At 58.3% G+C, this 113,139-nt stretch carries 107 protein-coding genes, 3 tRNA genes and 6 pseudogenes (1 of these 116 only partly in view); 55 read left to right on the top strand and 61 right to left on the bottom strand.

Annotated elements, in window-relative coordinates; genetic code table 11:
• From ACXPVS_RS05030 to ACXPVS_RS05050, 5 genes and pseudogenes are all read left to right on the top strand, one after another.
• Positions 1-349: pseudogene (locus ACXPVS_RS05030) on the top strand (toxin); the annotation flags it as partial.
• A 467-nt stretch (positions 350-816) separates the two neighbouring features.
• A pseudogene (locus ACXPVS_RS05035) lies at positions 817-2,139 on the top strand (S-type pyocin domain-containing protein).
• Between the two features lie 7 nt (positions 2,140-2,146).
• Positions 2,147-2,401 carry a bacteriocin immunity protein gene (locus tag ACXPVS_RS05040; protein ID WP_458508948.1) on the top strand — a complete coding sequence of 85 codons (255 nt, stop codon included), beginning with the start codon at positions 2,147-2,149 and terminating at the stop codon, positions 2,399-2,401.
• A gap of 23 nt (positions 2,402-2,424) precedes the next feature.
• Positions 2,425-2,697, top strand: a complete 273-nt coding sequence (locus ACXPVS_RS05045; protein WP_458508949.1) for a bacteriocin immunity protein — start codon at positions 2,425-2,427, stop codon at positions 2,695-2,697.
• Between the two features lie 16 nt (positions 2,698-2,713).
• Positions 2,714-3,190: a hypothetical protein gene (locus ACXPVS_RS05050; protein WP_458508950.1), complete on the top strand. Its 477-nt coding sequence runs from the start codon at positions 2,714-2,716 to the stop codon at positions 3,188-3,190.
• A gap of 207 nt (positions 3,191-3,397) precedes the next feature.
• Here ACXPVS_RS05050 and ACXPVS_RS05055 read toward each other — a convergent pair whose 3' ends face one another.
• Positions 3,398-3,862, bottom strand: a complete 465-nt coding sequence (locus ACXPVS_RS05055) for an outer membrane lipoprotein (protein WP_134418803.1) — start codon at positions 3,860-3,862, stop codon at positions 3,398-3,400.
• 168 nt (positions 3,863-4,030) lie between these two features.
• On the opposite strand from ACXPVS_RS05055, the gene ACXPVS_RS05060 reads away from it, so the two are divergent.
• Positions 4,031-4,267, top strand: a complete 237-nt coding sequence (locus tag ACXPVS_RS05060; RefSeq protein WP_458508951.1) for a hypothetical protein — start codon at positions 4,031-4,033, stop codon at positions 4,265-4,267.
• A gap of 5 nt (positions 4,268-4,272) precedes the next feature.
• Here ACXPVS_RS05060 and pdxH read toward each other — a convergent pair whose 3' ends face one another.
• The 5 genes from pdxH to dinG form a co-directional block, all read right to left on the bottom strand.
• Positions 4,273-4,920, bottom strand: coding sequence for a pyridoxamine 5'-phosphate oxidase (gene pdxH, locus ACXPVS_RS05065; protein WP_458508952.1), 648 nt, complete (start codon positions 4,918-4,920; stop codon positions 4,273-4,275).
• 24 nt (positions 4,921-4,944) lie between these two features.
• Entirely contained in the window at positions 4,945-6,036 is a 1,092-nt protein-coding gene (locus tag ACXPVS_RS05070) for an OmpA family protein (RefSeq protein ID WP_458508953.1), read from the bottom strand.
• A gap of 111 nt (positions 6,037-6,147) precedes the next feature.
• The gene (locus ACXPVS_RS05075) at positions 6,148-7,293 is read right to left on the bottom strand and encodes a serine hydrolase domain-containing protein (protein WP_458508954.1); all 1,146 of its coding nucleotides are present in this window, start codon (positions 7,291-7,293) and stop codon (positions 6,148-6,150) included.
• A gap of 139 nt (positions 7,294-7,432) precedes the next feature.
• Positions 7,433-9,841, bottom strand: a complete 2,409-nt coding sequence (locus ACXPVS_RS05080; RefSeq protein WP_458508955.1) for a beta-agarase — start codon at positions 9,839-9,841, stop codon at positions 7,433-7,435.
• A 96-nt stretch (positions 9,842-9,937) separates the two neighbouring features.
• Positions 9,938-12,082, bottom strand: coding sequence for an ATP-dependent DNA helicase DinG (gene dinG, locus ACXPVS_RS05085; protein ID WP_458508956.1), 2,145 nt, complete (start codon positions 12,080-12,082; stop codon positions 9,938-9,940).
• A 99-nt stretch (positions 12,083-12,181) separates the two neighbouring features.
• Here dinG and ACXPVS_RS05090 point away from each other — a divergent pair, with 99 nt between their 5' ends.
• Complete coding sequence (locus tag ACXPVS_RS05090) at positions 12,182-12,646, top strand: CopD family protein (protein ID WP_458508957.1); 465 nt, start codon at positions 12,182-12,184, stop codon at positions 12,644-12,646.
• Between the two features lie 58 nt (positions 12,647-12,704).
• Here the strand turns inward: ACXPVS_RS05090 and ACXPVS_RS05095 are convergent, their stop codons facing one another.
• The 4 genes from ACXPVS_RS05095 to ACXPVS_RS05110 all read right to left on the bottom strand — a co-directional run bounded on the left by ACXPVS_RS05095 (position 12,705) and on the right by ACXPVS_RS05110 (position 15,385).
• Entirely contained in the window at positions 12,705-13,463 is a 759-nt protein-coding gene (locus ACXPVS_RS05095) for a collagen-like protein (protein ID WP_458508958.1), read from the bottom strand.
• On the bottom strand, positions 13,456-13,734 hold the full coding sequence (locus ACXPVS_RS05100; protein ID WP_458508959.1) for a DUF1145 domain-containing protein: 279 nt from the start codon (positions 13,732-13,734) through the stop codon (positions 13,456-13,458). The genes ACXPVS_RS05095 and ACXPVS_RS05100 overlap by 8 nt, the downstream gene beginning before the upstream one ends.
• A gap of 148 nt (positions 13,735-13,882) precedes the next feature.
• Positions 13,883-14,599 (bottom strand): OmpA family protein, encoded by a 717-nt coding sequence (locus ACXPVS_RS05105; RefSeq protein WP_458508960.1) that lies wholly within the window; start codon positions 14,597-14,599, stop codon positions 13,883-13,885.
• 90 nt (positions 14,600-14,689) lie between these two features.
• The gene (locus ACXPVS_RS05110; protein WP_458508961.1) at positions 14,690-15,385 is read right to left on the bottom strand and encodes an OmpA family protein; all 696 of its coding nucleotides are present in this window, start codon (positions 15,383-15,385) and stop codon (positions 14,690-14,692) included.
• A gap of 190 nt (positions 15,386-15,575) precedes the next feature.
• Between ACXPVS_RS05110 and ACXPVS_RS05115 the strand changes: the two genes are divergently transcribed.
• Genes ACXPVS_RS05115 through ACXPVS_RS05130 form a run of 4 tightly spaced genes read left to right on the top strand, consistent with a single transcriptional unit; the run spans position 15,576 to position 17,311 of the window.
• Positions 15,576-16,073 (top strand): DUF6231 family protein, encoded by a 498-nt coding sequence (locus ACXPVS_RS05115; RefSeq protein WP_458508962.1) that lies wholly within the window; start codon positions 15,576-15,578, stop codon positions 16,071-16,073.
• A gap of 4 nt (positions 16,074-16,077) precedes the next feature.
• Complete coding sequence (locus tag ACXPVS_RS05120) at positions 16,078-16,554, top strand: YchJ family protein (protein WP_458508963.1); 477 nt, start codon at positions 16,078-16,080, stop codon at positions 16,552-16,554.
• A 44-nt stretch (positions 16,555-16,598) separates the two neighbouring features.
• Positions 16,599-17,093, top strand: coding sequence for an LEA type 2 family protein (locus tag ACXPVS_RS05125; RefSeq protein ID WP_458508964.1), 495 nt, complete (start codon positions 16,599-16,601; stop codon positions 17,091-17,093).
• Positions 17,090-17,311, top strand: a complete 222-nt coding sequence (locus tag ACXPVS_RS05130; protein WP_458508965.1) for an SEC-C metal-binding domain-containing protein — start codon at positions 17,090-17,092, stop codon at positions 17,309-17,311. The genes ACXPVS_RS05125 and ACXPVS_RS05130 overlap by 4 nt, the downstream gene beginning before the upstream one ends.
• A gap of 56 nt (positions 17,312-17,367) precedes the next feature.
• On the opposite strand, the gene ACXPVS_RS05135 is transcribed toward ACXPVS_RS05130, so the two are convergent.
• Positions 17,368-17,925 (bottom strand): cysteine hydrolase family protein, encoded by a 558-nt coding sequence (locus tag ACXPVS_RS05135; RefSeq protein WP_458508966.1) that lies wholly within the window; start codon positions 17,923-17,925, stop codon positions 17,368-17,370.
• Between the two features lie 81 nt (positions 17,926-18,006).
• On the opposite strand from ACXPVS_RS05135, the pseudogene ACXPVS_RS05140 reads away from it, so the two are divergent.
• The 7 genes and pseudogenes from ACXPVS_RS05140 to ACXPVS_RS05170 form a co-directional block, all read left to right on the top strand.
• Positions 18,007-18,313: pseudogene (locus tag ACXPVS_RS05140) on the top strand (glutathione binding-like protein); the annotation flags it as partial.
• Positions 18,314-18,437: 124 nt separating this feature from the next.
• Positions 18,438-20,888, top strand: a complete 2,451-nt coding sequence (locus ACXPVS_RS05145) for a penicillin acylase family protein (RefSeq protein ID WP_458508967.1) — start codon at positions 18,438-18,440, stop codon at positions 20,886-20,888.
• A gap of 504 nt (positions 20,889-21,392) precedes the next feature.
• Positions 21,393-22,175 carry a transporter substrate-binding domain-containing protein gene (locus ACXPVS_RS05150; protein ID WP_458508968.1) on the top strand — a complete coding sequence of 261 codons (783 nt, stop codon included), beginning with the start codon at positions 21,393-21,395 and terminating at the stop codon, positions 22,173-22,175.
• Between the two features lie 56 nt (positions 22,176-22,231).
• Positions 22,232-22,960 carry an ABC transporter permease gene (locus tag ACXPVS_RS05155; RefSeq protein WP_458508969.1) on the top strand — a complete coding sequence of 243 codons (729 nt, stop codon included), beginning with the start codon at positions 22,232-22,234 and terminating at the stop codon, positions 22,958-22,960.
• Positions 22,957-23,667, top strand: a complete 711-nt coding sequence (locus ACXPVS_RS05160; protein WP_458508970.1) for an ABC transporter permease — start codon at positions 22,957-22,959, stop codon at positions 23,665-23,667. Before ACXPVS_RS05155 ends, ACXPVS_RS05160 begins: the two co-directional genes overlap by 4 nt.
• A 24-nt stretch (positions 23,668-23,691) precedes the next feature.
• Positions 23,692-24,810, top strand: coding sequence for a succinylglutamate desuccinylase/aspartoacylase family protein (locus ACXPVS_RS05165; protein WP_458508971.1), 1,119 nt, complete (start codon positions 23,692-23,694; stop codon positions 24,808-24,810).
• 13 nt (positions 24,811-24,823) lie between these two features.
• Positions 24,824-25,588, top strand: a complete 765-nt coding sequence (locus ACXPVS_RS05170) for an ABC transporter ATP-binding protein (protein WP_458508972.1) — start codon at positions 24,824-24,826, stop codon at positions 25,586-25,588.
• A gap of 93 nt (positions 25,589-25,681) precedes the next feature.
• Here ACXPVS_RS05170 and ACXPVS_RS05175 read toward each other — a convergent pair whose 3' ends face one another.
• Both ACXPVS_RS05175 and dcd read right to left on the bottom strand, forming a co-directional pair.
• A complete protein-coding gene (locus ACXPVS_RS05175) occupies positions 25,682-25,891 on the bottom strand; it encodes a hypothetical protein (RefSeq protein ID WP_458508973.1) in 210 nt (69 codons plus the stop codon).
• A gap of 106 nt (positions 25,892-25,997) precedes the next feature.
• The gene (gene dcd, locus ACXPVS_RS05180) at positions 25,998-26,564 is read right to left on the bottom strand and encodes a dCTP deaminase (RefSeq protein ID WP_282376893.1); all 567 of its coding nucleotides are present in this window, start codon (positions 26,562-26,564) and stop codon (positions 25,998-26,000) included.
• A gap of 356 nt (positions 26,565-26,920) precedes the next feature.
• Here dcd and ACXPVS_RS05185 point away from each other — a divergent pair, with 356 nt between their 5' ends.
• Complete coding sequence (locus ACXPVS_RS05185) at positions 26,921-27,130, top strand: cold-shock protein (protein ID WP_002554837.1); 210 nt, start codon at positions 26,921-26,923, stop codon at positions 27,128-27,130.
• A gap of 110 nt (positions 27,131-27,240) precedes the next feature.
• On the opposite strand, the gene ACXPVS_RS05190 is transcribed toward ACXPVS_RS05185, so the two are convergent.
• Complete coding sequence (locus ACXPVS_RS05190; protein WP_458508974.1) at positions 27,241-28,248, bottom strand: DUF481 domain-containing protein; 1,008 nt, start codon at positions 28,246-28,248, stop codon at positions 27,241-27,243.
• 161 nt (positions 28,249-28,409) lie between these two features.
• Between ACXPVS_RS05190 and ACXPVS_RS05195 the strand changes: the two genes are divergently transcribed.
• The 4 genes from ACXPVS_RS05195 (at position 28,410) to ACXPVS_RS05210 (ending at position 33,204) form a co-directional block, all read left to right on the top strand.
• Positions 28,410-28,763 (top strand): MGMT family protein, encoded by a 354-nt coding sequence (locus tag ACXPVS_RS05195; RefSeq protein ID WP_458508975.1) that lies wholly within the window; start codon positions 28,410-28,412, stop codon positions 28,761-28,763.
• A 44-nt stretch (positions 28,764-28,807) separates the two neighbouring features.
• The gene (locus ACXPVS_RS05200) at positions 28,808-30,373 is read left to right on the top strand and encodes an AmpG family muropeptide MFS transporter (RefSeq protein ID WP_458508976.1); all 1,566 of its coding nucleotides are present in this window, start codon (positions 28,808-28,810) and stop codon (positions 30,371-30,373) included.
• Between the two features lie 144 nt (positions 30,374-30,517).
• Positions 30,518-32,233 (top strand): proline--tRNA ligase, encoded by a 1,716-nt coding sequence (locus ACXPVS_RS05205; RefSeq protein WP_458508977.1) that lies wholly within the window; start codon positions 30,518-30,520, stop codon positions 32,231-32,233.
• A 17-nt stretch (positions 32,234-32,250) separates the two neighbouring features.
• On the top strand, positions 32,251-33,204 hold the full coding sequence (locus ACXPVS_RS05210) for a hypothetical protein (protein WP_458508978.1): 954 nt from the start codon (positions 32,251-32,253) through the stop codon (positions 33,202-33,204).
• Between the two features lie 55 nt (positions 33,205-33,259).
• On the opposite strand, the gene dinB is transcribed toward ACXPVS_RS05210, so the two are convergent.
• Positions 33,260-34,321 carry a DNA polymerase IV gene (dinB, locus tag ACXPVS_RS05215; RefSeq protein WP_458508979.1) on the bottom strand — a complete coding sequence of 354 codons (1,062 nt, stop codon included), beginning with the start codon at positions 34,319-34,321 and terminating at the stop codon, positions 33,260-33,262.
• 301 nt (positions 34,322-34,622) lie between these two features.
• Between dinB and ACXPVS_RS05220 the strand changes: the two genes are divergently transcribed.
• The 5 genes from ACXPVS_RS05220 to ACXPVS_RS05240 all read left to right on the top strand — a co-directional run bounded on the left by ACXPVS_RS05220 (position 34,623) and on the right by ACXPVS_RS05240 (position 39,688).
• Positions 34,623-34,699 (top strand) — tRNA-Met (locus tag ACXPVS_RS05220).
• A gap of 232 nt (positions 34,700-34,931) precedes the next feature.
• Positions 34,932-35,008: transfer RNA gene (locus ACXPVS_RS05225), tRNA-Met, on the top strand.
• A 384-nt stretch (positions 35,009-35,392) separates the two neighbouring features.
• A tRNA-Met gene (locus tag ACXPVS_RS05230) sits at positions 35,393-35,469 on the top strand.
• A 278-nt stretch (positions 35,470-35,747) separates the two neighbouring features.
• Positions 35,748-38,390: a bifunctional lysylphosphatidylglycerol flippase/synthetase MprF gene (gene mprF / locus ACXPVS_RS05235; protein WP_458508980.1), complete on the top strand. Its 2,643-nt coding sequence runs from the start codon at positions 35,748-35,750 to the stop codon at positions 38,388-38,390.
• Positions 38,390-39,688, top strand: a complete 1,299-nt coding sequence (locus ACXPVS_RS05240) for a virulence factor family protein (RefSeq protein WP_458508981.1) — start codon at positions 38,390-38,392, stop codon at positions 39,686-39,688. Before mprF ends, ACXPVS_RS05240 begins: the two co-directional genes overlap by 1 nt.
• A 55-nt stretch (positions 39,689-39,743) precedes the next feature.
• Here ACXPVS_RS05240 and ACXPVS_RS05245 read toward each other — a convergent pair.
• Positions 39,744-40,031, bottom strand: a pseudogene (locus ACXPVS_RS05245) (type II toxin-antitoxin system RelE family toxin); the annotation flags it as partial.
• A gap of 16 nt (positions 40,032-40,047) precedes the next feature.
• Between ACXPVS_RS05245 and ACXPVS_RS05250 the strand changes: the two are divergent.
• Positions 40,048-40,357: pseudogene (locus ACXPVS_RS05250) on the top strand (DUF3077 domain-containing protein).
• An 86-nt stretch (positions 40,358-40,443) separates the two neighbouring features.
• Here ACXPVS_RS05250 and ACXPVS_RS05255 read toward each other — a convergent pair.
• Positions 40,444-42,345, bottom strand: coding sequence for a potassium transporter Kup (locus ACXPVS_RS05255; RefSeq protein WP_458508982.1), 1,902 nt, complete (start codon positions 42,343-42,345; stop codon positions 40,444-40,446).
• Between the two features lie 289 nt (positions 42,346-42,634).
• Here ACXPVS_RS05255 and rimO point away from each other — a divergent pair, with 289 nt between their 5' ends.
• From rimO to tsaA, 6 genes and pseudogenes are all read left to right on the top strand, one after another.
• The gene (gene rimO / locus ACXPVS_RS05260) at positions 42,635-43,972 is read left to right on the top strand and encodes a 30S ribosomal protein S12 methylthiotransferase RimO (RefSeq protein ID WP_458508983.1); all 1,338 of its coding nucleotides are present in this window, start codon (positions 42,635-42,637) and stop codon (positions 43,970-43,972) included.
• A gap of 113 nt (positions 43,973-44,085) precedes the next feature.
• Positions 44,086-44,559: a GNAT family N-acetyltransferase gene (locus ACXPVS_RS05265; RefSeq protein WP_458508984.1), complete on the top strand. Its 474-nt coding sequence runs from the start codon at positions 44,086-44,088 to the stop codon at positions 44,557-44,559.
• Between the two features lie 82 nt (positions 44,560-44,641).
• A complete protein-coding gene (locus ACXPVS_RS05270) occupies positions 44,642-45,352 on the top strand; it encodes an rRNA pseudouridine synthase (RefSeq protein WP_458508985.1) in 711 nt (236 codons plus the stop codon).
• Between the two features lie 75 nt (positions 45,353-45,427).
• Positions 45,428-45,898 (top strand): YehS family protein, encoded by a 471-nt coding sequence (locus tag ACXPVS_RS05275; RefSeq protein ID WP_150654848.1) that lies wholly within the window; start codon positions 45,428-45,430, stop codon positions 45,896-45,898.
• A gap of 195 nt (positions 45,899-46,093) precedes the next feature.
• A pseudogene (locus ACXPVS_RS05280) lies at positions 46,094-46,213 on the top strand (3-oxoacyl-ACP reductase); the annotation flags it as partial.
• Between the two features lie 120 nt (positions 46,214-46,333).
• Complete coding sequence (tsaA, locus tag ACXPVS_RS05285) at positions 46,334-47,029, top strand: tRNA (N6-threonylcarbamoyladenosine(37)-N6)-methyltransferase TrmO (protein ID WP_458509295.1); 696 nt, start codon at positions 46,334-46,336, stop codon at positions 47,027-47,029.
• Positions 47,030-47,099: 70 nt separating this feature from the next.
• On the opposite strand, the gene fpr is transcribed toward tsaA, so the two are convergent.
• Positions 47,100-47,879, bottom strand: coding sequence for a ferredoxin-NADP reductase (gene fpr / locus ACXPVS_RS05290; RefSeq protein ID WP_003443014.1), 780 nt, complete (start codon positions 47,877-47,879; stop codon positions 47,100-47,102).
• 149 nt (positions 47,880-48,028) lie between these two features.
• Here fpr and ACXPVS_RS05295 point away from each other — a divergent pair, with 149 nt between their 5' ends.
• Positions 48,029-48,955 carry a LysR family transcriptional regulator gene (locus ACXPVS_RS05295; protein ID WP_008153977.1) on the top strand — a complete coding sequence of 309 codons (927 nt, stop codon included), beginning with the start codon at positions 48,029-48,031 and terminating at the stop codon, positions 48,953-48,955.
• Here ACXPVS_RS05295 and ACXPVS_RS05300 read toward each other — a convergent pair.
• The 3 genes from ACXPVS_RS05300 to ACXPVS_RS05310 form a co-directional block, all read right to left on the bottom strand.
• Positions 48,952-49,314, bottom strand: a complete 363-nt coding sequence (locus tag ACXPVS_RS05300; RefSeq protein ID WP_007907286.1) for a diacylglycerol kinase — start codon at positions 49,312-49,314, stop codon at positions 48,952-48,954. The genes ACXPVS_RS05295 and ACXPVS_RS05300 overlap by 4 nt on opposite strands.
• A 79-nt stretch (positions 49,315-49,393) precedes the next feature.
• Entirely contained in the window at positions 49,394-50,041 is a 648-nt protein-coding gene (erdR, locus tag ACXPVS_RS05305; protein WP_458508986.1) for a response regulator transcription factor ErdR, read from the bottom strand.
• A 254-nt stretch (positions 50,042-50,295) separates the two neighbouring features.
• Positions 50,296-51,054 (bottom strand): tRNA-uridine aminocarboxypropyltransferase, encoded by a 759-nt coding sequence (locus ACXPVS_RS05310; RefSeq protein WP_458508987.1) that lies wholly within the window; start codon positions 51,052-51,054, stop codon positions 50,296-50,298.
• Between the two features lie 189 nt (positions 51,055-51,243).
• Between ACXPVS_RS05310 and ACXPVS_RS05315 the strand changes: the two genes are divergently transcribed.
• Positions 51,244-51,669 (top strand): PA3611 family quorum-sensing-regulated virulence factor, encoded by a 426-nt coding sequence (locus ACXPVS_RS05315; protein ID WP_458508988.1) that lies wholly within the window; start codon positions 51,244-51,246, stop codon positions 51,667-51,669.
• On the opposite strand, the gene ACXPVS_RS05320 is transcribed toward ACXPVS_RS05315, so the two are convergent.
• Positions 51,670-51,864: a hypothetical protein gene (locus tag ACXPVS_RS05320; RefSeq protein WP_458508989.1), complete on the bottom strand. Its 195-nt coding sequence runs from the start codon at positions 51,862-51,864 to the stop codon at positions 51,670-51,672. It abuts the gene before it with no gap.
• 366 nt (positions 51,865-52,230) lie between these two features.
• Here ACXPVS_RS05320 and ACXPVS_RS05325 point away from each other — a divergent pair, with 366 nt between their 5' ends.
• Positions 52,231-53,349, top strand: coding sequence for an LOG family protein (locus tag ACXPVS_RS05325; RefSeq protein WP_458508990.1), 1,119 nt, complete (start codon positions 52,231-52,233; stop codon positions 53,347-53,349).
• Between the two features lie 37 nt (positions 53,350-53,386).
• On the opposite strand, the gene recX is transcribed toward ACXPVS_RS05325, so the two are convergent.
• From recX to ACXPVS_RS05355, 6 genes are all read right to left on the bottom strand, one after another.
• Positions 53,387-53,854: a recombination regulator RecX gene (recX, locus tag ACXPVS_RS05330; RefSeq protein ID WP_458508991.1), complete on the bottom strand. Its 468-nt coding sequence runs from the start codon at positions 53,852-53,854 to the stop codon at positions 53,387-53,389.
• Positions 53,855-53,862: 8 nt separating this feature from the next.
• Complete coding sequence (recA, locus tag ACXPVS_RS05335; RefSeq protein WP_150709927.1) at positions 53,863-54,915, bottom strand: recombinase RecA; 1,053 nt, start codon at positions 54,913-54,915, stop codon at positions 53,863-53,865.
• An 83-nt stretch (positions 54,916-54,998) separates the two neighbouring features.
• The gene (locus ACXPVS_RS05340) at positions 54,999-55,499 is read right to left on the bottom strand and encodes a CinA family protein (RefSeq protein WP_150654843.1); all 501 of its coding nucleotides are present in this window, start codon (positions 55,497-55,499) and stop codon (positions 54,999-55,001) included.
• A 127-nt stretch (positions 55,500-55,626) separates the two neighbouring features.
• Positions 55,627-55,764: a hypothetical protein gene (locus tag ACXPVS_RS05345; RefSeq protein ID WP_458508992.1), complete on the bottom strand. Its 138-nt coding sequence runs from the start codon at positions 55,762-55,764 to the stop codon at positions 55,627-55,629.
• A 228-nt stretch (positions 55,765-55,992) separates the two neighbouring features.
• The gene (locus tag ACXPVS_RS05350; protein ID WP_458508993.1) at positions 55,993-56,340 is read right to left on the bottom strand and encodes a phage holin family protein; all 348 of its coding nucleotides are present in this window, start codon (positions 56,338-56,340) and stop codon (positions 55,993-55,995) included.
• 500 nt (positions 56,341-56,840) lie between these two features.
• The gene (locus tag ACXPVS_RS05355) at positions 56,841-57,575 is read right to left on the bottom strand and encodes a LexA family transcriptional regulator (protein WP_458509296.1); all 735 of its coding nucleotides are present in this window, start codon (positions 57,573-57,575) and stop codon (positions 56,841-56,843) included.
• 211 nt (positions 57,576-57,786) lie between these two features.
• Between ACXPVS_RS05355 and mutS the strand changes: the two genes are divergently transcribed.
• Both mutS and fdxA read left to right on the top strand, forming a co-directional pair.
• On the top strand, positions 57,787-60,366 hold the full coding sequence (mutS, locus tag ACXPVS_RS05360; protein ID WP_458508994.1) for a DNA mismatch repair protein MutS: 2,580 nt from the start codon (positions 57,787-57,789) through the stop codon (positions 60,364-60,366).
• A 142-nt stretch (positions 60,367-60,508) separates the two neighbouring features.
• Positions 60,509-60,832: a ferredoxin FdxA gene (fdxA, locus tag ACXPVS_RS05365; RefSeq protein WP_008154011.1), complete on the top strand. Its 324-nt coding sequence runs from the start codon at positions 60,509-60,511 to the stop codon at positions 60,830-60,832.
• Positions 60,833-61,314: 482 nt separating this feature from the next.
• Here fdxA and rpoS read toward each other — a convergent pair whose 3' ends face one another.
• From rpoS to ACXPVS_RS05405, 8 genes are all read right to left on the bottom strand, one after another.
• Positions 61,315-62,322 carry an RNA polymerase sigma factor RpoS gene (gene rpoS, locus ACXPVS_RS05370; RefSeq protein ID WP_458508995.1) on the bottom strand — a complete coding sequence of 336 codons (1,008 nt, stop codon included), beginning with the start codon at positions 62,320-62,322 and terminating at the stop codon, positions 61,315-61,317.
• A gap of 106 nt (positions 62,323-62,428) precedes the next feature.
• Positions 62,429-63,238 carry a peptidoglycan DD-metalloendopeptidase family protein gene (locus tag ACXPVS_RS05375; protein ID WP_458508996.1) on the bottom strand — a complete coding sequence of 270 codons (810 nt, stop codon included), beginning with the start codon at positions 63,236-63,238 and terminating at the stop codon, positions 62,429-62,431.
• Between the two features lie 211 nt (positions 63,239-63,449).
• Positions 63,450-64,085 (bottom strand): protein-L-isoaspartate(D-aspartate) O-methyltransferase, encoded by a 636-nt coding sequence (locus ACXPVS_RS05380; RefSeq protein WP_173860469.1) that lies wholly within the window; start codon positions 64,083-64,085, stop codon positions 63,450-63,452.
• Between the two features lie 41 nt (positions 64,086-64,126).
• Positions 64,127-64,876, bottom strand: a complete 750-nt coding sequence (gene surE / locus ACXPVS_RS05385) for a 5'/3'-nucleotidase SurE (RefSeq protein ID WP_458508997.1) — start codon at positions 64,874-64,876, stop codon at positions 64,127-64,129.
• Positions 64,864-65,922, bottom strand: a complete 1,059-nt coding sequence (truD, locus tag ACXPVS_RS05390) for a tRNA pseudouridine(13) synthase TruD (protein ID WP_458508998.1) — start codon at positions 65,920-65,922, stop codon at positions 64,864-64,866. The genes surE and truD overlap by 13 nt, the downstream gene beginning before the upstream one ends.
• Positions 65,919-66,392 carry a 2-C-methyl-D-erythritol 2,4-cyclodiphosphate synthase gene (gene ispF, locus ACXPVS_RS05395; protein ID WP_458508999.1) on the bottom strand — a complete coding sequence of 158 codons (474 nt, stop codon included), beginning with the start codon at positions 66,390-66,392 and terminating at the stop codon, positions 65,919-65,921. The genes truD and ispF overlap by 4 nt, the downstream gene beginning before the upstream one ends.
• 43 nt (positions 66,393-66,435) lie before the next feature.
• Positions 66,436-67,281: an S-formylglutathione hydrolase gene (gene fghA, locus ACXPVS_RS05400; protein WP_458509000.1), complete on the bottom strand. Its 846-nt coding sequence runs from the start codon at positions 67,279-67,281 to the stop codon at positions 66,436-66,438.
• A gap of 8 nt (positions 67,282-67,289) precedes the next feature.
• Positions 67,290-68,402: an S-(hydroxymethyl)glutathione dehydrogenase/class III alcohol dehydrogenase gene (locus ACXPVS_RS05405; protein WP_458509001.1), complete on the bottom strand. Its 1,113-nt coding sequence runs from the start codon at positions 68,400-68,402 to the stop codon at positions 67,290-67,292.
• A gap of 107 nt (positions 68,403-68,509) precedes the next feature.
• Between ACXPVS_RS05405 and ACXPVS_RS05410 the strand changes: the two genes are divergently transcribed.
• On the top strand, positions 68,510-69,406 hold the full coding sequence (locus ACXPVS_RS05410; RefSeq protein WP_458509002.1) for a LysR substrate-binding domain-containing protein: 897 nt from the start codon (positions 68,510-68,512) through the stop codon (positions 69,404-69,406).
• On the opposite strand, the gene ispD is transcribed toward ACXPVS_RS05410, so the two are convergent.
• The 23 genes from ispD to rpsB all read right to left on the bottom strand — a co-directional run bounded on the left by ispD (position 69,403) and on the right by rpsB (position 95,490).
• Positions 69,403-70,110 (bottom strand): 2-C-methyl-D-erythritol 4-phosphate cytidylyltransferase, encoded by a 708-nt coding sequence (ispD, locus tag ACXPVS_RS05415; RefSeq protein ID WP_458509003.1) that lies wholly within the window; start codon positions 70,108-70,110, stop codon positions 69,403-69,405. The two genes, ACXPVS_RS05410 and ispD, sit on opposite strands and share 4 nt — an antisense overlap.
• A complete protein-coding gene (ftsB, locus tag ACXPVS_RS05420; RefSeq protein ID WP_149419688.1) occupies positions 70,107-70,385 on the bottom strand; it encodes a cell division protein FtsB in 279 nt (92 codons plus the stop codon). Before ftsB ends, ispD begins: the two co-directional genes overlap by 4 nt.
• 171 nt (positions 70,386-70,556) lie before the next feature.
• Complete coding sequence (eno, locus tag ACXPVS_RS05425; RefSeq protein WP_458509004.1) at positions 70,557-71,846, bottom strand: phosphopyruvate hydratase; 1,290 nt, start codon at positions 71,844-71,846, stop codon at positions 70,557-70,559.
• Between the two features lie 156 nt (positions 71,847-72,002).
• Positions 72,003-72,848 (bottom strand): 3-deoxy-8-phosphooctulonate synthase, encoded by an 846-nt coding sequence (gene kdsA / locus ACXPVS_RS05430; protein ID WP_458509005.1) that lies wholly within the window; start codon positions 72,846-72,848, stop codon positions 72,003-72,005.
• A 5-nt stretch (positions 72,849-72,853) separates the two neighbouring features.
• A complete protein-coding gene (locus tag ACXPVS_RS05435) occupies positions 72,854-74,485 on the bottom strand; it encodes a CTP synthase (protein WP_458509006.1) in 1,632 nt (543 codons plus the stop codon).
• Between the two features lie 274 nt (positions 74,486-74,759).
• Positions 74,760-76,088: a tRNA lysidine(34) synthetase TilS gene (gene tilS / locus ACXPVS_RS05440; protein ID WP_458509007.1), complete on the bottom strand. Its 1,329-nt coding sequence runs from the start codon at positions 76,086-76,088 to the stop codon at positions 74,760-74,762.
• A 71-nt stretch (positions 76,089-76,159) separates the two neighbouring features.
• A complete protein-coding gene (locus ACXPVS_RS05445; RefSeq protein ID WP_458509008.1) occupies positions 76,160-77,107 on the bottom strand; it encodes an acetyl-CoA carboxylase carboxyltransferase subunit alpha in 948 nt (315 codons plus the stop codon).
• 150 nt (positions 77,108-77,257) lie between these two features.
• Positions 77,258-80,779: a DNA polymerase III subunit alpha gene (gene dnaE / locus ACXPVS_RS05450; protein WP_458509009.1), complete on the bottom strand. Its 3,522-nt coding sequence runs from the start codon at positions 80,777-80,779 to the stop codon at positions 77,258-77,260.
• A gap of 76 nt (positions 80,780-80,855) precedes the next feature.
• Positions 80,856-81,482, bottom strand: a complete 627-nt coding sequence (gene rnhB / locus ACXPVS_RS05455; protein WP_458509297.1) for a ribonuclease HII — start codon at positions 81,480-81,482, stop codon at positions 80,856-80,858.
• Between the two features lie 11 nt (positions 81,483-81,493).
• Positions 81,494-82,624, bottom strand: coding sequence for a lipid-A-disaccharide synthase (lpxB, locus tag ACXPVS_RS05460; RefSeq protein WP_458509010.1), 1,131 nt, complete (start codon positions 82,622-82,624; stop codon positions 81,494-81,496).
• A gap of 2 nt (positions 82,625-82,626) precedes the next feature.
• Positions 82,627-83,403, bottom strand: coding sequence for an acyl-ACP--UDP-N-acetylglucosamine O-acyltransferase (gene lpxA / locus ACXPVS_RS05465; RefSeq protein WP_458509011.1), 777 nt, complete (start codon positions 83,401-83,403; stop codon positions 82,627-82,629).
• Positions 83,400-83,840, bottom strand: coding sequence for a 3-hydroxyacyl-ACP dehydratase FabZ (fabZ, locus tag ACXPVS_RS05470; protein ID WP_008154051.1), 441 nt, complete (start codon positions 83,838-83,840; stop codon positions 83,400-83,402). The genes lpxA and fabZ overlap by 4 nt, the downstream gene beginning before the upstream one ends.
• A 107-nt stretch (positions 83,841-83,947) precedes the next feature.
• Complete coding sequence (gene lpxD / locus ACXPVS_RS05475; RefSeq protein ID WP_458509012.1) at positions 83,948-85,003, bottom strand: UDP-3-O-(3-hydroxymyristoyl)glucosamine N-acyltransferase; 1,056 nt, start codon at positions 85,001-85,003, stop codon at positions 83,948-83,950.
• Between the two features lie 3 nt (positions 85,004-85,006).
• Positions 85,007-85,510 (bottom strand): OmpH family outer membrane protein, encoded by a 504-nt coding sequence (locus ACXPVS_RS05480; RefSeq protein WP_458509013.1) that lies wholly within the window; start codon positions 85,508-85,510, stop codon positions 85,007-85,009.
• Positions 85,511-85,555: 45 nt separating this feature from the next.
• The gene (gene bamA / locus ACXPVS_RS05485; RefSeq protein ID WP_458509014.1) at positions 85,556-87,946 is read right to left on the bottom strand and encodes an outer membrane protein assembly factor BamA; all 2,391 of its coding nucleotides are present in this window, start codon (positions 87,944-87,946) and stop codon (positions 85,556-85,558) included.
• A 74-nt stretch (positions 87,947-88,020) separates the two neighbouring features.
• The gene (gene rseP / locus ACXPVS_RS05490; RefSeq protein ID WP_458509015.1) at positions 88,021-89,373 is read right to left on the bottom strand and encodes a sigma E protease regulator RseP; all 1,353 of its coding nucleotides are present in this window, start codon (positions 89,371-89,373) and stop codon (positions 88,021-88,023) included.
• 53 nt (positions 89,374-89,426) lie between these two features.
• Positions 89,427-90,617: a 1-deoxy-D-xylulose-5-phosphate reductoisomerase gene (gene ispC, locus ACXPVS_RS05495; protein WP_458509016.1), complete on the bottom strand. Its 1,191-nt coding sequence runs from the start codon at positions 90,615-90,617 to the stop codon at positions 89,427-89,429.
• A complete protein-coding gene (locus ACXPVS_RS05500; protein ID WP_458509017.1) occupies positions 90,614-91,420 on the bottom strand; it encodes a phosphatidate cytidylyltransferase in 807 nt (268 codons plus the stop codon). Before ACXPVS_RS05500 ends, ispC begins: the two co-directional genes overlap by 4 nt.
• Positions 91,420-92,175 (bottom strand): polyprenyl diphosphate synthase, encoded by a 756-nt coding sequence (uppS, locus tag ACXPVS_RS05505; RefSeq protein ID WP_458509018.1) that lies wholly within the window; start codon positions 92,173-92,175, stop codon positions 91,420-91,422. The genes ACXPVS_RS05500 and uppS overlap by 1 nt, the downstream gene beginning before the upstream one ends.
• Before the next feature lie 13 nt (positions 92,176-92,188).
• Positions 92,189-92,746 carry a ribosome recycling factor gene (gene frr, locus ACXPVS_RS05510; RefSeq protein WP_458509019.1) on the bottom strand — a complete coding sequence of 186 codons (558 nt, stop codon included), beginning with the start codon at positions 92,744-92,746 and terminating at the stop codon, positions 92,189-92,191.
• On the bottom strand, positions 92,743-93,486 hold the full coding sequence (gene pyrH, locus ACXPVS_RS05515) for a UMP kinase (RefSeq protein WP_003172271.1): 744 nt from the start codon (positions 93,484-93,486) through the stop codon (positions 92,743-92,745). The genes frr and pyrH overlap by 4 nt, the downstream gene beginning before the upstream one ends.
• A 210-nt stretch (positions 93,487-93,696) precedes the next feature.
• Positions 93,697-94,560 (bottom strand): translation elongation factor Ts, encoded by an 864-nt coding sequence (tsf, locus tag ACXPVS_RS05520; RefSeq protein WP_458509020.1) that lies wholly within the window; start codon positions 94,558-94,560, stop codon positions 93,697-93,699.
• A gap of 192 nt (positions 94,561-94,752) precedes the next feature.
• The gene (rpsB, locus tag ACXPVS_RS05525; protein ID WP_201195514.1) at positions 94,753-95,490 is read right to left on the bottom strand and encodes a 30S ribosomal protein S2; all 738 of its coding nucleotides are present in this window, start codon (positions 95,488-95,490) and stop codon (positions 94,753-94,755) included.
• A 374-nt stretch (positions 95,491-95,864) separates the two neighbouring features.
• Between rpsB and map the strand changes: the two genes are divergently transcribed.
• The 9 genes from map (at position 95,865) to ACXPVS_RS05570 (ending at position 105,915) form a co-directional block, all read left to right on the top strand.
• Positions 95,865-96,647, top strand: coding sequence for a type I methionyl aminopeptidase (gene map, locus ACXPVS_RS05530; protein WP_458509021.1), 783 nt, complete (start codon positions 95,865-95,867; stop codon positions 96,645-96,647).
• Positions 96,648-96,693: 46 nt separating this feature from the next.
• Positions 96,694-99,396, top strand: a complete 2,703-nt coding sequence (locus tag ACXPVS_RS05535; protein ID WP_458509022.1) for a [protein-PII] uridylyltransferase — start codon at positions 96,694-96,696, stop codon at positions 99,394-99,396.
• Between the two features lie 43 nt (positions 99,397-99,439).
• Positions 99,440-100,639 carry a succinyldiaminopimelate transaminase gene (gene dapC, locus ACXPVS_RS05540; RefSeq protein WP_458509023.1) on the top strand — a complete coding sequence of 400 codons (1,200 nt, stop codon included), beginning with the start codon at positions 99,440-99,442 and terminating at the stop codon, positions 100,637-100,639.
• Between the two features lie 161 nt (positions 100,640-100,800).
• Positions 100,801-101,532 (top strand): M12 family metallopeptidase, encoded by a 732-nt coding sequence (locus tag ACXPVS_RS05545; protein ID WP_458509024.1) that lies wholly within the window; start codon positions 100,801-100,803, stop codon positions 101,530-101,532.
• A 198-nt stretch (positions 101,533-101,730) separates the two neighbouring features.
• The gene (locus ACXPVS_RS05550) at positions 101,731-102,474 is read left to right on the top strand and encodes a M12 family metallopeptidase (RefSeq protein ID WP_458509025.1); all 744 of its coding nucleotides are present in this window, start codon (positions 101,731-101,733) and stop codon (positions 102,472-102,474) included.
• 297 nt (positions 102,475-102,771) lie between these two features.
• Positions 102,772-103,164, top strand: a complete 393-nt coding sequence (locus ACXPVS_RS05555; protein WP_458509026.1) for an ArsC family reductase — start codon at positions 102,772-102,774, stop codon at positions 103,162-103,164.
• Between the two features lie 33 nt (positions 103,165-103,197).
• Positions 103,198-104,232: a 2,3,4,5-tetrahydropyridine-2,6-dicarboxylate N-succinyltransferase gene (gene dapD / locus ACXPVS_RS05560; RefSeq protein ID WP_458509027.1), complete on the top strand. Its 1,035-nt coding sequence runs from the start codon at positions 103,198-103,200 to the stop codon at positions 104,230-104,232.
• A 76-nt stretch (positions 104,233-104,308) separates the two neighbouring features.
• On the top strand, positions 104,309-105,514 hold the full coding sequence (locus tag ACXPVS_RS05565; protein WP_458509028.1) for an aminotransferase class V-fold PLP-dependent enzyme: 1,206 nt from the start codon (positions 104,309-104,311) through the stop codon (positions 105,512-105,514).
• A complete protein-coding gene (locus tag ACXPVS_RS05570) occupies positions 105,511-105,915 on the top strand; it encodes a SufE family protein (RefSeq protein WP_458509029.1) in 405 nt (134 codons plus the stop codon). The genes ACXPVS_RS05565 and ACXPVS_RS05570 overlap by 4 nt, the downstream gene beginning before the upstream one ends.
• Before the next feature lie 33 nt (positions 105,916-105,948).
• Here the strand turns inward: ACXPVS_RS05570 and tcdA are convergent, their stop codons facing one another.
• Entirely contained in the window at positions 105,949-106,758 is an 810-nt protein-coding gene (tcdA, locus tag ACXPVS_RS05575; RefSeq protein WP_458509030.1) for a tRNA cyclic N6-threonylcarbamoyladenosine(37) synthase TcdA, read from the bottom strand.
• Positions 106,759-106,986: 228 nt separating this feature from the next.
• On the opposite strand from tcdA, the gene ACXPVS_RS05580 reads away from it, so the two are divergent.
• From ACXPVS_RS05580 to ACXPVS_RS05595, 4 genes are all read left to right on the top strand, one after another.
• Entirely contained in the window at positions 106,987-109,578 is a 2,592-nt protein-coding gene (locus ACXPVS_RS05580) for a glycosyltransferase (RefSeq protein WP_458509031.1), read from the top strand.
• Between the two features lie 97 nt (positions 109,579-109,675).
• Positions 109,676-110,827 (top strand): succinyl-diaminopimelate desuccinylase, encoded by a 1,152-nt coding sequence (gene dapE, locus ACXPVS_RS05585; RefSeq protein ID WP_123365795.1) that lies wholly within the window; start codon positions 109,676-109,678, stop codon positions 110,825-110,827.
• Positions 110,827-111,636 carry a putative RNA methyltransferase gene (locus ACXPVS_RS05590; RefSeq protein WP_458509032.1) on the top strand — a complete coding sequence of 270 codons (810 nt, stop codon included), beginning with the start codon at positions 110,827-110,829 and terminating at the stop codon, positions 111,634-111,636. Before dapE ends, ACXPVS_RS05590 begins: the two co-directional genes overlap by 1 nt.
• Positions 111,637-111,719: 83 nt before the next feature.
• Positions 111,720-112,097: a hypothetical protein gene (locus ACXPVS_RS05595; RefSeq protein WP_074879738.1), complete on the top strand. Its 378-nt coding sequence runs from the start codon at positions 111,720-111,722 to the stop codon at positions 112,095-112,097.
• A gap of 74 nt (positions 112,098-112,171) precedes the next feature.
• On the opposite strand, the gene ACXPVS_RS05600 is transcribed toward ACXPVS_RS05595, so the two are convergent.
• Entirely contained in the window at positions 112,172-112,381 is a 210-nt protein-coding gene (locus ACXPVS_RS05600) for a cold-shock protein (protein ID WP_008146705.1), read from the bottom strand.
• A 164-nt stretch (positions 112,382-112,545) separates the two neighbouring features.
• Here ACXPVS_RS05600 and plsB point away from each other — a divergent pair, with 164 nt between their 5' ends.
• Positions 112,546-113,139: the start of a glycerol-3-phosphate 1-O-acyltransferase PlsB gene (gene plsB / locus ACXPVS_RS05605; RefSeq protein WP_458509033.1), read on the top strand. Its footprint extends 1,890 nt past the window's final position; the window shows 594 of its 2,484 coding nt (coding positions 1-594); its start codon is at positions 112,546-112,548; the stop codon falls past the right edge of the window.

A 113,139-nucleotide genomic window follows, 5' to 3' on the forward strand; every position in this document is an offset into this window, starting at 1 on the left:
AATGGTGCCCACCGACAGCCTCAAGGACTACGGAGAAGTAGCCTGGCTCGGTGCTCGCGAGGTAGACGATGCGGGGCTGCTGAATCTCGAAACCATCAGTGGCAGTACCGTCTCACTCGGCATTGGCCGACTTGCGCTGCGCTTCCTGGTTCTCGCCATTCCAATCGCAGCACGCGGCGCTACCAGCACAGCTGCTTTGGCCGGCCTGGCCGCGATATTCTGGGCGCCCAGCCTAGGCGACAGCGCCCTCTACACCGAAGACCAGCTTCGAACCCTGAAGCAAGCCCGAACCCGGGTTCGACTAAGCGTTGAGCAACAGGCTGACGGTAGTCTCAAGGGCTACGGTTTCTAAACCGGAAAGCACCGGGATTGGGAAATGGTCGATGTCGCGCAGTTCAACAAGGCTGGGAGGGATACAACCTCACGACCGAGCAGCTAGATGCTCTGGAAGAAATACGGGGGGGAAAAATTTATGATTCAACATATCAATTTCAACTGACTTGCAACGTCTAGAGATTGCAACGCTCGATTTTCATTCCAAAAAGGAAAACCCCGACCAGTCAGCAACAATCTGCATAATTATGCTGGAGTTTAGGCTGGACTCTAATCGCAGTCCTATTCAGAGGCTAATCGCCACCACTCAACATACCTAGCTTGAGCGGGTATCCCCCGCACCTCAGCAAATGACACGGAACACAGGGAATTATCAGTGCGGCTTTTGGGATTTGTCCTACAGCCAGCGCTTGAGCTTCCCGGTAACGTCATTCTGCCCCAGCCTCGGGCTGGAACTCCCCAAGGACGAAAAGGAAGCTCAACGTGAGCGGATACGTGCCAAACCCGCCTAAGGGCTACCGCAATAGCGGCGTAGAACCTGTTGATATCCATGCCCAGCGTTGGGCGGAATACAATGACCTCCCACCGAAGGAAGACGCCAAGCCCAACGCTGTTGGCTGTGTGTTCGCAAAGAGCTGTGATCTTCCTGACGGTGTGATCGACCACAAGAAACCAGCCGGGTTTATCCCTGTCGAGAAGGTGGCCAATTACGGCGAGTTCGCCATTCTTGGTGGTCGTGACACGGATGCAGACGGGAACATCCCACTCAAGAAAGTCAGCGGTTCACTACCTGCAACGCTGGGAACACTTCTATTGGGTGGGGCTGCTGCTTCTGCTGGCGTGTCTTGTGGCGGCTTGTGCACTGCTGGAGCTGCTGTTGCAACCGAAACTGCTGCAACGGGTGCTGGCGCTGCTGGCGGGGTACTTACTACCGGTGTAGCTGCTGGGGGGCTGGCAGGTTTTGTCGCACTGCTGTGGCCATCGAGCTTGGGCGATAGCAGCCTATATACGGAAGAACAACTTCGGTCACTCAAGCAAGCCCGAACACGTGTCCGTCTGCACATTGAACAGCAGGCCGATGGCACCTTGAAGGGATACGGGTACAACACCCAGAAGCGCGGCGAATGGGAAATGATTCCCGTAGTGGAGTTCGTTGTTCAAGACGCCAAGCAAGTGGCGGACTTTGGCGATGGTGTAACACTTATATGGACGCCAGCCGTTGACCCGTCCAGCACGTAGGGAATTCCTCCGCTAGAGGGTGCACCCCAAGCACCTCAGATTTGGATTTATCCGCCCACCGAACAGGCTGATAACATCATCGTCAGCCCGATCTACCCGGACGCTTACAAAGATTTCATTTTGGTGTTCCCGGCTGGTTCTGGTGTGCAGCCGTTGTACATCGTTATCAGCGCCCGGTATTCACCGGGAATCGCAACAGGACGGGGTGAAGATGTGTTCGGCATCTGGCTTGCCGGAGCTGGCACAGGGTTAGGTGCTCCAATCCCTACCCGGATAGCGGACGTATTACGGGGGCGAGAGTTTAAGAGCTTCGATACTTTCAGGGCGGCATTCTGGAAGGCAGTAAGCAACGATCCTGAGCTATTTAGCCAACTAAGTGAGGACGATCAGGCGCGTGTGCTAACTGGGAACGCCCCTACTGTTCGATTCAGAGACTCGGTAGGCAAACGGGTCACCTATGAAATACACCACGTCGAGCTAATTAAAGATGGGGGGGCGGTGTACGACGCGGACAACCTAAGGGTGAATACCCCTCGAAACCACATTGATCTTCACAAGAAAAAGTAGGCACAGCATGGAAAACATTTCTGATTTCACCGAAGCCGAATTCATCGCGTTCATCAAAAACATACGTGTCGTCAACAAAGGCGGCACGGATGAAGAGCTTGGCGAGTTGCTTGAGAAATTCAGTCAGCTTGCAGGCCATCCCGACGGCTACGATTTGATTTTCCACCCAGAACCCGGTGCGGACAACTCTGCCGAAGGTGTCACCAAGACGGTGAAGGAATGGCGTGCTGCTGAGGGCTTGCCGGGATTCAAAGACGAGTGACCGAGGGGCGATATTTTCCGAACATGACGGACACGCTCCTGAAAAACAGCTTATCGGAGTACACCGAAGCCGAATTTATCAAGCTGCTGGAGGAACTCGCCAAGGAAGACGAAGAAGCCGAAAACGATGATCGTACTGACTTGCTCCTGTTGCACTTCGAGAAGGTAAGCGAGCATCCAGCAGGATCAGACTTGATCTACTACCCAGAGCCAGGAGCGGATAGCTCCCCTAAGGGCGTGATGCAGATTGTGAAGGAATGGCGTGCCGCTCAAGGCTTGCCGGGGTTCAAAGAATAATCTTATGAGGGTACATATGGAGCTTCGCCCTGATTTAATGCCGCCGATGCTGGATGAATCTTTGGTCGCTCGGCTGACGAACCTTTCTGAACAAATTGATTGTGGACATCCCGACCAAACTCGGGAGCAGTTGGCCGCGTTCAATCGAGAAGCCATGACCGAGTTTGAATTCATCGACTTTCAGGGAATCTATGGTGGGCAAACCCACGACACTTGGGTTCGCAAGGTCTTAGCAACACCGTATGAACAGCGTGTGGCAGATGTAACCAAGCAGGAGCTGATAGAGCTGGCCCGAAGGGTAATGGAGTGCGATGGGGCCGAACACGACATTGATTTTTGGTTGCACATGCTGGAAATCAACATACCCAATGAGCGCGTATCCGATTTGATTTTTTGGCCAGACGAATACTTCGATGAAGCTGATTATCCGCAGGGACTATCGCCAGAGCAGGTGATAGAAATCGCGTTGAATGATAGAGATGTTGTGCTGTAGCGACAGCCCGCCCACACCGAAGGACTGTCACGACTTCTTGTTGGCTGGCGTGTGAAGCTATCGCCATGAGTCTGTTCTGCACTGCTAAAACGAATACACGAAAATGCAACAGGCATGAAAACCCCCGACTGGCTAAACGAAACAAGCGATCATAACATCGCCGACTTCTTCCACCTGATCGGGGTTTTCTTTTACCCGTATTCCCGCTTAGTGCGAAACGCGGCTAGTCCCATTGACAGTCGCAATCCGCACCCGCTCGCCAACACGGAATACTTCATTCTCCTGAACCTGTTGCACGTAGGCACGCATGCTGCCGTCGTCTTCGCGAACGGTGATTTCGACGCCCTGGGCGCGGGTCAGGCCTTCTTCTGTGGCCGAGCCGATCAGGCCACCAGCGACGGCACCGATAACCGCAGCAACGATGCTGCCACGACCGCCACCGATAGCGCTGCCGCCAACACCGCCCACCGCCGCACCGGCAAGGCCGCCGATCGGGGTTTTGGTGCCTTCGATTTTCACCGGGCGCAGCGATTCGATGGTGCCCATGCGAACGGTCTGCACGCGACGCGCTTCGTCACGGGAGTAGGAGTCACCGGTCAGGCTGGACTGGCAACCCGTGAGTAACATCGCCATCGTGGAAAAAGAAGCAACCAGCAGAACAGACTTACGCATAGCATCAACTCCAAAGGACAGGTATTCATTAAACTCCGCAGCTTGACGCCTGTCACGGCATCGCTCGGATAAAATTGGTTTGATTCAGGCCCGGTACAGGCGCCTCCCCGAACTCACCACACAGTAGCGGCAAATTCCGGAATCTGCACCGCTGCCCCAAGGATTGTCATGGATTACTTCATCATTGTCGTCACTACCGTTGCCGGATTGTATTTCCATTGGTGGCTATACGTGCGGATCAAACGCTGGATGGACCGCGATCTGGCATTGGCTCTGGCGGGTAAAGACGAGCAGAAAAAGGCTTTCATGCTCCAGCAACTGGCGAACGCTCAAGCGCAGAAGATCAAGCGCCGGGACCTGCCGCAGTGGCTTGAAGCCGCTGCGGCAGGCTATTCCGACCAGTAGACGGCTTAGGGTGCCAGACGTTCAAGAATCCAGTCGGCGCCCTGAAAGCGATAGTTGAGGCGATCGTGCAGGCGGCTCGCACGGCCTTGCCAGAACTCGATGCGCTCCGGTAACAAACGATAACCCCCCCAGTGCTCAGGGCAATGAGGTTGCGTGTCACTGAAACGTTGCTCGGTGTTCTTGAGCAAAGCTTCCAGTTCGGCGCGATCGGCGATCAGCCTGCTCTGGGGCGAAGCCCAGGCACCGAGGCGACTGCCCAGCGGCCGGACCTGGAAGTAGGCGTCGGACTCTTCAGGCGTGACTTTCACCACCCGCCCTTCGATGCGCACCTGACGCTCCAGGGCCGGCCAGAAGAACGTCATGGCCGCGAACGGGTTCGCGGCCAGGTGCTGGCCCTTGGCGCTGTCGTAGTTGGTGAAGAAGGTGAAGCCCTGCTCGTCCAGCCCCTTGAGCAGCAGAATGCGGCAATGCGGCCGACCGTCCTGATCGACGGTGGCCAGGGTCATGGCGTTGGCTTCCACCGGCGCCTGCTCGGTTTTCACCGCGTCGGCGAACCACTGATGGAACAGCGCAAACGGCTCGACCGGGGCTTGCGCCTCGGTCAGGCCATCACGGGTGTAGTCGCGACGCATATCAGCCAGGCCCTGTGTCATAGCGCATTCCTTTTGGTTAACGAATTACTTTTTTACAGTACCGGCGGCGGCCACTTTCTTCGAGTCGACAGCGGCTTTGGCCGGAGCAGTCTTTTTCGCCGGGGTCGCGGTTTTAGCCGGTGCCTTCTTGGCGACGGCTTTCTTGGCCGGGGCTTTTTTCGCCGCAGGCGCAGCGGCTTTCTTCGTAGCGGGCGCCGGGGTGACCGGTTTGACCACTGGTTTGACGTCCAGGGCAGCGACCAACTTCACTGGCGCCGGGGCTGGCATGTTGTACTTGCTCAGCAACGCGACCATGGTGTTTTGCGGGGTCATCAGCAGTTCGACGCGACGGTTCAAGGCACGGCCTTCATTGCTGTCGTTGGCAGCACGCGGAGCGTCGCCGCCCATACCGCGCAGCATCAGACGATCACGCTGCAGTCCGCTGAGGCGGAAAATCGCTGCCACAGCCTGGGCACGCTCCTGGCTCAGTTTCACGTTGGCCGGTGCCGCGCCCGACGTATCACTGTGACCCAGCACCAGCACGGCAGTTTTCGGATCGACTTCAAGAATTTTGGCGACGCGTGTGAACGGGCCGAGCGTCACCGGCAGCAGCATGGCCGGGCGGTCAGGGTTGAACGAGCCTTCCACCGGCGCGGTCACCACCAGCACGTTTTCACGGCGCTCGAGTTGCAGTTTGCTGCCCTTGATCGCTTCACGCAGGCGCGGTTCGTAGTCGTCGAGCCAGGCCTGGGTGACTTTAGGATCAGGCATCGGCACGGCTTTAGCGGTGCTTTGCCCTTTACCACCGAACGGCCACCACCATTTGCCACCCGCATCGGCCTTGGCCACCTCGAGCGGTTTGGCTTCAGGCTTGGCGTCAGCTTTCACCTCGAGCTTGGCAGGCGTCTTGTCGGCGCTGTCATCGGCGCCGAACGGCCAGTACCATTGGCTGGCGCTTTCAGTCTTGGCCACCGGAGCGGTTGCCGCAGGCTTCAGAGGGGCCGAGGTTTTAGCGGCGACTTTGTCGGAGGACCCGAACGGCCACCAACTGCTGCCATCCGAGTCATTTTGTGGAGTTTGTGCGCAACCGGTAATAGCGAAGCACAGGGCCAAAGCGAGCGGTTTATTGGATGACATTGGATATCCACAAAATAAGTAATGAAAATAAGACCGGATTGACCCGGATAAACAGACGTTTGGAAACCATAAAGGTCTTGGGGTTCCGGCCCTGGAACCCCTGAGCGTGTTTTACAGACAAGTGGCCAGTGCGCGCACAAGCTTTTGCGCGCGCGGGTCCATCAAGACGTACGGTCCTAAGGTATTTGTCACAAAACCGAAGGCCACATCGTGTTCCGGGTCAGCAAAACCGGTGGAACCGCCAGCTCCCGGATGGCCGAACGCACGAGGGCCGAGGCCGAAGGTGGCGTTGGGGACGTCCGGTTGGTCGAGCATGCAACCCAGGCCGAAACGGGTCCGGGTCAGTAAAGTCTTGTCCTCGCCAACACTGTGTTCGCGCGTCAGCTCGTCGAGCAACTCGCTTTCCAGCAAGCGGCCATCGAGCAGACCCGCATAGAACCCGGCCAGGCTGCGGGCATTGCCGTGACCATTGGCGGCCGGCTGCTGCATGCGTCGCCACTCGGGTTTGTTGGTGCTGGTCATGATCGACGGTGGGTTAGTGAACGCCCTCGTGATCATGGCGGTCGGCTCGCGCAGGGTCACTTGCAGCAAGCGCTGGGCGGCGGCATCGCCGACGTTGCCCTTGCCACGGGCAATGTGCGCCACGCGATGGAACTCTTGATCCGCCAAGCCGACGTGAAAATCCAGCCCCAAAGGCTTCGCGACCCGCGCTACGATGGACTCACCCGGCCCACGACCATCGGCACGACGCAGCAACTCACCGACCAGCCAGCCGTAGGTGATCGCGGCATAACCGTGGCCTACGCCCGGCGTCCACCACGGTTCTTCGGCGGCCAAGGCATCAACCATGGTCTGCCAGTCGTAAAGGGCTTCCGGGGCCAACAGCTCACGCAGTGCCGGCAGACCGGCCTGATGGCAGAGTAATTGGCGCAGGGTCACGGACTCTTTGCCGGCGGCAGCGAACGCAGGCCAGTAGCGGGCAACCGGGGCATCCAGTTGCAGTTTGCCTTCGGCCACCAGTTGCAGGGCGGTCACGGCGGTAAAGGTCTTGGTGCAGGAAAACAGGTTGGCGATGGTGTCGCTGTGCCAGGCTTCAGTGCCGTTCTTATCAGCGCTGCCAGCCCAAAGGTCGACCACGGTTTCACCGCCAATCTGGATGCACAACGCTGCGCCACGTTCCTGAGGATCATCGAACAGCGCGGCGAAAGCCTCACGCACCGCTTCGAACTTCAGCTCGTAAAAACCCTGAATCTGCACCCGAAACTCCTCTGGATAAACACGTTACAAAGTGGCGGCATTGTTCCAGCCATTGAAGGTTTTGGGAACAGGGCCGGGCCGGGCAGTCGCTCTCCCGCCCGGGTGAAACACTCAGTAAATCTTACGTACCTGTCAGCACTCAGTGGCCATTGCCGGAATGCCCACCCGCATGGCCAGCGCCCTGCCCTGCGCCTTTGCCGGCCTCGCCTTTTCTACCGCCCTCAGCTGTTTGGCCGGCTTTATCCGCCTCAGCCTTAGCCTTCTCGGCTTCCTTACCGAGCTGATCGACGGTCTGCAAATTGCTCTTGCGCACGCTATCGACAAAACCCTGGAATGGCAGATCGGTAATGCCCACCAAACCAAAGTGCCCGTTCTCGCCATCCAGCAGACGACCGGTAACCGGTTGGTCAAGGTATTGAAACCAGTGAACGCCGACGATCGACGGTTCGCTCATCGCCTGTTTAAGGAAATTGGCGTAAGCCGGCCCACGGTCTTCTTCCTTCGCCAATTGCGTCACGCCGCCCCAGAACGGGCCGCGATCCGCGGAGCCGAAGTTGAACTCGGTGACCAGCACCGGCTTGTCCAGGCTGCGCAGCGTGGCGAAGTCGTAACCGTCCTGCGGTTGCAGGGTGTACATGTTAAAGCTCAGCACGTCGCAATACTGAGCGCAGGACTCAACCGCTTCCGGGGTGCTAATGGCAAACCGGCCACCCAACAACAGCTGATTCGGCGCGTGCCACTTGAGCGAGTCGGAGAGGGTCTTGAAGTACGTGTCGGCGAAAACCTTTTGGAAGTATTTGAAGTCGGCTTCGATTTCCGGGTGTTCGGCGTTTGGCAGCGGCGGCACGAAGCCCGGGTCTTCCATCAATTCCCAGGCGGGCAAATCAATGCCCCAGGCTTTGGAAATGCCCGCCTGATTGCGGTATTTATCCCGCAGTTGCTTGAGGAACGCGCGTTTGGCTGGCACGTCTGTGGACATTTTCAAGGTGCCGTAGGCCAAGGCGTAACGGGCTTTCGGCTCGTCGCCGGGGCCGGCCCAGGCCAGTTCGTTATCGGCGAAGTAGCCGATCAGCCATGGATCGTCGCGATGGTCGCGCGCGGCGATGGCCACGGCACGTTCGGTGGCCATGGCGAAACGAGGGTCAAACGGGTCGGGCATTCCGCCCCACCAGTCGGTGCCGGTGCTGATGCTGGCGTAATCGCCGACGATCGACAGCGGCAAGGTGTACGGCACACGTTCAGCGTTGGCCAGCGCCGGGGCGCTCCAGTTGCCAATGGTGTTGAAGCCCCAGGCTTGCAGGCGATCAAGGGTGTGGCGGGCCCAGCGCTGTTTATCAACCACCGCTTTGCAGGGTTCGGCAGGTGTTTGCTCGGCGGCTTTCGCGTCGGTCGCTTCGGCGACACCGGCCTTGGTGTCGCTGGTCACCACACACGGCGAACCATACAGACGCTGCAAGTTGGCACCATAGAAGTCGTACCAGCGACCGGTATTGTAGCCTCGGCCCTGATCGGCGCCGTTGCCACCCCGGTTATCGCCTTCGCCATAATGATTGGCCAGCGGCTCGTCGGGTTTGGGCAGAGAGTCAAACATCCACTCGCGACCGGCGACGTAGGTCTGGTCGACGTCCGGGGTGACCGTGTTAACGCCGAGCGAATAGAACGGATGGCCTTCCGGGGTCACCAGGTACCAGCGACCGTCGCGTTTCTCTGTGCGGAAAAACCCGCTGGCCTTGAATGCCGGGCCTTTGTTCCAGCCACCGAACTTGTCCAGGGACGATTTCTCGCGCTCGGCCAGCCAGGTTTTCAGTTGCTGATGTTCCTTGGCTGCGGCGCTTTTAAGCTGCTCGTCGCTGCTGACTTTTTCTGGCCATTTGGCCCGGGTCGACTGACCGTAAGCGTCTACCAGACCACCAAAAGCCGCTTGGGTAACCGCATCGTCGTCCTGCACGCCAAAGCGTTCCAGCAGGATGCTCTGGGCGACTTTCGGCTGATCCATCGACAATGTCACCGACACCACCTGGCTGCGCTCCAGCTCACCGGCGCTGCTGGCCAGCAATACGCGCTGCCCCTCAAAAGTCATCGGCATCGGCGGGCCGGCTTTCAAGCCAAGGCTCAATGGCGAAAATGGCTGCAGAGGCACCAATAAGGTTTGCGCAGGGCCGGCCGGCAAGTCAACGCGGCTGACCAACGTCTTGCCGTCGTTGCTCTGGATTTTCACGTAGAGGGTCACAGCCCAGTTCATTGCGCTCTGAATCCGCAAAGTCATGAAGCCCGACTGGGACCAGTCCCAGGCGCCCGTCTGAGGGGTCAGACGCAAGGTCGGTTGTGCCACCGGGTTGAACGTCACCCGACGCAGCACTTCGCCTTCGGCCGTTTGCTCGGCGTTGGATTGCGGCAAGCTGGCATCCTGAATGGCCACCTGGACCACATCGGCGGGGCGCACAAAGTTGAACAGCGTCTGTTGGCCGGTAGGGGCTGCCAGCAAAGGGGCTGTGAACATCAGTGCGAAAACGGCAGGTAACGAACGGCGCAGCGAACGGCGAATCATGAGAACGAAATTCTCCCTAACGACCTTCAATAGGCCAGTGGAAAAGCGATGGCAGTGAGATAGACAACGCAGTGGGCAAATTTGCCCACTGGTGTATCAGGAAATTTCACGACGGAAGGGTGGCAACGCATTGAGGATGGCCTTGCCGTAACGCTGGGTGACCAGACGCCGATCGAGCAAGGTGATGGTGCCGCGGTCTTCTTCGGTGCGCAGCAAGCGACCGCAGGCCTGGACTAGCTTCAGCGAAGCATCCGGCACGGAGATTTCCATAAACGGATTGCCACCCCGCGCCTCGATCCACTCGGCCAGGGCTGCTTCGACCGGATCATCGGGCACCGAAAATGGAATCTTCGCGATCACCACGTGCTCGCAGTACGCACCCGGCAAGTCGACCCCTTCGGCGAAACTCGCCAGGCCGAACAACACGCTCGAATCACCACCATCGACCCGTGCCTTGTGCTTGTTCAGGGTTTCCTGTTTCGACAGGTTGCCTTGAATGAACACTTGCTTGCGCCAATCACGGTCAAGGCCGTCGAACACGTCCTGCATCTGTTTGCGCGAAGAGAACAGCACCAGGGTGCCGCGAGAACCCTCCACCAAGGCTGGCAAGTCGCGGATGATCGCTGCGGTGTGGGCCGGTGCATCTCGCGGATCGGCCTTCAGGTCCGGCACCCGCAGCACGCCAGCGTCAGCATGATGAAACGGGCTTGGCACCACCGCGGTCACAGCTTTTTTCGGCAGGCCGGCGCGCATACGGAAGCGGTCGAAGGTACCGAGCGCGGTCAGGGTCGCAGAGGTCACCAGAGCACCGTAGGCCACGTTCCACAAATTGCGACGGAGCATTTCCGCCGCAAGGATCGGGCTGGCGTTGACCTCGATGTCGAACAGCGAGCCGCTTTCGGCCAGGGTCAGCCAGCGGGCCATTGGCGGGTTGTCTTCCGGGTCTTCGACGGTGAACGCAGTCCACAACTCCCAGTTGCCCGAAGAACGGGACAACAGGCTACCGAACAGCGGATACCACTCTTCGGCCTGGTTACTGGCGATGCCAATGCTGACCTCGCCATCCATGCCGTCCTTGAGCAGTTCGGTCAGTCGGGTAAAGACATCGGTCAAACGGGCAAAGCCCTTCTTCAGCTCGATCCCCATTTCGCGCATGTGTTCGGGAATGACCCCACCGACGAATCGATGACGCGGCCGCTCGCGACCTTCGACGTCTTCGCCGGGTTTGAAATCGGCAACCTGCTCGCAGGCGCTGAACATGAATTGCTGCTGGGTCTTGATCTCCCGCGCGAGTTCCGGCACCTGCTCGATCAACTTGCCCAAGTCGCCCGGCAGCGGATGTTGGGCCAGCAACTTGGTGAGGTTCTTGGCGGTGGTTTCCAGCCAGTCGGCGGTGGAACGCAGGCGCGTGTAATGGGCGAAATGGCCGATGGCCTTGTCCGGCAGGTGGTGGCCTTCGTCGAACACGTAGAGGGTGTCGCGCGGATCCGGCAGCACGGCGCCGCCGCCCAGCGCCAGGTCGGCCAGAACCATGTCGTGGTTGGTAACGATCACGTCGACCTTGCCCATGCCTTCGCGGGCCTTATAGAAGGCGCACTGGCCGAAGTTCGGGCAATGGCGGTTGGTGCATTGGCTGTGATCGGTGGTCAGGCGCGCCCAGTCGACGTCTTCCAGGGCGGTGGACCAACTGTCGCGGTCGCCGTCCCACTTATTGCCGGCGAGTTTCTCGATCATGCTGGTGAACAGCTTCTGACTGGCCTCATCGACCTCGATCTTGAAACCTTCTTCTTCAAACATCTGCGCCGTGGCGGTTTGCGCGTGACCTTCCTGAAGCAACATGTCGAGCTTGGACAGGCACATGTAGCGCCCGCGCCCTTTGGCCAGGGCAAAGCTGAAATTCAGCCCGCTGTTGCGCATCAGGTCGGGCAAATCCTTGTAGACGATCTGCTCTTGCAGGGCCACGGTAGCCGTGGCAATCACCAGACGTTTGCCGGCGGCCTTGGCCGTGGGAATGGCAGCCAGGCTGTAGGCCACGGTTTTGCCGGTGCCGGTGCCGGCTTCCACCGCGACAATCGCGGGGTCGCCACTGCGCCGGCCTTCGTCGTCGGTGTCGATGTCACCGAGGACCTTGGCAATTTCGGCGATCATCAGGCGTTGGCCGTAGCGCGGCTTGAGGCTCTTGGCTTCGAGAAAACGCGAGTAGGCGCCCTGGATCGTGGTTTTGAGTTCAGTGCTGATCATGGATTGTCGGGCGCAAAAAACGCTGGATAAATTTTCAGTGGTTCGGATCGGCGGGTATCATACCGCGCTAATTAATCCCGCGCAGAACGGAGTACCCCAATGACACCTTTTGGCCTTGTTTATACCCTGCATGTACTGTCAGCCCTGGTGTGGGTTGGTGGCATGTTTTTCGCGTGGATGGTCTTGCGCCCCGCAGCGATGAAGGCTTTGGAAGGCCCTGCCCGTTTGAAGCTGTGGGTGGAAGTGTTTCAAGGTTTTTTCCGCTGGGTCTGGATCGCGGTGGTGCTTTTGCCGATCAGCGGTGTGGGCATGATTCATTTGCAGTACAGCGGTTTTGAAGCGGCGCCACGGTATGTGCAGGTGATGATGGGGTTGTACGTGGTGATGACGGCGCTGTTTATCCGGATTCAGGCGTTGTTGTTGCCAGAGTTACGCACGGCAGTGGCGGCGCAGGACTGGCCGACCGGGGCTGCGACGCTTGGGAAAATTCGCAAGTTGGTGGGGATTAATCTGATTGTCGGGTTAGGGCTGGTGGCGATTGCTGCGGCTCGGCCTACCCTCTAAAACCATCGCGAGCCGGTTTCTGATCGTTCCCACCGCGTGGGAACGATCAATTAAAGGCTTACAACCGCTGCACGGTCACCGAGCCCGCCGCACCGGCAGGCCCCGGCTGACCATCAACCCCAGGCCGGCCGCGCTTGCCACCATCGGCCTCGTAAACGAAACAGCCCTTGGCCTTGCCTCCTGCGCCTGGCTTACCGCCTGGCCCGGCCACACCACCGTCACCGCCAGCCACCTGAACCTTGATCAGTTCCGCCGGGAAATCACGCGGCACTTCCAGCCGAACCAGTGCACCCGGAGCGCCGGCCTGACCGTCGCTGCCATCACTGCCATCGGCACCACGACCGGCCTGGCCCCAGGTACAACCCGGCGCCTGACCGTTGGCCCCATCGAGACCGACGAAACCCGGTGCACCCGCACCGCCGCGAGCGTCCACCCACAATTGCGGCGCACTCAGTGCCTTGATCTGCAGGTTCAGGTTACGCCCGGAGCGAGCGGCCTTGAGGTAAGTTCCCGGCGCGCCGCGAGCCGTGATCTGGCTGCCCTCCGACAACTGCGCACGACTGACCATCAGCTCAATCGGTTGTTCGCCGGGTACGATGGCGATCCGCGCTTCACGACCCAGACGCAATTCACCGACGGAGACCTGCGTCACATTCGAGGGAATCAACAACGTGCCGTAGTCGGCCACTTCCAGGCGTTCCAGCTGCAAGGTGCTGGCGGTATTGGGCAAACGCATCAGCGAGTTGGATTCGACGCTCACCACCTGGGCGCAGGCCAACGGGCTGATGAGTGCAGCGAGCAGACAGAGTTTACGCATGGGAAGCCTTAGACCCGGTTGGAGCCGGGATGGTTTGCAGGTGGAAAACGCCGAAAAAAAGGATCTTCAGGCGATCAAGCCAAGGATGGGCGCGGCCTCTGAGGCTGCGGAAACAGAACACGGCCTCAAGAAGATGAAGGCATGCCAGCAGGCTGCCGGCCAGATCGACCAGCAGATGCAGAGGATTGACAAACGGCATGAGCTGATTGACCAGCACCACCAGCCAGAACAGCAGGGTCACCCACTTCCCCAGCCCCCAAAACACGTTCATACACGCCCCCATTGAGAATTATTCTTTGCGCGCACAGTACCGGCTTCCACGCGGGATAAGCCAGAGGGCAACGGAAAATTCTTCATGAAGGCCGCCGAATGGCCGCCGGACTGACTTCAATTTTCGTCCGACGGCTCTATCACCGGGCTCAACGATTGATGTGCAACTCCACCCGACGGTTTGTCGCCCGTCCTTCTTCCGTTTCGTTATCGGCCACCGGCTGACGTTGGCCCTTGCCCTCGCTGGTGAGCTTGTTCGGCGCCACGCCCTGACTCAACAGGTAGGCCGCCACGCTACTGGCGCGACGTTCCGAGAGTGCCTGGTTATAGGTGTCCGAGCCGATGCTGTCGGTATGACCGATCACCTTGATGCTCACCACATCGGCGCTGTGCAGTTTGGGCATCAGCAAATCCAGTTTGCTCTGCGCAGCTGGGGTCAGTTCGGATTGGTTGAAGGCAAACAGTACATCCCCCGCATCGCTCAGGGAGATGACCTCCGACTGAGCAGGTTCAGGTTTCACGCTGGGCGGGTACTGCGGCAATGGGCAACCATGATGCTCCACGGGGGTATTGGCGGGCGTATCAGGGCAGCGATCGCGGCGATCGAAGACACCGTCGTCGTCTTCGTCGCCATCCTGGGCGTAACAGATCAAGCCACCGGTCAAAATACCCAGCGCCGCCCCACCCGCCGCCCAACCGCCACTTTGGATTGCGCCAAGACCGCCCCCCACCACGCCGCCGATAACGCTGCAGATTGGCCAGGTTCGTTGATTGAGGGGGGCGGTACCGTCGCTGTGAGTAGCGCAACCGGTCAACAGGCTGCCAAGCAGCACAACCGGCAAGACGGTCCGTGTGAGAACACTCATGGTGAAAGCTCCTGTGTTACCGGCCAATGCCGGTTACACAGGAGTAAAGACTCGCATCCGCGACTGCACAAGCCGCGGAGTATGAGGGGGTTAGCGGTTGATTTTGATTTCCGTGCGTCGGTTCATCGAGCGGCCATCAGCGGTTTTGTTATCGGCAACCGGCTGGCTTTCACCCGCACCGGTGACAGAGGCGAAGTTGCTGCGTGGCACGCCCTCCTGGATGAGGTATTCAACCACCGAGTGCGCACGACGATCCGACAGCTTCTGGTTATAGGCATCGCTACCAACGCTGTCGGTATGACCGGTTACAGTCAGTTGGGCGTTTGGCGCTTCCCCTTTCAAGCGAGTGGCGATTTTATCGAGTACCACTTTATCGGCTGGGGTCAGTGCGGCCTTGTCGAACTGGAAGTGAACATCGCGAATGACGATGACTTCTTCTCTAACTACGACCACTTCTTCGACCACTGGCGCAGGCACCGGTGGAGGGCAACCGTCGGCATCGACGCGCACGCCTTTAGGTGTTCCAGGGCACTTGTCGCGGCTATCCGGCACACCATCGCCGTCTTCGTCGCCATCACCGTGAACCCAGCAATAGGCCGCAGCTGTGCCGCCGACGAGCAGCGCACCATACCCCGCCCATGCCGAGCTCTCGGTCGCGCCGAGACCTGCACCCACGACACCACCGACCGCCGCACAGGTCGGCCAGTCGGTTTTCTGCAAACCTGCGCAACCAGTCAACACACTGGTTAGCAGAACCAAGGGTAATGCTGTGCGAACTATGCTCATCTAGTTTTCTCCTGAGGGATCGGCTTAGAACCGATTCAGGTAGTAAAGACCCGAGTTTTAATCTCCGCCAGCAATAGGCCATTGCAGTTTTAACCCGTGTTCACGGCATATCGGCGTTTTTGGGACAAACCACCGCTAGGCCCGGCCCGTTGAGCAGGCTAGTCTTGGCGGCTCTGATTGAGGATCTTCGATGATTGCAGGTATTTCTTCGCGCACGCCCCAGCAGGCGTTGGCCGCTTTGCTTGATCGTTACGCCCCCGCGCGCCTGTTGCTGATTGGCGCCAGCGAGTTCCCCGCGCTTGAGGCTTTCAAGCTGGCGCACCCGGACACCTGTGTGGCCCATGCGGCACCCGGGGTGTTGCCGGCCGAACTGGCGGCACGCCGGTTTGACCTGGCGCTGGTGGTCGATTGCCTCGAACACTTGCCCAAACGCGATGGCCTGAACCTGCTTGGCGGGATCCGTAACCTCAATGCCAGTCGCCTCGCGGTGCTGGCGGACTTGCCGGCCAGCGGCTGGCAGGAGACCGATTTTTTCTCCCTGGCCCTGCAGGCCAGCGAACGCTTCCAGCGCGACGATCAAGTGCTGACCCTGTTCACCTATGATCTGCTTGACTACAAACAAGTCCCCGATTGGCTCAATTCACGGTTCTGGGCCAACCCGGAAAACTTCGGGAAATATTGGTGGTAACGCAATGAGTACGTCCATTTGCCCCTGCGGCAGCGGCACCCTGCTGGATGCCTGCTGCGGTCATTACCACACAGGCCATCCGGCACCGTGTGCCGAAGCCTTGATGCGTTCACGCTACAGCGCCTACGTACTGGGGCTGATCGATTATCTGGTGGCGACCACCCTGCCCGCACAACAGGCAGGCCTCGATCAACAGTCCATCAGCGACTGGAGCGCTCAAAGCACCTGGCTGGGCCTTGAAGTGGAAAGTTCCGAGGTCTTGGGCGGTCAGCCGGAACATGCCTTCGTGACCTTTACCGCGCGTTGGCACGACGGCAGCGGTGAACACAGCCACCGCGAGCGCTCGTCGTTCGTGCAGAACGCCGGCCACTGGTATTTCATCGACCCCACCGTACAACTCAAGGCCGGGCGTAACGATGCGTGTCCTTGTGCCAGCGGGCAGAAATTCAAGAAGTGTTGTGCGGGCTATTTCAGCAGTTGAGGTAATCGCAAGAGACTAAACTGGGCATCAAAGGGAGTCAGTCCATGCTCAGTCAGCGACGCGTCTTGCGAACCCTCATCCTGTTCCTGTTTCTGGGGCTTGGCGGCTGTGTGTCCTGGTTCGGCGACGATGAACCGGAACCGCAGGTGCATCTGGTCAAGGTCGAAGTCGTCCAGGCCAAACTGATGCAGCAACGCTTCCTTTTGCACTTTCGCGTCGATAACCCCAACAACAGTGACCTGACGGTGCGGGGCATCGAGTACCGCATTCACTTGGGCGACATGCTGCTGACCGAGGGCGAGCACGAACATTGGTTTACCGTCGGCCCCAAACGCAGTGCCTACTTTAAAGTGCCGATCCGCACCAACCTGTGGCCCAAGGTACGGGTTCTGATGAAACTGCTGAAAAAACCCAAGCAGCCCATTCCCTATCGTCTGGAAGGTGAACTGGAAACCGGTTTATTCATCGCGCACTACGTGCACCTGGCGCGCAATGGCGTGATAATCCCCGCCGATTTAATTCCGGAGCAAAACCGATGACCCAGCAACCCCATGTCCATGGCCCTGACTGCAACCACGATCACGATCACGATCACGACCATCATGACCACCATCATCACGACCATGGCCATGTCCACGGCCCGAACTGCGGCCACGCCCAACAGGAACCGGTGCGCAACACCCTGAAAGACGTCGGCCGCAACGACCCTTGCCCCTGCGGCAACGGTAAGAAATTCAAGAAGTGCCACGGCGCTTGATGCGTTGAAGCACGGCCCTGCGTAGGAGTCGGGCGTCCCCCGGTTCCTACAAGGTTTTAGCCAGCGGCAAGAATTTTCTCAGTGCTGACCACCGTCGCATACTCACCCTGCAAATTCCCCAACGACATCGCATGCACTTCGTCAGCTGAATGGGCGTTGCCAAAATAATCGGCCTTGTCGAAGGTAAAACACGCATCCTCCACGACCCACGTTTCAAACCCCAGATTACCGGCCGTTCGCGCCGTGGATTCCACTGAGTTGTTGGTCGCTACGCCGACAATGACCAACTGATCGATCCCTGCCTCTCGCAAAGTCCGCTCAAGCCCTGTCGAGCAAAACGCATCCGGGACCTGTTTTTGAAAAAGTTGCTCACCGCTCTGTGGCTGAAACCGCTCCTGAAACTCCACCCCCGATTGTTGCGGCCAGAACACCGAGTCAGCTGAACGGGACAGGTGCTGCACATGAATGACCGGTCGCCCGGTTCGACGCCAATCCACGAGTAAATCGAGGATTCGCTGCTCGGCCTGAAGATTATTTCGGCGACCCAGTTTCGGATGCAGAATGCCTTTTTGTTGATCGATGATGATCAGCGCCGCGTTTGTTTTGAGCTCCATGCCGGTTTTTCTCATGCGGGGTCAGTGAATTTCCCGCACTTCAGCATCACCTGTTCCTACAGGCAAGCTATCGAACGCAAGCAGGACGACCCGTTCAAACCCGAATTCCTGAAAATCTCCCCAAACAACAAAATTCCGGCCATCGTCGATCCTGAACCGGCCGATGGCCGGGAGGAATCATCACTTCAGTCAGTTCGCGCCGGAGAAAACCCTCGACGCAATCAAGCGCTACATCGACGAAACCGCACGCCTCCATGGGGTACTCGACAAGCGGCTGGCCGATAACGACTTCGTCGTCGGCAGCGAATACAGCATTGCCGACATGGCGATCTACCCGTGGATCGTTTCCCACAAGTGGCAGAGCCAGAACCTGGAAGACTTCCCCGATCGTTCCCATGCCCTGCGTGGGAACGATCATGGAGAAGAAATAACCCCGCCACCGCTTGCGCGGCCACCGCCTGCTCACTAACGTAGCGGCTTTATTGCGCCTCTATTCCCGCAGGAGCTTTGCCATGGCCTCGCCAGCCCTTACACATTTTCTTCCCCGGTTCGGCGTTGCCGCAGCAGTGGCCGGTGTTTTGAGCCTGACCGGTTGTCAGGCCTGGAACACCAAGGACACCCTCCCGCCGACCACCGGCGTGCAGCCGCTCAAGGGCTTGGCGCAGAACGTTTCGGTACGTCGCAATGCCATGGGCATGCCGTTGATCGAAAGTAATACCTTCCACGACACGCTGTTCACCCTGGGTTACGTGCATGCCACCGACCGCATCACGCAAATGGTTACCCTGCGCCTATTGGCCCAGGGCCGTTTGTCGGAGATGTCCGGTTCGGACCTCCTTGACGCAGACCGCTACATGCGCGCCGTCAATCTGAAGAAAAGCGCCGGCGAGCTGTACAAGGCGTCTTCGCCGCGCCTCAAACGCTTCTTCGAAGTCTATGCCCGCGGCGTCAACGCCTACCTGTTCCGCTATCGCGACAAGCTGCCGGCGGACCTCGCGGCCACCGGTTACAAACCTGAATACTGGAAGCCGGAAGATTCGGCGCTGATTTTCTGCCTGCTGAACTTCAGCCAATCGACCAACCTGCCGGAAGAAATTTCCTCGCTGATGCTGGCCCAGGCCGTCAGCACCGACAAACTCCCATGGCTGACCCCATCCGCTCCCGATGAGAAACTGCCGCTGGCCGAAGCTGAAAAACTTCAGGGCATCAAGCTCAACGGACAAATCCCGGGCCTGGCCGAGATCAACAAAGCCATGAGCCAACTGTCCGATCTGAATTTGTTGGGCGCCACCTCGTCGAACAACTGGGCGATCGCCCCGCAACGTAGCCGCAGCGGCAAAAGCCTGCTGGCCAGCGACAGCCATGGACCATTGGGCGTGCCGTCGTTGTTCAGTTACGTGCAGATCCGCGCGCCGAAGTACCAGGCCTCTGGCGTAACCATTGCCGGTTTGCCGATGGTGCTCGGCGGTTTCAACGGCAAAGTGGCCTGGAGCCTGGCCACCGTCATGGGTGACAACCAAGATCTGTTCCTGGAAAAAATCAGACGCCAGGGCAATGGTCTTTCCTACGAGGTTGGTGGCAAATGGCAGCCGACGATCGTGCGCAACGAAACCTACTTCGTCAAAGGCCAGCGGCCAATTCGCGAAGTGGTGTACGAAACCCGCCATGGCCCGCTGCTCAATAGTGCCCAAGGCACGACGCTGGCTAACGGTTTCGGCCTGGCCTTGCAGACGCCGAACTTCACCGATGACAAGACCCTGGACGCGTTTTTCGACCTGTCCCGCGCCCAGACCGTCGAGAAAGCCTCGGACGCCAGCCGTGAAATCCGCGCCATCGCGCTGAACCTGGTATTTGCCGACGCCAGCCACATCGGCTGGCAAGTCACCGGTCGCTACCCGAACCGTCGCGAAGGCGAAGGTCTGCTGCCGTCGCCCGGTTGGGAAGGTCGTTACGATTGGGATGGCTACGCCGACCCGATGCTCCATCCCTATGACCAGGATCCGGCCCAAGGCTGGCTCGGCACAGCCAACCAGCGCGTCATTCCCCATGGCTACGGCATGCAGTTGTCCAATTCATGGTCGGCGCCGGAACGTGGCGAACGCCTGGCCGACCTGGCGGGCGTGGGCAAACACGACACACGCAGCCTGATCTCCATGCAATACGACCAGACCACCACTTTCGCTGCCAAACTGAAGAAAATGTTCGAAGCACCGGGCATGGCCCGGCCGCTCAAGCAGGCCATCGACGCGTTGCCTGTGGCGGATCGGGGCAAGGCTCGCGAGGCGTATGCCCGCCTGATGGCGTTCGACGGTAAACTCAGCCCGACCTCCGCTGATGCAGCGATTTACGAGTTGTTCCTGCAGCAAAGCACCCAGCAAATCTTCCTCGACGAACTAGGCCCGCAAAGCAACCCGGCGTGGAAAGCCTTTATCGCCAACGGCAAGTTGTCCTACGCGGCTCAAGCCGATCACTTGCTGGGGCGTGAGGACAGTCCGTTCTGGGATGACGTTCGCACGCCACAGAAAGAAGATAAACCAGCGATTCTTGCCCGCAGTCTGGCGGCAGCGATCAGCGCGGGCGACCGTCAGTTGGGCGGCGATCACAAAGCCTGGCAATGGGGCAAGCTGCACCGCTACGAATGGAAAAATGCCGGCGGTCAGACTGTGCGCGGTCCAGTGGCGGCCGGCGGCGACCACACCACGCTCAATACCGCAGCATTCGCTTGGGGGCAGGATTTCAACACCACCCTGGCACCCGCCATGCGTTTTATCGTCGACTTCGGCCAGGCGGAGCCGCTAATGGGGCAGAACGGTACGGGGCAATCCGCTAATCCGGCGAGTCCGAACTACCTCGACAGCATCGATCCCTGGCTGAAGGGGCAGTACATGAGTTTGCCCATGCAGCCGCAGAACTTTGACAAGGTGTATGGGAAGACGCGATTGACTCTGACACCAGGCAAGTAGCCCCGCCTTTACTTGATCGTTCCCACGTTCTGCGTGGGAATGATCTTCGTCAACCTGCAAACCCTGCCCGACGGTCAACCCCTGACCCACCATGGCGTCACCCGCCGGCGAAGACTGGCTCGACCTCGTCCAACAACGACAAGCCTCCCGCAAGCTCCGTGTCGAAGGCATGATGCTCAAGGCCCTGGAGAGGTTGTATGGCGTCGGACGGACCCAGGACAGGGGCGTCTGGTGGAAATGGAAAGTCGGTCGAAGAAGCCGACAATCTGGGAACGTTGCAGGATTTACTCGACTAATCCAATACCTGATCGCCCCCTATCGGTGCCGCTTTTTTCAGGCGCCCGTTTTCGTGCACAAATCCCTCCTTGCCATTTCTTGAATCACCTTTTAAAACACTTGTTCGGGACTCTGGTTCGGAAATTGCTACTTTCATAAGGTCTTACGCTTTCCAGTAACAATAATTCTGCGCCACAAGCGCTCATATTGGTTTTTAGGGATTGAATAATGAAAAAAGCATTGCTGACCCTTTCTGCACTGGCGTTGTGCATGGCAGCCGGTTCCGCGCTGGCCAAGGAATACAAGGAATTGCGTTTTGGCGTTGATCCTTCCTACGCTCCGTTCGAGTCAAAAGCGGCTGACGGTAACCTGGTAGGCTTCGACATCGATCTGGGTAACGCAATCTGCGCCGAGCTGAAGGTCAAGTGCAAATGGGTCGAAAGCGATTTCGACGGCATGATTCCGGGCCTGAAGGCCAATAAATTCGACGGCGTTATCTCTTCGATGACCGTCACCCCGGCCCGCGAAAAAGTCATCGACTTCTCCAACGAACTGTTCTCCGGCCCAACCGCCTACGTATTCAAGAAAGGTTCCGGGGTGACCGAAGACGCCGCTTCGCTGAAGGGCAAAACCGTCGGCTACGAGCAAGGCACCATTCAGGAAGCCTACGCCAAAGCCGTTCTGGACAAGGCTGGCGTGAAAACCCAGGCCTATCAGAACCAGGACCAGGTGTATTCCGACCTGACTTCCGGTCGCCTCGACGCGGGGATCCAGGACATGCTGCAGGCCGAACTGGGCTTTTTGAAATCGCCAAATGGCGCCGGTTACGAAATCAGCAAGCCAGTGGACAGCAAACTGCTGCCAGCCAAAACAGCGATCGGTATCTCTAAAGGTAACAAAGACCTCAAGGCACTTTTGGATAAAGGTATCAAAGCGTTACACGACGATGGCACCTACGCCACCATTCAGAAGAAACACTTTGGCGATCTGAATCTGTACAGCGGCAAATAATGCCCGGCGCCCATCTTGCGATGGGCGCTTTTTTTACCCGATCAGGTTGCTGATTTATGTTCGAAAACCTACTACAAAACCTGGGGCTATCAGCCTTCAGCCTCCAGGGCTTCGGTCCGTTGCTGATGGAAGGCACCTGGATGACCATCAAATTGTCAGTGTTGTCGCTGTTGGTGGCCGTTTTGCTCGGCTTGCTCGGCGCCAGCGCCAAGCTGTCAAAAGTCAAACTGGTGCGCGTACCGGCCCAGCTCTACACCACACTGATTCGCGGTGTGCCGGACCTGGTGCTGATGCTGCTGGTCTTCTACAGCCTGCAGACCTGGCTAACGTCGTTTACCAATTTCATGGAATGGGAATACATCGAGATCAACCCGTTCAGCGCCGGAGTCATCACCCTGGGCTTCATTTATGGCGCGTATTTCACCGAAACCTTCCGTGGCGCGATTCTCGCGGTCCCACGGGGCCAGGTCGAAGCGGCAACCGCGTATGGCCTCAAACGCAGTCAGCGTTTCTGGATCGTGGTGTTTCCGCAGATGATGCGTTTTGCCCTGCCGGGTATTGGCAACAACTGGATGGTGATGCTCAAGGCCACCGCACTGGTCTCGATCATCGGCCTCGCCGACTTGGTCAAGGCTGCGCAAGATGCCGGTAAAAGCACCTACCAGCTGTTCTATTTCCTGGTGCTTGCAGCGCTGATTTACCTGCTGATCACCAGCGCCTCCAACTTCGTCCTGCGCTGGCTCGAACGCCGCTACGCCGCGGGTTCCCGGGAGGCCGTACGATGATCGAACTCTTGCAGGAATACTGGAGACCTTTCCTTTATACCGACGGCTACAACATCACTGGCCTGGCCATGACCATGTGGCTGCTCAGTGCGTCGATCTTCATCGGTTTCCTGGTGTCGATCCCGCTGTCCATCGCCCGGGTTTCGCCGCATGCCTACATTCGCTGGCCGGTGCAGTTCTATACGTATCTGTTCCGGGGTACGCCTCTCTATATTCAGTTGCTGATCTGCTACACCGGGATTTACAGTCTGGCCGCCGTGCGCGCCCAACCCGTACTGGATGCGTTCTTTCGCGATGCGATGAACTGCACGATCCTGGCCTTCGCCCTGAATACCTGCGCCTACACCACGGAGATTTTCGCCGGGGCGATTCGCAGCATGGCGCACGGTGAAGTCGAAGCAGCCAAGGCTTACGGTCTGACAGGCTGGAAGCTTTATGCCTACGTGATCATGCCTTCGGCCCTGCGTCGTTCGTTGCCTTACTACAGCAACGAAGTGATTTTGATGCTGCACTCAACCACCGTGGCCTTCACCGCGACCGTCCCGGACATCTTGAAAGTCGCGCGGGACGCCAACTCGGCGACCTTCCTGACTTTCCAGAGTTTCGGCATCGCCGCGCTGATCTACCTGACCGTTACCTTTGCGCTGGTCGGCCTGTTCCGCCTCGCCGAACGCCGATGGCTGGCCTTCCTCGCGCCGACCCACTAGGACCCGCTTTAGGAATAAAGAGACATGCGCCACCAGATTCATGACCTTCTGGCCCCGTTGCCGGGGACCGTTCGACAGATTCACAGCTTTCACTTCGGCCCATCATCGACCCAAGGCAAGATTTACATCCAGTCATCCCTGCATGCCGACGAGATGCCCGGCATGCTGGTTGCCTGGCACCTAAAGCAACGTCTGGCGGAACTCGAAGCCGCCGGCCGTCTGCGCAGCGAAATCGTGCTGGTGCCGGTGGCCAACCCGGCCGGCCTCGAGCAAGTGCTGATGGATGTACCGCTGGGCCGTTACGACCTCGAAAGCGGTCAGAACTTCAATCGCTGGTTCGTCGATCTGAGCGAAGCCGTTGGCAACGAGATCGAAGGCCTGCTCGGCGACGATCCGCAGCACAACCTCGAGCTGATTCGCAGCAGCCTGCGCAATGCCCTCGCCCAACAGACTGCCAGCACGCAACTGCAATCCCAGCGCCTGGTTCTGCAACGGCTGGCCTGCGATGCCGACATGGTGCTGGACCTGCATTGCGATTTCGAAGCGGCCGCCCACCTTTACACCACGCCCGAGGCCTGGCCGCAGGTCGAGCCGTTGGCGCGGTACATCGGTGCCGAAGCCAGCCTGCTGGCTACCGACTCAGGCGGTCAGTCGTTCGATGAATGCTTCACCCTGCTCTGGTGGCAGTTGAAGGAACGCTTCGGCGAACACTTTGATATTCCGCTGGGCAGTTTTTCGGTCACCGTCGAGTTGCGCGGTCAGGGTGACGTCAATCACCCGCTGGCCAGCCTTGATTGCCAGGCGCTGATCAATTACCTGACTCACTTCGGCGCCATCGCTGGCGAACCCGCTTCGCTGCCTGAACTGCCCTACCCGGCTACGCCGCTCGCCGGTGTTGAACCGGTAGCGACACCGGTCGGCGGGCTGCTGGTGTTCACCGCGCTACCAGGGGAATACGTCGAAGCCGGGCAACTGATCGCTGAAATCATCGACCCGATCTTTGACTGCGTCACCCCCGTTCATTGCACTGTTGCCGGGTTGATGTACGCCCGTTCTCTGCGGCGCATGGCCACTGCCGGCATGGTGATCGCTCACATTGCGGGCACCGAAGCGTATCGCAGCGGCTACCTACTTTCGCCTTGAGGATGCATGCCCCATGTACAAACTGACCATTGAAGGCCTGCATAAAAGCTATGGCGATCATCAAGTACTCAAAGGCGTCTCGCTCAAGGCCAACACCGGCGACGTTATCAGCCTGATCGGCGCCAGCGGCTCGGGCAAAAGCACCTTCCTGCGTTGCATCAACTTTCTCGAACAACCCAACGACGGCGCCATGAGCCTGGATGGCCAGAACATCCGCATGATCAAGGATCGCCACGGTATGCACGTGGCCGATGCCGACGAACTGCAACGGATCCGCACCCGCCTGGCTATGGTGTTCCAGCACTTCAACCTGTGGAGCCATATGACGGTGCTGGAAAACATCACCATGGCCCCACGAAGGGTGCTGGGGTGCGACAAGAAAGAAGCCGAAGACCGCGCCCGACGTTACCTCGACAAGGTCGGGCTGCCGGCGCGGGTGGCGGATCAGTACCCGGCGTTCCTGTCCGGCGGTCAGCAGCAACGGGTCGCCATCGCCCGCGCATTGGCCATGGAACCGGAAGTCATGCTGTTCGACGAACCGACCTCGGCGCTCGACCCGGAGCTGGTGGGCGAAGTGCTCAAAGTGATCCAGGGCCTGGCCGAAGAAGGCCGAACCATGATCATGGTGACCCACGAAATGAGCTTCGCCCGCAAGGTATCGAGCCAGGTGTTGTTCCTGCACCATGGTCTGGTGGAGGAAGAAGGTGCGCCGGACGATGTGCTGGGCAATCCGAAAAGTGAGCGGTTGAAACAGTTCCTGAGCGGCAACCTGAAATAGCCTCGCGTCCCACCTCTACAACGAAATATGGCCCGTCAGCTGAAGTCTTTGAAGACATCAGCTGACGGGCCATTCGTTTTTCGCAGGCAACGTTCAAGCAACGGGCGCTGGAGGCGGCTCATCCGGCAAGGTAGGCTCACCGGGCTCGCTGGGTTGTTCGTTGGGCGTATCGGGATCAGGCTGACCGGGGATGCCCCCTGCCATGTTGATAGGGGGATGTGCCAACAAGGACCAGGCCAAAACGCCAACCTGATTGGGCTCAAGCCTTGCCAGTTCGGCACTTATTTGCGGATCGATCTTCATAGGGCACTCCTGAGCGATGGCCCCGTGCGCGTTGCGCGAACCGGGCAGTACACCCAATAGAGTGTCTACCCGCTCAAGAATTCCCACGACTTGCCAGACGAACGGATCAGGTGCGTGGCAGGGTGACGCCGCGCTGGCCCTGATACTTGCCGCCACGATCCTTGTAGGACACTTCGCACTCTTCGTCGGATTCGAAGAACAGCATCTGAGCCACACCTTCGTTGGCGTAGATTTTTGCCGGCAGCGTGGTGGTGTTGGAGAACTCCAGGGTCACGTGGCCTTCCCACTCGGGCTCAAGCGGCGTCACGTTGACGATAATGCCGCAACGCGCGTAGGTGCTTTTACCCAGGCAGATGGTCAGCACATTGCGCGGAATACGGAAGAATTCCACGGTGCGTGCCAAGGCAAAGGAGTTCGGGGGGATGATGCAGACATCGCTCTTGACGTCGACGAAGCTCTTCTCGTCGAAATTCTTCGGATCAACGGTCGCCGAATTGATGTTGGTGAACACTTTGAATTCATCGGCGCAGCGTACGTCGTAGCCATAGCTCGACACGCCGTAGGAAATCACTCGGTCGGCGCCTTCGCCGCGCACCTGGCGCTCTACGAAGGGCTCGATCATGCCGTGCTCTTGCGCCATGCGGCGAATCCACTTGTCCGATTTGATGCTCATGGCGGGTGTCCTGAATAGCGAGGTGGAAAAAATCTGTCCGGCATCTTACCGGGCGCGCGCTTCGGGTTCAAAGTCCGGGTCACAAATCTTGCCGCGTCCCCCCGTAATTTCTGGCCCTTGCGGGCAAACGGACGGACCGTCAGTCATGAAAACAAAGAAACCTTCACAGGAAGCATTGGCACGTTCCGGAAAAAGGGTTAAGGTGGCGCCACTGTGCTGCTTGTGTCACTGAGAATCTCTACACGATATGTTGAATTTCGATCCAACCATCTACAAGAATTTTTCCTGCTCTTTGCACTCAGTCCCGGCCAGGGTTCTTCCTGTGTCGCAGTTATCTTTGTTCAAGGAGTTACACCATGTCTAATCGCCAAACTGGTACCGTTAAGTGGTTCAACGATGAAAAAGGCTTCGGCTTCATCACTCCACAATCCGGTGACGACCTGTTCGTTCACTTCAAAGCTATCCAATCCGACGGCTTCAAAAGCCTGAAAGAAGGCCAACAGGTTTCTTTCATCGCTACCCGCGGTCAGAAAGGCATGCAAGCTGAAGAAGTTCAAGTTATCTAACTTGTACTTGCTTTAGTAAAAAGCCCCGCCCTCAAAAGCGGGGCTTTTTTGTGCCTGTCTGTTTTGCAGGCAAAAAAAATCGCAGCCCATGGCTGCGATTTTTTTGCGTTTTACCAAGCCACGCCAAACCCAGCGGTGTACCGGGTCTTGTCCAAATCAGCATCGTCGGTGCCGCTAATGATGTCTCTCTCGGCCTTCAGATTAAGCGACGCCCATTCGGTCACTTTGTAGCGCAAGCCCACTTCGGCATCGAGCGCGTATTCCGCCACCCCCGACAACGGCTTGCCCACTTCGCCGTTTGTGAAGAACTCCACCGTCTTACCGACCAGGTAGCGGTTGTAGTCCCACTTCATCGCCAGGGAATAGAAGTTTTCTTTGCCACCATCGGCGAACTCATAGTCCGTGCGGTTGACCAGCGAGCCCAGCGAAAACGCGCCCAGTTCGTCGTCCCAGAACTGGTAACCGGGGCCGGTACCGACTGTGCGCTGGCGGGCCAGCTCTTCGACCTTGTCGCGCTTATAGACCGCGCGCCCTTGCCAGAACCATTTTTCGGTCAGGAAGCGGTCAAGCGAGTACTCGCCCCGCCAGTTGTCGGTAGTGACCACGTCATCCTGAAATTCGCGGTTGTACTCGCCTTCTGCCGTGTGTCGCCATCTGCCATGACGCGCAGTGGTCTTGAAGTCGATATCATAATCATCGGTGTCTTTCTCGGCCCGCTGATAATCCAGTGCGGCATCGAGATTACCCTTCCACACCAAATCCTCGACGACAGGCTTGGGCTTTAGAATCTGCTGAATGCTCGCCAGCTCCACAGTCTTGGGCGTCTCGCCGTTGGCCAGGGTGACCTTGCCGTCTTGCGCCGCATGCAGCGCCTTGGCTTTTTCACCGGTGTAGGCATCCTGTTTGACCAGCAACTGCTGATCGCTTTCCAGGGTTTTGACCTGTTTCCAGTCAATCGAGACGGCACCGGCGTATTGGGTCTGGATCAACAGCTTGCCGCCATCGAAAACGGTGATCTTGCCGCTCAGCTTGTCACCGTTTTTCAACCAGACGGTATCCGCTAACAAGGGCGTGGAGGCACTGACGACAGCGAGGCACAGCAAGGTTCTGGACAACATAAGCAAATACAGGCTCAAGTTTGCGAAAAAGTCGGCATTATCCATACGAATAAGACCCTAGCAAGGACTGACCCGACTATTCCTATTGAGTTCATTTCTCAATAAGTGATCCAGGATTTACTCTACAGACGGTAAGGCGAATTTTTTCAGGAACTGCGGACGTGACCGACTCCACCCTTGAAACCGATAGCCCGGCGCAAATTCGACGCACGGCGCTGTACCTGACTCTGGCGCAAGTACCTGAGGGCAAAGTCGTGAGTTACGGTCAGCTCGCCGAGATGGCGGGACTGGGTCGCGCCGCCCGCTTCGTCGGGCGGACACTTAGCCAACTGCCGAGCGACAGCAAATTACCCTGGCACCGCGTGCTCGGCGCCGGCGGACGTATCAGCCTGCCTGTAGGCAGCCCTTCGGGGGATGAACAACGCGCGCGTTTACGCATGGAGGGCATCAGTATCCTGAACAATCGTGTTGATATTCAGCGCCATGGCTGGCGCCCGGTAGAGCACAGCGGTTAGAGTGCGCGCTTTGTTTCCGTATTTCTTGAGGCAGACTCCAGCCCATGCCCCGTAAAACCTGGCGCGCCGCGCTCGCCGCCTATGCCAGCCCCTCGACGCTTGTACTGTTGCTGCTTGGTTTCGCCGCCGGCCTGCCCTACATGCTGGTGTTTTCGACGCTTTCGGTCTGGCTGCGCGAAGCCGGCGTAGCTCGCGAAACCATTGGTTATGCAAGCCTGATCGGCTTGGCCTATGCCTTTAAATGGGTATGGTCACCGCTGCTCGACCAATGGCGCCTGCCATTGCTCGGCAAACTCGGTCGCCGACGTTCCTGGCTGGTGCTCTCCCAGGCACTGGTCATTCTCGGCCTGATCGGGATGGGTTTCTGCGACCCGCAAAAGCATCTGTCCTGGCTGATCGCTATTGCGGTGGTTGTCGCCTTCGCTTCGGCGACGCAAGACATCGCGATCGATGCCTATCGCCTGGAAATCGCCGACGACACTCGTCAGGCCGCCCTCGCCGCCAGTTACATGTCTGGTTATCGGATCGCCGCGCTGCTGGCCACCGCCGGCGCCCTGTTCTTCGCTGAAGGTTTCGGCTCCACCGGTTTCAACTATAAGCATTCGGCATGGGCCGGCACCTACATCCTGTTCGGCGCGTTGATGGTTCCGGCGCTGCTGACCTCCTTTTTCATGCGCGAACCGCCTGTGCCACTACGCACGCAGCTTCAGGCCGGGCGCTACAGCTTTGTGCATCAACTGGCATCGGTGTTTGTGCTGATCGTGCTGTTGGTTTCCGTGCCAGCCATGTTCACTCAGTTATACAACACCGATTTCGCCAGCGTGCTTTTCGAAGGCGTGAGCGTGCTCGACCTGCTGCTCGAAGACCGCGCGTTCCTGCGGGCAATCCTCTACACCATGCTTACTGTAATGTGCCTGTCGGCCATTGGCCGCCGCGGCCTGGCGCCGGTGCTGACGCCGATCAACGACTTCATTCTGCGCTACCGCTGGCAAGCGCTCCTGTTGCTTGGGCTGATCGCCACCTATCGGATGTCCGATACGGTCATGGGCGTAATGGCTAACGTGTTCTACATCGACCAAGGCTTCACCAAGGATCAGATTGCCAGCGTCAGCAAAATCTTTGGCCTGATCATGACCCTGGTCGGCGCCGGCATGGGCGGTCTGCTGATTGTACGCTTCGGCATCTTGCCGATTCTGCTCATCGGCGGCATTGCATCGGCCGGCACCAACCTGCTGTTCCTGATGCTCGCCGACATGGGCGCGAATCTGAACATGCTGATCCTCACCATTTCCCTGGATAACTTCAGTTCGGGCCTGGCGACCTCGGCGTTTGTCGCCTATCTGTCGAGCCTGACCAACCTGAAGTTCTCCGCGACCCAGTACGCCCTGCTCAGCTCGATCATGCTCTTGCTGCCACGCCTGATCGGCGGCTACTCGGGGGTCATGGTGGAGAAATTCGGTTATCACAACTTCTTCCTGATCACTGCCTTGCTGGGCGTACCGACGCTGCTGTTGATCGCACTGCACTGGTTCCAGGAGAGCCGCCGCGAAGGCCCGACGCCAACGCCGGCACCAGAGCAGGTACCGACCCAGGTCGCTAAAGAATCGTAGGTTCTTTAGCCGGAAGCAGCGCAGAGGGCGCGGGGATTCCCGCCCTCCCACCACACCCCGCCGACCGCACGCCTGTACGCCAGCAGATCTCGCCCGTACAATGCTCCGTCATTTCTCGTCATCAGCAACCGACAACGGCCAACCATGCGCACCAGTCAATTTTTGCTCGCCACACAGAAAGAAACGCCTTCCGACGCTGTCGTGATCAGCCATCAGCTGATGCTGCGCGCCGGCATGATCCGCAAACTCGCCTCGGGCCTGTACACCTGGCTGCCGATGGGCTTGCGAGTGATGCGCAAGGTCGAAGCCGTCGTTCGTGAAGAAATGAACGCCGCGGGCTCTCTCGAAGTGTTGATGCCGAGCACGCAACCGGCTGAGCTGTGGCAGGAATCCGGTCGTTGGGAAGAATACGGCCCTGAATTGTTGCGCTTCAAGGATCGCCACGGTCGCGATTTCTGCGCTGGCCCGACTCACGAAGAAGTCATCACGGACCTGATGCGCAACGAATTGAGCAGCTACAAACAGCTGCCGATCAACCTGTACCAGATCCAGACCAAATTCCGTGACGAAATCCGTCCACGCTTTGGTTTGATGCGCGGCCGCGAATTCATCATGAAGGACGCCTACTCCTTCCACGCTGACCAACCATCGCTACAGGTCACCTACGACCGCATGTACCAAGCGTATTGCAACGTGTTCACCCGCCTGGGCCTGAGATTCCGCCCGGTTGAAGCCGACAACGGCTCGATTGGTGGCGCCGGCTCCCACGAGTTCCACGTGCTGGCCGAATCCGGCGAAGACGATATCGTCTTCAGCAACGGTTCTGACTACGCGGCAAACATCGAGAAAGCCGAAGCCGTGCCACGCGAGACCTCCCGCGCCGCGCCTGCCGAAGCGCTGCGTCTGGTTGACACGCCGAACGCCAAGACCATTGCGCAACTGGTCGAAGGCTTCAACCTGCCGATTGAAAAGACCATCAAGACCCTCGTGGTTCACGCTGAAGAGAAAGGCAAACTGATTGCCCTGATCATCCGTGGCGACCACGAGCTGAACGAAATCAAGGCCGGCAACCAACCTGGCGTGGCCAGCCCGCTGGTCATGGCCTCCGAAGCCGAACTGCGCGACGCCATTGGCGCCGGCGCTGGCTCCCTAGGCCCGTTGAACCTGCCGCTGCCAATCATCATCGACCGTTCCGTCGAGCTGATGAGCGACTTCGGCATCGGTGCCAACATCGATGACAAACACTATTTCGGCGTGAACTGGGAGCGTGATCTGCCGGTTCCCACCGTTACCGACCTGCGTAACGTGGTCGCTGGCGACCCGAGCCCGGATGGCAAGGGCACCCTGGAAATCAAGCGCGGCATCGAAGTCGGGCACATCTTCCAGTTGGGTAACAAGTACAGCAAAGCGATGAAGTGCGAAGTGCTGGGCGAGAATGGCAAGCCAGTCACCCTGGAAATGGGTTGCTACGGCATCGGCGTTTCTCGCGTGGTGGCTGCGGCCATCGAGCAGAACAACGACGCCAACGGGATCATCTGGAGTGACACTCTGGCCCCGTTCCAGATCGCTCTGGTACCGCTGCGCTACGAAACCGAACAGGTTCGCGAAGCCACCGACAAGCTGTATGCAGAATTGACTGCCGCCGGCTTCGAAGTACTGCTGGACGACCGCGACAAGAAAACCAGCCCGGGCATCAAGTTCGCGGACATGGAGCTGATCGGCATTCCTCACCGGATCGTGGTCAGTGACCGCGGCCTCGCCGACGGCAACCTTGAATACAAGAGCCGCACCGAGCCCGAAGCGCAAGCGCTACCGGTTGCAGACGTGCTGTCCTTCCTTCAGTCCCGTATCCGCCGCTGACACCAGATAGAGAAGTCATGTTCAAGCGAAACACCTTAGGCCTCGGTGGTGCCGCCCTGTGCGGCACCCTGCTGGTCAGCGGTTGTGCCAATCAAATGTCACAACGCAGCGAGCACGAGGAACGTGTCGAGCGTAAATTGCTCGATCACAGCCTGCAGATTGATGTCGGCGAGCCTAAGGTGCTCGAGCTGCCGCAACGCCGGGTGAAGATCCACGAGCAGAAGACTTTCGAAGTCACCGAATTCGAAGTCACACGCCACTACGACCGCTACACGCCTTACCAACCCTGGCGGGAGGCTTACGAGATCCCGCTGGGTGCGGTGGCCGTGGTGGCCGGTGTCGGTGCGAATGTGGTCAACGTGTTCGCCCTCGGCAACCTGCCGGACAGCATGACGAAAGACTGGTTGAGCTACGGTTTCGCCGGGCTCAACCCGTTCATGAACGTGCAGTCTCATGGTCGCGCGCAACAGAACCTGGCGGGAATCGACGAGGCTCAGCTCGATAAGCGCACCGAATACTCAAGCCTGCCATGGAGCGAGCGTCCGGTTGAGGTCAAGGCTGGCAAGGAAACGTTCGAGATGAGCACCGACAAAAACGGTGTATTGCGCGTTAACTTGCTGGACACCCCGTTCGCCGAACACGACATCAATCATCTGAGCCGGCTGCTGATCAGTGTTCAGGACGCTCAAGACGACGTGCACACCAATTCGTCCCTGGCGGTCAGTAGCTCCTTGCGCGGCAAGCTGCTCGAAGCCCACGGGCTGATTTACGACGACCTCGAAGACGACGAAGTGAGCCAGTGGGTACACCGGGTCAAACGTTTGTCGGAACTGGGCCTGGAAGAAGAAGCCACCGAGCTGGAACAAAGCCTGATCGAACTGACGCGCAACGATCCCGAACTGCAGGCCGAATTCCTCAAGTCGCTGACCAAGGATGCCGGGCGACTGGTAGCGGATCCGGGACCCAATTAAGGCCTAAAAGCATCGCGAGCTTGCTCGCGATGAAGCCATTAAACTCACCACTGAACTACCGCTCAAACAACTCCATCTGCTCAAACCCGCCACGCAAATCCTCCAGCCGCACCCCAATCCCCAGCAACCGCACCGGCTTCCCGCCGCGATTGAACGCCTGGGTCAGCAACAACTGATAGCTCCCCAAATCGCGCCCTGCCCCGGCTTGCTCCAGCGTGGTCTGGGTGAAGTCATGGAATTTCACTTTGACGAACGGTTTACCCGGTCGATAGCTGCTGTCGATTCGCGCCATGCGGCCAGCCAGGGTTTCCAGTAACTCAGGTAATTTATCGAGGCAGCTCGCCAGATCCGGCAAGTCCACGTCGTAGGTGTTTTCGACACTGATCGACTGCCGACGACTGTCGTTGTGCACCAACCGGTCATCGATACCACGGGCCAGGCTCCAGAGCCGTTCGCCGAAACTGCCGAATTCGCGCACAAGCGCCAACTTGTCCCATTCGCGCAGATGCGAACAATCAACAATGCCGAGCCTGCCTAATTTGTCCGCAGTTACTTTGCCAACGCCGTGCAACTTGCTCACCGGCAAACCACTGACAAAATCCTGGACCTGATCCGGCGTAATGACGAACAAGCCATTGGGCTTCTTCCAGTCGCTGGCGATTTTGGCCAGAAACTTGTTCGGCGCAACCCCAGCCGAAACGGTGATGTGCAGCTGATTAGAGACCCGGCGGCGAATGTCCTGGGCGATCCGCGTGGCGCTACCACCGAAATGCACGCTGTCCGACACGTCGAGGTAGGCCTCATCCAGCGAAAGCGGCTCGATCAAGTCGGTGTAATCGCTAAAGATCGTGTGAATTTCCTTAGAGGCTTCTCTATAGGCATCCATGCGTGGCTTGACGATGGTCAGGTCCGGACACAGCTTCAAGGCATGTCCGGAAGACATGGCTGAACGCACCCCATAAGCCCGCGCCTCATAATTGCAGGTGGCGATCACTCCACGCCGATCCGCAGAACCGCCCACTGCAAGAGGTTTCCCGGCCAGGCGCGGGTCGTCACGCATCTCGATGGCGGCGTAGAAACAGTCACAATCGACGTGGATGATTTTTCGCTGCGTCATATAAAAGCAGTGTTCATGGTGAAGAAATGGCGTATTAGCGAGTCAGATCGGCAGTATCTCACTGGCACCTGTATATAGCACCAGTACTCTGAATGTTCTTTTCCATTCGTAGGAAAAGTGCCGGATGAATTTATTTTCTCAATCGAAAGGCCTCACCCGATAGAGCTTAAAGCCTTGCCACACCCGCCTTCCAGCCAATCACCCGGCCCTATTTTTAAGCTAAGCGATTGAACGAGAAGAGGTTTTTCCTTGATTGAAGGTTGACAGTCCGCAGATCGTCTGTAGAATGCCGACACACAGACGCGGGATGGAGCAGTCTGGTAGCTCGTCGGGCTCATAACCCGAAGGTCGTCGGTTCAAATCCGGCTCCCGCAACCAAACATCAAAAAAGGCTACTCGAAAGAGTGGCCTTTTTTGTGCCCGCCTCTTTTGTAACCACGAGCCTCAATACGAGCGGGCTGCGTTTGACGACGCAGAAACGAAAAATCGTTCTGTTTCCTAAAGTTATGTCTCCCTCACGACCGTTTGCCGCTCATTTACGCTTATTTGACCCTATTCAGGATTAACAGTAGACACTCCGGCGTTCACCTGTAGAATGCCGCCACACAGACGCGGGATGGAGCAGTCTGGTAGCTCGTCGGGCTCATAACCCGAAGGTCGTCGGTTCAAATCCGGCTCCCGCAACCAAACATCAAAAAAGGCTACTCGAAAGAGTGGCCTTTTTTGTGCCTGTTGAAAAAGTCCTTTCGCAACAATGATCTGCCACCGTGTAGTGAGCCGCTCGGGATCCCCAATGCCCTGAGCCCAGACGATGCTGAGCCACAGACAGACCCCTCTACGACTGAGGGCGCCTCATCGCCGATATTCGGCGAGAGGCGTTAATATTTNTGTCTCTTTTATAACCACGAGCCTAAATACGAGCGGGTTACGTCTAAAGAAACGAGAAATCGTTCCGATTCCTAACGTTAAGTCCCCCTCACGACCGTTCGCCGGTAATTTACGCTTATTTGACCCTATTGAGGATTAACGGTTGACACTCCCGCGCTCGCCTGTAGAATGCCGCCACACAGACGCGGGATGGAGCAGTCTGGTAGCTCGTCGGGCTCATAACCCGAAGGTCGTCGGTTCAAATCCGGCTCCCGCAACCAAACATCAAAAAAGGCTACTCGAAAGAGTGGCCTTTTTTGTGCCTGTTGAAAAAGTCCTTTCGCAACAATGATCTGCCACCGTGTAGTGAGCCGCTCGGGATCCCCAATGCCCTGAGCCCAGACGATGCTGAGCCACAGACAGACCCCTCTACGACTGAGGGCGCCTCATCGCCGATATTCGGCGAGAGGCGTTAATATTTGTGATTATTTTTTTCTACAGGGATTGGTAACTTGGCTGGATACGCCCATCCTGTCGCGCACAATCCAAGAGGTGATTGATGCGCGCCAACTCGTCTGATCCACAAGACACCGTCACAGCAACACAACCGATCAAAGCCGAGCGTCTGCGCTTGCTTGATCGAATCAGCAAATACCGCCAGCCCATCGGCCTGGCAATCACTTTGCTGTTGTTCGCTATCGCACTGATTGCCTGTCGCCACCTGCTGAGCGAACTCGATCTGTACGCGCTGCACGACTCGATTCTCGACGTTCCGAAACCGGCTTTATTGGGCGCGCTAGGCGCGACCGTGGTTGGCTTCATTATTCTGTTGGGCTACGAATGGTCAGCCAGTCGCTACGCAGGCGTGACACTGGCGCCACGAACCCTGGCCCTGGGTGGGTTCACCGCATTCGCCATCGGCAATGCCATTGGGCTTTCGATGCTGTCGGGGGGCTCGGTTCGCTACCGTTTATATGCACGTCATGGTCTGGGCCCTTCTGAAGTCGCCCATATGACGCTGTTCGCCAGCCTCTCGCTCGGCTGCGCCCTGCCCCCACTGGCCGCCCTCGCCACCCTCAGTAACCTGCCTGGCGCCTCTGCCGCCCTGGGTTTGTCCGAATCCTTGCTGGGCGCCATCGCGGCGGTCGTTTTGCTGTTGTTCGCGGTACTGGCCATCGGCATTTACCGCCGCCGCCTGCCAGAGCAACCTTACCCGGACAACCTGCTGGTCAAGGTCAGACGCCGCACCTTGCGCCTGCCGGGCCGTCGCCTGACGTTTCTGCAACTGATCATCACGGCCCTGGACGTCGCCGCCGCCGCAACCGTGCTCTATCTATTGCTGCCTGAAGCACCGCCCTTCGGCGCGTTCCTGCTGGTGTACCTGCTGGCACTGGCCGCCGGGGTGCTCAGCCACGTTCCCGGTGGGGTCGGGGTGTTCGAAGCGATTCTGCTGGCAGCCTTCTCCAACACACTCGGCGCCGCGCCACTCGCTGCCGCCCTGCTGCTCTATCGCCTGATTTACGTAGTGCTGCCGTTACTGGTGGCCTGCGTATTCCTGCTGATCAATGAAGGTCAGCGCCTGTTTCAATCGCGTCAGTCCTTAAGGGTGGCGTCCGGCCTGGCCGCTCCGATTCTGGCGGTGCTGGTATTTCTGTCCGGCGTAGCGCTGTTGTTCTCCGGTGCCACCCCGGCAATCGACACACGCCTGGAACACATCGGTTTTCTGATCCCGCATCGGCTGGTCGACGCCTCGCACTTTGGTGCCAGCCTGATCGGCGTGCTTTGCTTGCTGCTGGCTCAAGGACTGCGCCGCCGACTGTCGGCCGCCTGGATGCTGACCACCATATTGTTGCTCGTCGCTGCCCTGCTCTCTCTGCTCAAGGGCTTCGACTGGGAAGAAGCCTGCTTGCTGACGCTGACTGCCAGCTTGCTCGGAGTTTTCCGAAGCTCGTTCTATCGCCCGAGCCGCCTGACCGAGGTGCCGTTCTCGCCGCTGTATCTGGTGGCCAGCCTGTGCGTACTCGGCGCATCGATCTGGCTGCTGCTGTTCGCCTATCAGGACGTCCCGTACAGCCATCAACTGTGGTGGCAGTTCACCCTCGACGCCGATGCCCCGCGTGGCTTGCGCTCGCTGCTCGGCGCCGCGGTGTTGCTGGTGGTGGTGTCCCTTACCTGGCTGCTGCGCACGGCACGCCCGGTGATCCATCTGCCAACGCCCGATGAACTGGGCCGCGCGGTAAAGATCCTGATGGCCTCCGCACAACCGGATGGTGGCCTCGCCCTGACCGGTGACAAGGCGCTGCTGTTTCACCCCAACGACGAGGCGTTCCTGATGTACGCACGCCGTGGTCGCAGCCTGGTGGCCTTATATGACCCGATCGGTCCAACCCAGCAACGGGCGGAAATGATCTGGCAGTTCCGCGACCTCTGCGACATCCACCACGCCCGCCCTGTGTTCTATCAGGTGCGCGCCGAGAACCTGCCGTACTACATGGACATCGGCCTGACCGCGATCAAGCTCGGCGAAGAAGCCCGGGTCGATCTGCTTCGCTTTGATCTCGAAGCCAAGGGCAAAGAGATGAAAGACCTGCGCTACACCTGGAACCGCGGGACTCGCGATGGCTTGTCGCTGGAGATTTTTGATCCGGGGCAAGCGCCGATGGATGAACTCAAGGTGATTTCCGATGCCTGGCTGACCGGCAAGAACGTGCGCGAGAAAGGTTTCTCCCTCGGCCGTTTCAGCGATGCCTACCTCAAACATTTCCGCGTCGCGGTGATTCGTTTCGAAGGGCGTCCGGTAGCATTCGCCAACCTTCTCGAGACTAATGGCCATGAACTGGCCAGCCTCGACCTGATGCGCGCGCACCCAGACGCGCCCAAGTTGACCATGGAGTTCATGATGGTCGGCCTGATTCAACATTATAAAAATCATGGGTACGCGCGCTTCAGCCTGGGCATGGTGCCGTTGTCGGGGTTGCAACCCCGTCGTGGTGCACCACTGACCCAGCGTCTGGGCTCGATGGTTTTCCGCCGTGGTGAGCAGCTCTACAACTTCCAAGGCTTGCGCCGCTTCAAAGACAAATTCCAGCCTGTCTGGGAACCCCGTTATATGGCCGTGCCCGCCGGACTCGATCCGCTGGTGGCCCTGGCCGACACTGCTGCCCTGATTGCGGGCGGCTTGACCGGATTGGTGAAACGCTGATGATTCAACGCTCCTTGCGGTACGTACTGGCCACACTGATAGTGCTGGCCCTGATTCTCGGTGGCGGTTACGGGTACCTGAAACGCCCGGCACCCGAGCCGACCCTCGAACAGCTGACACCGGCCGATGGCGCCGCGATGACCCGTGTCATCCCCGGCAACACGCCACGCGCCCAGGTGCTGGTGGCGGTCAATGAAGAACAGAAGCTCAGCAACAAACAGTTGATGACCCTGAGCCGCGCCGGATCGGCGCAGATTGTTCAGGTGATCCTGCCCAAAGACTGCCTGCTGCAAAGTCGCGCCCTGCAATCGGCCCTGAGAGAACTCAAAGGCCCGGCGACCCTGGTCAGCGGTATCGGCCCTGGCGCGGTGTTGGCGTGGCGCTGGTTGTCTGACCAGAAGGATGACAAGGCTCAAGCCGTCTCGGTGGACCTGGCCCTGGAAAAACCCGGCTGCACGCACCTGCTACCCAAAAGCGCCGCTCACGGGCACTGGCTGGTGGCCTGGAATGACAACCCGGACGACACCAGCGCCGGCTTCGTGCGTGACCAACCCAATGCCGAAACCAGCATCAGTGATTACGACGTTAACCTGCCGCAAGTGCTGAACAACGAACTGCGCAAGCTCCTCGTCGGCGGCGGCGATAAAGCTGCTGGCGATCTGCAGATCCCAGTGGTCGAAGTGCCGGCGGGTCAAGCCAAGGACACCGTGACCTTGTTCCTGTCCGGTGACGGTGGCTGGCGCGACCTTGACCGCGATGTAGCGGGCGAGATGGCCAAGATCGGCTACCCGGTCGTCGGCATCGACACCCTGCGCTACTACTGGCAGCACAAGAGCCCCGAGCAAAGCGCCGTGGACCTGGGCGAACTGATGCAGCACTACCGGCAGAAATGGGGCACCCAGCGCTTCATCCTGACCGGCTACTCATTCGGCGCCGACGTCCTGCCGGCGATCTACAACCGCCTGGAGCCATCGGAACAGCAACGGGTCGATGCGATCATCCTGCTGGCCTTCGCCCGCACCGGCAGCTTCGAAATCGAAGTCGAAGGCTGGCTCGGCAACGCCGGCAAAGAAGCCTCCACCGGCCCGGAAATGGCCAAGTTGCCGCCGGAAAAAGTGGTGTGCATCTACGGTGAAGAGGAAGTCGACGAGAGCGGCTGTACCGACAAGACGGCGGTGGGCGAAACGATGAAATTGCCGGGCGGCCACCACTTCGACGAGAACTATCCGGCGCTGGCACAGCGGTTGGTGGATGTGATCGAGAAGCGTCAAGCGAAGGAGACGGCGGCTCAGGAGTGATCTGAGTACCGTCCGCAGCGCCGTAGACCTCTTCGTCACGTCGAGCACCAACGGCAACGGTCAGTACCTGAATCGCCTTGCCATCGACTCGATAAACCATTCGCGTGTTGCCTGTTCGGATCCGTCTACAGCCTGCAAGACTGGCTCTTAGGGGCTTGCCGCTCTTGTCCGACTCACCATTGATAATCTGTTCTTCGATGACATCAAGAATGCGGTTCGCCGCTACAGCTCCCAACAGATCCAGATCCTTCTGAACCTGCGGATGATCAATAACGCCCCAAAACCATCCACATGCGCGCAGCTGCCACCCATTCGCTTGGAAACGAACGTGGCGGCTCCACAAGTTTAGGAGTTACACCATGACCAAAACAGATTCGCCCGCCCCCTCAAAACTAAAAACCATCGGACTCACCCCCTTCATCTACTGCTCGAACCAGGCACTGTTCCGTGTCAGTCGAGACGTCCCCTTCGGTGATGCGCTAGCCATGGCCTCTGATTTTCTGTTCCTTGCCAAAGGAGCTGACTAAAGATGCTGCCTGCGCCCGCGACACCGACCGGCACGCCAGGGCCGCGCATTACCTGACGGCAATGAGTAAGGCCGTGATTGATGATGTGGTGAAGGTACTGACGCCGCCACCTGCTCGGACAAAAGCCGAATCTAAAAAATAGCTGCCTGAGCGCAATAACGGCACCGAGACACCAGACACAAAAAAGCCCCCGCTACCGCAATGGCAACGGGGGCTTTTTGTTGTGGTTTACATCTCCACCTGCGTCCCCAATTCAATCACCCGGTTCAGCGGCAGATTGAAGAAGCGCAAATTGCCGTTGGCGTTCTGCAACATGAAGGCGAACAGCGCCTCACGCCAGCGCGCCATGCCTTCGAGCTTGGAAGCGATGACCGTCTCGCGGCTGAGGAAGTAGGTGGTGCGCATCGGGTTGAAGTCCAGGTCATCGAGATGACACAGCTTCAGCGCTTGCGGCACGTCCGGCTCGTCGACGAAGCCAAAGTGCAGGATCACCCGGAAGAAGCCTTCGCCGTGGGATTCAACCTCGAAACGCCGAGATGTCGGCACCCGCGGGATGTCTTCGTACACCACCGTCAGCAGCACCACTTGCTCGTGCAGCACCTGGTTATGCAACAGGTTGTGCAACAGCGCATGGGGCACGGCGTCCGGGCGCGCGGTCAGAAACACGGCGGTGCCCTGAACGCGATGCGGCGGTTGCACGGCGATGCTGCTGATGAAGATCGGCAGCGGCAATCCACCTTCGTCGAGGCGTTCGACCAGCAGTTGCTTGCCGCGTTTCCAGGTGGTCATCAGCACAAACAGCACGATACCGGCGATTACCGGGAACGCCCCGCCCTGAATGATTTTCGGCACGTTGGCCGCGAAGTACAGGCCATCGACCAACAGGAATCCGAGCAACACCGGAACCGCGAGGACCGGAGGCCATTTCCACAGCAGCAACATCACCGCCGACACCAGTATGGTGGTCATCAGCATCGTGCCCGTCACTGCCACACCGTAGGCCGAAGCCAGGGCACCGGAGGATTCAAAACCCAGCACCAGCAGGATCACGCCGACCATCAGCGACCAGTTCACCGCGCCAATGTAGATCTGGCCTTGTTCGGCGCTGGAGGTGTGCCGAATGTGCATGCGCGGGATATAACCGAGCTGGATCGCCTGACGGGTCAGGGAGAACGCACCGGAAATCACTGCTTGGGAGGCAATCACCGTGGCCATGGTCGACAACCCCACCAACGGGATCAGCGCCCAGCTCGGCGCCAACAGGTAGAACGGGTTGCGAGCGGCTTGCGGATCACCCAGCAGCAAGGCGCCCTGACCGAAGTAATTCAGCACCAGCGCCGGCAGCACCAGAATGAACCACGCACGGGCAATCGGCTTGCGCCCGAAGTGGCCCATGTCGGCGTACAGCGCTTCGGCACCGGTCAATGCCAGCACCACCGCACCGAGAATCGCCACGCCCATGCCCGGATGCTGGGTGAAGAAGCGCACGCCCCACACCGGGTTCAACGCTTTCAACACTTCTGGGTGTTGCATGATGCCGTAGACACCCAGCGCCCCCAGCACCACAAACCAAGTGACCATGATTGGCCCGAACAAGATGCCAATCCGCGCGGTACCGTGACTCTGAATCAGGAACAGCGCCACCAGCACGATCAACGACACCGGCACCACCCAATGGTCGATGCCATCGAATGCCAGCCCCAGACCTTCAATGGCCGAGAGTACGGAAATCGCCGGCGTGATCATGCTGTCCCCGTAAAAGAGCGCCGCACCGATCAGCCCGCAAACCACCAGCAACGCCCTCAATTTTGGATGTCCGGCCGCCGCCCGCCGAGCCAACGCGGTCAAGGCCATGATCCCGCCTTCGCCCTGGTTGTCGGCGCGCAGTACGAACATCATGTACTTGATCGACACAACCCAGATCAGCGACCAGAAGATAAGCGCCAGAATCCCCAGCACGCCGTCATGATTGACGGGCACGCCATAGCCACCGGAAAACACTTCTTTGAGGGTGTACAGCGGGCTAGTACCAATATCGCCATAAACCACCCCGACCGCCGCGACCAGCATGCCGATCGGCTTGGCCGCCGAATGCTCGGCGCCCGCCGCCTGACTACTTGCCTGCCCCATCCACCACTCCTACTACCCAGGCCGGACTTCTTTGCAAGAAGCACTATGTTTTGCCGTGCAGCATGCGCTGTTTTACTTACTGTTACAGACGTTTTGTTGACTCTATAAAATCGGTAAGGCGTAAAGGCGCGAAGCATAGCGCAGCACTCGTCGTATTTCGCTGCATAAAGCTGGTCAAGTGCGCCTCCCATCGCTAGAATTGCGCACTTTTTGACCAGAGGCGCAACATAGCGCCCGTCTGTCGCCTTGCCCTCTTCGGCTGGAGGCGTCACAAATACCGAGGTTAGACATGTCCACCACTCCTGCGCCGGCCAATCCAAAGGTTGGCTTCGTATCCCTGGGTTGCCCCAAAGCACTGGTCGACTCCGAGCGCATCCTTACCCAGTTGCGCATGGAAGGCTATGACGTCGTGTCCACGTATCAGGACGCCGACGTCGTGGTGGTCAACACCTGCGGCTTCATCGACTCTGCCAAGGCTGAGTCTTTGGAAGTGATCGGCGAAGCCATCAAGGAAAACGGCAAGGTCATCGTCACCGGCTGCATGGGCGTCGAAGAAGGCAACATTCGCAAGGTGCACCCAAGCGTGCTGGCCGTGACCGGTCCGCAGCAATACGAGCAAGTGGTCAACGCCGTGCACGACGCCGTGCCGCCGCGCCAGGATCACAACCCGCTGATCGACCTGGTGCCGCCGCAAGGCATCAAGCTGACCCCGCGCCACTACGCCTACCTGAAGATTTCCGAAGGCTGCAACCACAGCTGCAGCTTCTGCATCATTCCGTCGATGCGCGGCAAACTGGTCAGCCGTCCGGTCGGTGATGTATTGGACGAGGCCCAGCGCCTGGTCAAGGCCGGCGTCAAAGAGCTGTTGGTGATCTCGCAGGACACCAGCGCCTACGGCGTCGACGTGAAATACCGCACCGGTTTCTGGAACGGCGCGCCGGTAAAAACCCGCATGACCGAGCTTTGCGAAGCCCTGAGCACCCTCGGCGTCTGGGTTCGTCTGCACTACGTTTACCCGTACCCACACGTCGACGAGTTGATTCCGCTGATGGCCGCCGGGAAAATCCTGCCGTACCTGGACATCCCGTTCCAACACGCCAGCCCGAAAGTCCTGAAAGCCATGAAACGCCCGGCCTTCGAAGACAAGACCCTGGCGCGCATCAAGAACTGGCGCGTCATCTGCCCGGACTTGATCATCCGTTCGACCTTCATCGTTGGCTTCCCCGGCGAAACCGAAGAAGACTTCCAGTACCTGCTGAACTGGCTGACCGAAGCCCAGCTCGACCGCGTCGGCTGCTTCCAGTACTCGCCGGTGGATGGCGCACCGGCCAACGATTTGGACCTGGAGATCGTTCCGGACGACATCAAGCAAGACCGCTGGGACCGCTTCATGGCGCACCAGCAAGCCATCAGTTCGGCGCGCCTGCAAATGCGTGTCGGCCGTGAAATCGAAGTGCTGGTGGACGAAGTCGACGAGCAAGGCGCAGTCGGCCGCTGCTTCTTCGATGCCCCGGAAATCGACGGTAACGTGTTCATCGACAACGGCAGCAACCTCAAACCAGGCGACAAAGTCTGGTGCAAAGTGACCGACGCCGACGAATACGACCTGTGGGCTGAACAGATCTAAACGCAAAAAAAATACGAAAGCCCCGCTCTCTTGACGAGATACGGGGCTTTTTTACGTCTATCGTTTTGTGAGGAGCGGACTCTCGACACTCACAGGAAAAGGGGCAGCCGGCCATGCGCCAACATTCGGTCATCCACACGCCGAAACAGAGCGACTACAAAGAGCTCACTCAGGTCTGGGAAGCTTCGGTGCGCGCCACCCATGATTTTCTGCCGGACAGCTACATCGCGCTGCTGAAGAACCTGGTGCTGACCCGCTACCTCGATGCGGTGATGCTGATTTGCACCAAAGACTCGCGCCAGCGCATCACCGGGTTCGCCGGGGTCGCGGCGGGCAAGATCGAAATGCTCTTCATCGACCCTGCTCACCGTGGCCAGGGCTTGGGCAAGCTGCTACTACGCTATGCGATGGAACACCTGAGTGCCGATGAACTGGACGTCAACGAACAGAACCCGCAAGCCTTGGGCTTTTACTTCAAACAGGGCTTCGAGGTGATCGGTCGTTCCGAGCATGACGGCATGGGCCAGCCTTATCCGCTGTTGCATATGCGCATGAAACAGACGAACCAGCGCACTCAACGCGGCTAAAAGCTATACGGCGCAAATGGACCCGCGATTAACCGGCGCCAGGCAGGTACAATGCCCACCCCTTTTTTGTTACGGCCCTGTCATGACTGACCCGATTCGTCTCTCCAAACGCCTCATCGAACTCGTCGGCTGTTCCCGTCGGGAGGCTGAGCTGTTCATCGAGGGCGGCTGGGTCACCGTGGACGGTGAAGTCATCGACGAGCCACAGTTCAAGGTCGAGAACCAGAAAGTCGAGCTTGATCCAGAAGCCAAGGCCACTGCGCCGGAACCGGTGACCATCCTGCTGAACGTGGCCGTGGGCATGGATGCCGAGACGGCCATGGCAACGATCAGCGCCGAGACCTTGAGTGAAGAACACCGCTTCAGCAAACGTGCGCTCAAGGGCCACTTCCTGCGGCTGACTGCCAGCACCGACCTGCAGGCCAACGCCAGCGGTCTTTTGGTGTTCACCCAGGACTGGAAGATTCTGCGCAAACTCACTGCCGACTCCGCCAAGATCGAGCAAGAGTATGTGGTCGAAGTTGAAGGCGACATGGTGGCTCATGGCCTCAACCGCCTGAACCATGGCCTGACCTACAAAGGCAAGGAACTGCCGCCGGTCAAAGCCAGCTGGCAGAACGAAAACCGCCTGCGTTTTGCGATGAAGAACCCACAACCGGGCGTCATCGCCCTGTTCTGCCAGGCCGTAGGCCTGAAGGTTGTCGCCATCCGCCGCATCCGCATTGGCGGCGTGTCCATCGGCAAAGTGCCGTTGGGGCAATGGCGTTACCTGTCCGGCAAAGAGAAGTTCTAAGACTTTTCACGCCGCCACACATTTTGGCGCCGCTGTTAATGCGGCGCCCACTGCTGAATATCAGGATTGCACACCATGATTCATAACGACGTACTGCGCAGCGTGCGCTACATGCTCGACATCAGCGACAAGAAAGTCATCGAGATCATCAAGCTCGGCGGCATGGACGTGACCCTGGAAGACCTGGTGACGTACCTCGACAAGAAAGAGGAAGACGAGGAAGGCTTCGTACGCTGCCCGGATGAAGTCATTGCGCATTTCCTCGATGGCCTGGTGATCTTCAAGCGCGGCAAAGACGAAAGCCGTCCGCCGCAGCCGATCGAAGTGCCGGTGACCAACAACATCATTCTGAAGAAACTGCGCGTGGCTTTCGAACTGAAAGAAGACGACATGCACGCCATCCTCAAGGCTTCCGAGTTCCCGGTATCCAAGCCTGAGCTGAGCGCACTGTTCCGCAAGTTCGGCCACACCAACTACCGCCCGTGCGGCGACCAGTTGCTGCGCAACTTCCTCAAGGGCCTGACCCTGCGCGTGCGTCCGCAGTAATCGCCGGCAGGTCTTGAGCTGCGAACCTGCGGCTCAAGGCCAGCCTGTAGAGACGCTCATTCCTCGCAAAATAGTGGCTCCGCTTCTAGCGGCTGACAACTAGGGTGTATTGACCCTCAGCTCTCAGGATTCGCCACGCACCCATACTTGTCCCTGCAAGGCCGCACCGCTCTGGTGACCGGCACCACCACGTAGGGCGCGCCGCTGGAGAGCTACCCGGTCAAGGGCAGGGAAAAGGTCATGCAGCTCAACGTGACTTCGGTGTTCAACTGTATTCAGCAGTTTTTGCCGCTGTTGCGTAATGCCGGTCTGGCGAGTACGGCCGGCGCTGACATGACCGGAAATATCATCCCCTTGGATGGCGGGTTTAGCCTCTGATCTCTTCCCGATGGGTGGGTTATCATGCCCGCCCTCACCCCGCCTCGACCCCAGACCATGACCTACAGCGTTTCCCCCATCGGCTTCGTGCGCTCCTGTTTCAAGGAGAAGTTCGCCATCCCGCGCCAGCCACAACTGGCTCCGGCCGCTCGCGGGGTACTGGAACTGGTGGCGCCGTTCGATAAGGGCGATGCGGTGCAAGGTCTGGAGCAGGTCAGCCACGTGTGGCTGCTGTTCCTGTTTCACCAGGCCCTGGAAGAAAAGCCACGACTGAAAGTCCGCCCTCCTCGCCTCGGCGGTAACAAATCCATGGGCGTGTTCGCCACCCGCGCGACGCATCGGCCCAACGGCATCGGTCAATCCGTGGTGAAGCTGGACAAGGTTGAAGCCAATCGGCTGTGGATATCCGGCATCGACCTGCTGGACGGCACGCCGATTCTCGACATCAAACCCTATGTACCTTACGCAGATATCATTGATACGGCCTACAACAGCATCGCCAACGCCGCACCGCAGCTGATTCCCGTGCAGTGGGCGGATTCAGCGCTGCAACAGGCTCACGGGCATGCTCAGCGCCTTGAGGAACCGCTTGTGGAACTGATCGAGCAATGCCTGGCACAAGACCCACGTCCTGCATACCAGACTCCTACACCAGAAAGAGAATACGGTGCGCAATTCTGGGATCTCGATGTGCGTTGGCATTACCCCGAGCAGGGGATGATCCGGGTTCTGGAAGTGATCCTGGCCGCCTGACAAACCGCTGAAAACAAAAAAAGCCCGCATGACCCTCTCAGGTCATGCGGGCTTTTTTGCTACGCGTTTGTTACTTCTCGACGAACGCACGCTCAATCAGGTAGTCACCCGGCTCGCGCATCCTCGGCGAAACTTTCAGGCCGAAGCTGTTCAACACTTCGCTGGTTTCGTCGAGCATGCTCGGGCTGCCACATAGCATGGCGCGGTCGTCTTGCGGGTTGATCGGTGGCAGACCGATGTCGCTGAACAGTTTGCCGCTGCGCATCAGGTCGGTCAGGCGACCTTCGTTCTCGAACGGCTCGCGGGTCACGGTCGGGTAGTAGATCAACTTGTCACGCAGGGCCTCGCCGAAGAACTCGTTCTGCGGCAAGTGCTCGGTGATGAACTCGCGGTAAGCGACTTCGTTGACGTAACGTACGCCGTGGCACAGGATCACTTTTTCGAAACGCTCATAGGTTTCCGGGTCCTGGATGACGCTCATGAACGGCGCCAGACCGGTACCGGTGCTGAGCAGGTACAAATGTTTGCCAGGCTTCAAGTCATCCAGCACCAGCGTGCCAGTAGGCTTTTTGCTGATGATGATCTCGTCGCCTTCCTTCAGATGCTGCAACTGGGACGTCAGCGGACCATCAGGCACCTTGATGCTGAAGAACTCGAGATGCTCTTCCCAGTTAGGGCTGGCAATCGAGTAAGCGCGCATGAGCGGCCGGCCGTTGGGCTGTTGCAGGCCGATCATCACGAACTGACCGTTCTCGAAGCGCAAGCCCGGATCGCGGGTGCACTTGAAGCTGAACAGAGTGTCGTTCCAGTGATGAACACTGAGGACACGCTCGTGGTTCATGTTGCTCATGTACGTGGGACTCCTGGGATTTTATCTGCGCATGCTCTGCGCCTGCTCTGCGAAAAATGAGCTGCTGTGCGCAATTGCATCGCATTCTAATGGCAGCCACAATATCTGTTAACTGGATTATTAAGATAAGGGTTATCGGTTATATAGATATGCGATTTACTCTCCGTCAACTTCAAGTATTCGTCGCCGTCGCCCAGCAGGAAAGCGTATCCCGTGCTGCGGGTCTGCTCAACCTCTCGCAATCGGCGGCGAGCACCTCGATCACCGAGCTAGAGCGTCAGTCCAGCTGTCAGCTGTTCGACCGCGCCGGCAAACGGCTGAGCCTCAACGCCCTCGGCAAACAGCTACTGCCGCAAGCGGTGGCGCTGCTCGACCAGTCCAAAGAAATCGAAGACTTGCTCAATGGCAAGTCGGGATTCGGCTCTCTGGCGGTCGGCGCGACCCTGACCATCGGCAATTACCTGGCCACCTTGCTGATCGGCAGCTTCATGCAACGCCATCCGGAAAGCCAGGTGAAGCTGCACGTGCAGAACACGGCCAACATTGTGCAGCAGGTCGCCCACTATGAAATTGATCTGGGTCTAATCGAAGGTGACTGCAGCCATCCGGACATCGAAGTGCAAAGCTGGGTCGAGGATGAACTGGTGGTGTTTTGCGCCCCCCAGCATCCACTGGCCAAGCGCGGCACGGCGACCATGGAAGAGCTGACCCACGAGGCCTGGATTCTGCGGGAACAGGGCTCCGGCACGCGACTGACCTTTGACCAGGCCATGCGCCACCATCGCAGCTCGCTGAATATCCGACTGGAACTGGAACACACCGAAGCGATCAAGCGTGCGGTGGAGTCCGGATTGGGAATTGGCTGTATTTCTCGCCTGGCACTGCGCGATGCATTCCGCCGCGGCAGCCTGGTACCCGTGGAGACGCCGGATCTGGATCTGGCGCGGCAGTTCTATTTCATCTGGCACAAGCAGAAATATCAGACGTCGGCGATGCGTGAATTCCTTGACCTGTGCCGCGCTTTCACCGCGGGGGTTCAGCGCAGCGACGAGATCGTTCTGCCTACCATCGCTTAAAGCAGGATGACCGCCCAGACCAGCGCGATCATGCTCAAGGCTACGAACTGAGCAGCACTGCCCATGTCCTTGGCGTTTTTGGACAATGGGTGCAATTCAAGGGAAATACGGTCGATGGCCGCTTCCACTGCCGAATTGAGCAACTCGACTATCAACGCCAACAGGCAGACTGCAATCAGCAACGCCTGCTCGACGCGACTGACGTTCAGGAAGAACGACAGCGGAATCAATATGGCGTTGAGCAACACCAGTTGCCGAAAAGCGGCTTCGCCAGTGAAGGCTGCGCGTAGACCGTCCAGCGAATAACCGGAGGCGTTGAGGATGCGTTTGAGGCCGGTCTGGCCTTTGAAAGGTGACATAAAGTAGGCAACTGACCAAAAAGGAAGTGGGAAAGCTAGATTAAGCAAAGTCAAAAAAGCGTGAACGCGCCGCGTCTGATTAGCTCGAAATTGACTCAAGTTGTTGCAGAAGCAGCGCCGCTTGGGTCCGAGTCCGCACATTCAGCTTGCGAAAAATCGCCGTCACGTGGGCCTTGATCGTCGCTTCGGAAACGCTGAGTTCATAGGCAATCTGCTTATTCAACAAGCCTTCACAGACCATGGTCAGAACACGAAACTGCTGAGGCGTCAGGCTCGCAAGGCCTTCACTGGCGGCCTTGGCTTCGGCGGAAACGCTGACCGCCTCGAACGCCTGGGGCGGCCAGAACACATCACCATCGAGCACCGCGCGTACGGCTTTCTGGATGACGCTCAGATCACTGGACTTGGGAATGAAGCCGCTGGCGCCGAATTCACGAGATTTGACCATGATCGAGGCTTCTTCCTGGGCCGACACCATGACCACCGGAATCTGCGGATACTGACCGCGCAACAGCACCAGCCCTGAAAAACCGTAGGCCCCCGGCATGTTCAAATCCAGCAACACCAGATCCCAGTCGGACTTCTCGTCCAGACGGGTTTCCAGCTCGGCAATGCTTGCCACTTCCACCAGACGGACATCCGGGCCCAGGCCCAGGGTCAACGCTTGATGCAGGGCACTACGAAAAAGAGGGTGGTCATCGGCAATCAGGATTTCGTATGTGGCCATTTTTTAAATGATCCTGTTTTTCGTGGGACGCCCGATGCATTCAGGCCTCGCCAAAACAACTCGAGGTACAGCCACGGAGCTGCACCAACAGGGCACGTTCAACGCCAATCACGTGGCTCTTCACGTAACTCAGTCACGTAAAGAATACGGCGTATCAAACTTTGGCCGCGCCCTAATCGGCGCCAAGCATGCCCAGCGAAGTCGGGGTGGTCAAGGTGCATGGCCGGTACAGTTCTTTGCAGTATGGGCGACAATCAACGCGTGACAGCGGCGCCGATTGACACAAAAGGCACCAGCTCAGCGTGTGCCGGTGTTGAAACATTCATTTCAAGCTGATGTTTGGCATCAAGGTAATGTTGGCTGAACACGTCGAAATAAGCGTCCAGTGCCGACGCAGCCTCGGTATCACCTGCCAGATCGAGACACAACGCCGCCACTTCGGCGGTGCATAAATGCTCGCTGCGGGTCGATCGGCGCAACCGATACCGCGACAATTTCTCGGGCAACAGGCTCAGGATCGGAAGCCGGTCAAAGTAGGGGCTTTTGCGGAAAATCTTCCGGGCTTCTGTCCAGGTGGCATCCAGCAGAATGAACAGCGGACGCTTGGAACTAACGGCATCGACGCTGTTTGTGACACGCTCAGGTTCGACGTACTCACCCGGAAACACCAGATAGGGCTGCCATTGCGGGTCGGCCAGCAGCGCCAGCAATTGCTCATCAACCTCCGTACGCGACCAGATGAATGCATGGTTGTCGTGCACCACATCGGCGATCAGCCAGCCGGTGTTGCTCGGTTTGAACACTTCCTTGTTGGTCATAATCAGGCACACGCCAGAACGGGCCTCGACCTGCGGGCGCCAGGCGCACAGGCAGTGGCTCTCGATCACGCGGCAGGCTCGGCAACGCGGCGCCCTCCAGCCTCGGGCCTGAATCGGCTTGATGCCCTCTTCCTCTCGCTCATCGCGCAAGCGGGCTACTGCGTTTGCAGCAAAGCGTGGGGTTGCGGGGCTCATCGCAGGCAACGCCGGCAGGGGAAGAAAATCGACACGAAAAACACTCGGCAGGGCAGAAAGTGGCGGCAGTTTATCAGAGCAGCCGGCGCAAGCCTGTACCGTCCAGGCCTCGTCCCCTATAATTTGCCGCCACTGAACGCACAGTCATGTGACGGGTCGAACCACCAGTCACTGAACCAGGAGAGTTTCATGCTGCGCCTTATCGTTTCCACCGCGGCCATTTTGCTGGCGTCGTCCTTCAGCGCTCAGGCTGCTTCGTTGAGTCAGCAGAATCTCAACAGAGAGCTGCGAAACGTCGCCACACAAAGCAGTGTTGGTACTCCACGGGCGATCAACGAAGACATTCTTGATCAGGGCTACACCGTCGAAGGCAACACGCTGATCAACCATCTAAGCGTACAAAGCAGCCACGCCAACAAGATGCGTGCCGACCCGAAAGCCGTGTATTTCCAGCTTGGCGCCTCTGTATGCAACAACCCATCGTTTCGCAAACTGATGACCAAGGGCGCAGTCATGCGTTACGACTTCACTGAGGTGAAGACCAACCGCTCAGTCGGCTCCGCCAGCTATCAGGAATCGGACTGCCCGAAAGCGGCTCCGGCCAAAAAGAAGTAATCATCGGGAAGTGGCGCGCCGCTGTTCATCCTCGGCGCGCAGTTCTGCCAACAACGCCTGCAAATAACGGGAACGTCGGTCGGCCCCCTCCAGACGCCGGCAGCACTCTTCTTCGAGACTCAAATGATGGGTCTCGGCTGATGATTTCAGCAATCGATACAGTTGCGTATCGATCTCCAGAATGACTCTGGTCATAACATCCCGCCTCCCTGCACTTCGCCCTTGCTTGAGCGATAAAATCCTTGAACCGCTTATAACGTGCGTCCTGCCTTTGACGCAAAGTTGTCGTGTCGTGCCTGTTATTGAGTAAATCAGACTGTCGGACACTCGCCTTGCGTTCAGACGAGCGGTGAAAGCACCTTGCAAATCGCCAATAAGCGGTTGCCAGGAAAGACTTTGCGGCGCAATGATCAAGTCAGCGAAAATCGCTGCGACGGTCTAGATTCATAGTGTGCACGTTTACTTTTCAAGGCAGGAAAGGGGCTGCCCAATACGCGTCTAGTTGTGCGAATGTTTCCTTCATCCAAGGGAAAAACAGAGTCTGTATGGAAGGAGAAGTTGATGCCTTACCAACCAAATGACCTCCTGAGCCGTCATTTTGAAGAAAGCGGCCACGACCTCATCAGCAAGGTCGAAGAGCAACTCAACCTGGTTTCACCCAACAGCCCAAACATCCCGATCTATCGCGACATGATCCTGACCGTGCTGCGTATGGCCCAGGAAGATCACAACCGCTGGAATGCCAAGATCACCCTTCAAGCCCTGCGTGAACTGGAGCACGCTTTCCGTGTTCTGGAACAATTCAAGGGGCGCCGCAAGGTCACCGTTTTTGGCTCGGCCCGAACACCAATAGAACATCCGCTGTATGGTCTGGCCCGAGAACTTGGCGCCGCGCTGGCGCGCTCAGATCTAATGGTCATCACCGGTGCCGGTGGCGGCATTATGGCTGCGGCCCACGAAGGTGCTGGCCTGGCACACAGCCTGGGATTCAACATCACCCTGCCCTTTGAGCAACATGCCAATCCCACCGTGAACGGCACTACCAACCTGCTGCCCTTCCACTTCTTCTTTACCCGCAAACTGTTCTTCGTCAAGGAAGCCGATGCGTTGGTCTTGTGCCCTGGCGGTTTCGGCACCCTGGATGAAGCACTGGAAGTGCTGACACTGATCCAGACTGGCAAAAGCCCGCTGGTGCCCGTGATATTGCTGGACGCTCCCGGCAGCAAGTTCTGGCAAGGTGCGCTGGACTTCATCCACCAGCAACTGGAGGGAAATAGTTACATTCTGCCGACCGACATGAAGCTCGTCAGCCTGGTCTACAGCGCGGAAGAGGCGGTGGAGCAGATCAACCAGTTCTACAGCAACTTCCACTCCAGCCGCTGGCTCAAGCATCAATTCGTGATCCGCATGAATCACAAGCTCAGCGAGCAGGCGCTCGAACACATGCAGGAGGCATTTGCCGACCTGTGCCTGAGCGATCACTTCCATCAACACGCCTACAGCGGAGAGGAACACGACGAACTGCAGTTTAGCCACCTGGCACGACTCGCCTTCACCTTCAACGCCCGTGATCATGGACGCCTGCGGGAACTGGTGGACTTCATCAACTTGCCGGAAAACTGGGCGCAGTCCAATCCCCAGGCGCATCAACGCACGCGGGAATCGTCCAAGGTTATGTAAAAAAACGGCCCGCTATCTAAATAGCGGGCCGTTTCAGTCAGTCATCCATCCCTCGGCCGCTGAACAAGCGGCTGATCATTTCCATGGAATATCCGCGATAACTGAGGAACCTGCCTTGTTTGGCACGCTCCCGGGCGTCTATCGGCAAATGCCCGGAAAATTTTCGCCGCCAGGTGTCTTCCAGTTGTTCCTGCCAGTTGATACCGCTCTCGCGCAAAGCAAGTTCGATGTCTGTACGTTGCAGGCCGCGCTGACTCAACTCTTCGCGAATACGCAAAGGGCCATAACCGGAACGGGAACGGTAGGAAACAAAGCTTTCGAGATAACGGGATTCGGACAGCAGACCTTCTTCCGTCAAACGGTCGAGTGCCGCGTCGATCATTTCAGGGAGGGCGCCGCGTTGACGCAGTTTACGCGTCAACTCGACTCGACCGTGCTCGCGTCGCGCGAGCAGGTCCATTGCGGTTCGCCGCACCGCGACGAGTGTATCGAGTACGGCGGTCATCGGATCAATCAAATATCAGCGTCAGCCAGGTCATCAGCAGTCTCTTTGACTGGCGATGCTTTAACGTCCGGCGCGGGAGTCAGCAACTTGTCGCGCAGCTGCTTCTCGAGTTTCTTGGCGATTTCCGGGTTGTCCGCCAGGAACTTGGCCGAGTTGGCCTTGCCCTGACCGATCTTGGTACCTTCATAGGCATACCAGGCGCCGGACTTCTCAACAAAACCGTGCAGCACGCCCAGGTCGATCATCTCGCCATTGAGGTAGATGCCTTTGCCGTAAAGAATCTGGAACTCGGCCTGACGGAACGGCGAAGCCACCTTGTTCTTCACAACCTTCACGCGGGTTTCGCTACCGACAACCTCGTCACCTTCTTTCACTGCGCCAGTACGGCGGATGTCCAGACGAACCGAAGCGTAGAACTTCAGCGCGTTACCACCAGTGGTGGTTTCCGGGCTGCCGAACATCACACCGATTTTCATACGGATCTGGTTGATGAAGATAACCAGGCAGTTGGCGTTCTTGATGTTACCGGTGATTTTACGCAGCGCCTGGGACATCAGACGGGCTTGCAGGCCCACGTGCATGTCACCCATTTCGCCTTCGATTTCCGCCTTTGGAACCAGTGCCGCCACGGAGTCGACGATGATTACGTCAACGGCGTTGGAACGCACCAGCATGTCGGTGATTTCCAGGGCTTGCTCGCCGGTGTCCGGCTGCGAAACCAGCAGGTCGTCAACGTTGACGCCCAGTTTGCCGGCGTATTCAGGGTCGAGGGCGTGTTCAGCATCGACGAATGCACAGGTCGCGCCGGCTTTTTGAGCCTGGGCGATCACCGACAGTGTCAGCGTGGTTTTACCGGAGGATTCAGGACCGTAGATTTCAACGATACGGCCTTTTGGCAGACCGCCAATGCCGAGCGCGATGTCCAGACCCAGAGAGCCAGTGGAGATAGCCGGGATCGCCTGACGGTCCTGATCGCCCATACGCATTACGGCACCCTTGCCGAATTGACGTTCGATCTGACCCAGGGCCGCAGCCAAGGCTTTCTTCTTGTTGTCGTCCATTAAAGTCCTCACGTAATCAATAAGGCCTGACGGCCAACACCTGTATAAGTAGACAGTATTATTCCACAGCGTTTCAGGATCGCCTACCCCTGATTTGAGATTTCTCCAGCGGCATGACGTAGCAGCCCCTCTAGCGCGGCCTTCACCGTTTGTCGGCGGACCTCGTCACGGTTGCCGGGAAAGTACTGCACCTCACTAAACACCTGCTCACCTACGCCCCAGGCCAACCACACGGTGCCCACCGGCTTGCTCGGAGAACCGCCATCCGGTCCCGCCACACCACTGACCGCCACAGCAAATTGCGCCCGGCTTTTCTCCTGCGCGCCGCGGACCATGGCCTCGACCACCTCGCGACTGACCGCCCCCACCGTCGCAAACAACTCGACCGGGACATTCAACTGCTCGGTTTTCTGGCGATTGGAGTAGGTGACATAACCGGCCTCGAACCATGCCGAACTCCCCGGAATCCGGGTGATCGCCTCGCTGATCCCGCCGCCAGTGCAGGATTCTGCGGCGGTGACGTGAGCATTGAGAACCTGCAAGCGCCTGCCCAGTTCAGCGGCCAGTTGGGTGATTTCTTTCACGGTCATCTCCTGAGCAAGCGGAATGAGAACCACCGTACACGAGCGGATAACGCTTGCAAGGCGCAGGATTGATCAAAATGTTAGCGAGCGAGGGCTCTGATATAAGCCTGACAGGCCTGCAAGGCGATCACCGGCGTCGGTAATGGGTTTGTTCACTGGCTGACAGCCACTGTTCCAGGGCCGTCGAGGCACCGACCAACACAGCCAGAAACACAACAACGCCAATGACGCAGTAAGACATCGGCATCAAATCGAAGACTGGCATAACACCACCTGCGAGTTGCGCATCACGCCAGCAGCGCTCCGTGTTCGCGGCTTCCTGGGCTGACAAAGGGGGCATGTCCAGCAGAATGGGATAAATATCTTCAGCGCACCAATAAAAAACCCACTTGTTTGCGGGTTTGAATGAAAGGTACTGGCCTTGGGAAACCCGCGTCCTTGCGGGTCGGATGCCGGTCGGCACCGCTGCTCGCCATTCCATTGGTCTTTTTGTTCAGTGATCCTCGCGAGTATCTCGCGGGGGTACATCGCAAACGCCAATCCGCTTGGCCGCCCAGCGCTCATAAAGGCCGATCGCGACGTCCGCCCCGGCCATCGCGGTAAGGCAACCGAACGCGCAAGCCGTCCAGATCGATACGCCGGCGGCATACAGCAGCATGATTGCCGAGACCCCGCAGACCATGCAGGCCCCGGATCGCAAAGCCAGGCGCCGCAGCAATGACCAGCCGCGGGCGCCCTCCTTGTCGGCGCGCCACATTTCGCCGGACACCCCGCCCACCAGGGCGAGGACGAGGACGAGCCAGATCGGCATGTCCAGCAACGTTTGTTGATCGTTTGTCATGTCACGCCTCCTGGGGGTGATTGCTGAGTGATGTGTGTGTGTGTGTCTTCAAACGGTGTCTCTTGATGTGCCTGACGATAGGTAGGCATTCCAAAAAATCCGGTGCTAACCGGACTTTTCAGCCGTGCGATCCTTCGCGTTGATCTTTCGGCGCAACTGATGCGGTACGAATCGATTCAAATTGTTTTTCCGACCGAGGTCCCTGCCCGCCGGATAACTGCTTGCGGTGCTTTACGCTGCACACCCGGTTCAGTCGCCAACCCTCTGAACCGTAGAGGCCGGTTCAGCGCTGCCTTTGTGGTGGAACTGAAGAGCTTCCTTTTGAGCTGTTTTTGAGCTGCTTGAGACAAAGAGTATGCATTTACGCATACACAGTCAATGCGCAAATGCATTTATTTATGTGCTAATGCATGAACACCCTAAAGGCAAAGCCGGTGGCGGCTTTTCGACAGACGAAAAAAAACCTGCTTGATCGCAGGTTTTATCTGACAACGTTGAGGTTAACGGGCGTACATGCCCCACCAGAAAACGTGACCGAGGATAATAATCTGTTCTTCCTGAATTTCCTGGAAGGTGTAGTCCTCGTCCGGATGTTCATCGCGATTGAAGCTGCGCAGGCGTATGCCGGTAGGCAGGCGATAAAGCTGTTTCACCCGCAGTTGGCCGTTATGGTTGATGGCATAAAGATCGCCATCGACGATATCGCCGATTCCGCACTTGCCGGCATTAACGCCTACGGTGGCGCCGTCGCGCAGTACTGGCAACATACTGTTGCCGCGCACCGTCACGCATTTGGCCTGGTCGAACTGAACGCCGTTGTGGCGCAGGCTCCGCTTGCCAAAGCGCAGACTAGAGCGCTCGCTCTCTTCGATGACGAACCTTCCTGATCCGGCAGCCAATTCAACCTCGCGAAGAAAGGGAACTGATACCTCGTCATCATCGACGGGCGTATCGTCATCCCACAGACTTATGTCCTTGAGTTCCGAATGCAATTGATCGCGTCCGGTGCTGGCTGCCGGCGCGACATCCGCCCGGCCCCGCAACTGGTCGGTGCTCACGGCGAAGTACTCGGCGATCTTCGAGATGTGTCTATCCGAGGGATCGACGATCTTCCCGCTGAGGATCCGCGAGAGAGTGGATTGAGGCACGCCGGTGCGACGGTGAAGCTCCGTGGGGGAGATCCCGTGTTGATCGAGCAGCGCTCTTAGTACGGTAGAAACATTGCGTTTTTGCATAAAGCGCATAGTGCTTGTTCTTTTCGCGGAAGACAAATGCTGAATTGCATACATCACGCATATGCCGTGTATGGACAGAAGAAATGCATCGCTGGGCTTTCATGCCTGCGCCGGGTGAACCGCCCATGTTAACCTTGCGCCCATCGCGGAAAAGTCGGGCCGATGCCCCTCCTTTGCCTTACACCTTTCAACGAATTTGCCTGATTATCCGATGAATAAAGCGCTCTCTGATCTGTCCAGCCACACGCCGATGATGCAACAGTACTGGCGCCTGAAAAACCAGCACCCAGACCAACTGATGTTCTACCGCATGGGTGACTTCTACGAAATCTTCTATGAAGACGCGAAGAAGGCCGCCAAATTGCTGGACATCACCCTGACTGCCCGCGGGCAGTCGGCGGGCCAGGCAATTCCGATGTGTGGGATTCCTTACCATGCCGCGGAAGGTTACCTGGCGAAACTGGTCAAGCTCGGCGAGTCGGTGGTGATCTGTGAGCAGGTCGGCGACCCGGCTACCAGCAAAGGGCCGGTGGATCGTCAGGTGGTGCGGATCATCACACCGGGTACGGTCAGTGACGAAGCGCTGCTGGATGAACGTCGGGACAACCTGATCGCAGCGGTGCTGGGTGACGAGCGTCTGTTCGGCCTGGCGGTGCTGGATATCACCAGCGGCAACTTCACCGTATTGGAGATCAAGGGCTGGGAAAACCTGCTGGCAGAACTGGAGCGCGTCAATCCGGTGGAGCTGATGATTCCGGACGATTGGCCGAAAGATCTGCCGGCGGAAAAACGTCGTGGGGTTCGTCGCCGCGCGCCGTGGGATTTCGAACGTGATTCGGCGCTGAAAAGTCTTTGCCAGCAGTTTTCCACCCAGGACCTGAAAGGTTTCGGCTGCGAGAACCTGACCTTGGCCATTGGCGCCGCCGGTTGCCTGCTCAGCTACGCCAAGGAAACCCAGCGCACCGCCCTCCCCCATTTGCGCAGCCTGCGTCATGAACGCCTGGATGACACGGTGGTGCTGGACGGCGCGAGCCGTCGCAACCTGGAACTGGACACCAACCTGGCTGGCGGTCGCGACAACACGTTGCAATCGGTGGTCGACCGCTGCCAGACCGCCATGGGCAGCCGACTGCTGACCCGCTGGCTGAACCGTCCGCTGCGGGATCTGATCGTATTGCTGGCGCGCCAGACCTCGATTACCTGCCTGCTCGACGGTTACCGCTTCGAGAAACTGCAACCGCAACTCAAGGAAATCGGCGATATCGAGCGGATCCTGGCGCGGATCGGCCTGCGCAATGCCCGTCCTCGTGACCTGGCTCGCCTGCGCGATGCGCTGGGTGCATTGCCCGAGTTACAGGTTGCGATGACCGAACTGGAAGCTGCGCACATTATTCAGCTGGCAAAGACCACCAGTACCTACCCGGAACTGGCGGCCCTGCTGGAAAAAGCCATCATCGACAACCCACCAGCAGTCATCCGTGACGGCGGCGTGTTGAAAACCGGTTACGACGCCGAGCTGGACGATTTGCAATCGCTCAGCGAAAACGCCGGGCAGTTCCTGATCGACCTCGAAGCACGTGAGAAGGCCCGTACCGGTCTGTCGCACCTGAAAGTCGGTTACAACCGCGTTCATGGCTACTTCATTGAGTTGCCAAGCAAGCAGGCTGAGTCGGCGCCGGCAGACTATATCCGACGCCAGACGTTGAAAGGTGCCGAGCGCTTCATTACGCCGGAACTGAAGGCGTTCGAAGACAAGGCCCTGTCGGCGAAGAGCCGCGCCCTGGCACGCGAGAAGATGCTCTACGAAGCACTGCTCGAAGATTTGATCGCCCAGCTACCACCGCTGCAGGATACCGCCGCGGCACTGGCTGAGCTGGACGTACTGAGCAACCTTGCCGAACGCGCGCTGAACCTTGATCTGAACTGCCCGCGCTTCGTCAGTGAGCCGTGCATGCGCATCAGCCAGGGTCGTCACCCGGTGGTCGAGCAAGTGCTGACCACGCCGTTCGTGGCCAACGACCTGAGCCTCGACGACAACACCCGCATGCTGGTGATCACCGGTCCGAATATGGGCGGTAAATCCACCTACATGCGCCAGACCGCTCTGATCGTGCTGCTGGCACACATCGGCAGCTTCGTCCCGGCAGCCAGTTGCGAGTTGTCGCTAGTGGACCGGATCTTTACCCGGATCGGCTCCAGCGATGACCTGGCCGGCGGGCGTTCGACCTTCATGGTCGAAATGAGCGAAACCGCGAACATTCTGCACAACGCCACCGAGCGCAGCCTGGTGCTGATGGACGAAGTCGGTCGCGGCACCAGCACCTTCGACGGCTTGTCCCTGGCGTGGGCTGCGGCCGAACGCCTGGCGCATCTGCGGGCTTATACGCTGTTCGCTACCCACTACTTCGAGCTGACGGTGCTACCGGAGGCGCAACCGCTGGTGGCCAACGTGCACCTTAATGCCACCGAGCACAACGAACGCATCGTGTTCCTGCACCACGTGCTACCAGGGCCTGCCAGCCAGAGCTATGGCCTTGCAGTTGCACAGTTGGCCGGTGTGCCGAGCGAAGTGATCGTGCGCGCCCGGGAACACCTGGGCCGGCTGGAAGCGACCGCCCTGCCTCATGAAATCCCCAAGACTGCCAAAGGCAAACCGGCCGCGCCGCAGCAGAGCGACATGTTCGCCAGCCTGCCGCATCCGGTGCTGGATGATCTAGCCAAACTGGATTTGAACGACATGACACCGCGTCAGGCACTCGAAATGCTCTATACACTAAAGACACGGATCTAACGCACTTGCCTGCAAGCTGTTAGAATCTCGCGCGGTTTGGGATGCTGCTGGCTTATAGCCTGACCAGCAGACTATCGCTCCCAAACCTGGCGACCCCAACGTGAAGGGGCTCCGCTGCCGCCGCCTGAGGAGAAAATTAGAAATGACCTTCGTCGTCACCGACAACTGCATCAAGTGCAAGTACACCGACTGCGTAGAAGTCTGTCCGGTGGACTGCTTTTACGAAGGCCCGAACTTCCTGGTGATTCACCCGGATGAGTGCATCGACTGCGCACTGTGCGAACCAGAATGCCCTGCCGTGGCCATCTTCTCCGAAGATGAAGTCCCGGAAGACATGCAGCAATTTATTCAGCTGAACGTTGAGCTGGCGGAAATCTGGCCCAACATCACCGAGAAGAAAGAATCGTTGCCCGACGCCGAAGAGTGGGATGGCGTCAAAGGCAAGATCAAAGATCTCGAACGCTGATTACCCCGCGTTCTCGAAAAGGCCCCTTGTGGGCCTTTTTGCTTTTCTGCAGGCAAAAAAAGGGGCGGTTTGACCCGCCCACATTTCTTCCCTATTCCCTGCGTTCCTTTTCATCGTCCTGATGAATCGCTTCCTGCGATGTCCTTTCCCCTCATCCTTGAAGGGTGTGTCTGTCCGTCGACACCGTTCAGATACTAGAGATTTCCCTACCAAGAGCAATCACCTCCATTAGCTGAAACTGACTGTCACAAGCTATTAATATTAAAAAATAACCATATAAATCAGTTAGTTAATCATCTATCACGTAGGAATATGTACAGCTGCCACCCATGAAATTACCGAACACTTACGAAAGAGTAAGCAAACACTTACAGCGAGAGACTACAAACCAGCGGTGATGATGAGGGAACTTCCAACCTGTCCTTGAGGTAATAAAAAACCCCGAACCAGTCGGGGCTTCTCAATGCCAGCCAGCAAATTTTTTATTGAAACAGCGACTCGCTGGACAGGCCATTCCTCTCGAGAATCTCCCGAAGACGCTTCAGGCCTTCAACCTGAATCTGTCTGACCCGCTCCCGGGTCAGGCCAATCTCCTGGCCTACATCTTCAAGCGTGCTGCTCTCATGACCGCGCAGGCCGAAGCGACGTATCACCACTTCACGTTGCTTGTCGGTCAACTCCGAGAGCCATTGATCAATGCTCTGGGACAGGTCGTCATCCTGCAACAGCTCACATGGATCGGTTGGACGGTCATCGGTAAGTGTGTCCAGCAGGGTTTTATCCGAATCCGGACCCAGCGAGACGTCGACCGAAGAAACCCGCTCGTTCAGGCCGAGCATGCGTTTGACTTCGCCCACTGGTTTTTCCAGCAGGTTGGCAATTTCTTCGGGTGAGGGTTCGTGATCGAGTTTTTGCGTCAGCTCTCGTGCAGCCCGCAGGTACACGTTGAGCTCTTTGACCACATGAATCGGCAACCGGATGGTCCGGGTCTGATTCATGATCGCGCGTTCGATGGTCTGACGAATCCACCAGGTCGCGTAAGTCGAAAAGCGGAAGCCGCGTTCGGGGTCGAACTTCTCTACCGCCCGGATAAGACCGAGGTTGCCCTCTTCGATCAGGTCAAGCAGCGACAGACCACGATTGACATAACGCCGAGCGATTTTCACCACCAGCCGCAAGTTACTTTCAATCATGCGTTTGCGCCCGGCCGGATCTCCACTTTGCGACAAGCGCGCAAAATGTACTTCTTCTTCGGGGGATAGCAGAGGAGAAAAGCCAATCTCATTGAGGTACAGCTGCGTGGCATCGAGCGCACGCGTGTAGTCAATGTACTTGTGTTGCTTTAACGAGGCGGAGTGTTTGGATTTGGCACGAACGGAAGGTGGAGCAGCCCCTTCATCATTCGACATCGAATCCGTACCGATGCCGGTCTCCATCAGGAGAACCTCATCGTCGATGTCAAACTCCGGCACTTCTTTACTGAGAGCCATTGTTATAGTCCTTTTGGTGAGTTCGACCTCAGGCTCAAGCGGCGCCTTTATCCTTGGCAACGCTGGAACCTGTTCCCTCTACGCGACGGAACAGGCTGGAAAGCGATCAACGACGTGGCAGGAATTGCAGCGGATCTACAGGTTTACCTTGTCGGCGAATCTCAAAATGCAGCTTCACCCGGTCTGTACCCGTTGACCCCATTTCGGCAATTGTCTGTCCGACCTTGACCTGCTGCCCCTCCCGAACCAACAGCCTGCGGTTATGTCCGTAGGCACTGACGTAGGTATCGCTGTGTTTGATGATGACTAATTCGCCGTAGCCCCTTAAGCCACTCCCGGCGTATACAACCGTCCCATCAGACGCAGCTAAAACAGGCTGTCCCAAATCCCCAGCGATATCAATTCCTTTATTCAAACTGCCGTTTGAAGAGAATTTTCCAATGAGAATGCCATTAGATGGCCATCCCCAGCCGGTCGGGGTCGGACCGGCGGGAGGGGTCGGAGCAGGGGTCGGCTTGCTGGCGACGGACGGTACAACCGCTGCTGTGCTCGTGGTTGCGCCATTCGCCTGGCGCCGGATAACCGTGGTTTTCAGCGACGAAGAAGGCGTTGAACCGGTACGACCGTCAAAGCGAATCGTCTGACCCGGATAGATCGTATAAGGCGTAGGAATGTTGTTGCGAGCCGCGAGGGCTTTGTAGTCCCAGCCATAGCGAAAGGCAATGGAGAACAAGGTGTCTTTAGGTCGGACGACGTATTGACCCGTGGTCACTGCCGGACGGTTGCGATCGACCACGCGTACATCACTCGACTTGTTGCTGGAGCAACCTACCAGCAAGGTGCTCAAGACGAGGCCAGTCACTAGGCGCTGAAAGCTCGTTTTACCCATTCGCTGCGCAATGACTGTGAGACTCACCCGCCGCTCCCTTTGTGGTGGCTGAAAATATGGATTGCCGTGTTCCGGCATGAAATGTCGCAAGTATAACGGGCCGTGCAGGCTTTACCTTTAATGAAGCGAAATGGCTTCGCGCACACGTTTGCTGCCTGACGATGAATCCCGTTTAACTGATCGATGCCGCTGTAAGACAGGAGCAATCGAAGAGAATTCAGCGCCCTGAAACAAATGCTCAGGCAAGTGGCCCATTGAGTAACGGGACGAAGCGTACAGCCCCCAGAACACGCCTGGAAAAGCCCTGTTCTTCCCGGATGATCAGCATCAATTGTTGAACCTCACCCGATCCGACCGGGATCACCAGCCGTCCTCCCGGCGCCAATTGATCAAGCAGCGCCTGAGGCACATCGGTCGCCACCGCCGTCACGATAATACCGTTGTAAGGCGCCAGCGCCGGCCAGCCTTCCCAACCATCACCCCAGCGGAACACCACGTTGCGCAGGTTCAGTTCTACCAGGCGTTCCTTGGCCCGGTCCTGCAGAACCTTGATGCGCTCGACAGAAAATACCCGTTCGACCAGTTGCGACAATACCGCCGTCTGATAGCCCGAGCCGGTGCCGATTTCCATCACCTTGTCGAGAGGACCGGCCTCCAGCAGCAGCTCGCTCATGCGAGCCACCATATAAGGTTGTGAGATGGTCTGGTTATTGCCGATCGGCAGCGCCGTGTCTTCGTAGGCACGATGAGCCAGCGCTTCGTCGACGAACAGGTGACGCGGTGTACGGCGAATGACTTCCAGCACCTTGGCGTTGGAAATCCCCTCTTCATACAGGCGCTGAATAAGGCGCTCACGGGTCCGTTGTGAGGTCATCCCGATGCCACGGCGCAGAATATCGTCTTGTTCACGAGCCATTAGTTCAGCCCCTCCAGCCAGCCATCGAGACGTCTGAAGGCATCATTAAAAGTGCGATCCAGTTGCAGTGGCGTGATTGAAACATAGCCTTGCATCACCGCATGAAAATCGGTGCCCGGGCCGCCGTCTTCGGCATCGCCCGCTGCCGCAATCCAGTAACCGGATTTACCGCGCGGATCGACCACTTTCATCGGCGCAGCAGCACGTGAGCGATGTCCGAGACGGGTCAGTTGAATACCGCGGATGTGGTCCAGCGGCAAATTGGGAATGTTCACGTTCAGTACCGTACGCGGCGGCAGTTCAAGGTCCGCGTGAGCCTCTACCAGTTTGCGCGCAAAGTACGCGGCTGTGGGAAGGTTCTCCACTTGCCGTGAGACCAACGAAAAAGCAAACGAAGGACGCGTCAGGAAACGGCCCTCAAGGGCCGCCGCCACGGTGCCGGAATACAACACGTCGTCACCCAGGTTGGCGCCCAGGTTGATGCCTGAAACCACCATGTCCGGTTCGCGCTCCAGCAAGCCATTGAGGCCCAGATGCACGCAATCGGTCGGTGTGCCATTGAGGCTGATAAAGCCGTTGGCCAGGGTTTGCGGGTGTAACGGACGGTCGAGCGTCAGCGAGCTGCTGGCGCCGCTTTTGTCTTGGTCCGGGGCGATAACCACGCATTCGGTGTAATCCGCCAGCGCAGCATAAAGCGCGGCGAGACCGGGCGCGGTTACCCCATCGTCGTTAGAAATCAGAATACGCATAGGCTGTCCGTCTGCCCCACCGGCACCAGATCAACGAGCTCGCGCACCAATACGGTGGCGAAGCATCCGGCCGGGAGGACGAATTCCAGTTGCAGAATGTCAGGCTCGGGATAATGCCACGTCAACCCACCAATGGGCAGCCGCAGGATGCGACGTTCGTGGCTCATACCGGCGTTAATCAACCAATCACGCAAGTCCGCTTCGCGAGTGGCAATTGCCTGCTCCAGCTCATGGACAGCGCCAGTGGCCGGCGAGTCACCTTCGCCCCACTGCGGACCGGTCGGGTGCAAATCGAGAATCGCCAGACGCGGGTCGCTGCACTCGGCTTCACCTGCCGGAAAGAAGCTGCGACTGTCGGTGAAGGCCAGCAAATCGCCGACCTGAGCACGCTGCCAACTGCCATCGGCGACGCGGGCCGCCAACACCTGATTAAACAGAAAACTACGCGCCGTAGAGAGCAGACGCGAACGCACGTTACGCTGCTCCGGCAAGGCTTTGCGAGCAGCCCATGCACGGGCATCGACCACGTTACCGCCGTCAAACCCAAAACGCTGGGCACCGAAATAATTGGGAATACCTTGCTTGGCGATCAGTTGCAAACGTTCGTCAATCGCCGCGTTGTCGCCAGCGAATTGCGTCAGCCGCAACGTGAAACCGTTGGCCGAGTGAGCACCGCGCTGCAGCTTGCGTTTGTGTCGGCCGGTCTTGAGGATCTTCAGCGTATCGTTTTCCGCCGCCGACAGATCAGGATCAGCCTTGCCCGGCAGTTGCACGCTGAACCACTGGCGAGTCAGTGCCTGACGATCCTTGAGGCCCGCGTAACTGACTGTGCGCAACGACACGCCTGCCGCCTTTGCGATCCGCCGTGCTGCTTCTTCAGTATTCAGGCCGCGCTTTTCGACCCAGATCCACAAGTGTTCGCCATCGCCACTGAGGGGGATATTGAGGACTTCATCGACCTGAAAGTCTTCCGCCGTGGCTTTAAGTACTGCAGTGCCAAGGGCTTGGCCATAGGCCCGCGGGCCGAGCAATTGCAGTTCATTCATGCGCGCAGCAACAAGGCAATGGCGTGCACGGCAATGCCTTCTTCGCGACCGACAAAGCCGAGCTTTTCGGTGGTGGTAGCTTTCACGTTCACTTGATCCAACTCAACTTGAAGATCCGCGGCAATCAGCGCGCGCATCGATTCGATATGCGGGGCCATTTTCGGCGCCTGGGCGACGATGGTGTTATCGACGTTGCCGACTTTCCAGCCCTTGGCATGGATCAGTGCGACGACATGACGCAACAGCAATCGGCTGTCGGCGTTCTTGAATGTCGGGTCGGTGTCCGGGAAGTGCTTGCCGATATCACCCAGCGCAGCGGCGCCGAGCAAGGCATCGCTCAAGGCGTGCAGCAGGACGTCACCGTCGGAGTGAGCGAGCAGCCCGAAGCCGTGTGCAATGCGCACACCGCCCAAAGTAATGAAATCGCCGTCAGCGAAACGGTGCACATCATAGCCGTGGCCAATACGCATAAAAAAACGCCCCGATTTTTGTCAGGGCGTGATTCTACCTGCATTAGGCGCCTAGGGCGCGTGCGTGATGCTGCAAGTGGTCATCAATGAAGCTGGCGATGAAGAAATAGCTGTGGTCGTAACCAGGTTGCAGGCGCAACGTCAGCGGATGACCGGCCAGTTTGGCGGCCTGTTGCAGGGCTTCAGGCTTAAGCTGGGTAGCGAGGAAATCGTCGCGATCACCTTGATCGACCAGCAACGGCAACTTCTCGTTCGCTTCGGCAATCAGGACGCAGGCATCCCACTCGCGCCATTTCGATCGGTCTTCCCCCAAGTAGCGGGAAAAAGCTTTCTGCCCCCAAGGGCAGTCCATCGGATTGTTGATCGGTGAGAACGCCGACACCGACTGATAGCGTCCCGGGTTACGCAACGCGCAGACCAGCGCGCCGTGGCCGCCCATGGAATGACCGCTGACGCCGCGCTTGTCCGAGGCCGGGAAATGGGCTTCGACCAATGCGGGCAATTCCTGCACAACATAGTCATGCATCCGATAATGCCGGGACCAGGGTTCCTGCATGGCATTCAGATAGAACCCGGCGCCGAGACCGAAGTCCCAGGCGCCATCCGGATCACCCGGCACATCAGGACCGCGAGGACTGGTGTCCGGGGCAACGATGATCAACCCCAGTTCGGCAGCCATGCGCATGGCGCCGGCCTTTTGCATGAAGTTTTCGTCGGTGCAGGTCAGGCCGGACAACCAGTACAGCACCGGCAATTTGCCGCCCTGCTCCGCTTGCGGCGGCAGGTACACGGCAAACACCATGTCGCAGCCGAGCACATCGGAGCGATGCCGATAGCGTTTGTGCCAGCCGCCGAAGCTTTTCTGGCAGGAGATATTTTCCAGGCTCATGACCAACCTCAGAAATGGATGACGGAACGGATGCTTTTGCCTTCATGCATCAGGTCAAACGCCTTGTTGATATCTTCCAGGCCCATGGTGTGGGTGATGAAGGTATCCAGCGGAATCTCGCCGGTTTCGGCCATTTCCACGTAGCTTGGCAACTCGGTACGACCACGCACGCCGCCGAACGCCGAACCGCGCCAGACGCGACCGGTCACCAACTGGAATGGACGCGTGGTGATTTCCTGGCCAGCACCGGCGACGCCGATGATTACCGACTCGCCCCATCCCTTGTGGCAGCACTCAAGTGCAGCACGCATCAATTGGACATTACCGATGCATTCGAAGGAAAAGTCGACGCCGCCATCGGTCATGTCGACGATGACCTCCTGAATCGGACGATCAAAATCTTTCGGGTTCACACAATCGGTTGCCCCCAACTGCTTGGCGATCTCGAATTTGGCCGGGTTGATGTCGATGGCAATAATCCGCGCCGCCTTGGCTTTCGCCGCGCCGATCACGGCCGACAGACCGATGCCGCCCAGGCCGAAGATGGCAACGGTGTCACCCGGTTTTACCTTGGCGGTATTCAGTACCGCACCGATACCGGTGGTGACACCGCAGCCCAGCAAGCAGACTTTTTCCAGCGGTGCTTCTTTAGGGATCTTGGCGACGGAAATTTCCGGCAGCACGGTGTATTCGGAGAAGGTCGACGTACCCATGTAATGGAAAATCGGCTGGCCCTTGTAGGAAAAGCGCGAAGTGCCATCCGGCATCAGGCCTTTGCCTTGGGTGGCGCGAATGGCCTGGCAAAGGTTGGTTTTACCAGACAGGCAGAATTTGCACTGACGGCATTCCGGGGTGTACAGCGGGATCACATGATCGCCGACGGCGACCGAGGTCACGCCTTCGCCGATGGCTTCAACCACAGCGCCGCCTTCGTGACCGAGAATCGAGGGGAAGATGCCTTCCGGGTCCGCACCCGACAGCGTGTAGGCATCGGTATGACAAACACCGGAGGCAACCACTCGCAGCAAAACTTCACCGGCCTTCGGCATGGCGACATCAACTTCAACGATCTCGAGGGGTTTCTTGGCCTCGAAGGCAACGGCAGCGCGCGACTTGATCATGGGAATTCTCCAGTGAATAAAAACGAGACAAGGAGTGTAATACATCGCCCGACGGTGAATAATCCGGACAAAAGCAAAACATTATTGCCATACAGGGATAATCCTTGATGTCCGACAACCGCTGGGAAGGTATCGACGAGTTCGTCGCCGTGGCCGAGTGCAGCCAGTTCACGGCTGCCGCGGAACGCCTCGGGGTTTCTTCCTCACACATCAGTCGACAAATCGTACGCCTCGAAGAGCGCCTGCAAACCCGCCTGCTTTACCGCAGCACCCGCCGGGTCACCCTGACCGAGGCAGGGCAAACCTTTCTGCAGCATTGTCAACGTTTACAGGATGGTCGCGAAGAAGCCTTGCGCGCGGTCGGCGACCTGACCAGCGAGCCCAAAGGCATGCTGCGCATGACCTGCGCCGTGGCCTATGGCGAACGCTTCATCGTGCCGCTGGTCACGCGGTTTATGGGCCTTTATCCGCAACTTCGAATCGACATTGAACTGAGCAACCGCCAACTCGACCTGGTGCATGAAGGCCGGGACCTGGCCATCCGCCTCGGCCGTCTGCAAGACTCACGATTGGTGGCGACACGCCTGGCGCCGAGACGCATGTACCTGTGTGCTTCACCGTCCTACCTGGAACGGTACGGTCGGCCGCACAGCTTGTCTGAGTTGAGCCGCCACAACTGCCTAATCGGCAGTTCGGACCTCTGGCAACTGGAACAGAACGGGCGGGAATTTTCGCAGCGGGTACAGGGAAACTGGCGCTGCAACAGTGGGCAAGCAGTGCTGGATGCCGCGTTACAGGGCGTGGGTTTGTGTCAGCTGCCGGACTACTACGTGCTGGAGCATCTGAAAAATGGCGAATTGATTTCACTGCTGGAAGCCCACCAACCCCCGAACACTGCCGTATGGGCCCTTTATCCACAACAACGGCATCTGTCACCCAAGGTGCGCAAGTTGGTGGATTACTTGAAGGAAGGGTTGGCGCAGCGGCCGGAGTACATCGCTTAGCGACGGTTAGCCCAACGCTGGCGCAACCATTCGAGGTCTTCCGGGCGAGTGACCTTGAGGTTGTCAGATCGACCTTCAATCAGCCGCGGCGCCAGGCCTGCCCACTCCATCGCCGAAGCGTCGTCAGTGATGACCGCGTCGGCCACCAGACTGTCCGCCAGCGCCCGATGCAATGCACCAAGGCGAAACATCTGCGGGGTATAGGCTTGCCAGATTACGCTGCGATCGACGGTTTCGACCACACGACCGTGCTTGTCGACCCGCTTGAGGGTATCGCGCGAGGGAACCGCCAGCAGTCCGCCAACCGGGTCATCTGCGAGCTCACTCAGCAGCGTGTCCAGATCATCACGACTCAGATTTGGCCGCGCGGCATCGTGAACCAGTACCCAATCCTCATCATCAGCGCCTTGTGCATGCAAATGCAGCAACGCATTGAGCACCGACCCGGAACGCTCGGAACCGCCTTCAACCCGCTGAATACGAGAATCGGCGGCGCAGGCCAGGTTCGGCCAATAAGGATCATCAATCGCAAGACTGACCACCAACCCCTTCAGGGCAGGATGATCAAGGAAACAGCCGAGGCTGTGTTCGAGAATAGTGCGCCCGCCCAATGGCAGGTATTGCTTGGGACGATCCGCGGCCATACGGGCACCGACGCCCGCGGCAGGAATTACGGCCCAGAAGGCTGGTAACGACTGGATCATTGAGCTAATTGGTAAAGGGTTTCACCGTCCTTGACCATGCCCAACTCATGACGAGCTCGCTCTTCAACGGTCTCCATGCCCTTTTTCAATTCACTGACTTCAGCGTCCATCACCCGATTGCGCTCAAGCAACCCCTCGTTTTCCGCGTGTTGATCTGCGATCTGCTGAGTCAGTTCGGCGACTTGCGCCAGACTGCCATCACCCACCCAAAGGCGGTATTGCAGGCCAGCCAGCAGCAGGAGCAAAACGAGGAACAACCAATTGGGACTGCGCATCGAATATCAGGTATCCAGTGAAAAAAGACAGCCATGCCAAAACTTTGAAGCGTCTGATAGCACGAAGCCTGGAAGACCCAGGCTTGTGCTTATAAGGCATCAGATTAGTGGCAAATCCATCGCTGTAGCGATTTTTCCGACACAATCCGGTGTCTTTTTACCCGTTAACGATTAACCGCGGAATTCGCTGCGACCGTTGTACTTGGCTTTGCCATTCAACTGCTCTTCGATACGCAGCAGTTGGTTGTACTTGGAAACGCGGTCGGAACGGCACAGGGAGCCGGTCTTGATCTGGCCAGCCGCGGTGCCCACGGCCAGGTCGGCAATGGTCGAATCTTCGGTTTCGCCGGAGCGGTGCGAGATCACGGCGGTGTAACCAGCGGCCTTGGCCATCTGGATCGCTTCCAGGGTTTCGGTCAGGGTGCCGATCTGGTTGAACTTGATCAGGATCGAGTTGGCGATCTTTTTATCGATGCCTTCTTTCAGGATCTTGGTGTTGGTCACGAACAGGTCGTCGCCCACCAGCTGAGTTTTCTCGCCGATCTTGTCGGTGAGGATTTTCCAGCCAGCCCAGTCGGACTCGTCCAGACCGTCTTCGATCGAGATGATCGGGTAACGTTCGGTCAGGCCTTTGAGGTAGTCAGCGAAACCTTCAGCAGTGAACACCTGTCCTTCGCCGGACAGGTTGTATTTACCGTCTTCGTAGAATTCGCTGGCAGCGCAGTCCAGCGCCAGGGTCACGTCGGTGCCCAGCTTGTAACCGGCATTGGCCACGGCTTCGGAGATCACTTTCAAAGCGTCTTCGTTGGAGGCCAGGTTCGGTGCGAAACCACCTTCGTCACCCACCGCAGTGCTCAGGCCACGGGCCTTCAGAACAGCTTTGAGGTGATGGAAAATCTCGGTGCCCATGCGCAGACCTTCCGAGAAAGACTTGGCGCCTACCGGCTGAACCATGAACTCCTGGATGTCGACGTTGTTATCGGCATGTTCGCCACCGTTGATGATGTTCATCATCGGAACCGGCATCGAGTAAACACCCGGGGTGCCGTTCAGGTTGGCAATGTGAGCGTACAGCGGCAGGTCCTGGTCCTGTGCTGCTGCCTTGGCCGCGGCCAGGGAAACGGCAAGGATCGCGTTGGCGCCCAGGGAACCTTTGTTTTCAGTACCGTCGAGCTTGATCATCGCGTGATCAAGGGTTTTCTGGTCGCCCGGGTCTTTACCCAACAGCAGGTCGCGAATCGGACCATTGATGTTGCCTACGGCTTTGAGTACGCCCTTACCCAGGTAACGGCTCTTGTCGCCATCACGCAGCTCGATTGCTTCACGCGAGCCAGTGGATGCACCGGACGGCGCGCAAGCGCTACCGATGATACCGTTATCGAGAAGCACGTCCGCTTCGACAGTAGGATTGCCACGGGAGTCGAGAACTTCACGACCTTTGATGTCGACGATTTTTGCCATTGTTGTAAACACTCCAAAGTTGACGAAAACGACGCAGCTAGAGGAAATCTTTTACCGTCGGCAAGTGGTTCGCAGCGGGCAGACTTGCGGACGATAAGGCTCAGGCCCGGGGGCCTGAACATTAAATCGTGCGGTACTTTACCGGAGAAAAGAGGTTTACGCGGTTTCTACCGTCGGAAAACTCTTAACCAGTTCGTCCAAAGCTTTGAGCTGGGCCAGGAATGGCTCCAGTTTGTCCAGACGCAAGGCACAAGGGCCGTCGCATTTGGCGTTGTCCGGGTCCGGGTGAGCCTCAAGGAACAGGCCGGCCAAAGACTGGCTCATACCGGCTTTCGCCAGGTCGGTGACCTGGGCGCGGCGACCGCCGGCGGAGTCGGAGCGACCGCCGGGCATTTGCAGCGCGTGGGTCACGTCGAAGAACACCGGGTACTCGAACTGCTTCATGATGCCAAAGCCAAGCATGTCGACAACCAGGTTGTTGTAGCCGAAACTCGAACCGCGTTCGCAAAGGATCAACTGATCGTTGCCCGCTTCCACGCACTTGCTCAGGATGTGTTTCATTTCCTGAGGTGCGAGGAACTGAGCTTTCTTGATGTTGATCACCGCACCGGTCTTGGCCATCGCGACCACCAGGTCGGTCTGGCGCGACAAGAAGGCCGGTAGCTGGATGATATCGCAGACTTCAGCGACGACCGCGGCCTGATCAGGCTCGTGGACGTCGGTGATGATCGGTACGCCGAACGCTTGCTTGATGTCCTGGAAAATCCGCATGCCCTCTTCCAGGCCGAGGCCACGGTAAGAGGTCACGGAGGAACGGTTGGCCTTGTCGAAGCTGGCTTTGAACACGTAAGGGATACCGAGTTTCTCGGTGACCTTGACGTACTCTTCGCAGACCTGCATCGCCATGTCGCGGCTTTCCAACACGTTCATGCCACCGAAAAGCACCATTGGCTTGTCGTTGGCAATCTCGATATCGCCTACGCGAATGATCTTCTGAGCCATCGGATTTACGCCTTCTTCTGGTGTTGAACCAAAGCTGCTTTAACGAAACCGCTGAACAACGGGTGACCGTCGCGTGGTGTCGAGGTGAACTCAGGGTGGAACTGGCAAGCGACGAACCATGGATGATCCGGAGCTTCAATCACTTCTACCAGGGCACCATCACCGGAACGACCGGTGATTTTCAGACCGGCTTCCATGATTTGCGGCAGCAGGTTGTTGTTCACTTCGTAGCGGTGACGGTGACGCTCGACGATCACGTCCTTGGCGTAGCAATCGTGCACCAGCGAACCTGGTTCCAGCAGACAATCCTGAGCGCCAAGGCGCATGGTGCCGCCCAGATCGGACGTTTCGGTACGGATTTCGACAGCGCCGGTGGCATCTTCCCACTCGGTGATCAGACCCACGACCGGATGACCGCTGGCACGATCGAACTCGGTGGAGTTGGCGTCTTTCCAGCCCAGCACGTTACGAGCGAACTCAATGACAGCCACTTGCATGCCCAGGCAGATGCCCAAGTACGGAACCTTGTTTTCGCGAGCGTATTGAACGGCAGTGATCTTGCCTTCCACGCCACGCAAACCGAAGCCGCCAGGTACCAGAATCGCGTCGACACCTTCCAGCAGCGCAGTGCCCTGGTTTTCGATGTCTTCGGAGTCGATGTAGCGCAGGTTGACCTTGGTGCGGTTGCTGATGCCGGCGTGACTCATCGCTTCGATCAGCGACTTGTAGGCGTCCAGCAGTTCCATGTACTTGCCGACCATCGCGATGGTGACTTCATGCTCAGGATTGAGCTTGGCGTCGACCACGGCTTCCCACTCGGACAGATCGGCGCCGCCACATTGCAGGCCGAAACGCTCGACAACGAAATCATCCAGGCCCTGGGAGTGCAGAATGCCCGGGATCTTGTAGATGGTATCGGCGTCTTCCAGCGCGATCACCGCACGTTCTTCAACGTTGGTGAACTGAGCGATCTTGCGACGCGAGGAGATGTCGATCGGGTGATCGGAACGGCAGACCAGCACGTCAGGCTGCAGGCCGATGGAACGCAGCTCCTTGACCGAGTGCTGCGTAGGCTTGGTTTTGGTTTCGCCGGCAGTGGCGATGTACGGCACTAGCGTCAGGTGCATCAGCATCGCGCGCTTGGCGCCGACTTCGAAACGCAATTGACGGATGGCTTCGAGGAAAGGCTGGGATTCGATGTCACCGACGGTGCCACCGATCTCGACCATGGCCACGTCAGCATCGCCGGCGCCCTTGATGATCCGGCGCTTGATTTCGTCGGTGATGTGCGGGATCACCTGAATGGTGGCGCCCAGGTAATCACCACGGCGCTCTTTGCGCAGGACGTGTTCGTAGACACGACCGGTGGTGAAGTTGTTGTTCTGAGTCATGGTCGTGCGGATGAACCGCTCGTAGTGGCCCAGGTCCAGGTCGGTCTCGGCGCCGTCGTGGGTGACGAACACTTCACCGTGCTGGAACGGGCTCATGGTGCCCGGGTCAACGTTGATGTACGGGTCCAGCTTCAGCATGGTGACCTTAAGTCCCCGCGCCTCCAGGATGGCCGCCAATGAAGCCGATGCGATGCCTTTCCCCAATGAAGAAACAACACCGCCCGTGACGAATATGTAGCGCGTCATGAAAAACCCTAGAAGTCTGCGTTAAAGCGGTCCGAGCCGCCGGGGAAAGCGAAGGAAGGCCGAAGCCCCCGATCACCTGCATTAATCACAGTGCACCTTTCAAAAAAACCGCCGCGTTGGGACAGACCGGAAGGTGAAACACCGGTACGTTGCTCGCTACACATTTTTTGGAATCGCCCAGCAAAGACTGCTTGGTAATCGGCAACTCCTGCAATTCAGGCGAATCCACAGAAGCTGTATCAAGAAGGGAGCGTAGTCTACCGGAAAGCCCCTTTCAGCTCAAACCTTGATCTTCGTGCGGCGGCTGCCAATGCAAACTCCAACAATCCTTTGCAATGCCGTCCAAGCCCCGCAGGTTGGCCACCGCCAACAATTGCTCGTCTCGATAGAGCAGCGGCAATCTGCCACGGACAAAACCCGGCACGCCGCTTTCATTGAGCAATCGCTTCAGATCGCGATGGCCGCGACCGGGCAGATTCATCACCTCACCTCCCTCACGATAGCGGATATGCAGCAGGCCATCGGGGATTTGACCGGTGAGGGTGAGCACGCCGTTGTCCGGCAACACCAGCGATAGCGAGGGGTCGGGCCAGTTTCCGACGACGGGCGACGTGCGCAACCAACTGCCGGACAACCACCAGATACGTCCACCCGCCCGTTGCAGTTCGCCATCCGCCAGCCGCCAGATCGGGCAGGCATCGGCGGTGGCATCACGCAAACTTTCCCAACCCGACCAATGGTCACTGTCCGGCAGGCGTGTCAGCGGTTCGAGCCAATGACTTAAGGCATTACGCTGACGAGCAGCGGACAGCGTTTCCAATGCCCCCAGTTCCAGGGACGGCAATCCCAGCCAATCAAAATCATTGCCCGTGTTGGCGCCGGCCAGGTCGATTTGCGCAAGCTCATCGAGCAAACCCTGCGCCTCACTCAGATGTGCAGCGCTGCGGGCCATGGTTGCCAGCGCTTGCGGCCAGCGCTTGGTCAATACCGGGACAACCTGATGTCGCAGGTAATTTCGCGAGAATTGCCGATCCTGGTTCGAAGGGTCTTCGATCCAGCTCAGCCGATGCTCAGCCGCATAGGCTTCAAGTTCGGCCCGCGTGACATCGAGCAATGGCCGCAGCAGCTGCCCTTTACCGAGTGTGCGCTGGCGTGGCATCCCCGACAATCCCCTCACCCCTGCCCCACGCAACAGCCGGAATAACACCGTTTCCGCCTGATCATCACGGTGCTGGGCGGTCATCAACACTTCATTGGCCTGAGTCGCCTCGATGAACGCGGCGTATCGCGCATCCCGGGCTGCACGCTCAATACTGGCGCCCGGTTGAACCTGCACGCCAACAACCTGCAGCGGCACACCCAGCGCATCACAGACCGACTGACAATGATCCGGCCACGCATCAGCCACAGCCTGAAGTCCGTGATGAACATGGATGGCGCTTAGCGCCGGAAGGGATTCGGTTTTTGCGAGGTGTGCGAGAAGGTGCAGCAGGACGGAGGAGTCGAGGCCACCGGAGAAGGCGATGCGCCAGGTTGTGGCGTTGCGCCAGGGGGCTAGATTCAGTAGAAGCCTGGAATGCAGATCAATCCTGGATGAGCTCATAGTCTTCACTTCGCCCAAATCAAATGTGGGAGCGAGCTTGCTCGCTCCCACATGGGCATAACGAGGTCAGATCAGAGACCGTAGCTCATCAGACGCTCGTAACGACGAGCCAACAGCGCTTCGTCATCGAACTTCTTCAACATCGCCAACTGCGAGCTCAGCTCGGCACGGATCGATGCGGCCGCAGCGGCCGGATTACGGTGCGCGCCGCCCAAAGGCTCGCCGATCACTTTATCCACAATGCCCAAGCCTTTCAGGCGCTCGGCAGTGATGCCCATGGCTTCAGCGGCGTCCGGCGCTTTCTCGGCGGTCTTCCACAGAATCGAGGCGCAACCTTCCGGCGAAATCACCGCGTAAGTCGAGTACTGCAGCATGTTCAGTTGATCGCAAACGCCGATCGCCAGAGCACCACCGGAACCACCTTCACCGATCACGGTGGCGATGATTGGGGTTTTCAGGCGCGCCATGACGCGCAGATTCCAGGCAATCGCTTCGCTCTGGTTGCGCTCTTCAGCGTCGATACCAGGGTAAGCCCCAGGGGTGTCGATGAACGTCAGGATCGGCATTTTGAAACGTTCGGCCATTTCCATCAGGCGGCAAGCCTTGCGGTAGCCTTCCGGACGCGGCATGCCAAAGTTGCGACGAACTTTTTCGCGCACTTCACGGCCTTTCTGGTGACCGATGATCATCACCGGCTGGTCGTCCAGACGGGCAATGCCGCCGACGATCGCAGCGTCGTCGGAGAAGTGACGGTCGCCGTGCAGTTCATCGAACTCGGTGAAGATGTGTTCGATGTAGTCCAGGGTATATGGACGTCTCGGGTGGCGCGCCAGACGCGCGATCTGCCAGCTGGTCAGCTTGCCAAAGATGTCCTCGGTCAGCGTGCTGCTTTTGTCCTGGAGGCGGGAGATCTCATCGCCGATATTCAGCGAATTGTCATTACCGACCAAGCGCAACTCTTCGATCTTGGCTTGCAGGTCGGCGATCGGCTGTTCGAAATCTAGAAAATTCGGGTTCATAGGCGTCCGTCTTGGGTCGACATCCAAAAGAGCTTGGGCCGGCCGGTTGTCTATTCGCGCCCTACCTTAAGGGAGAGGCGCGTTCAGGTCGAGATTAAAAATTGGGTCGAGATCAGAGCGGCTCCCTTTTGGAAGAGCGGCACCTGACCGTCAACGGTATTGGAGGAAGACGTTGTCTCGCCCGAACTGGTCACGCAAGGCTTGAATCAAGGCATCCGCCGGGTCGATCCGCCAAGTCTCGCCGAACTGCAGCAAGGCCTTCGCATCGGGGCTGGTGTACTCCATGGTAATCGGGCACGCGCCACGGTGACGCTTGAACAACTCACCGAGCCAGCGTAGCTGATCGCCTTTCAAATCCTGGGTCTGGAGCTTCAAGCGCAGGCTTTCAGCCAGGTTGGTGCGCGCATCTTCCATGCTCATCACCCGCTTGACCCGCAGCCGCAAGCCACCGGAGAAATCATCGTTGCTCACTTCGCCTTCAACCACCACCATCGCGTCGGTCTGCAACAACGATTGTGCCGAATGGAATGCTTCGGCGAACAGCGACGCTTCGATCCGCCCCGAGCGGTCGTCGAGGGTGATGAAACCCATCTTGTCGCCCTTTTTGTTTTTCATGACTCGCAAGGCGATGATCATCCCCGCGACGGTCTGGGTATCACGGGCCGGTTTCAGGTCGATGATGCGCTGGCGAGCGAAACGGCGGATCTCACCTTCGTATTCGTCGATCGGATGACCGGTCAGGTACAGGCCCAGGGTATCTTTCTCCCCTTTCAGGCGTTCCTTGAGGGTGAGCTCCTTGGCTTTGCGGTGATTGGCATAGACATCGGCGTCTTCTTCTACGAACAGACCGCCAAAGAGGTCGACATGACCGCTGTCGTGGGTACGCGCGGTTTGTTCGGCCGCCTTGATCGCCCCTTCCATGGCGTTCAACAACACCGCTCGGTTGCGGTCGATATTGGCCTGATAGGCTTTCTGCTCGTCATGAAAGTAAGGCCCCAGACGATCCAGTGCACCGCTGCGGATCAAACCGTCCAGGGTGCGCTTGTTGATACGCTTGAGATCGACACGGGCGCAGAAATCGAACAGATCCTTGAACGGACCTTCCTGACGCGCCTCAGTGATGGCTTCCACCGGGCCTTCGCCCACACCTTTGATCGCACCGAGGCCGTAAATAATTCGGCCTTCGTCATTCACCGTAAACTTGAACTCCGAAGTATTCACATCCGGCGCGTCGAGACGCAGCTTCATGGTGCGAATTTCTTCGATCAAGGTCACGACCTTGTCGGTGTTGTGCATATCCGCGGACAGTACTGCGGCCATGAATGGCGCCGGGTAGTGCGTTTTCAGCCAAGCGGTCTGGTAGGACACCAGGCCATAAGCGGCGGAGTGGGATTTATTGAAGCCGTAACCGGCGAACTTTTCTACCAGGTCGAAAATGTTACCCGCCAGGTCGGCGTCGATATTGTTGGACTTGCAACCGTCAATGAAACCGCCGCGCTGCTTGGCCATTTCTTCGGGTTTTTTCTTACCCATGGCTCGACGCAGCATGTCCGCGCCGCCGAGGGTGTAACCGGCCATGACCTGGGCAATCTGCATCACCTGTTCCTGATACAGGATGATGCCGTAAGTCGGTGCCAGAACCGGTTTGAGGCCTTCGTACTGGTAGTCCGCGTGCGGGTACGCGAGTTCGGCACGACCGTGCTTACGGTTGATAAAGTCGTCCACCATGCCCGATTGCAACGGGCCTGGACGGAACAGAGCCACCAATGCGATCAAGTCTTCCAGGCAGTCGGGCTTGAGCTTTTTGATCAGCTCTTTCATGCCGCGCGACTCAAGCTGGAACACCGCGGTGGTTTCAGCTTTTTGCAGCAACTGGTAAGTCGGCTTGTCATCCAGCGGGATGAACGCGATATCCAGCGGCGGCTCATCGACCTTGGCGCGATCACGGTTAATGGTTTTCAGCGCCCAGTCGATGACCGTCAGCGTTCGCAGACCGAGGAAGTCGAACTTCACCAGGCCAGCGGCTTCAACGTCATCCTTGTCGAACTGGGTGACCAGACCATCACCGGCTTCATCGCAATAAATCGGCGAGAAGTCAGTCAGCTTGGTCGGGGCAATAACAACACCACCGGCGTGCTTACCGACGTTACGCACAACGCCTTCAAGCTTGCGGGCCATTTCCCAGATTTCGGCGGCTTCTTCATCGACCTTGATGAAGTCGCGCAGGATCTCTTCCTGCTCGTAGGCCTTTTCCAGGGTCATGCCGACTTCAAACGGAATCATCTTCGACAGACGATCCGCCAAACCGTAGGATTTGCCCTGCACCCGCGCCACGTCGCGGACCACCGCCTTGGCGGCCATGGAGCCGAAGGTGATGATCTGGCTTACCGCGTTGCGGCCGTATTTCTCGGCCACGTAATCGATCACGCGGTCACGACCGTCCATGCAGAAATCGACGTCGAAGTCGGGCATGGATACCCGTTCCGGGTTAAGGAAACGTTCGAACAGCAGGTCATATTCCAGCGGGTCAAGGTCGGTGATCTTCTGCACGTAGGCCACCAGCGAGCCGGCACCCGACCCCCGGCCCGGCCCCACCGGCACGCCGTTGCTCTTGGCCCACTGGATAAAGTCCATAACGATCAGGAAGTAACCGGGGAAACCCATCTGGATGATGATATCCAGCTCGAAGTTCAGTCGATCGACGTAGACCTGACGCTTGGTTTCGTAGTCTTCGGTAGTGTCCTTGGGCAGCAGAACGCTGAGGCGATCATCCAGACCATCGAAGGAAACCTTGCGGAAATACTCGTCGATGGTCATGCCATCGGGGATCGGGAAGTTGGGCAGGAAGTGAGTGCCCAGCTTCACTTCGATGTTGCAGCGTTTGGCAATCTCGACGGTATTTTCCAGCGCTTCGGGAATGTCGCTGAACAACTCGGCCATTTCCTCGGCGCTTTTGAGGTATTGCTGATCGCTGTAATTCTTCGAACGCCGCGGATCGTCGAGGGCGCGGCCCTCACCGATACAAACGCGGGTTTCGTGGGCGGCGAAGTCTTCCTGCTTGATGAAGCGCACGTCGTTGGTCGCGACCAGTGGTGCACCGATTTTCTCGGCCAGCGCCACCGCGCCGTGCAATTGCTCTTCGTCGTTGGGGCGGCTGGTGCGCTGGATTTCCAGGTAGAAGCGATCCGGGAACACGGCCATCCATTCGCGCGCCAGGTTTTGCGCTTCGGCCGGATTGCCACTGAGCATCGCCAGACCGATCTCGCCTTCTTTCGCCGCCGACAGCATGATCAGCCCTTCGCTGGCTTCGGCCACCCACTCACGTTCGATGATGACCGAGCCATTGCGCTGGCCGTCGATGAAGCCGCGGGAGATCAGTTCGGTGAGGTTGCGATAACCCACGGCGTTCATCGCCAGTAGACTGATCCGGCTCAGAGCGTTATCCGGATCCTTGTTCGACAACCACAGGTCGGCGCCACAGATCGGCTTGATCCCGGTGCCCATGGCGGCTTTATAGAATTTGACCAGCGAACACATGTTGTTCTGGTCAGTGACCGCTACGGCAGGCATGTTCATGCCGACTAGGGTCTTGACCAGCGGTTTGATCCGCACCAGACCATCGACCAGGGAATACTCAGTGTGCAGGCGTAGATGAACGAATGAAGCCGGCATAGTGATCCTGTCTAGAAACTTGAAGACAACAAGGCCCGGATTGTACCGGGCCTTGGCAAAAACATCAGCCTTGCGACTAACTCTCGATCAGGTTTTCCCGCGCCTCGTAAGCCCGGCGTACCGGGGCGAACGAGCGGCGGTGAATCGGTGTTGGCCCCAAGCGGGCCAGCGCCTCCAGATGAACGGGCGTCGGGTAGCCTTTGTGGCCACCGATGCCGTACCCCGGGTAAATCAATTCGAACGCTGCCATCTCGCGGTCGCGGCTGACCTTGGCCAGAATCGACGCGGCGGCGATGGCCGGCACCTTACCGTCACCCTGCACCACCGCTTCGGCACGCATCGACAGCGTCGGGCAACGATTACCATCGATCATCGCCAGTTTCGGCGTGATGTGTAGACCTTCGACGGCGCGCTGCATGGCCAACAGGGTGGCGTGAAGGATGTTTAGCTCGTCGATTTCTTCGACTTCGGCGCGAGCAATGCACCAGCTCAGGGCTTTTTCGCAGATCTCGTCGTAGAGTTTTTCGCGGCGTGCTTCAGTGAGTTTCTTCGAATCATTCAGGCCCAGAATCGGCCGGTTTGGATCGAGGATCACCGCGGCTGTTACCACCGCACCACAAAGCGGGCCGCGACCGACCTCATCAACGCCGGCGACCAGATCTTCAACCTCGGCGACCAAGGTGAAGTCCAGTCCCATCTGAATGCTTGCTTTACTCATTGTGTTTTGCCGATCAGGTTCAGTACCGCGTCCGCCGCCTGATTGGAGGCGTCCAGGCGCAAGGTACGGTGGATTTCATCGAAGCCGCGGGTCTGTTCTTCTCCGCCTTCGATCAGTGGCGACAGCGTCTGGGCCAAGGCCTCAACCGTCGCATCGTCCTGCAGCAACTCGGGCACCAACAGGCGCTGGGCCAGCAGGTTCGGCAAAGAAATGTAGGGACTTTTCACCATGCGCTTGAGAATCCAGAACGTCAGCGGCGCCAAGCGATATGCAACCACCATCGGCCGCTTGTACAACAACGCTTCCAGGGTCGCTGTTCCGGAGGCAATCAGTACTGCGTCGCAAGCGGCAAGGGCCAGATGGGATTTACCATCGAGCAATGTCAGCGGCAGATCTCGGCCCGCCAGCAGCTCTTCAAGTTGCTGGCGGCGCTCGGGGCCAGCACAAGGCATGACGAACCGCACACCAGGGCGCAGGGCTCGCAACCGCTGGGCCGTATCAAGGAACAACGCACCGAGACGGCCAACTTCGCCACCGCGACTGCCAGGCATCAGTGCGACCAACGGCCCGTCGGGCAAGCCGAGCTCAGCCCGCGCGGCCGCGCGATCGGCTTCAAGCGGAATCGCATCGGCCAGTGAGTGCCCGACAAACCGCACCGGTACGCCCTTCTCTTCATAGAATTTCGCTTCGAACGGGAACAGCGTCAGCATCAGATCGCAGCCTTCGCGAATCTTCAGCACCCGTTTCTGCCGCCACGCCCAAACCGACGGGCTGACGTAGTGCACGGTTTTGATCCCGGCCTGACGCAACTTGAGTTCGATATTGAGGTTGAAGTCAGGAGCATCGATACCGATGAACGCGTCTGGCTTCTCGGCGATCAGCTCGGCAACCAGCTTCTTGCGCCGTGCCAGCAATTCGCGCAAGCGGCCCAGCACTTCCACCAGGCCCATGACCGAAAGACGCTCCATCGGGAAATACGAGGTCAGGCCTTCGGCCTGCATCAGCGGACCGCCGACACCGATGAACTCGACTGCCGGATGCTGAGCTTTGAGTGCGCGCATGAGACCCGCGCCAAGAATGTCGCCGGAAGCCTCACCCGCCACCAGCGCAATACGCAGATTAGCCATGATTAACGAGTGATGCCGCGGGTCGAAGACTGGATGGAATCACGGAACACCGCGACTTCCGGGAACTGTGCCGAGGGCTCGGCCAGCTGGGTGAGTGCCTGCTCGACCGTCAGGCCCTGGCGATAAACCACCTTGTAGGCACGGCGCAGCGCGTGGATCGCATCTTCGCTGAAACCGCGACGACGCATGCCTTCGAAGTTCATGCTGCGAGCTTCGGCCGGATTGCCGAACACCGTAACGTACGCCGGGACGTCCTTGCCGATAGCCGTGCCCATACCGGAAAAGCTGTGGGCGCCGATATGGCAATACTGATGAACCAGGGTAAAACCGGACAGGATTGCCCAGTCCTCAACGTGCACATGGCCCGCCAATGCGGTGTTGTTGACCAGGATGCAGTGGTTGCCGATGACACTGTCATGGCCGATGTGGACATAGGCCATGATCAGATTGTGATCGCCCAGGGTTGTTTCAGAACGGTCCTGAACGGTCCCACGGTGAATCGTCACGCCTTCACGGATGACGTTGTGGTCACCAATGACCAGACGGGTTTCTTCGCCCTTGTATTTCAGATCGGGCGTGTCCTCGCCTATCGAAGAAAACTGGTAGATACGGTTGTGCGTTCCGATTCGGGTCGGGCCTTTGAGAATCACATGCGGCCCGATCACTGTCCCCTCGCCGATTTCCACACCTGCACCGATGATCGACCAAGGGCCGACCTCGACGCCGTCGGCCAGGATAGCCGTCGGATCGATGATTGCGCGAGGGTCAATCAAACTCATAGTTTGCGTTCCGCGCAGATGATTTCAGCAGAGCAGACGGGCTTACCATCGACCGAAGCCTGGCACTCGAACTTCCAGATCTGACGCTTGCAGCTGATAAAGCGCGCTTCGAGGATCAATTGATCGCCTGGAGTGACGGGCTGGCGAAATCGCAGCTTGTCGGAGCCGACGAAGTAGTAGAGCGTGCCGTCGGCAGGCTTGACGTCGAGCATTTTGAAACCAAGGATCCCGGCAGCCTGAGCCATTGCTTCGATGATCAATACGCCCGGCATGATTGGATGCGCGGGGAAGTGGCCATTGAAGAAAGGTTCGTTGATGCTGACATTCTTGTAGGCGCGAATGCGCTTGCCTTCCACATCCAGATCCACGACCCGGTCCACCAACAGGAACGGGTAACGGTGAGGCAGGTATTCGCGAATCTCGTTGATGTCCATCATTTCGGGGGGAAGCCTATGTAAAGATTGGGAGGCGCGACTGACGCGCACCCCTCTAGCAAATCAAGGAGGCAGTCTAGTGGCTGTGCACACTTGATATGGAAATGGTATCAGCCATCTGATGAAGCATTACCGTCAGGGGTCACTTCCCCTACACGCTTTTCCAGCTGTCGCAGACGCCGAGCAATGTCATCGAGCTGACGGATACGGGCCGCGCTTTTGCGCCATTCGGCTGCTGGTTGCATCGCCGTACCGGAAGAATAGGAACCCTTTTCGGTAATCGAGTGGGTCACCATGGTCATCCCGGTGATAAAAACGTTGTCGCAAATTTCGATATGCCCCACCAGCCCTACGCCACCGGCGAGCATGCAATGCTTGCCGATTTTGGTGCTGCCGGAGATCCCCACGCACGCGGCCATGGCGGTGTGATCACCGATCTGGACGTTGTGGGCGATCTGAATCTGGTTGTCGAGTTTCACTCCGTTACCCAGAACGGTATCGGCCAGTGCCCCGCGATCGATAGCGGTATTCACCCCAATCTCCACGTCGTCACCGACCAGCACACCACCGATCTGAGCGATCTTCTGCCAGACACCTTTCTCGTTGGCAAAACCGAAACCTTCGCCACCGAGTACGGCACCCGATTGAATCACCACCCGTTTACCGATGCGAACGTCGTGGTACAACGTGACTCGCGGGGCCAGCCAGCCACCCTCGCCAATCTCGCAGCGGGCACCAATGAAACAGTGCGCGCCAACGGTCACACCCTTAGCAATACGTGCGCCGCTTTCGATCACCGCAAAAGCACCAATGCTCGCCGCTGGATCGACCACTGCATCCGCGGCCACAACGGCTGTCGGATGAACACCGACAGCGGCCTTTGGCTTGGGGTCGAACAGATGGGAAATCCGCGCGTAGGCCAGATACGGATCAGGCACGACCAGCGCATTACCTGCAAAACCTTCAGCGTCAGCGGCCTTCAGCAACAGGGCTGCGGCCCGGCTGTCAGCCAGGAATTTACGGTATTGTGGGTTTGCGAGAAAGCTCAACTGAGCTGGGCCAGCCTCTTGCAAAGTGGCTAGCCCAGTAATTTCTTTCTCTGGGTCGCCACGCAGGGTGGCGCCCAGGAACTCGGCCAACTGGCCGAGTTTTATGGTCGCTGTCATGGATTACTTCAGCTGATTCATGCGCTCGATAACCTGGCGAGTGATGTCGTACTGAGGTTTGACATCTATCACTGCGCCACGCTCGAAGACCAGGTCAAAAGTACCTTTCTTGATAACTTCTTCCACAGCTCGGTCCAGTTTCGGCTTGAGCTGCTTCAGCATTTCACGGTCGGCAACGGCTTTGGCTTCGTTCAGTTCCTTGGACTGGAACTGGAAGTCACGGGCCTTTTGCTTGAACTCGAGTTCCAGCCGCTCACGCTCGCCTTGCTGCATCTTGTCGCCACCAGCCATCAGACGGTCCTGGATGCCTTTGGCACTGCTTTCCAGGGTCTTGAGTTTGCTCAGCTGTGGGCCGAACTTTTTCTCGGCATCAACGGCGTACTTCTTGGCCGAGTCGGATTCCAGCAGAGCCATCTGATAGTTCAGAACGGCGATTTTCATGTCGGCAAAAGCCGGACCTGCTACCAGTACGGTCGCCAGGAGAACCAATTGAGTCAACTTACGCACGATGCACTCCTACAAAATCCATTGTCGTTATCTTGGGTCAGACGCTTAGAACGTCTGGCCGAGGGAGAATTGGAACACTTGAGTCTCAGCGTTATCCGGTTTCTTGACCGGCATTGCCAACGCGAAGCTCAGCGGACCCAGTGCGGTAACCCAGGTCACGCCGACACCGACAGAGCTGGCCATGTTGCTCAAGCTGATGTCGTTGCACTCTGTTTGAGCGGTAGAACCGACATTTGCGTTCGTCGTTTTTTCGCACTTGGAGTCGAATACGTTACCCACATCCCAGAATACCGAAGTACGCAACGAACGCTGATCCTTGACGAATGGCAGCGGGAACAACACCTCGACACCACCCTGGATCAGAACGTTACCACCAAACGGCAGCGGGTCCTGGTCCGGGTCAGCGAGCGTACCGGAGTTGCCCGTCACAGCCGCACCGCGGCTCGGGGTACTGCGAGGACCGAGGGTACTGTCCTTGAAGCCACGCACCGAGTTGAAACCACCAGCATAGTAGTTTTCATAGAACGGCAAGCCATCGGTAGAACCATAACCATCGCCATAGCCCAGTTCGGTGTGCAGGCGCATGGTGTAGTTTTCCGACAATGGCTGGAACAACTGGCCACGGTAGTCAAGCTTGAAGAACGACAGATCACTGCCAGGCGTGGTGGTTTCCAGTGTCAGGCTTTGGGAATGACCACGGGTCGCCAATACGCCTTTGTTCAGCGTGGACTCGGACCAGCCGGCCGAGGCCTTGAAGTTCAGGTAGTTGTCGCCTTCCTTGTTAACGAAGTCGAAGATCTCGTCAACGGTGTACTGACCGGTCTTGATCGTATCTTGTTGCGCGGTCAGGCCGAAGGTCAGACGCGAAGTCTCGCTGATCGGATAACCGACACTCACGCCTGCACCCAGGCTGTCTACAGCATAGCTGGCTACATCGACGTCGAGATCTTTGTAGTCAGTGGTGCGATAGAACGCGTTGTAACCCAGGCTCACGCCATCAGCAGTCCAGTACGGGTCGACATAACCGAAGTTATAACGGCTCTGGTATTCACTGCGAGTCAAGCCGATGCTGACTTTGTTACCCGTACCCAGGAAGTTGTTCTGGGTGATCGAACCACCGAGGATCAGACCGGCGCTCTGGGCAAAACCAACGCTGGCGGTAATCGAACCGGAAGCCTGTTCTTCAACGCTGTAGTTCACGTCTACCTGGTCGTCGACGCCCGGCACCGCCGGTGTTTCGACGTTGACTTCCTTGAAGAAGCCCAGACGCTCAAGACGAGTCTTGGATTGGTCAATCAGGTAAGTCGAAGCCCAGCCGCCTTCCATCTGACGCATTTCACGGCGTAGCACTTCGTCTTCGGACTTGGTGTTACCACGGAAGTTGATGCGGTTCACGTAAGCACGCTTGCCCGGATCGACGGCGAACGTGATGTCGACGGTATGGTCTTCATCGTGAGGCTGAGGCACGCCATTGACGTTGGCGAAGGTGTAACCCTCGTTACCCAGCCGGCGGTTGATCAGTTCGGACGTGGCGGTCATCAACTTGCGCGAGAACACCTGGCCTTTCTGGACCAGCAACAGAGACTTGATTTGGTCTTCAGGAACTTTCAGGTCGCCGCTCAGCTTGACGTCACGAACGGTGTATTTCTCGCCTTCATTGACGTTGACGGTGATATAGACGTGCTTCTTGTCTGGAGTGATGGACACCTGTGTCGAAGCGATATCCATGTTGATATAGCCACGGTCCAGGTAGTAGGAGCGCAGACGCTCCAGGTCACCGGAAAGTTTTTCACGGGCATACTTATCATCGTTCTTGAAGAACGAGAGCCAGTTGGTGGTCTTGAGTTCAAACAGGTCGATCAGGTCGTCATCAGGAAAGACGGTGTTACCCACCACGTTGATGTGCTGGATAGCCGCAACGGTGCCTTCGTTGATATTGACCTTCAACGCAACGCGGTTACGCGGCTGCGTCACCACTTCAGTGTCGACGGTAGCCGAGTAGCGACCCTGAGCGACGTATTGGCGCTGCAACTCGTTACGCACACCTTCAAGGGTGGCGCGCTGAAAGATCTCGCCTTCGGCCAGACCGGATTGTTTGAGGCCTTTCATCAGGTCTTCAGTGGAGATCGCCTTGTTACCCTCGATCTCGATGCTGGCGACCGACGGGCGTTCGACTACCGTGATGATCAGGACGTTGCCATCGCGGCCCAGTTGGATATCTTGAAAGAAACCGGTTTTGAACAACGCACGAGTGGATTCCACCAGGCGACGATCATCCGCCTGTTCGCCGACGTTCAACGGCAAAGCACCAAAGACGCTACCCGCGGAGACCCGCTGGAGGCCATTGACGCGAATATCAGAGATAGTGAAGGACTCGGCGTGAACTTCGGCGATCATCAATACGGTGAGAACCGCAGTTAGCAGCAGACGTTTCATGAAGTCCTTTCTTATTCCAACTGGCAATAAACAAACTGCCGCAAAATGCGGCAGATTCGCAATTCAGCGAAGCGTTACAGTCGACCCAGATCATTGACAAGAGCTAGCAACATCACTCCGATCACCAAACTGATACCGATCTGTATCCCCCAACCCTGCACCCGATCCGACAAGGGGCGACCACGCGCCCACTCGATCAGATAAAACAACAAATGCCCCCCATCCAGTACAGGAATGGGCAACAAATTCAGAACCCCCAAGCTAATACTCAGATAAGCAAGGAAATTCAGGAAATCAGCGACACCCGACTGGGCAGAAGCGCCCGCCACTTTAGCAATGGTTATCGGTCCACTCAAGTTTTTTACCGAGAGCTCACCGAACAACATTTTCTTGAGTGAGTCGAGGGTCAGTACGCTCATGGTCCAAGTGCGTCGAGCACCCTCCCCAATCGCTGCCACAGGACCATAACTAATTTCGCGAATCATCTCTGGAGGCCAATCAACTGCCTTCACCCCAGCCCCCAGATAACCACTGGGCGCCTTCTTCTCGCCGCGAGAGGCCAGCGTCACAGGGACGTCAATTTGAGCACCATCACGCTCGACGCGCAGCATGATTTTGGTATCAGGGTGCATACGGACCGTGTCCACCACCTGCTGCCAGTCCTCAAGCGATTTACCGTCCAGCGCCAACAGTCGGTCACCGGTCTTCAGGCCAGCAGCCTGTGCCGGGCCTTTCGGGTCAAGTTCGGCCAAGACCGGCGGCAGCGCCGGACGCCAAGGGCGCAAACCCAGCGAACGAATCGGATCTGGCTCATCGGCACCCTTGAGCCATTTATCCAGCATCAGCTCACGGGGCGACTCCGCCGTGGAACCCTGATCACGGACCAGCAACTGCAGGGAACCGCTCTCCCCAAGACGACGGACCAACTGCAGGTTCACCGCGGCCCAGCCGGAAGTTGGCTCGCCATCGATGGCAATGATTTCCTGGCCCGCGCTCAAACCAGCCTTGGCGGCAATACTGCCGGATTCGACTGCACCAATGACCGGGCGCACTTGCTCGCTGCCGACCATGGCGAGCACCCAGAAAAAAAATATCGCCAGTAAAAAGTTGGCAATCGGACCCGCTGATACGATAGCGATACGCTGGCGGACGGATTTGCGATTGAAGGACTGATCAAGCTGCTCAGCCGGCACTTCGCCTTCGCGCTCGTCGAGCATTTTCACGTAACCGCCCAGCGGGATCGCGGCGACGACGAACTCGGTGCCTTTCTTGTCGTGCCAGCGCAGCAACGGCATACCGAAGCCCACGGAGAAACGCAGCACTTTGACCCCACAGCGACGTGCGACCCAAAAATGCCCGAATTCGTGGAAGGTAACCAGCACACCCAAAGCCACCAGGGTGCCGACAATCATATAGAGCGCGCTCATCTACTTTCTCCGCAATCCTGTCCTGTGCCGCATGGGTCAACGTATTGCAGCACTTACCGCCCGTGACGACTCAACCATTGTTCGGCCAGTACTCGCGCTTTCGCGTCGGCCGTGAATACTGCCTCGAGATCCTCGACCGCCACCACGGGCTCGAGATTCAACACTTCTTCGATGATACTCGCGATTTCCGGGTAGCGAACCCGCCCGTTGAGAAAGGCAGCGACCGCCACTTCATTCGCCGCATTAAGCATGGCCGGCGCGCTATTGCCGGATTCGGCTGCCTGACGCGCAAGACGCAGACACGGGAATCGCTCTTCATCAGGCGCCTGGAAGTCCAGCCGTGCAATTGCAAACAGATCCAGCGGTGCAACACCCGAATCGATTCGCTCCGGCCAGGCCAGCGCGTTGGCGATCGGCGTGCGCATGTCAGGGTTACCTAACTGGGCCAATACCGAACCGTCGATGTAATCGACCAGCGAATGAATCACGCTTTGAGGATGAATCACCACTTCGACCTGGGACGGCTTGGCATCAAACAGCCAGCAGGCTTCGATTAACTCCAGCCCCTTGTTCATCATGCTGGCCGAATCCACCGAAATCTTGCGCCCCATGGACCAGTTCGGATGGGCACACGCTTGCTCAGGGGAAACATGCACCAGTTCAGCCATAGGGGTCTGTCGGAACGGACCGCCAGAGGCTGTGAGTAAAATCCGACGTACCCCGACGGCACCTAGCCCACGAGCGAAATCCTGTGGCATGCACTGGAAAATCGCGTTGTGCTCGCTGTCGATCGGCAGCAGCACCGAACCACTCTTGCGCACCGCCTGCATGAACAGCGCACCAGACATCACCAGTGCTTCTTTGTTGGCCAAGAGGATTTTCTTGCCGGCTTCGACCGCCGCCAGAGTCGGTCGCAAGCCTGCTGCGCCAACGATGGCCGCCATGACCGCATCGACCTCAGGATCGGAAGCAACCTGACACAGGCCCTCCTCACCCACCAGCACGCGAGTCGACAGACCTGCGGCGCGCAAATCGTCCTGCAAGCCTCGGGCAGCACCCGCCTCAGGCACCACGGCGAACCGCGGCGCATGGCGAACGCACAGCGCCAACAGCTCGCTCAGGCGGGAGAAACCGCTCAAGGCGAAAACCTGATAACGCTCGGGATGGCGAGCGATGACGTCAAGCGTGCTCAGACCAATCGAACCGGTCGCCCCCAGGACGGTAATCTGCTGCGGGCGGCTCACGGCGCGGCCATCCACAGCAGTACCGCGAACACTGGAATCGCTGCCGTCAGGCTGTCGATACGGTCCAGCACGCCGCCGTGCCCCGGAAGCAGATTACTGCTGTCCTTGATCCCGGACTGACGCTTGAACATGCTTTCGGTGAGATCACCTACCACCGAGATAAATACGATGATGGCTGCACCAATCAGACCTTTGAACAGCTGCGCCACGGTCCAGTCTCGAACCAGACCGACAATAACAGTAATGACCAGACTCACCGCGAGGCCGCCATAGACGCCCTCCCAGCTTTTGCCGGGACTGACCTGTGGCGCCAGCTTGCGCTTGCCAAAGGCCCGGCCGGAGAAGTAAGCACCGATATCAGCGCCCCAGACCAGCACCATCACCGCCATGATCAGCCAGTTACCCAAAGGCGCCTGCTTGATCTGAATCAGACCTTGCCAGGCTGGCAGCAGGATCAGCAGACCGATCACCAGCTTGCAGGCCGCACTGGACCAAAGCTCGCTGGAGCGCGGATAAGTCAGCACCAGATAGGTTGCAACACCCCACCAAAGCACCGAAGCGCCCAACACCCAAGGCGCAAGCCCAGGCAGGATATGCATGACAAACAGCATCAACGCGACGATAGCCGCACAAGCAACGCGGATCGGCTGCTCAGTGAAGCCCGCCAGGCGTGCCCATTCCCAGGCACCGAGGGTCACGACCAGCCCGATGAACAGCGCGAAACCGGTGCCTTCGAGCAGAAAAAACCCGCACAAAGCAATCGGCAGCAGGATCAGCGCGGTGATGATTCGTTGTTTAAGCATTAAATCCGGGCTCCAGCCTCGACCTGCTCGCTCGTTTTACCGAAGCGGCGCTGCCGAGAAGCAAAATCGGCCAGCGCGGTACGCATGGCATCGTGTTTGAAGTCCGGCCAGAACAGGTCGGAGAAGTACAACTCGGCGTAAGCGAGCTGCCATAACAGAAAATTACTAATGCGATGCTCGCCACCGGTACGGATGCACAAGTCCGGCAACGGCAAATCGCCGGTAGCCAAGCAGGCTTGCAACAGTTCCGGGGTAATGTCTTCCGGACGCAGGTGCCCGGCCTGAACTTCCCGAGCCAGACGCTGTGCGGCCTGCGCGATATCCCACTGCCCACCATAGTTGGCAGCTATCTGCAGAACGAAGCGATTGGTGCCCGCCGTCATAGCCTCAGCTTCACGCATGGCAGCCTGAAGCTCTGGATGAAAGCGCGAACGGTCGCCAATGATGCGCAAACTGATGTCGTTTTCGTTCAGGCGCTTGGCCTCGCGACGCAATGCCTTGAAGAACAGATCCATCAAGGCGCTGACCTCGTCGGCCGGGCGCTGCCAGTTCTCGCTGGAGAAGGCGAACAGAGTCAATACTTCGACCCCGGCCTCAGCACACACCTCGATCACCGCACGAACCGCATCCACGCCCGCTTTATGACCGGCAACACCGGGCATAAAGCGCTTTCTCGCCCAGCGATTATTACCATCCATGATGATCGCGACATGGCGCGGCACCGCGGACGGCGCAGTCTGCTTGGTCTTTTCCATGAAAACGTGACCCTTATACGGCCATCAGGTCTTTTTCTTTCTGCGCCAAATTCGCGTCGATTTCAGCCACGTACTTTTTGGTCAGATCATCAATTTCGCCAGCGCCCCGACGCTCTTCGTCTTCACTGATTTCTTTTTCCTTGACCAGATCCTTGAGCTGGCTGTTCGCATCACGACGGATGTTGCGCACCGCAACACGGGCATCTTCAGCAACATCACGAGCCTGCTTGGTGAAGCCCTTACGGGTTTCTTCGGTCAGCGCCGGCATGGAGATCAGCAGCAATTCACCCAGGTTGGTCGGGTTGAGGTTCAGACCCGCGCTACCGATGGCTTTGTCGACGGCTCCCAGCATGTTGCGCTCAAAGGCAACGACTTGCAGGGTACGGGCGTCTTTAACGGTGATGTTCGCCACCTGCTTGATCGGAGTGTCAGAGCCGTAATACGGCACCATCACGCCTTCCAGAATGCTTGGATGCGCCTGGCCAGTACGAATACGGCCGAAGTTGTGCATCAGCGATTCGACGGATTTCTGCATACGCTCTTTAGCGTCTTTCTTGATTTCGTTGATCATTGTTGGCCTTCCTCGATCAGGGTCCCTTCAGCGCCGCCATGCACGATGTTCAGCAGGGCGCCGGGCTTGTTCATGTTAAATACACGCAGCGGCATCTTGTGGTCGCGGCACAGGCAAATGGCGGTCAGATCCATCACCCCCAGCTTGCGATCCAGCACTTCATCGTAAGTCAGATGATCGAACTTCTCAGCATGTGGGTCTTTGAATGGGTCAGCGGTGTAGACGCCATCGACCTTGGTCGCCTTGAGCACGACATCGGCATCGATTTCGATTGCACGCAAGCACGCTGCCGAATCCGTGGTGAAGAACGGATTGCCGGTGCCGGCCGCGAAAATCACGACTTCCTTGGCGTTCAAGTGGCGCATGGCTTTGCGGCGATCATAGTGATCGGTTACGCCAACCATGGAAATGGCCGACATCACGATGGCCGAGATATTGGCACGTTCCAGCGCATCGCGCATGGCCAGGGCATTCATCACAGTGGCCAGCATCCCCATGTGGTCACCGGTAACCCGATCCATGCCGGCCGCGCTCAGCGCTGCACCACGAAACAGGTTGCCGCCGCCGATCACCAGACCGACCTGAACACCGATGCCGACCAGTTGGCCGACTTCCAGCGCCATGCGATCCAGAACTTTCGGATCGATCCCGAACTCTTCCGAGCCCATCAGGGCCTCGCCGCTAAGCTTGAGTAGAATGCGTTTATAGCGAGCCTGATAACCACTGCCCTGCTGAGCCATTGCGAATCTCTCCTGCGGCGTATTTTAAAAATTCTTTGCGAGCTGTTTACAGCTGGCGCTCACTCTAGCTTGGCGCTGCTTCAACGCCATCGGAACATGGCTTTGTAAGCCAGTTCCAAAGGGAAACCAATTAAAAATTGATACCCCATCTGAAAAGAGGCTGCGCGCGTAAGCGGGCAGCCTCTTCAGGGCGACAGTTAAAAAACCGTCTTATTGCTTGGCGGCAGCCAGCTGGGCAGCAACTTCTTCAGCGAAGTTGTCGACCGGCTTCTCGATGCCATCGCCCACTTTGAAGTAGGTGAAAGAAACGATTTCAGCACCGGCTTTCTTAGCCAGTTCGCCCACCTTGATTTCAGGGTTCTTGACGAACGCCTGCTCAACCAGGCTCGCTTCAGCCAGGAACTTGCTGATACGGCCTTTGACCATGTTTTCAACAATGTTTTCTGGCTTGCCGGCGATCTTGTCAGCGTTAAGGGTCAAGAAGACGCCTTTTTCGCGCTCGACCGCTTCAGCGGAAACTTCCGATGGCAGCAGGAATTCAGGGTTGGTCGCCGCTACGTGCATGGCGATGTCTTTGGCCAGCTCGACGCTGCCGCCTTTAAGGGCAACCACAACACCGATCTTGTTGCCGTGCAGGTAACCACCAACAACATCACCTTCAACGCGAGCCAGGCGACGGATGTTGACGTTTTCGCCAACCTTGCCGACCAGAACCAGGCGATCGGCTTCTTGAGCGGCGATCAGTGGAGCAACGTCAGTCAGTTTGTCAGCGAACGCTTTTTCAACGCTGGAAGCGACAAATGCCTTGAAGTCATCTTGCAAAGCCAGGAAGTCGGTCTGCGAGTTCACTTCCAGCAGAACAGCGGACTTACCGTCTTCTTTCAGAGTGATTGCGCCTTCAGCAGCTACGTTGCCTGCTTTCTTGGCAGCCTTGATAGCGCCGGAAGCACGCATGTCATCAATGGCTTTTTCGATGTCGCCGCCGGCCTTGGTCAAGGCCTTTTTGCAATCCATCATGCCTTCGCCAGTACGCTCACGCAGTTCTTTAACCAACGCTGCAGTAATCTCTGCCATTTCAAAAATCCTCTTGGATAGGTTATCAACCATTCCACCCGATCGAACGGGCGTTCAATTCTTCCCGAAATACCTTTGTAAGTCGCTGCACGTTACAGAAGCTGTAGCTGCGCTACCGACAAATGGTTTTCGAGGTGGCAAAAAGGGGGCCAAGCCCCCTTTTTGCTTACTGAGTCAACGCCAAGGCGTCAATTACTCAGCTGCTGCTACCGGAGCTTCTTCAACGAACTGCTCGGTGCCGCCAGCAACGTGGTTGCGACCGCGGATGACAGCGTCAGCCATCGAACCCATGTACAACTGGATAGCGCGGATTGCGTCATCGTTGCCTGGGATGATGTAGTCAACGCCTTCCGGGCTGCTGTTGGTATCGACTACGCCGATAACCGGGATGCCCAGCTTGTTGGCTTCGGTGATCGCGATGCGCTCGTGATCAACGTCGATAACGAACAGAGCGTCTGGCAGACCGCCCATGTCCTTGATACCACCCAGGGAACGATCGAGCTTCTCAAGATCGCGAGTGCGCATCAGCGCTTCTTTCTTGGTCAGCTTGGTGAAAGTACCGTCTTCGGCTTGCACTTCAAGGTCACGCAGACGCTTGATGGAAGCACGGATGGTTTTGAAGTTGGTCAGCATGCCGCCCAACCAGCGGTGATCGACGTACGGCGAACCGCAACGTGCAGCTTCTTCAGCAACGATCTTGCCAGCGGAACGCTTGGTGCCGACGAACAGAATCTTGTTTTTGCCCTGGGCCAGACGCTCTACGAAAGTCAGAGCTTCGTTGAACATTGGCAGGGTTTTTTCAAGGTTGATAATGTGAATCTTGTTACGCGCGCCGAAAATGTATTTACCCATTTTCGGGTTCCAGTAACGGGTCTGGTGACCGAAGTGCACACCGGCCTTCAGCATATCGCGCATGTTGACTTGGGACATGATAGTTCCTTAATAAGTCGGGTTTGGCCTCCACGTATCCCAATGACCAACCAGCAGCATCAGCTGAAGGCACCCAGGTCATCGTGTCGACACGTGTGTGGATTTAAGCCTTTCGGGGTATCCCCGGAAAGCGGCGCATTTTATATCACAGGGCTGCAAAAAACGGAACCCGGATTCTCAATTCTTGGCGCGCGCCTTCATCTACGCCCTTGGAATCGCTCAAGAATGCGCCTATCTATAGAGAGATGCGATGCACAGAGGCTCAGATTTGCGCTGATCGTCTGTTAGAATCGCGTTTTTCAGGGCCCGCGTAAATTGATCGCGCAATGCCCATTTCGAATTAGTCAGCGCCGTTGAGCGCAGAGAGAGCCTGTATGACCGTCACCCTCAAAACCCCAGAGGACATCGCAAAAATGCGCATCGCCGGCAAACTGGCCGCCGATGTGCTGGAGATGATTGCCGAACATGTCAAACCGGGCATTACCACTGAAGAACTGGACCGCATCTGCCACGACTACATCGTCAACGAGCAGAAAGCCATCCCTGCCCCGCTCAACTACAAGGGCTTCCCGAAGTCGATCTGCACCTCGATCAACCACGTAGTCTGCCACGGCATTCCGAATGACAAGGCCTTGAAGGATGGCGATACGCTGAACATCGACGTCACCGTCATCAAGGACGGTTACCACGGCGACACCAGCCGCATGTTCCACGTTGGCACCGTGCCGGTCTGGGCCGTGCGCCTGTCGCAGATCACCCAGGAATGCATGTACAAGGCCATCGAAATCGTCAAACCCGGCTGCCGCCTGGGCGACATCGGTGAAGTCATTCAGAAGCACGCTGAAAAGAACGGTTTTTCCGTGGTTCGCGAATTCTGCGGTCACGGCATCGGCAAGGTGTTCCATGAAGAGCCGCAGATCCTGCACTACGGCCGCGCTGGCACCGGCATGGAACTGAAAGCCGGCATGACGTTCACCATCGAGCCGATGATCAATCAGGGCAAAGCCGACACCAAGGTATTGGGCGACGGTTGGACCGCGATCACCAAGGACCGCAAGCTGTCGGCACAGTGGGAACACACCCTGCTGGTAACCGAAACCGGTTACGAGATCTTCACCCTGCGCGCCGACGACACCATCCCGCGCGTTTCGGCCTGATCCGAGCCGCGCAGCGCCTCAGCCTTACAGACAGGAAAGCCAATCGATGCCACAGGTGGATCCCGAACTCTTCGACCGTGGCCAGTTCCAGGCTGAACTGGCCCTGAAGGCAAGCCCGATCGCGGCCTTCAAGAAGGCGATTCGCCAGGCCCGCGAGGTGCTCGACGAGCGCTTTCGCAACGGCCGCGACATTCGCCGGTTGATTGAGGATCGCGCCTGGTTCGTCGATAACATCCTGCAAAAGGCCTGGGAGCAGTTCAGCTTGAGTTCCGAAGCCGGCATCGCGCTGGTCGCGGTCGGCGGCTACGGTCGCGGTGAGTTGCACCCGTATTCCGACATCGATTTGCTGATCCTGCTGGACAGCGCCGATCACGAAGTTTTCCGAGATTCCATCGAGCGTTTTCTGACGCTGTTGTGGGACATCGGCCTTGAAGTCGGTCAGAGCGTGCGCTCGGTGGACGAATGCGTCGTTGAGGCCCGCGCCGACCTGACGGTAGTCACCAACCTGATGGAAAGCCGTACCATCTGCGGCCCCGAGTGCTTGCGCCAGCGCATGCTGGACGTCACCAGCACCGCGCACATGTGGCCGAGCAAGGACTTCTTCCTGGCCAAGCGCGCCGAGCAGAAGGCCCGACACCACAAGTACAACGACACCGAATACAACCTGGAACCCAACGTCAAAGGCTCGCCCGGCGGCCTGCGGGATATCCAGACGATTCTGTGGGTGGCCCGGCGTGAATACGGCACCCTGAACCTGCGGGCCCTGGCCGGCGAAGGTTTCCTGGTCGAGAGCGAAAACACGCTGCTGGCCTCCTCCCAGGAATTCCTGTGGAAGGTTCGTTACGCCCTGCACATGCTCGCCGGCCGTTCCGAAGACCGCTTGCTGTTTGATCACCAGCGCACCATTGCCGGGCTGCTGGGATTCAAAGGCGATGACGCCAAGCAATCCATCGAAAACTTCATGCAGCAGTATTACCGGGTGGTCATGAGCATTGCCCAGCTCAGCGACCTGATCATCCAGCACTTCGAGGAAGTCATTCTCGCGCCGGAAGCCAAAGCGCCACCGCAGCCAATCAACTCTCGATTCCAGCTGCACGACGGTTACATCGAGGCGCGCAACGACAATGTGTTCCGCCGAACTCCGTTTGCCATGCTGGAGATCTTCGTCCTGATGGCCCAGCAGCCGGAAATCAAAGGCGTGCGCGCCGACACCATTCGTCTGCTGCGAGAGAACCGTCACCTGATCGACGACGATTTCCGCAACGACATCCGCAATACCAGCCTGTTTATCGAACTGTTCAAGTGCAAGATCGGCATCCACCGCAACCTGCGACGAATGAACCGTTACGGCATCCTCGGACGCTACTTGCCGGAGTTCGGCTTCATCGTCGGACAGATGCAGCACGACCTGTTTCACATTTACACGGTCGACGCTCATACCCTGAACCTGATCAAACATCTGCGTAAGTTGCAATACACCCAGGTGTCGGAAAAATTCCCACTGGCCAGCAAGCTCATGGGCAAACTGCCCAAACCCGCGCTGATCTACCTGGCCGGCCTGTACCACGACATCGGCAAGGGCCGGCATGGCGACCACTCGGAAATCGGCGCAGTGGATGCCGAAGCCTTTTGCCAGCGCCATCAATTGCCGGTGTGGGACAGCCGCCTGATCGTCTGGCTGGTGCAGAACCATTTGGTGATGTCGACCACCGCCCAGCGCAAGGACTTGTCCGACCCACAGGTCATCCACGATTTCGCGCAGATCGTCGGCGACGAAACCCACCTCGATTACCTGTACGTGCTGACCGTCGCCGACATCAACGCCACCAACCCGACGCTGTGGAACTCCTGGCGCGCCAGCCTCTTGCGTCAACTCTATACCGAGACCAAACGCGCCTTGCGCCGCGGCCTGGAAAACCCGGTCGACCGCGAAGAGCAGATTCGCCAGACCCAGAGCGCCGCACTGGACATTCTGGTACGCGGCGGCACCGATCCGGACGACGTCGAGCAACTATGGGCGCAATTGGGTGATGACTACTTCCTGCGCCACACCGCCGGCGACGTGGCCTGGCACAGTGACGCGATTCTCCAGCAGCCGGCCGACGGCGGGCCGTTGGTGCTGATCAAGGAAACCACTCAGCGCGAGTTCGAAGGCGGCACGCAGATTTTTATCTATGCGCCGGATCAACACGACTTCTTCGCCGTGACCGTGGCCGCGATGGACCAGCTCAACCTGAACATTCACGACGCCCGGGTCATCACCTCCAGCAGCCAGTTCACCCTTGACACCTACATCGTGCTCGACACCGACGGCGACTCAATCGGCGATAACCCGGCGCGAGTCAAACAGATTCGCAAGGGCCTGACCGAGGCCCTGCGCAACCCGGACGACTACCCGACCATCATTCAGCGTCGGGTACCTCGCCAGCTCAAGCATTTCGCGTTTGCGCCACAAGTGACGATCCACAACGACGCCCAGCGTCCAGTGACCGTGCTGGAACTCAGCGCCCCTGACCGCCCTGGCTTGCTGGCGCGGATCGGCACGATTTTCCTCGAATTCGATCTGTCGCTGCAGAACGCCAAGATTGCGACCCTCGGCGAGCGCGTGGAAGACGTTTTCTTCATCACCGACGCAAACAACCAGCCATTGTCCGACCCATTGCTGTGCAGCCGCTTGCAGGATGCAATCGTCGAACAGCTGACCGTCAGCAACGAACCCGATATCAAACTGTCGCGCATCAGCATCTGATTGCGCATCAGGATTCAGCCGCTTTGAACGAGACCCCGTACCGATGAACAACGCTCTGAACCAGTTGCAGCCCTACCCGTTCGAGAAGCTCCGCGCCCTGCTCGGCAGCGTCACGCCAAACCCGGACAAGCGCGCCATTGCGCTGTCTATTGGCGAGCCAAAACACCGCTCGCCGAGCTTTGTCGCCGAAGCCCTGGCAAGCAATCTGGATCAGATGGCCGTGTACCCGACCACGCTCGGCATTCCGGCCCTGCGTGAAGCCATCGCCGCGTGGTGCGAACGTCGTTTCAGCGTTCCGAACGGCTGGCTTGACCCGGCGCGCAATGTGCTGCCGGTCAACGGCACTCGTGAAGCGCTGTTCGCCTTCACCCAAACCGTGGTCAACCGTGGTGACGATGCACTGGTGGTCAGCCCGAACCCGTTCTATCAAATCTACGAAGGTGCGGCGTTCCTTGCCGGGGCCAAGCCGCATTACCTGCCATGCCTGAACGAAAACGGTTTCAACCCGGACTTCGATGCCGTTTCGCCAGACGTCTGGAAACGCTGCCAGATCCTGTTCCTGTGCTCGCCGGGCAACCCGACCGGCGCACTGATCCCGGTCGAAACCCTAAAGAAGCTGATCGCCCTGGCCGACGAATACGACTTCGTGATCGCCGCCGACGAGTGCTACAGCGAACTGTACTTCGACGAACAAACCCCGCCGGCCGGCCTGCTCAGCGCCTGTGTGGCGCTGGGGCGCAAGGACTTCAAGCGTTGCGTGGTGTTCCATAGCCTGTCCAAGCGTTCCAACCTGCCGGGCCTGCGTTCGGGTTTTGTGGCCGGCGATGCGGACATTCTCAAAGGTTTCCTGCTGTATCGCACTTATCACGGCTGCGCGATGCCGGTTCAGACCCAATTGGCCAGCATCGCGGCGTGGAATGACGAAGTGCATGTCCGTGCCAACCGTGCGCTGTATCGCGAGAAATACGATGCAGTGCTGGAAATCCTTGGCCCCGTGATGGACGTGCAGCGCCCGGATGGCGGTTTCTACCTGTGGCCGAACGTTGAAGGCGACGACGAGGCGTTCTGCCGTGATCTGTTTGTGGAAGAACACGTGACCGTGGTGCCGGGCTCTTATCTGTCTCGTGAAGTTGATGGTTTCAATCCGGGCGCCGGACGCGTGCGAATGGCCTTGGTCGCGCCGCTGGCCGAATGTGTAGAAGCGGCCAAGAGAGTTCGCGACTTCATTATCCGCAACAAGTAAATATTACTGCCCGCACTGTGCAACGCAGTGCGGGCATTTTTATATAGCCAGTTACACTTCATCAGAAGTTAAAGCTCACTGAACTGCAGAGTTCCCCTTACTCTCATGCAGCGCATTAGCGTGCGCACTCACACAACCTTACTTCAAGGAAGAAGTAGCCAATGAACAGTATTGAAGACTGCACCCTTATCCAGTGGCCCGACGATCAACAATCCTATGAAGCCGCCATCAACGAGAACCCTGAGAATGCCGGCATCGGCGGCGGCACTCGTCGCAAGCGCTCTCTGATCAATTACTCAAAGCTGTGGGCAAACGGACGCACACTCAAAATCGCGTTTATCGACGGCCCCGACGATGAACACAAACAGAAGATCATCAAAGCAGCACGCCGATGGCTGCCCCATATCAATCTGCGCTTCGACTTCGTTGATGGGCTGGAAGGTGATATCCGAATCGCCACAAAAAACAATGACAACAGCTCAATGCTGGGCACCGACGCGTTGTTGATTCATCCCGACTGGCCGACCATGAACCTGGGGGTCAAACCCGAGCATGAAGACTTCGAGGTGATCGTGACTCACGAATTTGGTCACGTCTTGGGAGCCATGCACGAACATCAACACCCCGATGCCAATATTCCCTGGGATAAACCGAAGGTGTATGAGTTCTACCAGAATAGAGAGATGAATCCGTTGACCAAAGAGCAGGTCGATAGAAATCTCTTTGAGCCCTTCAATACAATCGAGGCGATTTATACGCCGTACGACAGAAAATCCATCATGCACCACCCGGTCGCTAACACGCTGACACTGGGCCACTGGAAAATCCCTACCAACCGCAAGATCAGTAAAAAAGACAAACAACTGATGAGGAAGCTTTATCCAAAGCGGTGAAACACGCACCGGGTGGTGGCGACGGAGGCGGCATCAATTTAACAAGGAGTTGGTGTCCGTTTTTGTAGCGGCAAGTCCAACCACCCTGTAACAAACACTAAGAAATCACAACTTTACCCCCTACCCCTCCAACAACTAACCTCCAACCTTACCGAAACTTTCCAACCTACTTGATAACGACCAACAAGGACACCGTCAATGCCAAACTTTAAACCCTGTGAAATCATCAAAAGCAGTCATGAACTGACTTCCTATGAAGCCGCCACGTCTGAACGCCTCGACAATTCCACTCAACATGAATCAAATCGAAAAAAACGAAGTGTCGCTGAACACACGAAATACTGGAAACCTGGCAGAACATTAAAGATCGCAATCACCCGAGATGACGAGGACTTGTTCCAGGCAGTAAAGGCGGCTGCCAGCAAATGGCTACCCTACGTCAACCTCACGTTCAATTTTATCGAGCTTCCTGAAGACGACATGGAATACGAGGGGGATATCCGCGTTTACTTGTCTCATCACTATGATGGGACCGGGGGGTCTGAAATCGGAACAGATGCTCTGGCGGTTCCAGCTCATCGTCCAACCATGTTCCTGGGAACCGACTACTCCTCGCCCCGCTTTGAAGTCACCGTTATTCATGAGTTCGGACACGCTTTGGGTTTGATGCACGCGCATCAACATCCTGAGGCAAGCATTCCTTGGGACAAGGAAAAAACCTACGAGTTGTACCAACAAAATTTTGGTTGGTCGAGGGCGGAGGTGGATCAGAACGTTTTTCCTCTCCCGCGCGATGCCAGCCAGACTTATGCCGCGTATGACCGACATTCGGTCATGCACTATGAGATATCCAACGAATACACCGAGGGTAATTGGAAGCAAACAGAAAACCCACATATCAGCGCAGCCGACATCGCGTTTATTCGCCGAATTTACCCCTAAGTGTCTATCCAGCCAATCGCCTGTTACACCGATCTTATTCACCAATGGGAGTTCCCCACTGACAAGGCACTTACGTCGACACTTCCCCCGCGACAAAAAAACAGCTTCAAACTTACTCAGCACTTAAATGATTACCGAAACACGCAAAAGTGCTGACAGCAAATAGTGATTCAGGTATTGCCCCGCCGACGCGGCACAAAGGTCGCACCCGACCCGGTCGCCGCTCAGGCCGCCGGGTAACACCTGGACGTGGCTGAGGCCGAAACCGTCCGGTCATGGCATAATCCGTCACCTTTAATGTCCAGCACCTGCAAAGGGGGCAATTCCTTGACCGTTTCAAGCACAACGTTGCACCTTTTCGGCATCAAAGCCTGCGACACCATGAAAAAGGCGCGCACCTGGCTCGATGAACACGCTGTCAGCTATGACTTCCATGATTACAAAACGGCCGGCATCGACCGTGAACACCTGAGCCAATGGTGCGACGAGCACGGCTGGCAAGTGGTGCTGAACCGTGCAGGCACGACCTTTCGCAAGCTCGACGACGAACGCAAAGCCGATCTCGACCAGCCGAAAGCCATCGAACTGATGCTCGCACAACCCTCGATGATCAAGCGCCCAGTGCTTGATCTCGGTGACCGAACCCTGATTGGCTTCAAGCCAGATATCTACGCGGCAGCGCTCAAGTAAGGCAGCCCGTTCCATTTTGTTAGAGGTATCAACATGTCCACTACCCTGTTCAGCCTGGCCTTTGGTGTCGGCACTCAAAACCGTCAAGGCGCATGGCTGGAAGTGTTTTACGCGCAGCCACTGCTCAACCCTTCGGCCGAACTGGTCGCTGCTATAGCGCCAGTTCTGGGCTACACCGAAGGCAATCAGGCCATCGCGTTCACTACCGCTCAGGCCTCGCAACTGGCTGAAGCGCTGAAAAGCGTCGACGCGACCCAGGCTGCCTTACTGACCCGTCTGGCCGAAAGTCACAAACCGCTGGTCGCGACCATTCTGGCCGAAGACGCTCAGTTGACCTCCACCCCAGAGGCTTACCTCAAGCTGCACCTGCTGTCCCATCGCCTGGTCAAGCCGCACGGCCTGAACCTGGCCGGTGTGTTCCCGCTGCTGCCGAACGTGGCATGGACCAGCCAGGGCGCAATCGACCTGGCCGAACTGGCCGAACATCAACTTGAAGCCCGTCTGCGTGGCGAGCTGCTGGAAGTGTTCTCGGTGGACAAGTTCCCGAAAATGACCGAGTACGTGGTTCCGGCCGGCGTGCGTATCGCTGACGCGGCCCGCATTCGTCTGGGCGCCTATGTCGGAGAAGGCACCACCGTGATGCACGAAGGTTTCGTCAACTTCAACGCGGGCACCGAAGGTCCGGGCATGATCGAAGGCCGCGTTTCCGCTGGCGTATTCGTCGGCAAGGGTTCGGACCTGGGCGGCGGTTGCTCGACCATGGGCACCCTGTCGGGCGGCGGCAACATCGTGATCAAGGTTGGCGAAGGCTGCCTGATCGGCGCGAACGCCGGAATCGGCATTCCATTGGGCGATCGCAACACCGTTGAATCAGGCCTGTACGTGACCGCGGGTACTAAAGTGGCGCTGCTGGACGAAAACAACGAACTGGTCAAAGTCGTGAAAGCGCGTGAACTGGCCGGTCAACCTGACCTGCTGTTCCGTCGCAATTCGCAGACCGGTGCCGTGGAATGCAAAACCCACAAATCGGCTATCGAACTGAACGAAGCGCTGCACGCTCACAACTAAGCAGCGACTCGATGTTAGTAGAGCGGCCAGGCGCGTATCATCAGCGTCCGGCCTGCTCAAACGAGTCTTGACCACCATGCTTGTGCCCTCTCCCTGGCGCGCCGATTTTCCGGCCATCGCCGCATTGCAACGGCAAGACCAGACGTATCTGGACAACGCCGCCACCACGCAAAAACCTCAAGCCCTGCTGGATGCCCTGGCGCATTACTACGCCAACGGCGCGGCCAACGTGCATCGGGCGCAACACTTGCCCGGCGCCCACGCCACCCAGGCGTTCGAGGCCAGCCGCAGCAAAGTCGCTCACTGGCTTAATGCCGGCGATTGCGGGCAGATCATCTTTACCCATGGCGCAACGTCTGCGCTGAACCTCTTGGCTTACGGCCTGGAACATCTTTTCAATCCGGGCGATGAAGTTGTCATCAGCGCTCTGGAGCATCACGCCAATCTGTTGCCGTGGCAGCAACTGGCCCACCGTCGCGAGCTGAAGCTGGTGATCCTGCCACTGGACGCCGACGGTTTGATCGACCTTGATGCCGCCGCGCAATTGATCGGTCCGCGAACCCGTTTGCTGGCGGTCAGTCAGCTGTCCAACGTGCTCGGCGCCTGGCAGCCGTTGCCCGCCCTCTTGACGATGGCCAAGGCGCATAACGCGCTGACCGTGGTCGATGGCGCCCAAGGCGTGGTTCATGGCCGGCATGACGTGCAGGCGCTGGGTTGCGACTTCTATGTGTTTTCCAGCCACAAGCTCTACGGCCCCGACGGCCTGGGCGTGCTGTTCGGTCGCAATGAAGCGCTTGAGCAACTGCGCCACTGGCAACTGGGCGGCGAAATGGTGCTGGATGCCGATTACCACAGCGCTCGGTTCCGCCCGGCGCCACTGGGTTTTGAGGCGGGTACGCCGCCGATTGCCGGTGTGATTGGTTTGGGGGCGACGCTGGATTATCTTGCGGGGCTTGATCAGGACGCTGTGTCCGCCCATGAAGCAGCGCTGCACGACTATTTGCTCAAAGGCCTTGAAGCGCGCGACGGCATTCGGTTGCTGGGCAAGCCGCAACTGGCGCTGGCCAGTTTTGTCGTCGAGGGTGTGCATAACGCTGATTTGGCGCATTTGCTGACGGAACAGGGGATCGCGGTGCGCGCCGGTCATCACTGCGCCATGCCGCTGCTCAAGCGTTTTGATCTGGCTGGGGCCATCCGGGTGTCGTTGGCGCTGTACAACGATTCCGAAGATCTGGAACGGTTCTTTGAAGCGCTGGATCAGGCGCTGGAGTTGTTGCGATGAACTTGCCCGCCGAGGCGGTCACGGCGCTGGAGGTTTTTCAGAATGCTGCCGGCTGGGAACAACGGGCGCGACTGTTAATGCAGTGGGGCGACCGTCTGCCGGCGTTGAGCGATGTGGAAAAGGTCGATGCCAACCGCGTGCATGGCTGCGAAAGTCAGGTATGGCTGGTGGGTAACTTGAAGGAGGGTCACTGGCAGTTTGCCGCGAGCAGCGATGCGCGGTTGATTCGCGGGCTGGTGGCGTTGCTGCTGGCGCGGGTTAACGGGCTGTCAGCCGTTGAGTTGCAACAAGTGGATTTGCCGGATTGGTTCACTCAACTGGGGCTTAGCCGACAGCTGTCGCCGTCGCGCAGTAATGGCCTCAATGCCGTGCTACAGAGCATGCGAGAAATCGCCGCCTGACTGATCGTTCCCACGCTGCGAGGGATCGATCGGTCAGGCCGGTTTGACCCGATCCGCCGGACGCCGCACTCCGGCAACAATCTTATCCACCGCTTTGGTCGCCGCGACCATGCCAAATGTCGCCGTCACCATCATCACCGCACCAAACCCTCCGGCGCAGTCGAGCTTCACACCGTCACCGACAAAACTCTTCTGCAAACAAATGCTGCCATCCGGTTTCGGGTAGCGCAGTTGTTCGGTGGAAAAAACGCACGGCACGCTGTAATGGCGGGTCACGGTGCGTGAGAAGTTGTAATCCCGGCGCAAGGTCGAGCGCACTTTCGAAGCCAACGGATCATTGAAGGTCCGGTTCAAGTCGCACACCTGAATCAACGTCGGATCAATCTGCCCACCCGCGCCGCCGGTGGTGATGATCTGAATCTTGCGGCGCTTGCACCAGGCAATCAGCGCCGCCTTGGCATTCACGCTGTCGATGCAATCAATGACGCAGTCGATGTTCGGCGTGATGTATTCGGCCATGGTTTCGCGGGTGACGAAATCCGCCACCGCGTGCACAGTGCAGTCCGGATTGATCCCGCGCAGGCGCTCGGCCATCACCTCGACCTTGGGTTTGCCAACGGTGCTGTCCAGCGCGTGCAACTGACGGTTGGCGTTGCTGACGCAGACGTCGTCCAGGTCAAACAGCGAAATTTCGCCCACGCCACAACGGGCGACGGCTTCCGCCGCCCAGGAACCGACGCCACCAACGCCGACGATCGCCACGTGGGCCGCACGCAAACGCGCCAGGCCGTCGATGCCATACAACCGGGCGATGCCTGCAAACCGCGGATCTTCTGTACTCATGACCATTACCCCAAAAACCGGCGCGCATTATAGGGCCACAGCGAGAGAACTTTTAACCTTCCAGCGACAAGTGTAAGAACTTATGTGAAAACAGAGTGCCCAATGTCGGGCATTTCCCTGTTCACTGTACGGTCATAGAACCTCCAGTGTAGGATGCGCGCCCCTGCCATCTGGCAGCCAGCCGCAAACCGTTCCTTCGTTCCACAGCCTTTGGAACCTGAATAAGCTATGTCATCGCGTAAATTTGGACTCAACCTGGTCGTGGTGCTTGCCATCGCAGCCTTGTTTACCGGCTTCTGGGCGCTGATCAATCGCCCCGTCACCGCCCCCAACTGGCCTGAACAGATCTCCGGCTTTTCGTACTCGCCGTTCCAGCAAGGCCAGTACCCACAAAAAGAGCAATACCCGACCGACGATGAAATTCGTCGCGATCTGGAGATCTTGAGCAAGCTGACGGACAACATCCGTACTTACTCCGTCGATGGCAGCCTGGGGGATATTCCCACGCTCGCCGAAGAATTCGGTTTGCGCGTGACGCTGGGTATCTGGATCAGCCCGGATCTTGCGCGCAACGAGCGTGAAATCCTGCGCGCCATTGACCTGGCCAATACCTCCCGCAGCGTGGTTCGCGTCGTGGTCGGTAACGAGGCGATCTTCCGCAAGGAAATCAACGCCGAACAATTGAGCGTGATCCTTGATCGCGTCCGCGCGGCAGTAAAAGTACCGGTGACAACCTCCGAGCAATGGCACGTTTGGGAAGAGAACCCGAGCCTGGCCAAGCACGTCGACCTGATCGCCGCCCACGTCCTGCCGTACTGGGAACATGTTCCGATGGAGCAGTCCGGGCAGTTCGTACTCGACCGGGCCCGTGACCTGAAAAAGATGTTCCCGAAAAAACCGCTGCTGCTGTCGGAAGTCGGCTGGCCGAGCAACGGCCGTATGCGCGGCGGCTCCGATGCGTCGCCGGCAGACCAGGCGATTTATCTGCGGACCTTGGTCAACACGCTCAATCGCCAGGGCTTCAACTACTTCGTGATCGAAGCCTTCGACCAACCGTGGAAGGCCAGTGACGAAGGTTCCGTGGGCGCTTACTGGGGCGTTTTCAACGCCGCGCGCCAGCAGAAATTCAACTTTGAAGGCCCGGTCGTCGCAATCCCGCAATGGCGCGTGCTGGCCATCGGTTCGGTGGTATTGGCTCTGCTGTCGCTGACCTTGCTGATGATCGACGGCTCGGCGCTGCGCCAACGTGGCCGCACCTTCCTGACCTTCATCGCGTTCCTCTGCGGTTCGGTGCTGGTGTGGATCGGTTACGACTACAGCCAGCAATACAGCACCTGGTTCAGCCTGACGGTGGGCTTCTTGCTCGCCCTCGGCGCACTCGGGGTGTTTATCGTATTGCTGACAGAGGCGCATGAACTGGCCGAAGCGGTCTGGACCCACAAGCGCCGGCGTGAGTTCCTGCCGGTGGTGGGTGATTCGGACTACCGACCAAAAGTCTCAATTCACGTGCCGTGCTACAACGAGCCACCGGAGATGGTCAAACAGACCCTCAACGCGCTGGCCAATCTCGATTACCCGGACTTCGAAGTCCTGATCATCGACAACAACACCAAGGACCCGGCGGTCTGGGAACCGGTGCGCGACTATTGCCAAACCCTCGGCCCGCGCTTCAAGTTCTTCCACGTCGCCCCACTGGCCGGCTTCAAGGGTGGTGCGCTCAATTACCTGATTCCGCACACCGCCAAGGACGCCGAAGTGATTGCGGTGATCGACTCGGACTACTGCGTCGACCCGAACTGGCTCAAACACATGGTGCCGCACTTCGCCGATCCGAAAATCGCCGTGGTGCAGTCGCCGCAGGATTACCGCGACCAGAACGAAAGCACCTTCAAGAAGCTCTGCTACGCGGAATACAAAGGTTTCTTCCACATCGGCATGGTCACCCGTAACGACCGTGACGCGATCATCCAGCACGGCACCATGACCATGACCCGGCGCTCGGTGCTCGAGGAACTGGGCTGGGCTGACTGGTGCATCTGTGAAGACGCCGAGTTGGGTCTGCGCGTGTTCGAGAAAGGCCTGTCAGCGGCGTATTACCACACCAGCTACGGCAAAGGCCTGATGCCCGATACCTTTATCGACTTCAAGAAACAGCGTTTCCGCTGGGCTTACGGAGCGATTCAGATCATCAAGCGTCACACCGCCAGTTTGCTGCGCGGCAAGGACACCGAGCTGACCCGTGGCCAGCGTTATCACTTCCTCGCGGGCTGGTTGCCGTGGGTGGCGGACGGCATGAACATCTTCTTCACCGTTGGCGCCTTGTTGTGGTCGGCGGCGATGATCATCGTGCCGCAGCGGGTCGATCCACCGTTGTTGATTTTCGCGATCCCGCCATTGGCATTGTTCGTGTTCAAGGTTGGCAAGATCATCTTCCTCTACCGGCGTGCGATGGGGGTCAACCTGAAGGATGCGTTCTGCGCGGCATTGGCAGGGTTGGCGTTGTCGCACACCATCGCCAAAGCGGTGCTGTACGGCTTCTTCACCAGCAGTATTCCGTTCTTTCGCACCCCGAAAAACGCCGATAACCACGGCTTCTGGGTGGCGATTTCGGAGGCGCGTGAAGAGGTGTTCATCATGTTGCTGTTGTGGGGCGCGGCGCTGGGGATCTTCCTGGTGCAAGGCCTGCCAAGCAACGACATTCGCTTCTGGGTGGCAATGTTGCTGGTGCAGTCGCTGCCGTACCTCGCAGCGCTGATCATGGCGTTCTTGTCCTCTCTGCCAAAACCGGCAGCCGAGGCCGAGCCCCTACCCGCGGTCTAAATCGCTACAGATGCACTAAACGGCGGCCAATGGCCGCCGTTTTGCTTTAAGATAACCGCCATTTTGCGCGCCTTGCCCCCAGCTTTCGGAGTTCCCCATGACGGCCCACGCCGACCTTTCGCCGACCCTTCAACTCGCCATCGACCTGATCCGCCGTCCGTCCGTGACGCCGGTCGACGCCGATTGCCAGAAGCAGATGATGCAGCGCCTGGGCGATGCCGGTTTTGCGCTTGAGCCAATGCGCATCGAAGATGTGGATAACTTTTGGGCGACCCACGGCAAACACGATGGCCCGGTGCTGTGCTTCGCCGGCCACACCGACGTGGTGCCGACCGGCCCGGTGACCGCCTGGCAAATCGACCCGTTCAACGCAGTGATCGACGAACACGGCATGCTCTGCGGCCGTGGTGCGGCGGACATGAAAGGCAGCCTCGCGTCCATGACCGTGGCGGCCGAGCGTTTCGTCACCGACTACCCGGATCACAAAGGCAAGGTCGCTTTCCTGATCACCAGCGACGAAGAAGGTCCGGCGCACCACGGCACCAAGGCTGTCATTGAGCGCCTCGTCGCGCGCAAGGAACGCCTGGACTGGTGCATCGTCGGCGAGCCGTCGAGCACCACGCTGGTGGGTGATGTGGTCAAGAACGGCCGTCGCGGCTCCCTCGGCGCCAAACTGACCGTGCGCGGCGTACAAGGTCACGTGGCTTATCCGCACCTGGCGAAGAACCCGATCCACCTCGCCGCCCCGGCCCTGGCCGAACTGGCCGCCGAGCATTGGGACCATGGCAACGATTTCTTCCCGCCGACCAGCTTCCAGATCTCCAACGTCAATTCCGGCACTGGCGCCACCAACGTGATCCCGGGGGATCTGGTGGCGGTGTTCAACTTCCGCTTTTCCACTGAATCCACCGTCGAAGGCCTGCAAAAGCGCGTTGCCGACATCCTCGACAAGCATGGCCTGGACTGGCACATCGACTGGGCGCTTTCCGGCCTGCCGTTCCTCACCGAGCCGGGTGCGTTGCTGGATGCCGTTGCGTCGAGCATCAAGGACGTGACCGGTCGCGAGACAAAAGCCTCCACCAGCGGCGGTACCTCCGACGGACGCTTCATTGCGACCATGGGCACACAAGTGGTTGAACTGGGCCCGGTCAACGCGACGATCCACCAGGTCAACGAGCGCGTGCTGGCTGCCGACCTCGATGTGCTGACCGAAATCTATTACCAGACCCTGATCAAGTTGCTCGCCTGATGCTCGCCTGCCCGATCTGCAGCGAACCGCTGAACGCGGTGGACAACGGCGTGGCCTGCCCCGCCGGGCATCGTTTCGACCGTGCGCGTCAGGGGTACTTGAACCTGTTACCGGTGCAGCACAAGAACAGCCGCGACCCTGGGGATAACCTGGCGATGGTCGAAGCCCGACGCGATTTTTTGAATGCCGGCCATTACGCGCCGGTGGCCAAGCGTCTGGCCGAACTGGCTGTGCAATACGCGCCCCAACGCTGGCTGGACATCGGTTGTGGCGAGGGCTACTACACGGCGCAAATCGCCGAAGCCTTGCCGAACGCCGACGGTTACGCGCTGGATATTTCCCGGGAAGCCGTCAAGCGCGCCTGTAAGCGCAACCCGCAACTGACCTGGTTGATCGCCAGCATGGCGCGGGTGCCGTTGGCCTCCGGCAGCTGCCAGTTTCTTGCCAGCGTCTTCAGCCCGCTGGACTGGGAGGAAGCCAAACGCTTGCTCAGCCCCGGCGGCGGCTTGATGAAAGTCGGGCCGACCAGCGGCCATCTGATGGAATTGCGCGAACGTCTGTACGACGAAGTGCGTGAATACACTGACGACAAGCATCTGGCGCTGGTGCCGGAAGGCATGACGCTGCAACACAGTGAAACCCTGGAATTCAAACTGACGCTGGAAAAGGCTCAGGACCGTGCGAACCTGTTGGCCATGACCCCCCACGGCTGGCGCGCCAGTGCCGAACGCCGGGCGGCGGTCATCGAACAGGTCGAGCCGTTCGAGGTCACTGTTTCAATGCGCTACGATTATTTCGTACTTCAATAAATATTCATTTTTTGGTCTTCGGCATTTGCCGTAGGCCGGCTAAATCCGCGAATGGATTTTTCAGACCCGCAGTGAGGACATCCATGCGCCAACCCGATATCGAGATTTACCTGAAAGACGCCGACGTCGACTACAAGGCCGTCGCGGCCTGGCTCGGCACTGCTTTGGGCCCATGCACCGACTGGGTCCAGAAAGGCCAGACCTACAAGTGCAAGGCCGGCAACGTATCGGTCACCTGGTTGCCGAAAGCCGTGGGCAAATGGAACAGCCTGTTCCTGGACAGCGACCAGACCCCGTGGGAAGACGACATCGCCTGCGCCCGCGCAGCGTTTGCCGCGCTGAACGTCGAAGTGCGTTGCGCGCCGGGTAGCTGGGTCGAGGAAGAAGGTGAAGAGACAGCGGATCGCTGGATGCGCATCAGTGCGGATGGTGAAGAAGAAATCACCTGGAAAACGGCCTAAAAGCTGTACACAAAACCTGTGGGAGCGAGCTTGCTCGCCCCCACAGTGGTTATGGGTGATCCATAAAATACGGATTACAGACCTACCACATCCTCAGCCTGCAAGCCCTTCTCGCCAGTCACCACGCCGTATTCCACCTGCTGACCTTCAGCCAGGGAGCGATGCCCTTCGCCGCGAATCGCGCGATAGTGCACGAACACGTCCACCCCGTCCTCGCGCTGAATGAAGCCGTAGCCCTTGGCGTCGTTGAACCACTTCACATTGCCGGTTTCGCGCGTAGCCATGTCAGTACCCCCTTGTTTTTATTTTGAACGGCGGAGTATATGACAGCCGCCAAAACTCTCAACTCAAGTTTACTTAGGCGCTTTTTTGCCGATTTTCGGCGAATACGGCACACTATCGGCCGCCCGAGCAACCGCTCGGTTTTATTCACTCATGCAGATGCCGTATGACCCGTTCTCCGTTCCGCCGTCTTGTGTTTGGCACCCTGCGTCGACTGTTGTACCTCTGGGTTCGCTCGGAGACGATCAATCAGTCGTCGTTCACCCTCAACCTCGACCGAAGCCGTCCGGTGTTCTACGTCCTGCAAAACCCTTCGCTGACAGACCTTGCCGTGGTCGATACCGAGTGCGGCAAGGCCGGACTGCCGCGCCCGGTGTTGCCGGTATCGGTAGGTACGTTGGTGGAGCCCGCCGCGTTCTTTTACTTGACGCCAGAGCCCGATTGGCTCGGCCGCCAGGATAAGCGTGGTGCACCGCCGACCTTGACTCGCCTGGTCAGCGCGTTGAGCCAGAACGCTGCCGAAGACGCGCAGATCATTCCTGTCAGCGTGTTCTGGGGTCAGTCGCCAGACAGCGAATCGAGCCCGTGGAAACTGCTCTTCGCCGACAGCTGGGTGGTCACCGGGCGTCTGCGCCGATTGCTGAGCATCATTGTGCTGGGGCGCAAAACCCGGGTGCAGTTCTCCGCGCCGATTCACCTGCGCGAGTTGATCGACCACAACAAGGGCCATGAGCGCACCGTGCGCATGGCCCAGCGGATT

The organism is Pseudomonas sp. Ma2-10, assembly GCF_054330215.1.

Excerpts from the sequence above, each read along its gene's own strand:
- ACXPVS_RS05040 (WP_458508948.1), top strand. The coding sequence starts at position 2,147 with ATGGAAAACATTTCTGATTTCACCGAAGCCGAATTCATCGCGTTCATC.
- ACXPVS_RS05045 (WP_458508949.1), top strand. The coding sequence starts at position 2,425 with ATGACGGACACGCTCCTGAAAAACAGCTTATCGGAGTACACCGAAGCC.
- ACXPVS_RS05050 (WP_458508950.1), top strand. The coding sequence starts at position 2,714 with ATGGAGCTTCGCCCTGATTTAATGCCGCCGATGCTGGATGAATCTTTG.
- ACXPVS_RS05055 (WP_134418803.1), bottom strand. The coding sequence starts at position 3,862 with ATGCGTAAGTCTGTTCTGCTGGTTGCTTCTTTTTCCACGATGGCGATG.
- ACXPVS_RS05060 (WP_458508951.1), top strand. The coding sequence starts at position 4,031 with ATGGATTACTTCATCATTGTCGTCACTACCGTTGCCGGATTGTATTTC.
- pdxH (WP_458508952.1), bottom strand. The coding sequence starts at position 4,920 with ATGACACAGGGCCTGGCTGATATGCGTCGCGACTACACCCGTGATGGC.
- ACXPVS_RS05070 (WP_458508953.1), bottom strand. The coding sequence starts at position 6,036 with ATGTCATCCAATAAACCGCTCGCTTTGGCCCTGTGCTTCGCTATTACC.
- ACXPVS_RS05080 (WP_458508955.1), bottom strand. The coding sequence starts at position 9,841 with ATGATTCGCCGTTCGCTGCGCCGTTCGTTACCTGCCGTTTTCGCACTG.
- dinG (WP_458508956.1), bottom strand. The coding sequence starts at position 12,082 with ATGATCAGCACTGAACTCAAAACCACGATCCAGGGCGCCTACTCGCGT.
- ACXPVS_RS05090 (WP_458508957.1), top strand. The coding sequence starts at position 12,182 with ATGACACCTTTTGGCCTTGTTTATACCCTGCATGTACTGTCAGCCCTG.
- ACXPVS_RS05095 (WP_458508958.1), bottom strand. The coding sequence starts at position 13,463 with ATGCGTAAACTCTGTCTGCTCGCTGCACTCATCAGCCCGTTGGCCTGC.
- ACXPVS_RS05100 (WP_458508959.1), bottom strand. The coding sequence starts at position 13,734 with ATGAACGTGTTTTGGGGGCTGGGGAAGTGGGTGACCCTGCTGTTCTGG.
- ACXPVS_RS05105 (WP_458508960.1), bottom strand. The coding sequence starts at position 14,599 with ATGAGTGTTCTCACACGGACCGTCTTGCCGGTTGTGCTGCTTGGCAGC.
- ACXPVS_RS05110 (WP_458508961.1), bottom strand. The coding sequence starts at position 15,385 with ATGAGCATAGTTCGCACAGCATTACCCTTGGTTCTGCTAACCAGTGTG.
- ACXPVS_RS05115 (WP_458508962.1), top strand. The coding sequence starts at position 15,576 with ATGATTGCAGGTATTTCTTCGCGCACGCCCCAGCAGGCGTTGGCCGCT.
- ACXPVS_RS05120 (WP_458508963.1), top strand. The coding sequence starts at position 16,078 with ATGAGTACGTCCATTTGCCCCTGCGGCAGCGGCACCCTGCTGGATGCC.
- ACXPVS_RS05125 (WP_458508964.1), top strand. The coding sequence starts at position 16,599 with ATGCTCAGTCAGCGACGCGTCTTGCGAACCCTCATCCTGTTCCTGTTT.
- ACXPVS_RS05130 (WP_458508965.1), top strand. The coding sequence starts at position 17,090 with ATGACCCAGCAACCCCATGTCCATGGCCCTGACTGCAACCACGATCAC.
- ACXPVS_RS05135 (WP_458508966.1), bottom strand. The coding sequence starts at position 17,925 with ATGGAGCTCAAAACAAACGCGGCGCTGATCATCATCGATCAACAAAAA.
- ACXPVS_RS05145 (WP_458508967.1), top strand. The coding sequence starts at position 18,438 with ATGGCCTCGCCAGCCCTTACACATTTTCTTCCCCGGTTCGGCGTTGCC.
- ACXPVS_RS05150 (WP_458508968.1), top strand. The coding sequence starts at position 21,393 with ATGAAAAAAGCATTGCTGACCCTTTCTGCACTGGCGTTGTGCATGGCA.
- ACXPVS_RS05155 (WP_458508969.1), top strand. The coding sequence starts at position 22,232 with ATGTTCGAAAACCTACTACAAAACCTGGGGCTATCAGCCTTCAGCCTC.
- ACXPVS_RS05160 (WP_458508970.1), top strand. The coding sequence starts at position 22,957 with ATGATCGAACTCTTGCAGGAATACTGGAGACCTTTCCTTTATACCGAC.
- ACXPVS_RS05165 (WP_458508971.1), top strand. The coding sequence starts at position 23,692 with ATGCGCCACCAGATTCATGACCTTCTGGCCCCGTTGCCGGGGACCGTT.
- ACXPVS_RS05170 (WP_458508972.1), top strand. The coding sequence starts at position 24,824 with ATGTACAAACTGACCATTGAAGGCCTGCATAAAAGCTATGGCGATCAT.
- ACXPVS_RS05175 (WP_458508973.1), bottom strand. The coding sequence starts at position 25,891 with ATGAAGATCGATCCGCAAATAAGTGCCGAACTGGCAAGGCTTGAGCCC.
- dcd (WP_282376893.1), bottom strand. The coding sequence starts at position 26,564 with ATGAGCATCAAATCGGACAAGTGGATTCGCCGCATGGCGCAAGAGCAC.
- ACXPVS_RS05185 (WP_002554837.1), top strand. The coding sequence starts at position 26,921 with ATGTCTAATCGCCAAACTGGTACCGTTAAGTGGTTCAACGATGAAAAA.
- ACXPVS_RS05190 (WP_458508974.1), bottom strand. The coding sequence starts at position 28,248 with ATGTTGTCCAGAACCTTGCTGTGCCTCGCTGTCGTCAGTGCCTCCACG.
- ACXPVS_RS05200 (WP_458508976.1), top strand. The coding sequence starts at position 28,808 with ATGCCCCGTAAAACCTGGCGCGCCGCGCTCGCCGCCTATGCCAGCCCC.
- ACXPVS_RS05205 (WP_458508977.1), top strand. The coding sequence starts at position 30,518 with ATGCGCACCAGTCAATTTTTGCTCGCCACACAGAAAGAAACGCCTTCC.
- ACXPVS_RS05210 (WP_458508978.1), top strand. The coding sequence starts at position 32,251 with ATGTTCAAGCGAAACACCTTAGGCCTCGGTGGTGCCGCCCTGTGCGGC.
- dinB (WP_458508979.1), bottom strand. The coding sequence starts at position 34,321 with ATGACGCAGCGAAAAATCATCCACGTCGATTGTGACTGTTTCTACGCC.
- mprF (WP_458508980.1), top strand. The coding sequence starts at position 35,748 with ATGCGCGCCAACTCGTCTGATCCACAAGACACCGTCACAGCAACACAA.
- ACXPVS_RS05240 (WP_458508981.1), top strand. The coding sequence starts at position 38,390 with ATGATTCAACGCTCCTTGCGGTACGTACTGGCCACACTGATAGTGCTG.
- ACXPVS_RS05255 (WP_458508982.1), bottom strand. The coding sequence starts at position 42,345 with ATGGGGCAGGCAAGTAGTCAGGCGGCGGGCGCCGAGCATTCGGCGGCC.
- rimO (WP_458508983.1), top strand. The coding sequence starts at position 42,635 with ATGTCCACCACTCCTGCGCCGGCCAATCCAAAGGTTGGCTTCGTATCC.
- ACXPVS_RS05265 (WP_458508984.1), top strand. The coding sequence starts at position 44,086 with ATGCGCCAACATTCGGTCATCCACACGCCGAAACAGAGCGACTACAAA.
- ACXPVS_RS05270 (WP_458508985.1), top strand. The coding sequence starts at position 44,642 with ATGACTGACCCGATTCGTCTCTCCAAACGCCTCATCGAACTCGTCGGC.
- ACXPVS_RS05275 (WP_150654848.1), top strand. The coding sequence starts at position 45,428 with ATGATTCATAACGACGTACTGCGCAGCGTGCGCTACATGCTCGACATC.
- tsaA (WP_458509295.1), top strand. The coding sequence starts at position 46,334 with ATGACCTACAGCGTTTCCCCCATCGGCTTCGTGCGCTCCTGTTTCAAG.
- fpr (WP_003443014.1), bottom strand. The coding sequence starts at position 47,879 with ATGAGCAACATGAACCACGAGCGTGTCCTCAGTGTTCATCACTGGAAC.
- ACXPVS_RS05295 (WP_008153977.1), top strand. The coding sequence starts at position 48,029 with ATGCGATTTACTCTCCGTCAACTTCAAGTATTCGTCGCCGTCGCCCAG.
- ACXPVS_RS05300 (WP_007907286.1), bottom strand. The coding sequence starts at position 49,314 with ATGTCACCTTTCAAAGGCCAGACCGGCCTCAAACGCATCCTCAACGCC.
- erdR (WP_458508986.1), bottom strand. The coding sequence starts at position 50,041 with ATGGCCACATACGAAATCCTGATTGCCGATGACCACCCTCTTTTTCGT.
- ACXPVS_RS05310 (WP_458508987.1), bottom strand. The coding sequence starts at position 51,054 with ATGAGCCCCGCAACCCCACGCTTTGCTGCAAACGCAGTAGCCCGCTTG.
- ACXPVS_RS05315 (WP_458508988.1), top strand. The coding sequence starts at position 51,244 with ATGCTGCGCCTTATCGTTTCCACCGCGGCCATTTTGCTGGCGTCGTCC.
- ACXPVS_RS05320 (WP_458508989.1), bottom strand. The coding sequence starts at position 51,864 with ATGACCAGAGTCATTCTGGAGATCGATACGCAACTGTATCGATTGCTG.
- ACXPVS_RS05325 (WP_458508990.1), top strand. The coding sequence starts at position 52,231 with ATGCCTTACCAACCAAATGACCTCCTGAGCCGTCATTTTGAAGAAAGC.
- recX (WP_458508991.1), bottom strand. The coding sequence starts at position 53,854 with ATGACCGCCGTACTCGATACACTCGTCGCGGTGCGGCGAACCGCAATG.
- recA (WP_150709927.1), bottom strand. The coding sequence starts at position 54,915 with ATGGACGACAACAAGAAGAAAGCCTTGGCTGCGGCCCTGGGTCAGATC.
- ACXPVS_RS05345 (WP_458508992.1), bottom strand. The coding sequence starts at position 55,764 with ATGCCAGTCTTCGATTTGATGCCGATGTCTTACTGCGTCATTGGCGTT.
- ACXPVS_RS05350 (WP_458508993.1), bottom strand. The coding sequence starts at position 56,340 with ATGACAAACGATCAACAAACGTTGCTGGACATGCCGATCTGGCTCGTC.
- ACXPVS_RS05355 (WP_458509296.1), bottom strand. The coding sequence starts at position 57,575 with ATGCAAAAACGCAATGTTTCTACCGTACTAAGAGCGCTGCTCGATCAA.
- mutS (WP_458508994.1), top strand. The coding sequence starts at position 57,787 with ATGAATAAAGCGCTCTCTGATCTGTCCAGCCACACGCCGATGATGCAA.
- fdxA (WP_008154011.1), top strand. The coding sequence starts at position 60,509 with ATGACCTTCGTCGTCACCGACAACTGCATCAAGTGCAAGTACACCGAC.
- rpoS (WP_458508995.1), bottom strand. The coding sequence starts at position 62,322 with ATGGCTCTCAGTAAAGAAGTGCCGGAGTTTGACATCGACGATGAGGTT.
- ACXPVS_RS05380 (WP_173860469.1), bottom strand. The coding sequence starts at position 64,085 with ATGACCTCACAACGGACCCGTGAGCGCCTTATTCAGCGCCTGTATGAA.
- surE (WP_458508997.1), bottom strand. The coding sequence starts at position 64,876 with ATGCGTATTCTGATTTCTAACGACGATGGGGTAACCGCGCCCGGTCTC.
- truD (WP_458508998.1), bottom strand. The coding sequence starts at position 65,922 with ATGAATGAACTGCAATTGCTCGGCCCGCGGGCCTATGGCCAAGCCCTT.
- ispF (WP_458508999.1), bottom strand. The coding sequence starts at position 66,392 with ATGCGTATTGGCCACGGCTATGATGTGCACCGTTTCGCTGACGGCGAT.
- fghA (WP_458509000.1), bottom strand. The coding sequence starts at position 67,281 with ATGAGCCTGGAAAATATCTCCTGCCAGAAAAGCTTCGGCGGCTGGCAC.
- ACXPVS_RS05405 (WP_458509001.1), bottom strand. The coding sequence starts at position 68,402 with ATGATCAAGTCGCGCGCTGCCGTTGCCTTCGAGGCCAAGAAACCCCTC.
- ACXPVS_RS05410 (WP_458509002.1), top strand. The coding sequence starts at position 68,510 with ATGTCCGACAACCGCTGGGAAGGTATCGACGAGTTCGTCGCCGTGGCC.
- ispD (WP_458509003.1), bottom strand. The coding sequence starts at position 70,110 with ATGATCCAGTCGTTACCAGCCTTCTGGGCCGTAATTCCTGCCGCGGGC.
- ftsB (WP_149419688.1), bottom strand. The coding sequence starts at position 70,385 with ATGCGCAGTCCCAATTGGTTGTTCCTCGTTTTGCTCCTGCTGCTGGCT.
- eno (WP_458509004.1), bottom strand. The coding sequence starts at position 71,846 with ATGGCAAAAATCGTCGACATCAAAGGTCGTGAAGTTCTCGACTCCCGT.
- kdsA (WP_458509005.1), bottom strand. The coding sequence starts at position 72,848 with ATGGCTCAGAAGATCATTCGCGTAGGCGATATCGAGATTGCCAACGAC.
- ACXPVS_RS05435 (WP_458509006.1), bottom strand. The coding sequence starts at position 74,485 with ATGACGCGCTACATATTCGTCACGGGCGGTGTTGTTTCTTCATTGGGG.
- tilS (WP_458509007.1), bottom strand. The coding sequence starts at position 76,088 with ATGAGCTCATCCAGGATTGATCTGCATTCCAGGCTTCTACTGAATCTA.
- ACXPVS_RS05445 (WP_458509008.1), bottom strand. The coding sequence starts at position 77,107 with ATGAACCCGAATTTTCTAGATTTCGAACAGCCGATCGCCGACCTGCAA.
- dnaE (WP_458509009.1), bottom strand. The coding sequence starts at position 80,779 with ATGCCGGCTTCATTCGTTCATCTACGCCTGCACACTGAGTATTCCCTG.
- lpxB (WP_458509010.1), bottom strand. The coding sequence starts at position 82,624 with ATGGCTAATCTGCGTATTGCGCTGGTGGCGGGTGAGGCTTCCGGCGAC.
- lpxA (WP_458509011.1), bottom strand. The coding sequence starts at position 83,403 with ATGAGTTTGATTGACCCTCGCGCAATCATCGATCCGACGGCTATCCTG.
- fabZ (WP_008154051.1), bottom strand. The coding sequence starts at position 83,840 with ATGATGGACATCAACGAGATTCGCGAATACCTGCCTCACCGTTACCCG.
- lpxD (WP_458509012.1), bottom strand. The coding sequence starts at position 85,003 with ATGACAGCGACCATAAAACTCGGCCAGTTGGCCGAGTTCCTGGGCGCC.
- bamA (WP_458509014.1), bottom strand. The coding sequence starts at position 87,946 with ATGAAACGTCTGCTGCTAACTGCGGTTCTCACCGTATTGATGATCGCC.
- rseP (WP_458509015.1), bottom strand. The coding sequence starts at position 89,373 with ATGAGCGCGCTCTATATGATTGTCGGCACCCTGGTGGCTTTGGGTGTG.
- ACXPVS_RS05500 (WP_458509017.1), bottom strand. The coding sequence starts at position 91,420 with ATGCTTAAACAACGAATCATCACCGCGCTGATCCTGCTGCCGATTGCT.
- uppS (WP_458509018.1), bottom strand. The coding sequence starts at position 92,175 with ATGGAAAAGACCAAGCAGACTGCGCCGTCCGCGGTGCCGCGCCATGTC.
- frr (WP_458509019.1), bottom strand. The coding sequence starts at position 92,746 with ATGATCAACGAAATCAAGAAAGACGCTAAAGAGCGTATGCAGAAATCC.
- pyrH (WP_003172271.1), bottom strand. The coding sequence starts at position 93,486 with ATGGCTCAGCAGGGCAGTGGTTATCAGGCTCGCTATAAACGCATTCTA.
- tsf (WP_458509020.1), bottom strand. The coding sequence starts at position 94,560 with ATGGCAGAGATTACTGCAGCGTTGGTTAAAGAACTGCGTGAGCGTACT.
- rpsB (WP_201195514.1), bottom strand. The coding sequence starts at position 95,490 with ATGTCCCAAGTCAACATGCGCGATATGCTGAAGGCCGGTGTGCACTTC.
- map (WP_458509021.1), top strand. The coding sequence starts at position 95,865 with ATGACCGTCACCCTCAAAACCCCAGAGGACATCGCAAAAATGCGCATC.
- ACXPVS_RS05535 (WP_458509022.1), top strand. The coding sequence starts at position 96,694 with ATGCCACAGGTGGATCCCGAACTCTTCGACCGTGGCCAGTTCCAGGCT.
- dapC (WP_458509023.1), top strand. The coding sequence starts at position 99,440 with ATGAACAACGCTCTGAACCAGTTGCAGCCCTACCCGTTCGAGAAGCTC.
- ACXPVS_RS05545 (WP_458509024.1), top strand. The coding sequence starts at position 100,801 with ATGAACAGTATTGAAGACTGCACCCTTATCCAGTGGCCCGACGATCAA.
- ACXPVS_RS05550 (WP_458509025.1), top strand. The coding sequence starts at position 101,731 with ATGCCAAACTTTAAACCCTGTGAAATCATCAAAAGCAGTCATGAACTG.
- ACXPVS_RS05555 (WP_458509026.1), top strand. The coding sequence starts at position 102,772 with ATGTCCAGCACCTGCAAAGGGGGCAATTCCTTGACCGTTTCAAGCACA.
- dapD (WP_458509027.1), top strand. The coding sequence starts at position 103,198 with ATGTCCACTACCCTGTTCAGCCTGGCCTTTGGTGTCGGCACTCAAAAC.
- ACXPVS_RS05565 (WP_458509028.1), top strand. The coding sequence starts at position 104,309 with ATGCTTGTGCCCTCTCCCTGGCGCGCCGATTTTCCGGCCATCGCCGCA.
- ACXPVS_RS05570 (WP_458509029.1), top strand. The coding sequence starts at position 105,511 with ATGAACTTGCCCGCCGAGGCGGTCACGGCGCTGGAGGTTTTTCAGAAT.
- tcdA (WP_458509030.1), bottom strand. The coding sequence starts at position 106,758 with ATGAGTACAGAAGATCCGCGGTTTGCAGGCATCGCCCGGTTGTATGGC.
- ACXPVS_RS05580 (WP_458509031.1), top strand. The coding sequence starts at position 106,987 with ATGTCATCGCGTAAATTTGGACTCAACCTGGTCGTGGTGCTTGCCATC.
- dapE (WP_123365795.1), top strand. The coding sequence starts at position 109,676 with ATGACGGCCCACGCCGACCTTTCGCCGACCCTTCAACTCGCCATCGAC.
- ACXPVS_RS05590 (WP_458509032.1), top strand. The coding sequence starts at position 110,827 with ATGCTCGCCTGCCCGATCTGCAGCGAACCGCTGAACGCGGTGGACAAC.
- ACXPVS_RS05595 (WP_074879738.1), top strand. The coding sequence starts at position 111,720 with ATGCGCCAACCCGATATCGAGATTTACCTGAAAGACGCCGACGTCGAC.
- ACXPVS_RS05600 (WP_008146705.1), bottom strand. The coding sequence starts at position 112,381 with ATGGCTACGCGCGAAACCGGCAATGTGAAGTGGTTCAACGACGCCAAG.